107 protein-coding genes and 4 tRNA genes (1 of these 111 only partly in view) are annotated in these 112,672 nt (G+C 71.4%); 44 read left to right on the plus strand and 67 right to left on the minus strand.

What is annotated here, in order from left to right; translation table 11 throughout:
• The first annotated feature begins 165 nt into the window (after positions 1-165).
• Together ACFVZH_RS11235 and ACFVZH_RS11240 are read left to right on the plus strand one after the other, a co-directional pair.
• Positions 166-456 carry a hypothetical protein gene (locus ACFVZH_RS11235; RefSeq protein ID WP_384895588.1) on the plus strand — a complete coding sequence of 97 codons (291 nt, stop codon included), beginning with the start codon at positions 166-168 and terminating at the stop codon, positions 454-456.
• A gap of 110 nt (positions 457-566) precedes the next feature.
• On the plus strand, positions 567-893 hold the full coding sequence (locus tag ACFVZH_RS11240) for a hypothetical protein (protein ID WP_384895590.1): 327 nt from the start codon (positions 567-569) through the stop codon (positions 891-893).
• A gap of 27 nt (positions 894-920) precedes the next feature.
• Here the strand turns inward: ACFVZH_RS11240 and ACFVZH_RS11245 are convergent, their stop codons facing one another.
• Positions 921-1,808: a hypothetical protein gene (locus ACFVZH_RS11245; RefSeq protein ID WP_384895592.1), complete on the minus strand. Its 888-nt coding sequence runs from the start codon at positions 1,806-1,808 to the stop codon at positions 921-923.
• A 303-nt stretch (positions 1,809-2,111) separates the two neighbouring features.
• Between ACFVZH_RS11245 and ACFVZH_RS11250 the strand changes: the two genes are divergently transcribed.
• The 14 genes from ACFVZH_RS11250 (at position 2,112) to ACFVZH_RS11315 (ending at position 14,281) form a co-directional block, all read left to right on the plus strand.
• Positions 2,112-2,324, plus strand: a complete 213-nt coding sequence (locus tag ACFVZH_RS11250; protein WP_384895594.1) for a hypothetical protein — start codon at positions 2,112-2,114, stop codon at positions 2,322-2,324.
• A gap of 93 nt (positions 2,325-2,417) precedes the next feature.
• Entirely contained in the window at positions 2,418-3,395 is a 978-nt protein-coding gene (locus ACFVZH_RS11255) for a hypothetical protein (RefSeq protein ID WP_384895596.1), read from the plus strand.
• Positions 3,396-3,422: 27 nt separating this feature from the next.
• Positions 3,423-4,622: a phage tail protein gene (locus tag ACFVZH_RS11260; RefSeq protein ID WP_384895598.1), complete on the plus strand. Its 1,200-nt coding sequence runs from the start codon at positions 3,423-3,425 to the stop codon at positions 4,620-4,622.
• Positions 4,619-5,866, plus strand: a complete 1,248-nt coding sequence (locus ACFVZH_RS11265) for a tape-measure protein (protein ID WP_384895600.1) — start codon at positions 4,619-4,621, stop codon at positions 5,864-5,866. Before ACFVZH_RS11260 ends, ACFVZH_RS11265 begins: the two co-directional genes overlap by 4 nt.
• Before the next feature lie 40 nt (positions 5,867-5,906).
• Complete coding sequence (locus tag ACFVZH_RS11270; protein WP_384895602.1) at positions 5,907-6,830, plus strand: phage distal tail protein; 924 nt, start codon at positions 5,907-5,909, stop codon at positions 6,828-6,830.
• A 34-nt stretch (positions 6,831-6,864) separates the two neighbouring features.
• Entirely contained in the window at positions 6,865-8,064 is a 1,200-nt protein-coding gene (locus ACFVZH_RS11275) for a hypothetical protein (protein ID WP_384895604.1), read from the plus strand.
• A gap of 39 nt (positions 8,065-8,103) precedes the next feature.
• Positions 8,104-9,324 carry a hypothetical protein gene (locus ACFVZH_RS11280; protein ID WP_384895606.1) on the plus strand — a complete coding sequence of 407 codons (1,221 nt, stop codon included), beginning with the start codon at positions 8,104-8,106 and terminating at the stop codon, positions 9,322-9,324.
• Positions 9,325-9,370: 46 nt separating this feature from the next.
• Positions 9,371-10,516 (plus strand): hypothetical protein, encoded by a 1,146-nt coding sequence (locus ACFVZH_RS11285; protein WP_384895608.1) that lies wholly within the window; start codon positions 9,371-9,373, stop codon positions 10,514-10,516.
• A gap of 11 nt (positions 10,517-10,527) precedes the next feature.
• A complete protein-coding gene (locus tag ACFVZH_RS11290) occupies positions 10,528-11,625 on the plus strand; it encodes a hypothetical protein (protein ID WP_384895610.1) in 1,098 nt (365 codons plus the stop codon).
• Complete coding sequence (locus ACFVZH_RS11295; RefSeq protein WP_384895612.1) at positions 11,625-12,251, plus strand: hypothetical protein; 627 nt, start codon at positions 11,625-11,627, stop codon at positions 12,249-12,251. Before ACFVZH_RS11290 ends, ACFVZH_RS11295 begins: the two co-directional genes overlap by 1 nt.
• A 31-nt stretch (positions 12,252-12,282) precedes the next feature.
• The gene (locus tag ACFVZH_RS11300; RefSeq protein WP_384895614.1) at positions 12,283-12,786 is read left to right on the plus strand and encodes an ATP-binding protein; all 504 of its coding nucleotides are present in this window, start codon (positions 12,283-12,285) and stop codon (positions 12,784-12,786) included.
• A 66-nt stretch (positions 12,787-12,852) separates the two neighbouring features.
• On the plus strand, positions 12,853-13,764 hold the full coding sequence (locus ACFVZH_RS11305; protein WP_384895616.1) for a peptidoglycan-binding protein: 912 nt from the start codon (positions 12,853-12,855) through the stop codon (positions 13,762-13,764).
• A 33-nt stretch (positions 13,765-13,797) separates the two neighbouring features.
• The gene (locus ACFVZH_RS11310; RefSeq protein ID WP_384895618.1) at positions 13,798-14,031 is read left to right on the plus strand and encodes a hypothetical protein; all 234 of its coding nucleotides are present in this window, start codon (positions 13,798-13,800) and stop codon (positions 14,029-14,031) included.
• A complete protein-coding gene (locus ACFVZH_RS11315; protein WP_384895620.1) occupies positions 14,018-14,281 on the plus strand; it encodes a hypothetical protein in 264 nt (87 codons plus the stop codon). The genes ACFVZH_RS11310 and ACFVZH_RS11315 overlap by 14 nt, the downstream gene beginning before the upstream one ends.
• A gap of 70 nt (positions 14,282-14,351) precedes the next feature.
• Here the strand turns inward: ACFVZH_RS11315 and ACFVZH_RS11320 are convergent, their stop codons facing one another.
• The 10 genes from ACFVZH_RS11320 to ACFVZH_RS11365 form a co-directional block, all read right to left on the minus strand.
• Positions 14,352-18,251 carry a DNA-directed RNA polymerase subunit beta' gene (locus ACFVZH_RS11320; RefSeq protein ID WP_384895622.1) on the minus strand — a complete coding sequence of 1,300 codons (3,900 nt, stop codon included), beginning with the start codon at positions 18,249-18,251 and terminating at the stop codon, positions 14,352-14,354.
• 99 nt (positions 18,252-18,350) lie between these two features.
• Positions 18,351-21,833, minus strand: a complete 3,483-nt coding sequence (gene rpoB / locus ACFVZH_RS11325) for a DNA-directed RNA polymerase subunit beta (protein ID WP_384895624.1) — start codon at positions 21,831-21,833, stop codon at positions 18,351-18,353.
• 548 nt (positions 21,834-22,381) lie between these two features.
• Positions 22,382-22,762 (minus strand): 50S ribosomal protein L7/L12, encoded by a 381-nt coding sequence (rplL, locus tag ACFVZH_RS11330; protein ID WP_384895626.1) that lies wholly within the window; start codon positions 22,760-22,762, stop codon positions 22,382-22,384.
• Positions 22,763-22,872: 110 nt separating this feature from the next.
• Positions 22,873-23,403 (minus strand): 50S ribosomal protein L10, encoded by a 531-nt coding sequence (gene rplJ / locus ACFVZH_RS11335; RefSeq protein WP_315891554.1) that lies wholly within the window; start codon positions 23,401-23,403, stop codon positions 22,873-22,875.
• Between the two features lie 249 nt (positions 23,404-23,652).
• A complete protein-coding gene (locus ACFVZH_RS11340) occupies positions 23,653-24,585 on the minus strand; it encodes a hypothetical protein (RefSeq protein ID WP_384895628.1) in 933 nt (310 codons plus the stop codon).
• Between the two features lie 119 nt (positions 24,586-24,704).
• Positions 24,705-25,433, minus strand: a complete 729-nt coding sequence (rplA, locus tag ACFVZH_RS11345; RefSeq protein WP_384895630.1) for a 50S ribosomal protein L1 — start codon at positions 25,431-25,433, stop codon at positions 24,705-24,707.
• 77 nt (positions 25,434-25,510) lie between these two features.
• Positions 25,511-25,945 (minus strand): 50S ribosomal protein L11, encoded by a 435-nt coding sequence (rplK, locus tag ACFVZH_RS11350; RefSeq protein ID WP_015035536.1) that lies wholly within the window; start codon positions 25,943-25,945, stop codon positions 25,511-25,513.
• 158 nt (positions 25,946-26,103) lie between these two features.
• Positions 26,104-27,030, minus strand: a complete 927-nt coding sequence (gene nusG, locus ACFVZH_RS11355; RefSeq protein WP_384895632.1) for a transcription termination/antitermination protein NusG — start codon at positions 27,028-27,030, stop codon at positions 26,104-26,106.
• Positions 27,031-27,074: 44 nt separating this feature from the next.
• Positions 27,075-27,362: a preprotein translocase subunit SecE gene (secE, locus tag ACFVZH_RS11360; protein ID WP_384895634.1), complete on the minus strand. Its 288-nt coding sequence runs from the start codon at positions 27,360-27,362 to the stop codon at positions 27,075-27,077.
• A 103-nt stretch (positions 27,363-27,465) separates the two neighbouring features.
• A tRNA-Trp gene (locus ACFVZH_RS11365) sits at positions 27,466-27,538 on the minus strand.
• 206 nt (positions 27,539-27,744) lie between these two features.
• Here ACFVZH_RS11365 and ACFVZH_RS11370 point away from each other — a divergent pair.
• Both ACFVZH_RS11370 and ACFVZH_RS11375 read left to right on the plus strand, forming a co-directional pair.
• On the plus strand, positions 27,745-28,971 hold the full coding sequence (locus ACFVZH_RS11370; protein ID WP_384895636.1) for a pyridoxal phosphate-dependent aminotransferase: 1,227 nt from the start codon (positions 27,745-27,747) through the stop codon (positions 28,969-28,971).
• A 147-nt stretch (positions 28,972-29,118) separates the two neighbouring features.
• Positions 29,119-30,141 carry an adenosine deaminase gene (locus tag ACFVZH_RS11375; RefSeq protein ID WP_384895638.1) on the plus strand — a complete coding sequence of 341 codons (1,023 nt, stop codon included), beginning with the start codon at positions 29,119-29,121 and terminating at the stop codon, positions 30,139-30,141.
• Here the strand turns inward: ACFVZH_RS11375 and ACFVZH_RS11380 are convergent.
• Positions 30,131-30,730, minus strand: coding sequence for a TetR/AcrR family transcriptional regulator (locus ACFVZH_RS11380; protein WP_384895640.1), 600 nt, complete (start codon positions 30,728-30,730; stop codon positions 30,131-30,133). The two genes, ACFVZH_RS11375 and ACFVZH_RS11380, sit on opposite strands and share 11 nt — an antisense overlap.
• 87 nt (positions 30,731-30,817) lie before the next feature.
• Between ACFVZH_RS11380 and ACFVZH_RS11385 the strand changes: the two genes are divergently transcribed.
• Both ACFVZH_RS11385 and ACFVZH_RS11390 read left to right on the plus strand, forming a co-directional pair.
• Positions 30,818-31,450, plus strand: a complete 633-nt coding sequence (locus ACFVZH_RS11385) for an NAD(P)-dependent oxidoreductase (protein ID WP_384895642.1) — start codon at positions 30,818-30,820, stop codon at positions 31,448-31,450.
• A 154-nt stretch (positions 31,451-31,604) separates the two neighbouring features.
• Positions 31,605-32,561 (plus strand): IS481 family transposase, encoded by a 957-nt coding sequence (locus ACFVZH_RS11390; protein ID WP_384895644.1) that lies wholly within the window; start codon positions 31,605-31,607, stop codon positions 32,559-32,561.
• Here the strand turns inward: ACFVZH_RS11390 and ACFVZH_RS11395 are convergent.
• From ACFVZH_RS11395 to ACFVZH_RS11420, 6 genes are all read right to left on the minus strand, one after another.
• Positions 32,558-33,676, minus strand: a complete 1,119-nt coding sequence (locus ACFVZH_RS11395; RefSeq protein ID WP_384895944.1) for a UDP-N-acetylmuramate dehydrogenase — start codon at positions 33,674-33,676, stop codon at positions 32,558-32,560. The genes ACFVZH_RS11390 and ACFVZH_RS11395 overlap by 4 nt on opposite strands.
• Positions 33,673-34,101 carry a MaoC family dehydratase gene (locus tag ACFVZH_RS11400; protein WP_384895646.1) on the minus strand — a complete coding sequence of 143 codons (429 nt, stop codon included), beginning with the start codon at positions 34,099-34,101 and terminating at the stop codon, positions 33,673-33,675. The genes ACFVZH_RS11395 and ACFVZH_RS11400 overlap by 4 nt, the downstream gene beginning before the upstream one ends.
• Before the next feature lie 2 nt (positions 34,102-34,103).
• Positions 34,104-34,556, minus strand: coding sequence for a MaoC family dehydratase N-terminal domain-containing protein (locus ACFVZH_RS11405; protein ID WP_384895648.1), 453 nt, complete (start codon positions 34,554-34,556; stop codon positions 34,104-34,106).
• Positions 34,557-34,637: 81 nt separating this feature from the next.
• The gene (gene rpmG / locus ACFVZH_RS11410; RefSeq protein ID WP_003956487.1) at positions 34,638-34,802 is read right to left on the minus strand and encodes a 50S ribosomal protein L33; all 165 of its coding nucleotides are present in this window, start codon (positions 34,800-34,802) and stop codon (positions 34,638-34,640) included.
• 86 nt (positions 34,803-34,888) lie between these two features.
• Positions 34,889-34,961: transfer RNA gene (locus ACFVZH_RS11415), tRNA-Met, on the minus strand.
• Between the two features lie 44 nt (positions 34,962-35,005).
• Positions 35,006-35,078: transfer RNA gene (locus ACFVZH_RS11420), tRNA-Thr, on the minus strand.
• Positions 35,079-35,284: 206 nt separating this feature from the next.
• Here ACFVZH_RS11420 and ACFVZH_RS11425 point away from each other — a divergent pair.
• Positions 35,285-36,565: an amidohydrolase family protein gene (locus ACFVZH_RS11425; protein WP_384895650.1), complete on the plus strand. Its 1,281-nt coding sequence runs from the start codon at positions 35,285-35,287 to the stop codon at positions 36,563-36,565.
• A gap of 2 nt (positions 36,566-36,567) precedes the next feature.
• Positions 36,568-37,224: an SDR family oxidoreductase gene (locus tag ACFVZH_RS11430; protein WP_384895652.1), complete on the plus strand. Its 657-nt coding sequence runs from the start codon at positions 36,568-36,570 to the stop codon at positions 37,222-37,224.
• 74 nt (positions 37,225-37,298) lie between these two features.
• Here the strand turns inward: ACFVZH_RS11430 and ACFVZH_RS11435 are convergent.
• Positions 37,299-37,380 (minus strand) — tRNA-Tyr (locus ACFVZH_RS11435).
• 171 nt (positions 37,381-37,551) lie between these two features.
• Here ACFVZH_RS11435 and ACFVZH_RS11440 point away from each other — a divergent pair.
• From ACFVZH_RS11440 to ACFVZH_RS11455, 4 genes are all read left to right on the plus strand, one after another.
• The gene (locus tag ACFVZH_RS11440) at positions 37,552-38,043 is read left to right on the plus strand and encodes a YajQ family cyclic di-GMP-binding protein (RefSeq protein ID WP_376445284.1); all 492 of its coding nucleotides are present in this window, start codon (positions 37,552-37,554) and stop codon (positions 38,041-38,043) included.
• 95 nt (positions 38,044-38,138) lie between these two features.
• Complete coding sequence (locus ACFVZH_RS11445; protein ID WP_384895655.1) at positions 38,139-38,636, plus strand: methylated-DNA--[protein]-cysteine S-methyltransferase; 498 nt, start codon at positions 38,139-38,141, stop codon at positions 38,634-38,636.
• The gene (locus ACFVZH_RS11450) at positions 38,633-39,262 is read left to right on the plus strand and encodes an alpha-ketoglutarate-dependent dioxygenase AlkB family protein (RefSeq protein ID WP_384895657.1); all 630 of its coding nucleotides are present in this window, start codon (positions 38,633-38,635) and stop codon (positions 39,260-39,262) included. The genes ACFVZH_RS11445 and ACFVZH_RS11450 overlap by 4 nt, the downstream gene beginning before the upstream one ends.
• A 10-nt stretch (positions 39,263-39,272) precedes the next feature.
• Positions 39,273-40,511 carry an APC family permease gene (locus tag ACFVZH_RS11455; RefSeq protein ID WP_384895659.1) on the plus strand — a complete coding sequence of 413 codons (1,239 nt, stop codon included), beginning with the start codon at positions 39,273-39,275 and terminating at the stop codon, positions 40,509-40,511.
• Here the strand turns inward: ACFVZH_RS11455 and ACFVZH_RS11460 are convergent.
• The 14 genes from ACFVZH_RS11460 to ACFVZH_RS11525 form a co-directional block, all read right to left on the minus strand.
• On the minus strand, positions 40,477-41,496 hold the full coding sequence (locus tag ACFVZH_RS11460; RefSeq protein WP_384895661.1) for a hypothetical protein: 1,020 nt from the start codon (positions 41,494-41,496) through the stop codon (positions 40,477-40,479). The two genes, ACFVZH_RS11455 and ACFVZH_RS11460, sit on opposite strands and share 35 nt — an antisense overlap.
• A gap of 7 nt (positions 41,497-41,503) precedes the next feature.
• A complete protein-coding gene (locus ACFVZH_RS11465; RefSeq protein ID WP_384895664.1) occupies positions 41,504-41,902 on the minus strand; it encodes a YccF domain-containing protein in 399 nt (132 codons plus the stop codon).
• Complete coding sequence (htpX, locus tag ACFVZH_RS11470; RefSeq protein ID WP_384895666.1) at positions 41,899-42,762, minus strand: zinc metalloprotease HtpX; 864 nt, start codon at positions 42,760-42,762, stop codon at positions 41,899-41,901. Before htpX ends, ACFVZH_RS11465 begins: the two co-directional genes overlap by 4 nt.
• A gap of 173 nt (positions 42,763-42,935) precedes the next feature.
• The gene (mscL, locus tag ACFVZH_RS11475) at positions 42,936-43,391 is read right to left on the minus strand and encodes a large conductance mechanosensitive channel protein MscL (protein WP_384895668.1); all 456 of its coding nucleotides are present in this window, start codon (positions 43,389-43,391) and stop codon (positions 42,936-42,938) included.
• A gap of 34 nt (positions 43,392-43,425) precedes the next feature.
• Positions 43,426-44,919, minus strand: coding sequence for an NADH-quinone oxidoreductase subunit N (locus ACFVZH_RS11480; protein WP_384895670.1), 1,494 nt, complete (start codon positions 44,917-44,919; stop codon positions 43,426-43,428).
• Positions 44,916-46,469, minus strand: a complete 1,554-nt coding sequence (locus tag ACFVZH_RS11485) for a NuoM family protein (protein WP_384895946.1) — start codon at positions 46,467-46,469, stop codon at positions 44,916-44,918. The genes ACFVZH_RS11480 and ACFVZH_RS11485 overlap by 4 nt, the downstream gene beginning before the upstream one ends.
• A 27-nt stretch (positions 46,470-46,496) precedes the next feature.
• On the minus strand, positions 46,497-48,476 hold the full coding sequence (locus ACFVZH_RS11490; RefSeq protein WP_384895672.1) for an NADH-quinone oxidoreductase subunit L: 1,980 nt from the start codon (positions 48,474-48,476) through the stop codon (positions 46,497-46,499).
• Positions 48,473-48,847, minus strand: coding sequence for an NADH-quinone oxidoreductase subunit NuoK (gene nuoK, locus ACFVZH_RS11495; protein ID WP_384895674.1), 375 nt, complete (start codon positions 48,845-48,847; stop codon positions 48,473-48,475). The genes ACFVZH_RS11490 and nuoK (ACFVZH_RS11495) overlap by 4 nt, the downstream gene beginning before the upstream one ends.
• A complete protein-coding gene (locus ACFVZH_RS11500) occupies positions 48,847-49,401 on the minus strand; it encodes an NADH-quinone oxidoreductase subunit J (protein WP_384895676.1) in 555 nt (184 codons plus the stop codon). Before ACFVZH_RS11500 ends, nuoK (ACFVZH_RS11495) begins: the two co-directional genes overlap by 1 nt.
• Positions 49,398-49,979: a NuoI/complex I 23 kDa subunit family protein gene (locus ACFVZH_RS11505; protein WP_384895678.1), complete on the minus strand. Its 582-nt coding sequence runs from the start codon at positions 49,977-49,979 to the stop codon at positions 49,398-49,400. Before ACFVZH_RS11505 ends, ACFVZH_RS11500 begins: the two co-directional genes overlap by 4 nt.
• A complete protein-coding gene (locus ACFVZH_RS11510) occupies positions 49,979-50,947 on the minus strand; it encodes an NADH-quinone oxidoreductase subunit H (protein ID WP_384895680.1) in 969 nt (322 codons plus the stop codon). Before ACFVZH_RS11510 ends, ACFVZH_RS11505 begins: the two co-directional genes overlap by 1 nt.
• On the minus strand, positions 50,944-52,224 hold the full coding sequence (locus ACFVZH_RS11515; protein ID WP_384895682.1) for an NADH-quinone oxidoreductase subunit C: 1,281 nt from the start codon (positions 52,222-52,224) through the stop codon (positions 50,944-50,946). The genes ACFVZH_RS11510 and ACFVZH_RS11515 overlap by 4 nt, the downstream gene beginning before the upstream one ends.
• Positions 52,221-52,796: an NADH-quinone oxidoreductase subunit B gene (locus tag ACFVZH_RS11520; protein ID WP_384895684.1), complete on the minus strand. Its 576-nt coding sequence runs from the start codon at positions 52,794-52,796 to the stop codon at positions 52,221-52,223. Before ACFVZH_RS11520 ends, ACFVZH_RS11515 begins: the two co-directional genes overlap by 4 nt.
• The gene (locus ACFVZH_RS11525; protein ID WP_384895686.1) at positions 52,787-53,215 is read right to left on the minus strand and encodes an NADH-quinone oxidoreductase subunit A; all 429 of its coding nucleotides are present in this window, start codon (positions 53,213-53,215) and stop codon (positions 52,787-52,789) included. The genes ACFVZH_RS11520 and ACFVZH_RS11525 overlap by 10 nt, the downstream gene beginning before the upstream one ends.
• A 135-nt stretch (positions 53,216-53,350) precedes the next feature.
• Between ACFVZH_RS11525 and ACFVZH_RS11530 the strand changes: the two genes are divergently transcribed.
• From ACFVZH_RS11530 to ACFVZH_RS11550, 5 genes are all read left to right on the plus strand, one after another.
• Complete coding sequence (locus ACFVZH_RS11530; RefSeq protein WP_384895688.1) at positions 53,351-54,532, plus strand: sensor histidine kinase; 1,182 nt, start codon at positions 53,351-53,353, stop codon at positions 54,530-54,532.
• Between the two features lie 242 nt (positions 54,533-54,774).
• Positions 54,775-56,061 (plus strand): sensor histidine kinase, encoded by a 1,287-nt coding sequence (locus ACFVZH_RS11535; protein ID WP_384895690.1) that lies wholly within the window; start codon positions 54,775-54,777, stop codon positions 56,059-56,061.
• Positions 56,062-56,166: 105 nt separating this feature from the next.
• Entirely contained in the window at positions 56,167-56,838 is a 672-nt protein-coding gene (locus ACFVZH_RS11540) for a LuxR C-terminal-related transcriptional regulator (protein WP_384895948.1), read from the plus strand.
• Between the two features lie 267 nt (positions 56,839-57,105).
• Positions 57,106-59,043, plus strand: a complete 1,938-nt coding sequence (locus ACFVZH_RS11545) for a 2-oxoacid:acceptor oxidoreductase subunit alpha (protein ID WP_384895692.1) — start codon at positions 57,106-57,108, stop codon at positions 59,041-59,043.
• Entirely contained in the window at positions 59,036-60,097 is a 1,062-nt protein-coding gene (locus ACFVZH_RS11550; protein ID WP_384895694.1) for a 2-oxoacid:ferredoxin oxidoreductase subunit beta, read from the plus strand. The genes ACFVZH_RS11545 and ACFVZH_RS11550 overlap by 8 nt, the downstream gene beginning before the upstream one ends.
• 62 nt (positions 60,098-60,159) lie before the next feature.
• Here the strand turns inward: ACFVZH_RS11550 and ACFVZH_RS11555 are convergent, their stop codons facing one another.
• From ACFVZH_RS11555 to ACFVZH_RS11570, 4 genes are all read right to left on the minus strand, one after another.
• A complete protein-coding gene (locus ACFVZH_RS11555; RefSeq protein WP_384895696.1) occupies positions 60,160-62,340 on the minus strand; it encodes a bifunctional serine/threonine-protein kinase/ABC transporter substrate-binding protein in 2,181 nt (726 codons plus the stop codon).
• Between the two features lie 3 nt (positions 62,341-62,343).
• Positions 62,344-64,578 (minus strand): bifunctional serine/threonine-protein kinase/ABC transporter substrate-binding protein, encoded by a 2,235-nt coding sequence (locus ACFVZH_RS11560; RefSeq protein ID WP_384895698.1) that lies wholly within the window; start codon positions 64,576-64,578, stop codon positions 62,344-62,346.
• Positions 64,575-65,420, minus strand: a complete 846-nt coding sequence (locus ACFVZH_RS11565; protein ID WP_384895700.1) for a hypothetical protein — start codon at positions 65,418-65,420, stop codon at positions 64,575-64,577. Before ACFVZH_RS11565 ends, ACFVZH_RS11560 begins: the two co-directional genes overlap by 4 nt.
• Positions 65,421-65,505: 85 nt before the next feature.
• Positions 65,506-65,865, minus strand: coding sequence for a winged helix-turn-helix transcriptional regulator (locus tag ACFVZH_RS11570; RefSeq protein ID WP_384895950.1), 360 nt, complete (start codon positions 65,863-65,865; stop codon positions 65,506-65,508).
• A gap of 148 nt (positions 65,866-66,013) precedes the next feature.
• Here ACFVZH_RS11570 and ACFVZH_RS11575 point away from each other — a divergent pair, with 148 nt between their 5' ends.
• Together ACFVZH_RS11575 and rarD are read left to right on the plus strand one after the other, a co-directional pair.
• Positions 66,014-66,880 carry an NmrA family NAD(P)-binding protein gene (locus ACFVZH_RS11575; protein WP_384895702.1) on the plus strand — a complete coding sequence of 289 codons (867 nt, stop codon included), beginning with the start codon at positions 66,014-66,016 and terminating at the stop codon, positions 66,878-66,880.
• A gap of 93 nt (positions 66,881-66,973) precedes the next feature.
• Positions 66,974-67,963 carry an EamA family transporter RarD gene (gene rarD, locus ACFVZH_RS11580; protein ID WP_384895704.1) on the plus strand — a complete coding sequence of 330 codons (990 nt, stop codon included), beginning with the start codon at positions 66,974-66,976 and terminating at the stop codon, positions 67,961-67,963.
• Positions 67,964-68,013: 50 nt separating this feature from the next.
• Here rarD and ACFVZH_RS11585 read toward each other — a convergent pair whose 3' ends face one another.
• Positions 68,014-68,331: a DUF6401 family natural product biosynthesis protein gene (locus tag ACFVZH_RS11585; RefSeq protein ID WP_384895706.1), complete on the minus strand. Its 318-nt coding sequence runs from the start codon at positions 68,329-68,331 to the stop codon at positions 68,014-68,016.
• Positions 68,332-68,487: 156 nt separating this feature from the next.
• Between ACFVZH_RS11585 and ACFVZH_RS11590 the strand changes: the two genes are divergently transcribed.
• The gene (locus ACFVZH_RS11590) at positions 68,488-69,135 is read left to right on the plus strand and encodes a DUF4291 domain-containing protein (RefSeq protein ID WP_384895708.1); all 648 of its coding nucleotides are present in this window, start codon (positions 68,488-68,490) and stop codon (positions 69,133-69,135) included.
• Here the strand turns inward: ACFVZH_RS11590 and ACFVZH_RS11595 are convergent.
• Both ACFVZH_RS11595 and ACFVZH_RS11600 read right to left on the minus strand, forming a co-directional pair.
• Positions 69,078-69,731 carry an NADPH-dependent F420 reductase gene (locus tag ACFVZH_RS11595; protein WP_384895710.1) on the minus strand — a complete coding sequence of 218 codons (654 nt, stop codon included), beginning with the start codon at positions 69,729-69,731 and terminating at the stop codon, positions 69,078-69,080. The two genes, ACFVZH_RS11590 and ACFVZH_RS11595, sit on opposite strands and share 58 nt — an antisense overlap.
• 127 nt (positions 69,732-69,858) lie before the next feature.
• A complete protein-coding gene (locus ACFVZH_RS11600; RefSeq protein WP_384895952.1) occupies positions 69,859-70,446 on the minus strand; it encodes a CGNR zinc finger domain-containing protein in 588 nt (195 codons plus the stop codon).
• A 60-nt stretch (positions 70,447-70,506) separates the two neighbouring features.
• Here ACFVZH_RS11600 and ACFVZH_RS11605 point away from each other — a divergent pair, with 60 nt between their 5' ends.
• Positions 70,507-70,974, plus strand: a complete 468-nt coding sequence (locus ACFVZH_RS11605; RefSeq protein WP_384895712.1) for a VOC family protein — start codon at positions 70,507-70,509, stop codon at positions 70,972-70,974.
• Between the two features lie 5 nt (positions 70,975-70,979).
• Here the strand turns inward: ACFVZH_RS11605 and ACFVZH_RS11610 are convergent, their stop codons facing one another.
• On the minus strand, positions 70,980-72,086 hold the full coding sequence (locus tag ACFVZH_RS11610; protein WP_384895714.1) for a hypothetical protein: 1,107 nt from the start codon (positions 72,084-72,086) through the stop codon (positions 70,980-70,982).
• Positions 72,087-72,327: 241 nt separating this feature from the next.
• Here ACFVZH_RS11610 and ACFVZH_RS11615 point away from each other — a divergent pair, with 241 nt between their 5' ends.
• Positions 72,328-73,635, plus strand: coding sequence for a M28 family metallopeptidase (locus ACFVZH_RS11615; protein WP_384895716.1), 1,308 nt, complete (start codon positions 72,328-72,330; stop codon positions 73,633-73,635).
• Between the two features lie 80 nt (positions 73,636-73,715).
• Here ACFVZH_RS11615 and ACFVZH_RS11620 read toward each other — a convergent pair whose 3' ends face one another.
• Entirely contained in the window at positions 73,716-74,909 is a 1,194-nt protein-coding gene (locus ACFVZH_RS11620; protein ID WP_384895718.1) for an outer membrane lipoprotein carrier protein LolA, read from the minus strand.
• 152 nt (positions 74,910-75,061) lie between these two features.
• On the minus strand, positions 75,062-76,072 hold the full coding sequence (locus tag ACFVZH_RS11625; RefSeq protein WP_384895720.1) for a polyprenyl synthetase family protein: 1,011 nt from the start codon (positions 76,070-76,072) through the stop codon (positions 75,062-75,064).
• A gap of 166 nt (positions 76,073-76,238) precedes the next feature.
• On the opposite strand from ACFVZH_RS11625, the gene ACFVZH_RS11630 reads away from it, so the two are divergent.
• On the plus strand, positions 76,239-77,744 hold the full coding sequence (locus tag ACFVZH_RS11630; protein ID WP_384895721.1) for a peptide MFS transporter: 1,506 nt from the start codon (positions 76,239-76,241) through the stop codon (positions 77,742-77,744).
• A gap of 29 nt (positions 77,745-77,773) precedes the next feature.
• Complete coding sequence (locus ACFVZH_RS11635) at positions 77,774-79,771, plus strand: CocE/NonD family hydrolase (RefSeq protein WP_384895723.1); 1,998 nt, start codon at positions 77,774-77,776, stop codon at positions 79,769-79,771.
• A gap of 55 nt (positions 79,772-79,826) precedes the next feature.
• On the opposite strand, the gene ACFVZH_RS11640 is transcribed toward ACFVZH_RS11635, so the two are convergent.
• Positions 79,827-81,152: an LPXTG cell wall anchor domain-containing protein gene (locus ACFVZH_RS11640; RefSeq protein ID WP_384895725.1), complete on the minus strand. Its 1,326-nt coding sequence runs from the start codon at positions 81,150-81,152 to the stop codon at positions 79,827-79,829.
• A 293-nt stretch (positions 81,153-81,445) separates the two neighbouring features.
• On the opposite strand from ACFVZH_RS11640, the gene fahA reads away from it, so the two are divergent.
• On the plus strand, positions 81,446-82,672 hold the full coding sequence (gene fahA, locus ACFVZH_RS11645) for a fumarylacetoacetase (protein WP_384895727.1): 1,227 nt from the start codon (positions 81,446-81,448) through the stop codon (positions 82,670-82,672).
• Here the strand turns inward: fahA and ACFVZH_RS11650 are convergent, their stop codons facing one another.
• The 16 genes from ACFVZH_RS11650 to ACFVZH_RS11725 form a co-directional block, all read right to left on the minus strand.
• Positions 82,673-83,506, minus strand: coding sequence for a carbohydrate-binding protein (locus tag ACFVZH_RS11650; RefSeq protein ID WP_384895729.1), 834 nt, complete (start codon positions 83,504-83,506; stop codon positions 82,673-82,675). It abuts the gene before it with no gap.
• 45 nt (positions 83,507-83,551) lie between these two features.
• Positions 83,552-84,481 (minus strand): helix-turn-helix domain-containing protein, encoded by a 930-nt coding sequence (locus tag ACFVZH_RS11655; RefSeq protein ID WP_384895731.1) that lies wholly within the window; start codon positions 84,479-84,481, stop codon positions 83,552-83,554.
• A 189-nt stretch (positions 84,482-84,670) separates the two neighbouring features.
• Positions 84,671-86,320, minus strand: a complete 1,650-nt coding sequence (nuoN, locus tag ACFVZH_RS11660; protein ID WP_384895733.1) for an NADH-quinone oxidoreductase subunit NuoN — start codon at positions 86,318-86,320, stop codon at positions 84,671-84,673.
• The gene (locus tag ACFVZH_RS11665) at positions 86,317-87,888 is read right to left on the minus strand and encodes an NADH-quinone oxidoreductase subunit M (RefSeq protein ID WP_384895735.1); all 1,572 of its coding nucleotides are present in this window, start codon (positions 87,886-87,888) and stop codon (positions 86,317-86,319) included. The genes nuoN and ACFVZH_RS11665 overlap by 4 nt, the downstream gene beginning before the upstream one ends.
• A 5-nt stretch (positions 87,889-87,893) precedes the next feature.
• Entirely contained in the window at positions 87,894-89,786 is a 1,893-nt protein-coding gene (gene nuoL / locus ACFVZH_RS11670) for an NADH-quinone oxidoreductase subunit L (protein WP_384895737.1), read from the minus strand.
• A 10-nt stretch (positions 89,787-89,796) separates the two neighbouring features.
• Positions 89,797-90,096 (minus strand): NADH-quinone oxidoreductase subunit NuoK, encoded by a 300-nt coding sequence (gene nuoK / locus ACFVZH_RS11675; protein WP_017239464.1) that lies wholly within the window; start codon positions 90,094-90,096, stop codon positions 89,797-89,799.
• Positions 90,093-90,920 (minus strand): NADH-quinone oxidoreductase subunit J, encoded by an 828-nt coding sequence (locus ACFVZH_RS11680; protein ID WP_384895739.1) that lies wholly within the window; start codon positions 90,918-90,920, stop codon positions 90,093-90,095. The genes nuoK (ACFVZH_RS11675) and ACFVZH_RS11680 overlap by 4 nt, the downstream gene beginning before the upstream one ends.
• A complete protein-coding gene (gene nuoI / locus ACFVZH_RS11685) occupies positions 90,917-91,513 on the minus strand; it encodes an NADH-quinone oxidoreductase subunit NuoI (RefSeq protein ID WP_384895741.1) in 597 nt (198 codons plus the stop codon). Before nuoI ends, ACFVZH_RS11680 begins: the two co-directional genes overlap by 4 nt.
• Positions 91,488-92,849 (minus strand): NADH-quinone oxidoreductase subunit NuoH, encoded by a 1,362-nt coding sequence (nuoH, locus tag ACFVZH_RS11690; protein ID WP_384895743.1) that lies wholly within the window; start codon positions 92,847-92,849, stop codon positions 91,488-91,490. Before nuoH ends, nuoI begins: the two co-directional genes overlap by 26 nt.
• Positions 92,846-95,341, minus strand: a complete 2,496-nt coding sequence (locus ACFVZH_RS11695) for an NADH-quinone oxidoreductase subunit G (RefSeq protein WP_384895745.1) — start codon at positions 95,339-95,341, stop codon at positions 92,846-92,848. The genes nuoH and ACFVZH_RS11695 overlap by 4 nt, the downstream gene beginning before the upstream one ends.
• A complete protein-coding gene (nuoF, locus tag ACFVZH_RS11700) occupies positions 95,338-96,690 on the minus strand; it encodes an NADH-quinone oxidoreductase subunit NuoF (protein WP_384895747.1) in 1,353 nt (450 codons plus the stop codon). Before nuoF ends, ACFVZH_RS11695 begins: the two co-directional genes overlap by 4 nt.
• On the minus strand, positions 96,687-97,427 hold the full coding sequence (nuoE, locus tag ACFVZH_RS11705) for an NADH-quinone oxidoreductase subunit NuoE (protein WP_384895749.1): 741 nt from the start codon (positions 97,425-97,427) through the stop codon (positions 96,687-96,689). Before nuoE ends, nuoF begins: the two co-directional genes overlap by 4 nt.
• Positions 97,424-98,746: an NADH-quinone oxidoreductase subunit D gene (locus tag ACFVZH_RS11710; RefSeq protein ID WP_384895751.1), complete on the minus strand. Its 1,323-nt coding sequence runs from the start codon at positions 98,744-98,746 to the stop codon at positions 97,424-97,426. The genes nuoE and ACFVZH_RS11710 overlap by 4 nt, the downstream gene beginning before the upstream one ends.
• Positions 98,746-99,477, minus strand: coding sequence for an NADH-quinone oxidoreductase subunit C (locus ACFVZH_RS11715; RefSeq protein WP_384895753.1), 732 nt, complete (start codon positions 99,475-99,477; stop codon positions 98,746-98,748). The genes ACFVZH_RS11710 and ACFVZH_RS11715 overlap by 1 nt, the downstream gene beginning before the upstream one ends.
• Complete coding sequence (locus ACFVZH_RS11720; protein WP_030318842.1) at positions 99,474-100,028, minus strand: NADH-quinone oxidoreductase subunit B family protein; 555 nt, start codon at positions 100,026-100,028, stop codon at positions 99,474-99,476. Before ACFVZH_RS11720 ends, ACFVZH_RS11715 begins: the two co-directional genes overlap by 4 nt.
• A gap of 17 nt (positions 100,029-100,045) precedes the next feature.
• On the minus strand, positions 100,046-100,405 hold the full coding sequence (locus ACFVZH_RS11725) for an NADH-quinone oxidoreductase subunit A (RefSeq protein ID WP_019888619.1): 360 nt from the start codon (positions 100,403-100,405) through the stop codon (positions 100,046-100,048).
• A gap of 669 nt (positions 100,406-101,074) precedes the next feature.
• On the opposite strand from ACFVZH_RS11725, the gene ACFVZH_RS11730 reads away from it, so the two are divergent.
• The gene (locus ACFVZH_RS11730) at positions 101,075-101,932 is read left to right on the plus strand and encodes a C40 family peptidase (RefSeq protein WP_384895755.1); all 858 of its coding nucleotides are present in this window, start codon (positions 101,075-101,077) and stop codon (positions 101,930-101,932) included.
• A gap of 85 nt (positions 101,933-102,017) precedes the next feature.
• On the opposite strand, the gene ACFVZH_RS11735 is transcribed toward ACFVZH_RS11730, so the two are convergent.
• The 4 genes from ACFVZH_RS11735 to ACFVZH_RS11750 form a co-directional block, all read right to left on the minus strand.
• Positions 102,018-103,259, minus strand: a complete 1,242-nt coding sequence (locus ACFVZH_RS11735) for an ABC transporter permease (RefSeq protein ID WP_384895756.1) — start codon at positions 103,257-103,259, stop codon at positions 102,018-102,020.
• Positions 103,259-103,945, minus strand: coding sequence for an ABC transporter ATP-binding protein (locus tag ACFVZH_RS11740; RefSeq protein ID WP_384895954.1), 687 nt, complete (start codon positions 103,943-103,945; stop codon positions 103,259-103,261). The genes ACFVZH_RS11735 and ACFVZH_RS11740 overlap by 1 nt, the downstream gene beginning before the upstream one ends.
• A gap of 155 nt (positions 103,946-104,100) precedes the next feature.
• A complete protein-coding gene (locus tag ACFVZH_RS11745; RefSeq protein ID WP_384895758.1) occupies positions 104,101-105,711 on the minus strand; it encodes a peptidoglycan-binding protein in 1,611 nt (536 codons plus the stop codon).
• Complete coding sequence (locus ACFVZH_RS11750; RefSeq protein ID WP_384895760.1) at positions 105,704-106,171, minus strand: hypothetical protein; 468 nt, start codon at positions 106,169-106,171, stop codon at positions 105,704-105,706. The genes ACFVZH_RS11745 and ACFVZH_RS11750 overlap by 8 nt, the downstream gene beginning before the upstream one ends.
• A 239-nt stretch (positions 106,172-106,410) precedes the next feature.
• On the opposite strand from ACFVZH_RS11750, the gene ACFVZH_RS11755 reads away from it, so the two are divergent.
• Together ACFVZH_RS11755 and ACFVZH_RS11760 are read left to right on the plus strand one after the other, a co-directional pair.
• The gene (locus ACFVZH_RS11755; RefSeq protein WP_384895761.1) at positions 106,411-106,824 is read left to right on the plus strand and encodes a hypothetical protein; all 414 of its coding nucleotides are present in this window, start codon (positions 106,411-106,413) and stop codon (positions 106,822-106,824) included.
• Positions 106,825-106,861: 37 nt separating this feature from the next.
• On the plus strand, positions 106,862-107,782 hold the full coding sequence (locus ACFVZH_RS11760; RefSeq protein ID WP_384895763.1) for a hypothetical protein: 921 nt from the start codon (positions 106,862-106,864) through the stop codon (positions 107,780-107,782).
• A gap of 12 nt (positions 107,783-107,794) precedes the next feature.
• Here ACFVZH_RS11760 and ACFVZH_RS11765 read toward each other — a convergent pair whose 3' ends face one another.
• Positions 107,795-109,081, minus strand: coding sequence for a geranylgeranyl reductase family protein (locus tag ACFVZH_RS11765; RefSeq protein ID WP_384895765.1), 1,287 nt, complete (start codon positions 109,079-109,081; stop codon positions 107,795-107,797).
• 146 nt (positions 109,082-109,227) lie between these two features.
• Here ACFVZH_RS11765 and ACFVZH_RS11770 point away from each other — a divergent pair, with 146 nt between their 5' ends.
• Positions 109,228-109,956, plus strand: coding sequence for a peptidase inhibitor family I36 protein (locus ACFVZH_RS11770; protein ID WP_384895767.1), 729 nt, complete (start codon positions 109,228-109,230; stop codon positions 109,954-109,956).
• On the plus strand, positions 109,947-111,398 hold the full coding sequence (locus ACFVZH_RS11775) for a phosphodiester glycosidase family protein (RefSeq protein ID WP_384895769.1): 1,452 nt from the start codon (positions 109,947-109,949) through the stop codon (positions 111,396-111,398). The genes ACFVZH_RS11770 and ACFVZH_RS11775 overlap by 10 nt, the downstream gene beginning before the upstream one ends.
• A gap of 25 nt (positions 111,399-111,423) precedes the next feature.
• Here ACFVZH_RS11775 and ACFVZH_RS11780 read toward each other — a convergent pair whose 3' ends face one another.
• Together ACFVZH_RS11780 and ACFVZH_RS11785 are read right to left on the minus strand one after the other, a co-directional pair.
• Positions 111,424-112,119, minus strand: coding sequence for a demethylmenaquinone methyltransferase (locus ACFVZH_RS11780; RefSeq protein ID WP_384895771.1), 696 nt, complete (start codon positions 112,117-112,119; stop codon positions 111,424-111,426).
• Between the two features lie 64 nt (positions 112,120-112,183).
• Positions 112,184-112,672, minus strand: partial view of a hypothetical protein gene (locus ACFVZH_RS11785; RefSeq protein ID WP_384895772.1) — the 3' portion only. Its footprint extends 111 nt past the window's final position; only the last 489 of its 600 coding nucleotides appear in the window; the start codon falls outside the window, past its right edge; the stop codon is at positions 112,184-112,186.

The raw sequence follows: 112,672 nt of genomic DNA on the forward strand, positions 1-112,672 counted from the left end.
CCCCTTTGCCTCGGGGCGCGCCCCCGGCGGTCGGACGTACACACATAAAGGTCCGACATCCCCCAGCGTCCGTTCGCCGACGCCCCCGCGGGGGGGGGGGCCCCCCCCGCCGCCCCGCCCCACCCCTCTCCTCTTCACTCACTCGAACAAGGAGTACGCATCACCATGGCCCGTTTCGACGTCAACGCCGCCCGCGCCCAGCGACAGGAGGCCCACGGCCGCGCCTGGTCCTTCGAGCTGGACGGCGAGAGCTTCACCCTCCCCACCGAACTGAGCCGTGCCACCGCCAAGGCGCTGCGCAAGCTCGACGACAACGACGTGGACGGCCTGCTCGCACTCCTGATGGGTGAGGCGCAGTTCTCCCGCTTCGAACAGCACGACGTCACCATGCAGGACATCGCCGCCATCCTGGAGGCTTACGGCAAGGAGACGGGGCTCGGCCTGGGGGAAGACTGAGCCTCGCCGAGTTCGTCGACGAACACGCCGAGGCCCTTGAGGCGGACTTCCTCCGCTACTACTCCACCGATCTGCTCGGCTGGCACCGCGGCGAGCTCTCCAGCCGCCGGGTGCTGGCGCTGATCAAGCACCTGCCGCGGGACAGCGCCGTCCAGCGCGAGCTCCACGGCGAGGCCGCCGAGTGGTCGATCACCGACCATCTGCTGGCGGCCACGGTGGACCATCTGGCGATGTCCAACTGGATGTTCGCCTGCGTCAACACCGGTGAGGACTCCGACCCTCCGGAGGCCCCGACGCCCGTTCCCCGTCCGGGTGTCACCGCCGGCGACGAGGGCGGCGCCGAGGACGCGGCGGACGGCGTCCCGGGCGGGGCGAACGCGCCCGCCGGGGACGGTTCGCTGCCGTCCCACCACGCCATCGCCCGGTTCTTCGGGTGATCCCGCGGCCCCCGGAGCCCCTTCCCGTCAGGGAGTGGGCTCCGGGGGCGCTTCTTCCCGTCCCCGGTCGGCGGTCATGTCCTTCTCCAGGGCCCTGGCCCGGTCGGACAGCCTCCGCCCCCTGCTCGCGCGCGCGTCCGCCTCGGCGGAATCGGCGTCGCGCCGGTCGGCGGGCGGTCCGGCCTGGCCGGGCACCCCGGCCAGCGGCGGGACGATCGGCCGGCCGCCCTTGCCGCGCACGACCTTCCGCACCGGGCGGCCGTTGCGGCGGGCCCGGCTCTCCTGGGCGGTCACCAGGACGTCCGGGTCGGACTCGGGCTCGTACGCGCTCCGGTGCTCGGGCTCGGCCTCGGACCGCTCCCCCGCTCCGGGCCGCTCGGCCGGCTCCGGCCGCTGCCCCGCCTCGGATCGCGGGCCGGGCACCGAGCGCGGTTCCGGGTCGGTCCGCCGGCCGGGTTCGGCGCGCGGGCCCGTTTCGGTGCGCTGTTCGAACAGCTCGCGTTCCCTGCGGACGCGCTCCTCGGCCTCGACGACGGCCGCGGGCGGTTCCAGGAGCCGGGCGAAGGGCAGCGCGATGACCCGGGCGCCTTCCTGGCCGGTGTCGGTACGCCGCTGGGGGCGGCGGATTCCACGCGCGTCACCCTGCCCCTGGGCGTAGGCGTCCGCGACGCGCTTCTCGTACTCCCGTCTGATCCGGGGCAGTTCGTCCGAGACGGCCTCCGCCCAGCCGGCGGTGAAGGCTGCCGTCTCCCGGCGGTCGACCTCGGCTCTGGGAATCACGACGAGGTCCTCGGGGGCGTACCCCGAGACATGGACGAGCTCCGAGAGGTAGGCGAAGAGGTGGGGCAGATCGGGGTGGGCGGCCAGCCAGTCGACGACCCGCTCCCGGTGACTGGCACCCGGCTCCGTATCCATGCGTCAGTGCTGCCTTCCAGCCCCCTGGGGTCCCCGCGCGCCCCTCGCGCCCCTGTTCCCCAAAGTGGTCCGGTCCGGGGAACGCGTCCTCCAGGTTACCCGGTCGAACACACGAGCCGATCAGCCGCCAACGCGTTCGGAAAACACGCAAGAAGACACACCGTCAGGTGTTTCCCGCTCGACAAACGTCGAACAGATGTTCCACACTCTGTTCGCACAGCAGTTCGAACACGTGGTGCCCCCGCCCCTCACTCCGCGGCGCCGCCACACACGCACGGGCAAGCAACCGGAAGGCAGGCGTCCATGACCCAGCAGGCCGAGGCATCGCGACCGCAGATCCCTCTCCAGGACCGCCTCCGCCAGCTCCTCGACGGACCCGTCGCCCTCGACAAGAGAGCGCTGCTCGGCACGTTGTACGCCGAGGTCTCCCGCCGCGAGACCCTCGCGTACACCGCGGGCTGGAACGACGCCCTCGCGACGACGCGCCGCGGCCACCGCCGGGACGACGACGCCTAGCCGCGCCGGCTGCCCCCCGCACGAACGAGCCCCTGCCGGAACCGGCAGGGGCTTTTCGGCGCTTGGCCGTCACCGGCCGGAAGCGGAGCAATCATGGCAGAAGTAACGAACGAGGAACTCTCGATCCAGATCGCCGGCCTCAGGCATCACCTGCGGACCCCGGACGGCGGCTGGCTGCCCACCACCAACTGGCTGAAGGAGCAGCTCGGGCCCCTCACGGAGCTCAAGAAGAAGATCGACGACATGCACCAGGAGCTCACCAAGGCGAAGAAGACCGAGCTCCTGGAGGGGATGGGGCTCGACGGCTTCGCCGCGGCACTCGAGAAGTACTACGAGAAGAGCGAGTACTGGGGCTACTACCTCGGAGCAGCCGTCGCGAGCTTCCTGGTCCCCGTGGTCGGCCTCATGATGCTGACGAACTTCACCAACTTCCAGCGGACCCTCCAGGGCGCGTTCTTCAACCTGATCGACAAGATCCCGGGAGTGAACACCCGGGGCCGCATCCTGGCGGTCAACGACGGGAACACCTTCCCCCGCCTCCAGAACGCCCAGGCGGTCCGGGCGCGCGAGGAAGCCGCCGCCGGCGGTCTCGCCGCCATCCCGCGGGACGCGAACTACGGCCCGCTGCGCTACCAGCTCCAGCTGCTCATCCCGCAGCTGGAGAAGTTCAACCTGCACGCCCCCGACTTCGTCTCCAACTTCCGCAAGATGCCGAGCGCCGCCAAGCTCACCAAGACCGCGGAGGGCGTCGACAAGATCGGCAAGGCCGTCACCGACGCCCCCGACGCCCCGGTCATGGCCCAGGTCGCCAAGAGCCTCGGCAAGATCACCGGCGCCGTGAAGCACGCCAACCCCGGGCACATCACCAAGGTCGCCAAGGCGACCGCGAAGCTCAAGCTCGCCGTGGACGGCCTCGATCCGAGCCGGATCCCCAAGGCCGCCCCCCTCCAGGGCGCGGCCGACGCGGCCCGCAACCTCGCCACCAACACCGGGACCCTCGCCGGGAAGCTGCGGGAGCTCGCACGGACGGTCGGCTCCCTCAACGACGAGCTCGGCGGCGCGACCAGCTGACCCCCACCCCCCGAAAGGAGGTAACCCATGTCTCTCGTCAGAAACCTGAAGAACGCGTCCGACTCCCTGCGCAACCTCAAGACCCATGCGTCCGGCGCCGGAACCTCGGTCAAGAAGGTCGGCGACGCCGGAAAGTCGGCGTCCGGTCAGCTCAAGACCCTCAAGACCAACGCCCAGGGCTCCACCACCCAGCTCAAGAACCTCAAGACGGCCTCGGACCAGGCCGAGAAGTCCATGTCGAAGGCCGGCAGGACCGCCGAGTCCGCCGGCACCAAGATGGGCAAGTACGAGTCCGGCGCCGGCAAGGCCGCCAAGGGCCAGGACAAGCTCAACAAGTCGATGAAGGGCAACTTCCTCGCCCGCCTGATCGAACTCTTCATGCCGCTCATCGAGAAGATCGTCGACATGGCGATGCAGTCGAAGACGATGCAGAAGATCCTGAAGAAGGCATTCGACGCCGTCAAGACCGTGATCAGCGCGGTCATGAAGGCCATCGGCCCGATCATGAAGAAGGCCGGCGACCTGATCAAGACGGTCTGGAACGGCATCAAGCAGGCCATCTCCACCGTCGTCAAGGCCGTCGCCACCGTCATCAAGACCTACGTGAACATCTGGAAGACGGTCATCACGACCGTCATGAAGGCGATCAAGGCGGTCATCGGCACCGTCTGGAACGGCATCAAGGCCGTCATCACCCCCGTGGTGAACTGGATCAAGAGTGCGATCCCGAACGCCTTCACCGCCGTCAAGGACAAGATGTCCTCCATCTGGAACGGCCTCAGGGACATCGCGTCCCGGGCGTTCGAGGGGATCAAGAGCGGTGTGTCCGGACCGATCAACGCCGTCATCGGCCTGATCAACCGCATGATCAGGGCCGTCAACGGGGTCAAGGTCAGCGTCCCCGGCTGGGTGCCGATCGTCGGCGGCAAGACCTTCGGCGTCAACATCCCGACCATCCCCATGCTCGCCACCGGTGGTGTCGTCATGCCCCGCGCCGGCGGTGTCCCGGCGATCCTCGCCGAGGCCGGCGAGGCCGAGGCCGTCCTGCCGCTGTCCAAGCTGGACCGGCTGCTCGCCCTCACCGCCCGGCGCGCCCGCATGTCGGCGCAGTTGCAGACGGGCAACGGCGGCGGCGGGCTGCACATCGAGCACTATCACGCGGCCCGCAGCAGTGACCCGCAGTCCACGGCGGACGCCCTGATGTACCTGGCGAAGGCACGCGGATGAGTGCCGCCGCAGTAGCCATGCCGAGGTTCGGCGCGGCCACTCCGGTGATGGCCTCCCTGCGGCAGGGCGTCGGCCAGGCGGGCGACTCGTTCAAGCGGCTCAGACAGGACGTCCAGCGGGCGGCCGGCGGCGTCGCCTCCCTGGCCACCGAGTTGCGTACCGCCGGCACCTCGGTACGCACCCTCGGGACCACCGCCTCGGGCTCGGCGACCTCGGTCCAACGGTTCAAGCAGTCCAAGGCGGCCACGGGCATCAAGAAGCTCGGCACCGCCGCGGGCAAGGCGCGGACCGTCGCCGGGAAGCTCGGCCCCGTCGTCGGCGGCGTCCTCGCCATCCTCGCCCCGCTGCTGCCCATCACCGACGTCATCACCAAGCTGATGGACACCTACGGCACGGTCATGACCATCGCCTCGGTCGCCATGACCGGCATCAACCTCGCCATGCGGGCCAACCCGATCGGCTTCCTCGTCGGCATCCTCGTCCCCGTCGCCGCCTGGCTCATCGAGTACGCCATGCAGACCGAGACCGGCCAGAAGATCATGAAGCAGGTGTTCCAGGCGGCGCTGAAGGGCTTCCAGTCGGTCTGGACGTTCCTGCAGCCGGTCATCAAGCTCATCGGCCAGGCCGTCGGGACGTACTTCAAGGCGTACCTGACCCTGTTCACGACCGCCCTGAAGCTCGTCGGTTCCGCGATCAGCGGCCTCTCCCGGGTCCGCACCGCCGTCACCTCCGCCTCCCAGGCCCTGGGCGGCATCGCCTCGCGCACGCTCGGCGGGATCAAGAACGCCGTCACGCCGATCCTGTCCTTCATCACCGACAAGATCCCGGGCTTCTTCCGTCACGCGAAGGACGCCGTCGCCAAGGCCCTGCACGGCATGGGCGATCTGATCAAGGGCGCCCTGAGCGCCGTGCTCGGCGTCGTCAAGGGACCGATCCAAGGTCTCATCGCCTTCGCCAACTGGATCATCGACGGGCTCAACAAGCTGAGCTTCGACTTCCTCGGCAAGCACTTCGGCGTCGACATCGACAAGATCCCGATGCTCGCCGAGGGCGGCGTCGTCTTCCCCGGCGCCGACAGCGCGCCGCGCATCGACCCGCTCGCCGTGCTCGAACACCGGCACGTCCCGGCCCTCACCGAGGCTCCCCGGAAGCCCCACCGCATCGCGGAGTTCCACGAGGAGCCGGGCGCCGGCCCGCGGTCGACCGCCGAGGACCTGCTCTTCCTCGCCGCCGCCCACGCGTGACACCCGCCGACCTCCCACCAGAAGTGAGGTGACGGCCGCCATGGCCGAGACCACCACCGCATACGCCGGAAACACCTACACCGCCGACCTCGCGCCCGGCTCGCTCATCACCCAGGACGGGCAGATGCAGTGGGCCGGGCTCCTCATCGGGCCCGACACGCCGTTCGCCGTCGACCGGACCGGCCTCTCGGGCTGGGAGGACCTGCCGGAGTACGACTCCTCGGACGCCGACCGGCCGACCTCGCACGGCGCCTGGCCCGGCTCCCGGTTCGCCAAGCCCCGCAAGATCGGCGGCACGATCGTGCTGACGCCGGAGTGGAACGCGGCCGGCGAGGCGATCCGCGCGCTGCGCCAGTCGCTCGCCCTCCTCGACGAGGAGCGCTGGCTCACCGTCCGGCTGCACGGCGAGATGCTCGCCGTGCGCGCCCGGATCGCCCAGCGGGTGGTCCCCGCCGACCAGGGCTTCGCCACCCAGGGCAGCTCCCGCATGTCCGTCCAGTGGCTGGCGGCCGACCCCCGCCGGTACGTCGTCAACGAGCAGACCGCCACCACCACCGCCCCGCAGCCCGAGTCCGGGCTGACCTGGCCCCTGACGTGGCCGCTCGACTGGGGCCGGGCCACGTCCACCGGCGACACCGTCGCCGAGAACACCGGCTCGGCCGCCACCCACCCGGTGATCACCTTCCGCGGCCCGTGCTCCATGCCGACCGTCACCGAGCGGGTCAGCATGCGCCGGCTGCGGTACGCGATCGACCTCGCCGCCGGCGACGAGCTCACCGTCGACACCGCCAACGGCACGGTGATGCTCAACAACACCGCGTCCCGCCGCCACACCGCGATGGCCGACTCCAGCCCCGAGGAGCTGTTCCTCCTCGAACCGGGCCGCACCGAACTCTCCTTCCGCCCCGACGGGGCGAGCAAGGACGCGCTCATGACCGTGCGCTGGCGCAGCGCCGAATGGTGACGAACCCCCGCCCTTCCTCGGAGAGAGGTCGACCATGACCGTACGAGCCGCGTGGCTCCTGCCCACCGGCCAGACCCGCGAGGACACCCGCCTCGCCCTGGCCGCCCTGCTCACCCCCAGCGGCCAGAGTCCCGAAGAGACCCCGCTGCGCTCCCGGCCCGGCATCCTGCCCGGCGGCTTCGTCCTGACCGGGGCCGCCGCCATGCAGTGCACGATCGGCACCGGCCGCGCCATCGTCCAGGGCAAGGACACCCGCCAGGGCGCCTACCTGGTCAGCGCGGTGACGCCGCAGACCGTCACCGTCACCGACGGCGACCCCCAGTACGACCGGATCGACCTGATCGAGCTGGCCGTCATCGACGACGACTACGACAAGACCGGCACCACCGACGCCGTCATCCGCCTCGTCAAGGGCGTGCCGGCGACCGTGCCGGTCGCCCCGGCGAGCGGCCCCGGCAGCACGATGCCGCTCTACACCGTCAAGGTCCCCAAGGGCACCTCCGCCGGCACCGGCGGCATCACCTGGACCGGCTCCGGCGTCACCACCCAGCACTGGCCGGTGGTGGCACTCGGCGGCATCCTCCCCACCAGCGGCTTCAAGGGCGCGTACGTCGGCCAGTACCGCGACGCGAGCGGCATGCTCCAGCGCTGGGACGGCACGACCTGGGTCTCGTACCCCAAGGCGCTCGGCGGCATCGCCCCCGGCAGCCAGCTGTCCGTCGGCAGCTACGCCGGGCAGTACCGGGACAACGCCGGGATCCTCGAACGCTGGGACGGCTCCGTCTGGCAGTACGTCGAGGGCCGGACGAAGATCCTCTTCGCCGCCACGCAGTGGACCTCGACCCAGACGCAGAGCGTCGACCCCAACACGTGGACCGTGCTCAACCTGCCGACCGTCGAGGTCGACGACGCCGGCGGCTGGGCCGGGAACAACACCTACGTCGTGCCGCGCACCGGCTGGTGGCGGGTCACCGGACAGGCCACCTGGGCCAACGACGGCCAGACCGGCATGCGCGGCGCCCGCGTCGTGGCCGGCGGCGTCGGGCAGTCCCGGATGACCTGGCTGACCCCCGCGGGCAACGGCGCCATCAGCGTCGGCGGCCAGGGCCTGATCCGGCTCGACGCGGGCACCACGCTCCAGCTGGCCGGCCTCCAGAGCCACTCCGCGGCGGTGAAGACCCTCGGCGGCTCGGGCTACGCCTGCACGCTCACCGCCGAGTGGCTCAAGTCCTGACCCTCGTCCCTCCTCCCGCACTCCCTCATTGGAGAACCCATGAACCTGCGCAGCAGCTGGGCCGCCGAGATCGGCCAGACCCGCGAGGACACCCGTCTGACGCAGACCGGCGTGACCACTCCGCTCAACACCGTCCAGGTCCGCTCCGGCGTCCTGCCGGGCTCCTACGACGGCCAGTACCGGCTCTCCGGCCTGTGGATGGAGGGCGCCTCGGCGATGACGGCGACCGTCCACGAGGGCCGTGCCGTCATCCAGGGCTCGATCTCCCAGGGCGCCTACCCGGTGACGCTCGTCGCCTCCCAGGTCGTCACCTTCGCGCCCGGCGACGCCCAGTTCAACCGCATCGACCTGGTCGTCGCCCGGGTCTACGACAACCTGTACGACTCGTCGAACCGCAACGAGGCGAAGATCGAGGTCATCCAGGGCGTCCCCGGCCAGACCCCGCAGGCCCCGGCCGTGCCGCCGCTCACCCTGCCTCTGTGGCAGGTGACGGTCCCGGCGGGCGCCGGCGCCGGCAACGGCGGCATCCCGTGGAACACGGCCCTCAAGGACCTGCGCACCCCGGTCGTCTCCCTCGGCGGCATCCTGCCGATCGAGGGCGCGGCGCAGCGGGGCACGTACCCGGGCCAGTACCAGGACACCCCGGGCGGCGAGTTCCAGCGCTGGGACGGCGGCAAGTGGGTGTCGTACCCGGCGGGGGTCGGCGGTGTCGTCCCCGGTTCGGTCTCCCTGGCGCAGGGCGGCTACACCGGCCAGTACCGCGACTCCACCGGCGGTTCCCTCCAGCGGTGGAACGGCTCGGCCTGGGCGCCGGCGTTCCCGGGGCCGTACTTCAACGACTCGCTGGACGCGGGCTACACGACCTCGACCACGTACGTCCCGACGCTGATCGAGCGCACCACGAACCCGCTGACGCTGACGTTCACGGCGCCGCCGTCCAAGACCGTGCAGGTCACCTTCGGCTCGCGGATGGAGACCATCCTCGACACCGGCCAGACGACGAACATCGCCGGCACGGCCTTCATGTGCCTGCGCATCACCCAGGGCACCACCCTCGTCCGCGAGGTGGAGGACGAGCTCTCCGCGAAGGTCGGCAAGCCCGCGCTGCCGTCGGACGGCGTGTCCGCGTCGACCATCCAGCGTCTCAACAACCTGACGCCGGGCGCCTCGTACACCCTCACCGCCTACTACCGCACCTCCCACGTGACCCTGCGGGCCTGGTTCGACAACTCCTTCATCCAGGTCGTCCCGCAGTACTGAGCCACCAGGACCGCCGTCCGACCGCCCTCGCTACCAGGAGATCCCCATGCCCGTACGCTCCGGCTGGCTGCTGCCCACCGGTCAGACCCGCCAGAACACCCGCATCACCAATGTCGGCGCCACCACCCCCGTCAACCCCTTGGCCTCCCGGTCCGGCGTCCTGCCCGGCACGTACGACGGCAAGTACCGGGTCGGCGGCCTGTGGATGAGCGGCAGCGGCCCGATGGCGGCCACCGTCTACCACGGCCGGGCCGTCGTCCAGGGCGGTACGACGGACGGCGCCTACCCGGTCGCCCTCGACGAGGACATCACCATCACCTTCGGCGACGGCGACCCGCTCAACCCGCGGATCGACCTTGTCGTCCTGCGCGTGTACGACAACGACATCGACGCCCTCGGGAAGTACGAGGCGGCCGTCGAGATCGTCCGGGGCCAGCCGGCGGCCAACCCGGTGGCCCCCACCCCGCCGCCGCTCTCGCTCACGCTGTTCTCGGTCAAGGTGAAGGCCGGCGCCTCCGCGGGAACCGGCGGCGTCGGCTGGGCCGACGGCATCACGACCGACCTGCGCACCACCCTCGTCTCGGCCGGCGGCATCCTGCCCGTCTACAACAACGCGGCGGTCCCGGGCTCCTACCCGGGCCAGTACCAGGACAACGACAACTCGCACTTCCTCCAGCGCTGGGACGGCAACGGCTGGGTCGCCTACCCCCGGGAGATCGGCGGCATCGCCCCCAACAACATGCTGTCCACGGGCAGTTACATCGGGCAGTTCCGCGAGACGAACGGCGTCCTCCAGCGCTGGAACGGCACCGTCTGGGCGAACTACCACCCGCCGTACGACATCGAGGTCGTCACCACCGGCGCGGTCGCGCAGACCGGCTGGTCCCTGACGCAGTTCTCCGCCCGCCGCACCCGCGGCGGACTCGCCATGATCCGCGTCAGCGTCCAGCGCACCGGCGCCGCCATCACCGCCACCAACATCGGCGGCATCGCCGACCAGCCCCTGTGCCTGCTGCCGACGAACTGGGCACCGGCCGTGACCATCGATGCCATGGCCTCCGACGCCTTCGCCTCCGGCGCCGCCACGATCTACGGCACCACCAGCATGCCGATCGTCCTGCGCGACTGGAGCCCCAACGCCGTCATCGCCACCGGCGGCACCGTGAACATCTCCGCGACCTACGTCCTCTGAGGAGGCCCGCCATGGCACTCGACACGCCCTACCGGGCCATCTTCTGCGACCTGACCAGCGACCAGACCATCGACATCCTGCCGCTGCGGGACGTCCAGTTCGACGACTACATCGGCAAGGCCGGCTCCCTCTCCGGCACCATCCCCATCCCCGACAAGGCCATCGCCGACCGGGTCAAGCAGGTCCGCGAGGGCCGCACCACGGTCTACCTGGAGCGCGGCGGCGACCTGTGGTGGGGCGGCATCATCTGGACGTCCACCCTGCAGTCCAGCGGCCGCGGGGTGCTGACGCTCTCCATCCAGGCCGCCACGTTCGACTCGTACGCGGCCCGCCGCCGCATCCGTACGAAGATCGAGTACACCGAGCCCACCGACCAGCTGGAGATCGCCCGCGGCCTGTGGAAGGAGCTCACCAAGGAGGACGCCTTCTCGGTCGACTTCGGCCAGGAGACCTCCACCACCAAGCGGACCGCGTCCTGGCGCAACGGCGACGAGACCGTCTATCTGGAGGCGCTCGACCAGCTCGCCGCCCTGCAGGACGGCTTCGAGCACCAGATCATGGTCTACCGGGACCCGGTCAGCGGCCGGCGCATCCGGCAGCTCAGGCTCGGCGCGCCCCAGATCCGCACCGGCGCCACCGACCTGGTCTTCGACCGGCCGGGCACGATCCTGTCGTACTCCTTCCCCTGGGACGCCACCCGCGGCGGCACCACCGCCGTGGCCCGGGGCGCGTCCACCAACAGCAACGCCGCCGCCGAGTCCCGGCCGCTCGTCTCCAGCCCGCAGATCGCCAGCGACCTGATCGCCGACGGCTGGCCGCTGATCGACCTGTCCTCGGACCACAACGAGATCAGCGACCAGCTCACCCTCGACTCGCTCGCCGCCGCGGAGCTCGACCAGGCCCGCGGCGCGGTCGTGATCCCCGCGATCAGCGTCCACCTCGGCGGCATCGTCCCGCCCGCGCTGCTGGGCCGCGTCGCCCGCATCCGCATCACGGACGAGTGGCACTCCAGCGGCCTCGACGCCCGCTACCGCATCGTCGGCGTCAAGGTCACCCCGCCCGAGCGCGGCCGCCCCGACACCGCCGAGCTCTACCTTGAGGAAGCCTGATGCCCCAGCTGCCCGAGGACATCATCGACCGGCTCAACCAGATGGAACGCCGGATCACCGCCCTCTCCACCGCCGTCAACACCCGCCCGCCGATGAACGAGGTCGCCAACGGCCAGCTCACCGTCCGGCGGACCAACGCCGACGGCTCGACGGCCCCCGTCCTCCAGATGGGCGCCAGCTCGCCGAACACCGTCCGGCCGGTCATCCGCATCTTCGACGGCTACTCCCACGAGATCTTCGCGGACGACATCATGACCGGCGGCCTCGCCCGGCCCTGGCTCCAGCTGCTGCCGCCGGTGGACCAGAACCAGGCCCGGTGGCCGTCGACCACCAGCGCCTCGTTCGCCATGATCGCCCAGTCGTTCAACCCCATCTGGCAGCCCAAGATGCGGCTGACCGTCTACACGAAGGTCTCCAGCGGCGCGACCGGCCAGGTGAAGGTCCTCGTCGACGGCCAGCCGTTCGGCCCCACCGTCACCGCCGGCCAGACCTACGACCACACCGGCCTGCTGCCCGGTGACATCCAGACCAAGTTCGGCAAGGTCATGACCGTCGAGATCCACGCCATGGCCAGCGGCGGCACGGTCTACGCCCAGCCCGTCCTGATGTACGGCACCCAGACCTGATGCGCCCTCCGAGGCCGGCAAGGAGCACACCATGATCATCGACCCCACTCAGCCCTGGGGCGTCGCCATCGACTACGCGGGCCGCGCCGCCGTCACCGAGAACGGCCACACCCTCGACGTCCGCGTCTACGACAACAGCTTCGGCGGCCCCCTGGAACAGGACCCGATGACCGGCGAGTACCCGTCGGTCTACGTCTCCGCCCAGGTCACCGAGGCCGGCGCCGCCGACGCGAACCTGCGCGGCACCGGCCTGGTCGTCGTCAACGGGGAGGACGGCAAGCCCGTCGTCCCCGACCCGGCCGCGGTCCAGCGCGCCGTCGCCGCCGCGCTCGCCGACTTCGCGAACCGCCGCGACGCCTACGCCGCCCTCTGCACGACCTGGACGCCCCCGGCCCCCGCGCCCGGCCCCGAGCCGACGCCGGAACCCACCCCGGAGCCGAACCCCAACCCCGTACCGGAGATCCCGGAGGAGGCCAAGGGGCTCGTCCCGGAACAGCCGGAACAGACGGAACCGGCCCCCGACCCCGCCGCCTAGTCCCGCCCGCACCCCGCCCGTCCGCCCGCCCGAGTGCGGGCTTTTCTCATGCCCGGAGGACACCAGATGGCCACTCCCCTCCCCGCGGACCGGCTCCTCGCCGCGCTCCGCGCCGAAGGCGTCACCGTCGTCGAACACCCCGGCTGGCGCACCCACAACCGCAACCACGTCGGCACCTGGGGCCCGGTCACCGGCGTGATGATCCACCACACCGTCTCCAGCGGCACCGACTCCTCCGTCGAGCTCTGCTTCAACGGGTACGAGGGCCTCCCCGGGCCCCTCTGCCACGGAGTCATCGCCAAGGACGGCACCGTCCACCTCGTCGCCAACGGCCGCGCCAACCACGCCGGCGGCGGCGACCCGTCCGTCCTCCAGGCCGTGATCAGCGAGACGTACGAGGACCGGCCGCCGGCCCCCCGCGTCCACCAGGGCAGCCCCGGCGCCGTCGACGGCAACTCCCGCTTCTACGGCTTCGAGTGCGTCAACCTCGGCACCGGCACCGACCCCTGGCCGGCCGCCCAGCTCGACGCCGTCGAACGGGTCTCCGCCGCCCTGTGCCGGGCCCACGGCTGGGGCGCCCGTTCCGTCATCGGCCACCTGGAGTGGTCCGACTGGAAGAACGACCCCAAGGGCTTCGGCATGCCGACGATGCGCGACCGGGTCCAGGCCCGGCTGAACAAGGCGCCCGCCAAGAACACCCCCGCCGCGGGCAAGCCAGCCGCCCCCCGCCTCCAGCCGTTCCCGGGCTCCTCGTTCTTCCGCAAGGAGACGAGCTCCCCGGTCATCACGGCCATGGGCCGCCGCCTCGTCGCCGAGGGCTGCTCCGCGTACACCGTCGGCCCCGGCCCCCGCTGGGGCGAGGCCGACCGGCTCAGCTACGCGAAGTGGCAGCACAAGCTCGGCTTCCGCGGCTCCGACGCGGACGGCATCCCCGGCGCCGCGTCCTGGAGCGCCCTGAAAGTCCCGTACACGAAGTAGGCGCCGAGCCGCCCCACAGCAAGGAGTCCCCCGATGTCCGATGCCGCCAAGCGCACGGCCCGCACCGTCCTCCAGTCCGCCGTCGGCATCGCCGTCGTGCTCCCCGCGATCGTCGACGCCTCCGGTGTCCCCGCGACCCTCCCCTGGGTCGCCGGGGCACTGGCCGTCGCCGGCGGGCTGGCCCGTGTGATGGCCCTCGACCTGGTGCAGAACCTGCTGCCGTCCTGGCTGCGCAGCACCCCGGGCGGTGGCGATGACCGAGCCTGACCCGAACGACCCCGTCGCCGTCGCCCTCGAACTGGAACGGCTGCGCGGCACCCTGGAGGCCGGCTTCGCCCGCGTCGACGGCTCGCTCGCGCTGCTCGTCCAGCGCAGCGATCAGACCGACAAACAGCTCGCCGACCACGAGGCCCGCCTCGACGACCTGGAACGCTCCCGCTGGCCGCTGACCAGCATCGCCGCGCTGACCGCGAGCGCCGGCTTCCTCGTCGCGGTCTGGGAGCTGGGCACGCGCTGATCCCTCTTGCGCGACACACGCCGAAGGGCGGCCACCCCGTCGCCGGGGTGACCGCCCTTCGCACTACTGCTTACTGGTTGTACGGACCGTAGTCGTAGTCCTCCAGCGGAACGGCCTGGCCGGAGCCCGAGCCGAACGGCGAGTAGTCGATGTCGTCGTAGCCGACGGCCGAGTACATCGCGGCCTTGGCCTCCTCGGTCGGCTCGACCCGGATGTTGCGGTAGCGGGCGAGGCCCGTACCGGCCGGGATGAGCTTACCGATGATGACGTTCTCCTTGAGGCCGATGAGGCTGTCGGACTTGGCGTTGATCGCCGCATCCGTCAGAACTCGGGTCGTCTCCTGGAAGGACGCCGCCGACAGCCACGACTCGGTGGCGAGCGATGCCTTGGTGATACCCATCAGCTGCGGACGGCCGGAGGCGGGGTGACCGCCCTCGGTGACCACACGACGGTTCTCGGTCTCGAACTTCGACCGCTCGACCAGCTCGCCCGGCAGGAGCTCCGCGTCGCCGGACTCGATGATCGTCACGCGGCGCAGCATCTGCCGGATGATGATCTCGATGTGCTTGTCGTGGATCGACACGCCCTGCGAGTTGTAGACCTTCTGGACTTCGGCGACCAGGTGGACCTGGACCGCGCGCTGACCGAGGATCCGGAGCACGTCGTGCGGGTTGGTGGCACCCACGGTGAGCTTCTGGCCCACCTCGACGTGGTCGCCCTCGCCCACGAGCAGACGGGCACGCTTCGAGATCGGGAACGCCGTCTCGTCGGAGCCGTCGTCCGGGGTGACGACGATCTTCTTGGTCTTCTCGGTCTCCTCGATACGGATGCGGCCGGCCGCCTCCGAGATCGGGGCGACACCCTTGGGCTGTCGGGCCTCGAAGAGCTCGACGACACGGGGCAGACCCTGGGTGATGTCGTCACCGGCCACACCACCGGTGTGGAAGGTACGCATCGTCAGCTGGGTACCGGGCTCACCGATGGACTGGGCGGCGATGATGCCGACCGCCTCACCGATGTCGACCAGCTTGCCGGTGGCGAGCGAACGGCCGTAGCAGAACGCACAGGTACCGACGGCGGACTCACAGGTCAGGACCGAACGGGTCTTGACCTCCTCGACGCCCGCGTTGACCAGGGCGTCGATGAGCACGTCACCCAGGTCGACGTTGGCCGGCGCGATGACCTTGCCGTCGACGACGACGTCCTCGGCGAGCATCCGCGCGTACACGGAGGTCTCGACGTCGTCCGTCTTGCGCAGGACACCGGTCTCGTCCTTCGCCGCGATCCGCAGCTTCAGACCGCGCTCGGTGCCACAGTCCTCCTCGCGGATGATGACGTCCTGCGAGACGTCCACCAGACGACGGGTCAGGTAACCCGAGTCGGCGGTACGCAGGGCGGTGTCGGCGAGACCCTTACGGGCACCGTGCGTGGAGATGAAGTACTCGAGGACGGTGAGGCCCTCACGGAACGACGCCTTGATGGGACGCGGGATCGTCTCGTTCTTGGCGTTGGACACCAGACCACGCATACCGGCGATCTGACGCATCTGCATCATGTTTCCTCGGGCACCCGAGTCAACCATCATGTAGATGGGGTTCGTCTTGGGGAAGTTCGCGTTCATCGCCTCGGAGACCTCGTTGGTCGCCTTGGTCCAGATCGCGATGAGCTCCTGCGTGCGCTCTTCCTTGGTGATCAGGCCGCGCTCGTACTGCTTCTGGACCTTCTCGTCCTGCGCCTCGTAGCCCTTGACGATCTCCTTCTTCGCCTCGGGAACGACGATGTCGGAGATGGCCACGGTGACGCCGGAACGGGTACCCCAGTAGAAGCCCGCGGACTTCAGGTTGTCGAGCGTCGCCGCCACGATGACCTTGGGGTAGCGCTCGGCCAGGTCGTTGACGATCTCGCCGAGCTGCTTCTTGCCCACCGAGTAGTCGACGAACGGGTAGTCCTCGGGCAGCAGCTCGTTGAAGAGCGCGCGGCCCAGGGTCGTCCGCAGACGGAACGAGTCACCCTGCTGCCACTCCGGCTCGCCCTCCTCGGCGACCGGGGGAACCCAGCCACGCGGAGCGACGGTGCCGACGGGGAAGCGGATCTCGATCTCCGACTGGAGCGCGAGCTCGCCGGCGTCGAACGCCATGATCGCCTCGGCCGTCGAGCCGAACGCACGGCCCTCGCCCTTGGTGTCACGGAGCTCACCGTCGGTGGTCAGGAAGAACAGACCGAGGACCATGTCCTGGGTCGGCATCGTGACCGGACGGCCGTCGGCGGGCTTCAGGATGTTGTTCGAGGACAGCATCAGGATGCGGGCCTCGGCCTGCGCCTCCGCGGAGAGCGGCAGGTGCACGGCCATCTGGTCACCGTCGAAGTCCGCGTTGAACGCGGTGCAGACGAGCGGGTGGATCTGGATGGCCTTGCCCTCGACCAGCTGGGGCTCGAACGCCTGGATGCCGAGGCGGTGCAGCGTGGGCGCACGGTTCAGCAGAACCGGGTGCTCGGCGATGACCTCTTCGAGGACGTCGTACACGACCGTGCGGCCGCGCTCGACCATCCGCTTGGCGCTCTTGATGTTCTGCGCGTGGTTCAGGTCGACCAGGCGCTTCATCACGAACGGCTTGAAGAGCTCCAGCGCCATGGCCTTCGGCAGACCGCACTGGTGCAGCTTCAGCTGCGGACCGACGACGATGACGGAACGGGCCGAGTAGTCGACTCGCTTGCCGAGCAGGTTCTGACGGAAACGACCCTGCTTGCCCTTCAGCATGTCGCTGAGGGACTTCAGCGGACGGTTGCCGGGGCCCGTGACCGGGCGACCACGACGGCCGTTGTCGAAGAGGGCGTCGACCGCCTCCTGGAGCATCCGCTTCTCGTTGTTCACGATGATCTCGGGGGCACCGAGGTCGAGCAGACGCTTCAGACGGTTGTTGCGGTTGATCACGCGGCGGTACAGGTCGTTCAGGTCGGAGGTCGCGAAGCGGCCACCGTCCAGCTGCACCATCGGACGCAGGTCCGGCGGGATCACCGGCACGCAGTCGAGAACCATGCCCTTGGGGCTGTTCGCGGTCTGCAGGAACGCGGAGACGACCTTGAGGCGCTTGAGCGCACGGGTCTTCTTCTGGCCCTTGCCGGTACGGATGATCTCGCGGAGGCGCTCGGCCTCCTCCTCCAGATCGAAGGACTCCAGGCGCTTCTGCAGCGCCGCGGCACCCATCGAACCGTCGAAGTACGTGCCGAAGCGGTCACGCAGCTCGCGGTAGAGGAGCTCGTCGCCCTCCAGGTCCTGGACCTTGAGGTTCTTGAAGCGCGACCAGACCTCGTCCAGACGGTCGATCTCGCGCTGCGCACGGTCGCGCAGCTGCTTCATCTCGCGCTCGGCACCCTCGCGCACCTTGCGGCGCACGTCGGCCTTGGCGCCCTCGGCCTCGAGCTCGCCGAGGTCGTTCTCGAGCTTCTTGGCGCGGGCCTCCAGGTCGGAGTCGCGACGGTTCTCGATCTGCTGACGCTCGACGGAGACGTGCGCCTCCAGCGAGGGCAGGTCACGCGTACGACGCTCGTCGTCGACGAACGTGATCATGTACGCCGCGAAGTAGATGACCTTCTCGAGGTCCTTCGGGGCGAGGTCGAGCAGGTAGCCAAGACGCGACGGGACGCCCTTGAAGTACCAGATGTGGGTGACGGGGGCGGCGAGCTCGATGTGGCCCATCCGCTCACGGCGCACCTTCGCGCGGGTGACCTCGACGCCACACCGCTCACAGATGATGCCCTTGAAGCGGACACGCTTGTACTTGCCGCAGTAGCACTCCCAGTCCCGGGTCGGGCCGAAGATCTTCTCGCAGAAGAGTCCGTCCTTCTCGGGCTTGAGCGTGCGGTAGTTGATGGTCTCCGGCTTCTTGACCTCGCCGTGGCTCCACTGACGGATGTCGTCAGCGGTAGCCAGACCGATCCGGAGCTCGTCGAAGAAGTTGACGTCGAGCACTATGCGTCAATCCCTCTCAGGGTTGTAAGTCTTGGGGTCTGGAACGGGGGTCCTGGGGCCGGCGGGGGGACCATCACTGGTCCCCCTGCCGGACTCCCGTCAGACCTCTTCGACGCTGCTCGGCTCGCGCCGGGACAGGTCGATACCGAGCTCCTCCGCTGCGCGGAAGACGTCCTCGTCGGTGTCGCGCATCTCGATGGACATGCCGTCCGAGGACAGCACCTCCACGTTGAGGCACAGGGACTGCATCTCCTTGATGAGCACCTTGAAGGACTCGGGGATGCCGGGCTCAGGGATGTTCTCGCCCTTGACGATGGCCTCGTAGACCTTCACACGGCCGGTCACGTCGTCGGACTTGATCGTCAGCAGCTCCTGGAGGGCGTAAGCGGCGCCGTACGCCTCCAGCGCCCACACCTCCATCTCACCGAAGCGCTGGCCACCGAACTGGGCCTTACCACCCAGCGGCTGCTGGGTGATCATCGAGTACGGACCGGTCGACCGGGCGTGCAGCTTGTCGTCGACCAGGTGGTGGAGCTTGAGGATGTACATGTACCCGACCGAGACCGGGTCCGGGAACGGCTCGCCGGAGCGGCCGTCGAACAGCCTCGCCTTACCGGTCGGGAGCACCATGCGCTCGCCGTCACGGTTCGGGATGGTGTGCTGGAGCAGGCCCGCGAGCTCGTCCTCACGCGCACCGTCGAAGACCGGGGTCGCGACGTTGGTGCCGGGGGCGACCTGGTCGGCGCCGATCGCCTGGAGGCGCTGCGCCCACTCGTCCGCGAGGCCGGAGACGTCCCAGCCGCGGCTGGCGAGCCAGCCGAGGTGGATCTCCAGGACCTGTCCCGGGTTCATTCGGGACGGGACACCCAGCGGGTTGAGGATGATGTCGACCGGGGTGCCGTCCTCGAGGAACGGCATGTCCTCGATCGGGAGGATCTTCGAGATGACGCCCTTGTTGCCGTGACGGCCGGCGAGCTTGTCACCATCGGTGATCTTGCGCTTCTGGGCGACGTAGACGCGGACCAGCTGGTTCACGCCCGGGGGAAGCTCGTCGCCCTCCTCGCGGTCGAAGACGCGGACGCCGATGATCTTGCCGATCTCGCCGTGCGGCACCTTCAGCGAGGTGTCACGGACCTCACGGGCCTTCTCACCGAAGATCGCGCGGAGCAGGCGCTCCTCCGGGGTCAGCTCGGTCTCGCCCTTGGGCGTGACCTTGCCGACGAGGATGTCGCCGGCGACGACCTCGGCACCGATACGGATGATGCCGCGCTCGTCGAGGTCGGCGAGGACCTCCTCGGAGACGTTCGGGATGTCCCGGGTGATCTCCTCCGGGCCGAGCTTGGTGTCACGGGCGTCGACCTCGTGCTCCTCGATGTGGATCGAGGAGAGGACGTCGTCCTGCACGAGGCGCTGCGACAGGATGATCGCGTCCTCGTAGTTGTGGCCCTCCCACGGCATGAACGCCACGAGCAGGTTCTTGCCGAGCGCCATCTCGCCGTCTTCGGTGGCGGGACCGTCGGCGAGGACCTGGCCCTCGATGACGCGGTCGCCCTCGTCCACGACGACCTTCTGGTTCACAGAGGTGCCCTGGTTGGAGCGGGAGAACTTGTGCAGGCGGTACGTGATGTACGTGCCGTCGTCGTTGGCGACCGTGACGTAGTCGGCCGACAGCTCCTGGACGACACCGTCCTTCTCGGCCTTGAGCACGTCGCCGGCGTCGGTGGCGCAGCGGTACTCCATGCCGGTGCCGACGAGCGGGGCCTCCGACTTGATCAGCGGCACCGCCTGACGCATCATGTTCGCGCCCATGAGGGCACGGTTGGCGTCGTCGTGCTCGAGGAACGGGATCATGGCGGTCGCGACCGACACCATCTGGCGCGGCGAGACGTCCATGTAGTCCACGTCCGACGGCTCGACGTAGTCGACCTCGCCGCCACGCTTACGCACCAGGACGCGGGGCTCGGTGAACTGCATGTCGTCGTTGAGCGCGGCGTTGGCCTGCGCGATGACGAAGCGGTCCTCCTCGTCGGCGGTGACGTAGTCGACCTCGTCGGTGACCTGGCCGTCGACGACCTTGCGGTACGGCGTCTCGATGAAGCCGAACGCGTTGACGCGGCCGTACGAGGCGAGCGAACCGATCAGACCGATGTTCGGGCCTTCGGGGGTCTCGATCGGGCACATGCGTCCGTAGTGGGACGGGTGCACGTCTCGGACCTCGAAGCCGGCCCGCTCACGGGACAGACCACCAGGGCCCAGCGCCGAGAGACGACGCTTGTGCGTCAGACCCGACAGCGGGTTGTTCTGGTCCATGAACTGCGACAGCTGGCTGGTGCCGAAGAACTCCTTGATGGAGGCGACGACCGGCCGGATGTTGATCAGGGTCTGCGGCGTGATCGCCTCGACGTCCTGGGTGGTCATGCGCTCGCGCACGACGCGCTCCATACGAGCCAGACCCGTGCGGACCTGGTTCTGGATGAGCTCGCCGACGTTGCGCAGACGACGGTTGCCGAAGTGGTCGATGTCGTCGGTCTCGACGACGATCTCGTTGCCGTTCTCGCCGATCGTCTCGGTCTCGCCCGCGTGGAGCTTGACCAGGTACTTGATCGTGGCGATGACGTCGTCGGTGGTGAGCACGCCGGCGTTCAGCGGCTCGTCCGCGCCGAGCTTCTTGTTCACCTTGTAGCGGCCGACCTTCGCGAGGTCGTAGCGCTTCGGGTTGAAGTAGAGGTTCTCGAGCAGCGTCTGAGCGGCCTCACGGGTCGGCGGCTCGCCCGGACGCAGCTTGCGGTAGATGTCGAGCAGCGCGTCGTCCTGGCCCTGGGTGTGGTCCTTCTCCAGGGTGGCGCGCATGGACTCGTACTCGCCGAACTCCTGCAGGATCTGCTCGGTGGTCCAGCCGAGAGCCTTCAGCAGCACGGTGACGGACTGCTTGCGCTTGCGGTCGATGCGGACACCGACGAGGTCGCGCTTGTCGATCTCCATCTCCAGCCAGGCACCCCGGGAAGGGATGATCTTGGCGGAGAAGATGTCCTTGTCGGACGTCTTGTCGATCGAGGAGTCGAAGTAGACGCCCGGCGAGCGGACGAGCTGCGACACGACGACACGCTCGGTGCCGTTGATGACGAAGGTGCCCTTGTTGGTCATGAGCGGGAAGTCGCCCATGAAGACCGTCTGGGACTTGATCTCGCCGGTCTCGTTGTTCGTGAACTCGGCGGTGACGAAGAGCGGGGCGCCGTACGTGAAGTCACGGTCCTTGCACTCGTCGATCGAGTTCTTCGGCGGCTCGAAGCGGTGGTCGCGGAAGGTCAGCGACATCGACCCGGAGAAGTCCTCGATCGGAGAGATCTCCTCGAAGATCTCCTCCAGGCCGGACTTCGTGGGGACGTCCTGTCCCGACTCAAGGGCAGCCTCGACGCGAGCCTTCCAGGCGGCGTTGCCGAGCAGCCAGTCAAAGCTCTCGGTCTGCAGCGCGAGGAGGTTCGGAACCTCGAGGGGCTCCTTGATCTTTGCAAAGGAGATGCGCAGCGGGGCGGTGCTTGCGCCGTTGTTCGTATTGGTCGAGGCGTTGCGCGAGGCGGCCAAGAGGGGGTCCTTCCGAGGGCTCGGACTCACTACGCGCGTACCGGTCCCCTGCAACGCTTCACGGCAGACGTTTCCTGAGATGACCGAAAGGCCAGTTCAGACGGGGTCGGTCCACGAAGCGGATGCGAAGGTATGCCCCTGGTGACGGGCAGGGGGCAGCTAACAGGCAGCGCAAAGGGTCAGTGTAGCCACTTGGCTCACTGATGTCCAGGGCGAATAATTCGCGACCCTCGTTGCTCTCAACTCCGCGGTACCTCGCGCCGTGCGGCGCACCTCGATACTGCCCGTTCAGTCGTCGATCCATGCCTCGGAAACGGATCGTTGTGACGACGCGTCCTGAGAATTGCGCGCTGCGTGCGGTTCGTCAAGGCCCCCCGGTCTGCGGGGCGCACGGCGAAGATCACCATACTCCGCCGCCGGCGACCCTCAGGCCCCCCGCCACGCCCGTCCCGGGAACGCCGAAAGGCGACCACCCAGAAGGGTGATCGCCTTTCGATGCCCTCGCGTTACACGGGGGCAGGAGTCAGCTTCAGCGACTCGAAACGGTCTTACTTGACCGTGACGGAGGCGCCGGCGGCCTTGAGGGACTCGGCAGCCTTCTCGGCGGCCTCCTTCGCGACCTTCTCGAGGACCGGCTTCGGGGTGCCGTCGACGAGGTCCTTGGCCTCCTTGAGGCCCAGGGAGGTGAGCTCGCGCACGACCTTGATGACCTGGATCTTCTTGTCGCCGGCACCCTCGAGGATGACGTCGAACTCGTCCTGCTCCTCGACGGTCTCGGCGGCGGCGGGGGCACCCGGGCCGGCAACGGCGACGGCCGCGGCGGCGGTGACGTCGAACTTGTCCTCGAACGCCTTAACGAACTCGGAGAGCTCGATGAGGGTCATCTCCTCGAACTGGGCGAGGAGGTCGTCCTGAGAGAGCTTCGCCATGATGGGCGATCCTTCCACTAATTCGGCAGGTGCCGGATGTATGAAGAGGCGGGCGTAACGGCCCGCTGCGACCCACGCACTAGGCGGCGTGGATCAATGCGCGAGCCGAATTACTCGGCACCGCCCTGCTCGGCGAGCTTGACGCGAAGCGCCTCCGCGGTGCGGACGAACTTCGACGGCAGCGCCTGGAAGAGCGAGGCAGCCTGAGACTGCTTGCCCTTGAACGCGCCGGCCAGCTTGCTGAGCAGAACCTCGCGGGACTCGAGGTCCGCGAGCTTCTTGATCTCATCGGCGGAGAGCGCCTTACCATCAAGGACACCGCCCTTGATGATGAGGTTCGGGTTGTCCTTGGCGAAGTCACGCAGGCTCTTCGCCGACTCCACCGGGTCACCGGTGATGAAGGCGACCGCGGTCGGACCAGCGAAGTGCTCGTCCAGCGCGGTGATCCCGGCCTGGTTGGCCGCAATCTTGGTCAGCGTGTTCTTCACCACGGCGTACTGGGCGTTCTCACCGAGCGAACGACGCAGCGTCTTGAGCTGCGCGACGGTGAGACCCCGGTACTCGGTCAGCACGGCGGCGTTCGAGCTGCGGAACTGGTCCTCAAGCTCGGCTACCGCGGCAGCCTTGTCGGGCCTTGCCATAGAGCGTCGGCCTCCTTCCGGGTGATGAGGACCGCTCAGAAGGGGCTGACAAAACAAAACGCCCCAAGCGCAGGCGCTCGGGGCTCAGCTCAACCGCATCACGAAGATCCGGGAACTCTTCCACGATCACCTGCGCGGGTCGTTCGCGTCTCAGCGAATCCTTCGGCCACCGCACCTTGACGGCACAGTGACGACCAGCGGTCTTTGGCTTCTGTGGAAGAGTACGCGACCGTGTCGCCCCGGGGCAAATCAGCCCTGACCGAGGCCCTTCAGCATCTCGAAGAGGTCCACGGTGTCCTTGGCCTGCGGGACCTGGACGGCGGCCTTGGTGCCGTAGTCGCTGTAGTCGGCCCGGACCCGCATCGCGCCCTGGGCCATGGTCATGCCGACGTCCATGCGGGCCGGGTAGCCGTCCGCGGTGACCCAGAGCTCGGTGTCGTAGCCCTTGAGGCCCGCCTTCTTCACGTTGGCGATGAGCTTGTCGTGGTCCTCCTTGGAGAGGAGCTTCGACGACTCGTTGGCCTTGAGCATCTGCTCGAAGGTGAGCGTGCCCTTGTAGTGCTGGGTCTCCATGCCGTTGATCTTCTCGGCGCCGACGTGCTTGAGGTCCGGGGAGTCCAGGAGCAGGGCGAGCTGCTGGGCGGGGTCCTGGTTCATGTTGTCCAGGCCGCCGGTCATCTGCTTCTGCAGCGCCTTGTCGCCGGAGGCGGCCGCGGCGGCCTTCATGTCCAGCTTCATCCAGCGCTTGCCGTCCATCTCGGCGGCCTGCTCGGCACCCATGTCGATGTACATGACCTGGTCGAGCATGATCATGCGCATCTTCTCGGGCGCGTCCGGGTCACCGGCGGACAGCATGGAGCCCTTCATGGTGATGTCCATCACCGCCGGGTTCCAGCCCTGGACGCCGGTCATCTCGACCGTGCCCGACTCCGGGCCGACGCCCTCCATGCTCATGGTCATCCTGACCTTCGCCGCCTTGGCGGCCGCGGTCTTCTCGTACGCGGCCTGGATGACCTTCGTGACGTCGCCGAGGCTCTGCGTCTGCGGCTCGGCGCTCGCCTTCGCGCCGCCGGTCGCCGGAGCGCCGGCCTTGGCGTCGCCGTCCTGACAGCCCGCGACACCCGTCACGACGGCCAGGGCCGTCAGGGCGACGCCCGCGTTCTTCCATGCGGACTTGTTCATGAGTGTTCCCCACCCCTTGATCCACGTCTTTACGGTTTCTTGAACCGTAACAAAGAGCCGGCCCCCGCCTCTCCGGAGAGAGGCGGGGGCCGGCTGACCACTCAGTGAACCGATGGGGTTCAGACCGCGGCCGGGTCCTCCTCGACGAGGAGGTTGCGGGTGCGGTTGGAGTCCAGCGGGATGCCGGGGCCCATCGTCGTCGCCAGGGTCGCCTTCTTGATGTAGCGGCCCTTGGCGGCGGACGGCTTCAGACGGAGGATCTCGTCCAGAGCCGCGGCGTAGTTCTCCACGAGCTTGGTGTCGTCGAAGGAGACCTTGCCGATGATGAAGTGGAGGTTCGAGTGCTTGTCGACGCGGAACTCGATCTTGCCGCCCTTGATGTCGTTGACAGCCTTCGCGACATCGGGGGTGACGGTGCCGACCTTGGGGTTCGGCATGAGACCACGCGGGCCGAGGACGCGGCCGAGGCGGCCGACCTTGCCCATGAGGTCCGGGGTGGCCACCACGGCGTCGAACTCGTTCAGGCGGTTGCCCTTGGAGATCTCGTCGATGAGCTCGTCGGAGCCGACGATGTCGGCGCCCGCGGCAATCGCGGCCTCGGCACGGTCACCGGTCGCGAAGACCAGGACCCGGGCGGTCTTGCCGGTGCCGTGCGGAAGGTTCACGGTGCCACGGACCATCTGGTCGGCCTTGCGCGGGTCGACACCCAGGCGGAAGGCGACCTCGACGGTGCCGTCGAACTTCGTGGAGGCGGTCTCCTTGGCGAGGCGGACGGCCTCGAGGGGAGCGTAGTTCCGCTCGCGGTCGATCTTGGCGTCCGCGGTGCGGAGAGCCTTGCTGCGCTTCACTGCTTCTCCTGTTGGTTCAGGTATGGAGTCGTGGTGCGGGCCGCGCCGGCCCTACCACAAGGTCACGAGGGGGGTGATCAGCCCTCGACCGTGATGCCCATGGAACGGGCGGTGCCAGCGATGATCTTGGACGCGGCGTCCAGGTCGTTGGCGTTCAGGTCGGGGAGCTTGACCGTGGCGATCTCGCGGACCTGGGCGGCCGTGAGCTTGGCGACCTTGGTCTTGTGCGGCTCGCCGGAGCCCTTGTCCACACCAGCGGCCTTGAGGATCAGCTTGGCGGCCGGCGGAGTCTTGGTGATGAAGGTGAAGGTGCGGTCCTCGTAGACCGTGATCTCCACCGGCACGACCATGCCACGCTGCGACTCGGTCGCGGCGTTGTAGGCCTTGCAGAACTCCATGATGTTGACGCCGTGCTGACCCAGCGCGGGGCCGACCGGCGGGGCCGGGTTGGCCGCGCCAGCGTTGATCTGGAGCTTGATAAGCCCCGTGACCTTCTTCTTCTTGGGAGGCATTGCTCTCTCCGGGTCCTAGTGAGAGTGTTCAGCCCGCCTTCCGGTCATCCGGATGCAGGCATACCGCACAACGATAACGGGTATAGACGCGCGGCCAAAAACCGAGCAGGTCAGAGCGGCTTTGGCAGCCACTCTGACCTGGTCGGAAACCTGTGGGATCAGTTCTTCTGGATCTGGTCGAAGCTGAGCTCGACCGGGGTCTCGCGACCGAAGATCTCGACGAGGCCCTTGACCTTCTTCGAGTCCGGGTTGATCTCGTTGATCGTGGCCTGGAGGGTCGCGAAGGGACCGTCCGTGACCGTCACCGAGTCGCCGACCTCGAAGTCCAGGACCTGGACCTCCAGCTTGCGGGCCGGAGCCGGCTTGCCCTCGGCCTCGGCGGCCTCGCGGGCGGCCTTCTCCTCGGCCTCCGGGGCGAGCATCTTGACGATCTCGTCCAGGGTCAGCGGGTACGGGTCGTAGGCGTTGCCCACGAAGCCGGTGACGCCGGGGGTGTTGCGGACGACGCCCCAGGACTCGTTCGTCAGGTCCATGCGGACGAGAACGTAGCCGGGGAGCTTGTTCTGCTTGACGTTCTTCCGCTCGCCGCCCTTGATCTGGACGATCTCTTCCTCGGGGACTTCGGCCTGGTAGATGAAGTCCTCGACGTTGAGCGAGACGGCACGCTGCTCGAGGTTGGCCTTCACGCGCTTCTCGTAGCCCGCGTAGGTGTGGATGACGTACCACTCGCCGGGGAGGGTGCGCAGCTCCTCGCGGAGCGCGGCGACCGGGTCGACCGGGGCGGCCGGCTCGGCCTCCTCTTCGGTCTCTTCCTCGGCGTCCTCGTCCTCGGCCTCGGCCTCGGCGGTGTCGTCCTCGTCCTCGTCGTCGACCTCGTCGGTCACGACGGTCTCGGCGTCCTCGTCGGACTCGGCGTCCTCGTCGGACTCCGCCTCGTCCTCGTCCTCGAGGGAGAGCTCCTCGACGGCCTCGTCGGCAGCGTCGTCAGCAGCGTCTGCCTGGTCCTCGTCGGCGGCCTCCACGATGTCCAGCTCGTCCTCGACGGACTCGGACTCGAAGGCGTCGTTCAGGTTCGCGTCAGACACGGTGGCTGCTTCTTCCTGCGATACAGATGGGGTGGAACAAAAAGTCAGCCGAAGACGTACTTGACTGCTTCCTGGAAGCCATAGTCAATCACGGTGACGAGGCCGATCATGATGACGACGAAGACAATCACCACGGTGGTGTACGTCGTCAGCTGGCTGCGCGTGGGCCAGACGACCTTGCGGAGCTCCGCGATGATCTGGCGGTAGAAGAGCGCGAGACGGCCGAGAGGGCCCTTCTTGCCGCGCTTGCCGCCCTTGCGGGACTTCTTCTTCGACTCTGCGGCCTCGTCGTCGGCATCAGGCATGTCGATGGAGCCTACGGCGTCCGTCACGATCTCTCACCTGATTCCGGGTCGGCCGTGCCGCGCCCGGGTGGAGCCGCACGGCGGTGCAATGAAGTACGTACATGCGCACAACACCTGGCGGTGTGTGTAGCAGGGCCGGAGGGACTTGAACCCCCAACCGCCGGTTTTGGAGACCGGTGCTCTACCAATTGAGCTACGACCCTTTGCTGGTGTCCCTCAACGTACCGCATCGTGAGATGTGGTCGGTGCGGGCCAACGAGGAGTGAGCATACGTGGTCAGAGGGCTCCGCGTCGAACAGAAACCGGCCCGACCTGCCGTCGGAAGCGCGTACGACCGGTAATGACCGGTCCTGTCCGGTCCGTGAAACCTGTGTGCCGGGCCCTGACGCGGTCTGGGACCATGGGCCGTATGAGCGCTGCTACCCCTCCCACCGAGCGTCGGGTCTCCGCCCGGATCGGTGCGATCTCCGAGTCCGCCACCCTCGCCGTCGACGCCAAGGCCAAGGCCCTCAAGGCCGCCGGACGCCCGGTGATCGGGTTCGGTGCGGGCGAGCCCGACTTCCCCACTCCGGACTACATCGTCGAGGCGGCCGTCGAAGCCTGCAAGAACCCGAAGTACCACCGGTACACGCCGGCCGGCGGTCTGCCCGAGCTGAAGGCCGCCATCGCCGCCAAGACGCTGCGCGACTCCGGCTACGAGGTCGACGCCTCCCAGGTCCTGGTGACCAACGGCGGCAAGCAGGCGATCTACGAGGCGTTCGCCGCGATCCTCGACCCGGGTGACGAGGTCATCGTCCCGGCGCCGTACTGGACGACGTACCCCGAGTCGATCCGCCTCGCGGGCGGTGTCCCGGTGGAGGTCGTGGCCGACGAGACCACCGGCTACCGGGTCTCGGTGGAGCAGCTGGAGGCCGCGCGCACCGAGCGCACCAAGGTCGTCCTGTTCGTGTCGCCGTCCAACCCGACCGGCGCGGTGTACAGCGAGTCCGACGCCGAGGCGATCGGCCGCTGGGCCGTCGAGCACGGCCTGTGGGTCCTCACCGACGAGATCTACGAGCACCTGGTCTACGGCGACGCGAAGTTCACCTCGCTGCCGGCGATCGTGCCCGAGCTGCGCGACAAGTGCATCGTGGTCAACGGTGTGGCGAAGACGTACGCGATGACGGGCTGGCGCGTCGGGTGGATCGTGGGCCCGAAGGACGTCGTGAAGGCCGCGACGAACCTGCAGTCGCACGCCACGTCCAACGTGAGCAACGTGGCGCAGGTCGCCGCCCTCGCCGCCGTCTCGGGCAACCTGGACGCCGTCGCGGAGATGCGGGCCGCGTTCGACCGCCGCCGCCAGACGATCGTGCGGATGCTGAACGAGATCGAGGGCGTGTACTGCCCGACGCCGGAGGGCGCGTTCTACGCGTACCCGTCGGTGAAGGGGCTGCTCGGCAAGGAGATCCGCGGCAGGCGTCCGGAGTCCTCGGTGGAGCTGGCCGCCCTGATCCTGGACGAGGCCGAGGTCGCGGTCGTCCCCGGTGAGGCGTTCGGCACCCCGGGCTACCTGCGTCTGTCGTACGCGCTGGGCGACGAGGACCTGGTGGAGGGCGTGTCCCGGATCCAGAAGCTGCTCGCCGAGGCGACCGACTGATCACCGGTCCCCTCACCGGTCCCCGGATGCGGGGACTGCCACGGGCCCCTGGTTCTCCGGAACCAGGGGTCCGTTTTTGCGTTCTAGCAAGGTCCCGATCGGGGAAACGGGCTGTCCTCGTCCATTCGGGTACGGCAGGATCGGCCAATGGAGCACGTTTACCGCGATCTCAGCACACTGCCCAAGGCCCATCTGCACCTGCACTTCACCGGTTCGATGCGGCCCACGACACTGATCGAGCTGGCCGACAAGTACGGCGTGCATCTGCCCGAGGCGCTGAGCAGCGGTACGCCTCCGAAGCTGCGGGCGACCGACGAGCGCGGCTGGTTCCGCTTCCAGCGCCTGTACGACATCGCCCGCTCCTGCCTGCGCTCGCCGGAGGACATCCAGCGGCTCGTCCGGGAGACCGCCCAGGAGGACGTGCGGGACGGCTCCGGGTGGCTGGAGATCCAGGTCGACCCGACCTCGTACGCCCCGCACCTCGGCGGGCTCATCCCCGCCCTGGAGATCATCCTGGACGCGGTCGACGCGGCCTCCCGGGAGACGGGGCTCGGGATGCGGGTGCTCGTCGCGGCGAACCGGATGAAGCACCCTCTGGAGGCGCGTACGCTCGCGCGGCTCGCGGTCCGGTTCGCGGACCGGGGCGTGGTGGGCTTCGGACTGTCGAACGACGAACGGCGCGGCATGGCCCGGGACTTCGACCGGGCCTTCGCGATCGCCCGGGAGGGCGGTCTCCTCGCGGCCCCGCACGGCGGGGAGCTGACGGGGCCGGCGTCGGTACGGGACTGCCTGGACGATCTGCGGGCGGCCCGGGTCGGCCACGGGGTGCGGTCGGCGGAGGACCCGCGGCTGCTGCGCAAGCTCGCCGAGCGGGGGGTGACCTGCGAGGTCTGTCCGGCGTCGAACGTGGCCCTCGGGGTGTACGAGAAGCACGAGGACGTGCCCCTGCGGACCCTCTTCGAGGCGGGGGTGCCGATGGCGCTCGGCGCGGACGACCCGCTGCTCTTCGGCTCGCGGCTCGCGGCGCAGTACGAGATCGCCCGCCGGCACCACGGGTTCACGGACGCGGAGCTGGCGGAGCTGGCCCGTCAGTCGGTGCGGGGTTCGGCCGCCCCGGCGGACGTCCGGGCGAAGCTGCTGGCGGGCGTGGACGACTGGATCAGCGGCTGAGGCCCTGGATCAGGGTGCGGGCGATCGCGCGGGCGAAGTCGTCGAGGGAGTCCGGGGGCCGGCGATCCTGGCTCGTCTCCCAGACGAAGGAGCGCTGGACGCACGCCCCGAGGAGCAGGGAGGCGGCCGCCACCGGATCGGCGTCGGGGTGGACGCGGCCGTGCCGCTGCTCGGCGCGGAGGTAGTCGGCGAGCCCTTCGACGGGCTTGTGGGGGCCGCTGCCGTAGGTGCGCATGGCCTCCTCGTGACGCCGCTTGAGCCGGGGCTCGGCGTACAGGGAGGCGACGACCGGGAAGGTCTCCTCGTAGAAGAGGGCGGCCTGCCGGGCGATCTCGGTGAGGTTCTCCTCGACGGTGCGGACGCCGGGGTCGGCGGCGAGGGCGCCGAGGAGTCCGCCGAGCCGGGGCAGGCGCTCGTCGAGCACGGTCAGGAAGAGTTCCTCCTTGCTCGCGAAGTACTTGTAGAGCGCGGCCTCCGAGCAGCCGGCGGCCTTGGCGATCTCCTTGGTCGTGGTGCGGGCGAGGCCCGCCGTCCGCATGAGGTCGCGGGCGGCGTCGATGATCCGGACCCGGGTCGGCTTCTGTTCCATGCATCCTCCATCGACGCTTGACGCGTGAGTGAGTATCCACCCACCCTGAGGGTGAGTGAACACTTACCCACTCTGGGGGGATGCGGAATGAAGCTCACAGTCCTCGGTGCGACCGGCGGCATCGGCCAGGAGATCGTCCGCCAGGCACTGGCCTCGGGCCACGAGGTGACGGCCGTCGTGCGCGACCCCGCCCGGCTGACGGTGACCGGCGAGCGGCTCGTGGTCCGGCGCACCGACCTGACGGACCCCGACGCGCTGTGCGAGGCCGTCACCGGCCGGGACGCGGTCCTCTCGGGCCTGGGGGCCCGCAGCCGGGCGGACGCGGGCGTGGCCGCCCGGCTGACCCGCTCGGTGCTCACCGCGATGGAGGTGGAGAGCGTGCGCCGCCTCCTGGTGGTCAGCGCGGCCCCGCTCGGCCCGGTCCCGGACGGCCAGGCCCTCCTGGACAAGGCCGTCCTCGCGGTCGTCAACTCCGTCCTGAAGGACGTCTACGCCGATCTGCGGGTCATGGAGGCGGACCTCGCCGCGAGCACCGCCGACTGGACCTCGGTACGCCCTCCGAAGCTGACGAACAAGCCGGTCACCGGCGCGTACCGCACGATCGTCGGCGGCACCCCGCCCCGGGGCCGCTCCCTCGCCCGCGCGGACGTGGCCCACGCGATGCTGGCGATGATCGACGACCCCGCGACGGTGCGGCAGGGCGTCGGCGTCGCGTACTAGCGACCCGTACCGGCGCCGTGCGCCCGTACGGTCCGGCGGAACAGGCGCTAGATGTATTGATCACGAGCGTTGTTGACAGTGGTCTGGTCTTGATCATGGCGAAGACCTCCGGTGTGGTGGGAGCTGTCTAGGAACTCACCTCACGGAGGTCTTCGTGGCCCACCGTAACGCCCGGCTGACCGTCTTCGGTAGGAGACTGCTGGTCGAACGCGTCTGCTCAGGCCGTCCGGTCGCTCATGTGGCCGCCGAGATGGGCATCTCCCGGGCCACGGCCCATAAATGGATCCGCCGGTGGCGGGCCGAGGGCGATGCGGGTCTGCATGACCGGCCGAGCCGGCCTCGCACCACGCCGCACCGGACTCCGGCCGCGGTGGAAGCCCGTGTCTGCGAGCTGAGACGGACCCGCAAGCTCGGTCCCGCCCGGATCGGCCCAATCGTGGGCCTGCCCTCATCCACCGTCCACCGGATCCTGACCCGTTACCGGCTGCACCGGCTGGCCTGGCTCGACCGCCCGACCGGCATCGTGATCCGCCGCTACGAACGCGAACGGCCCGGCGAACTCATCCACGTCGACGTGAAGAAACTCGGCCGGATCCCCGACGGCGGCGGCCACAAGGCCCTGGGCCGCCAGGCCGGCCGGGCCACCCGCAGCGGCATGGGCTTCGACTACGTCCACTCCGCCGTCGACGACCACTCCCGACTGGCCTACAGCGAGATCCACGGCGACGAGAAGGTCGCTACCTGCGCGGCCTTCCTGGCCCGCGCGGCCGCGTTCTTCCACAGTCAGGGCATCGACCGGATCGAGCGTGTGCTGACCGACAACGCCTGGGCCTACCGCAAGGGCCTGGCCTGGAAGAACGTCCTGGCCGAGCTCGGCGCGACCGGCAAGCTCACCCGGGCCTACCGGCCTCAGACCAACGGCAAGGTCGAACGCTTCAACCGCACCCTGCTCGACGAATGGGCCTACCTACGGCCCTACACCTCGAACACCGAACGGACCGAAGCCCTGACAGACTTCCTCCACACCTACAACCACCACCGCTGCCACACCGCACTCGACGGACACCCGCCCATCAGCCGAGTCAACAACCCTGCGGGTCAATACAGCTAGAGCGCGACGCCCACGGTCACCGGTTCGTTGACGAGGGTGATCCCGAAGGCGCCGTGGACGCCGGCGACGACCTCGCGGGCGAGGGCGAGCAGGTCCTCGGTGGTGGCCTCGCCGCGGTTGGTGAGGGCGAGCGTGTGCTTGGTGGAGATCCGCGCGGGCCCGGAGCCGTACCCCTTGGTGAAGCCGGCCCGGTCGATCAGCCAGGCGGCGGAGGTCTTGACCGCGCCGTCCTCGCCGGCGGGGAAGGCCGGCGGGGTGACGTCCGGACCGAGGCGGTCGGCCACGCGCGCGAGGAAGGTGTCGTACTCCCCCGCCGTGAGGATCGGGTTGGTGAAGAAGGAGCCCGCGGACCAGGTGTCGTGGTCCTCCGGGTCCAGGACCATGCCCTTGCCCGCGCGCAGCCTCAGCACGGTCTCGCGGGCCGCCGCGAGCGGCACCCGGTCCCCCGCCTCCACGCCGAGGGCGCGGGCGGTCTCGGCGTACTTGACCGGCGCCGACATCCCGCCGGCGTCCTCCAGCTCGAAGCGGACGCGCAGGACCACGTACCGCTCGGGGTGCTCCTTGAAGAGGCTGTGCCGGTAGGAGAAGGCGCAGTCGGCGTTACCGAGGGTGACGATCTCCTCGGCGCGCCGGTCGTACGCGACGACCTCGGTCACGGTGGCGGAGACGTCCTGCCCGTACGCGCCGACGTTCTGGATGGGGGTGGCGCCGGCCGAGCCGGGGATGCCGGCCAGGCACTCGATGCCGGCGAGCCCGGCCTCCACGGTCCGCGCGACGGCGTCCGTCCAGACCTCGCCGGCGGCGAGCTCCAGACGGGTCCCGTCGAGGGCGAAGCCGGTGGTGGCGATCCGCAGCGCGGTGCCCTCGAAGCCCTTGTCCCCGATGACCAGGTTGGAGCCGCCGCCGATGATCAGCAGCGGGGTGCCCGCCGCGTCGGCCTCGCGGACCGCGGCGACCACCTCGTCGTCGGTGGTGGCGGTGACGAGCCGAGTGGCGGGGCCGCCGAGCCGGAAGGTGGTCAGGGGCGCGAGGGGGGCGTCGTGGAGTGGCTGCACGGGCTCAAGGGTACGGGCCCGCCGCTTCCGCGACGGGCCCGTGACGTTCGGCGCGGTCAGGCGAGGCGGACCACGGCCCGGGACATGCCCAGGACCTTCTGTCCGGCGCACATGGCGGTGAGGTCGACCCGCACCTGCCCGTCGTCCAGCTTCGCGGCGACCTTGGCGCTGACCTCGACGAGGGCGCCCTCGCCGTCGTCGGGGACGACGACCGGCTTGGTGAAGCGGACGCCGTACTCGACGACGGCGGCGGGGTCGCCGGCCCAGTCGGTCACGACGCGGATCGCCTCGGCCATGGTGAACATGCCGTGGGCGATGACGTCCGGGAGGCCGACCTCGACCGCGAACTTCTCGTTCCAGTGGATGGGGTTGAAGTCCCCGGAGGCGCCGGCGTACCGGACGAGCGTGGCGCGGGTCACGGGGAAGGTCTGCGCGGGCAGCTCGGTGCCGACCTCGACCTCGTCGTAGGCGATCTTCGCGGTCATGGTCAGGCCCCCTCGGGTGCGCGGGAGACGAGCTTGGTCCAGGCGGTCACGACGTGCTCGCCGGAGGCGTCGTGGACCTCCCCGCGGATGTCCAGGATGTCGTTGCCGGCGAGGGACTTGATCGCCTCGATGGTGGAGGTGACCGAGAGCCGGTCCCCGGCGCGTACGGGCCGGGTGTAGGCGAACTTCTGGTCGCCGTGGACGACCCGGCTGTAGTCGAGACCGAGCTGCGGGTCCTCGATGACCGCGCTGGCCGCCTTGAACGTGATGGCGAACACGAACGTCGGCGGGGCGATCACATCGGGGTGACCGAGTTCCTTGGCCGCCTCCTGGTCGGTGTACGCGGGATTCGCGTCACCGATCGCCTCGGCGAACTCGCGGATCTTCTCGCGGCCGACCTCGTAGGGCGGGGTGGGCGGATAGGTCCGGCCCACGAAGGACTGGTCGAGCGCCATGGACTCGATACCTCCTGGATTGTTGCCGACAAACGACACGAGGCCGCCCCCGAGTGGGGACGGCCTCGTGTACGAGCCTGATTAGCGCGTCTCGCGGTGCGCAGTGTGCGAGTTGCAGCGGGGGCAGTGCTTCTTCATCTCAAGACGGTCCGGGTTGTTACGCCGGTTCTTCTTGGTGATGTAGTTCCGCTCCTTGCACTCCACGCAGGCCAGCGTGATCTTCGGGCGGACGTCGGTGGCAGCCACGTGAGTGCTCCTTGGACGGATGGGACGGATGAACGCATAAAAGAGTAGCCGATCGAAGGACCGACCCTACAATCGGCTACCGTGTGTAGCGGTGACCGGACTTGAACCGGTGACACAGCGATTATGAGCCGCTTGCTCTACCGACTGAGCTACACCGCTTTGATGATCCGGATCCCACCCGAAGGCAGGATCCCTCTCACCAGAGCCCCAATACGGAATCGAACCGTAGACCTTCTCCTTACCATGGAGACGCTCTACCGACTGAGCTATTGGGGCGAGCGAGGAAGACATTACACGGTCTCCGGCCCATCACCCAAATCCGTTTCCCGGTGCCCCCGCAACGGCTCTCACCAGGCGTCCCGTAGGCCACTCGTGGACTCGTCGGTACGACTTTTGCGCACCTCCTCGAAGGCGGGTCCGAGCACACCTAGGCTCGGCCCCACGCTGCGTGATCTTGATCTTGAGGAGCGTTGAGGAGCCCCATGTCAGCCGACAGCAAGCAGCCCCAGCCGCCCGACGACGGGGCCGCCACCACCGCCGACTCGACCTCGCTCCTGCTGTCCCACGCCCGGCTCACCGACGGCCGGACCGTGGACGTACGCCTCGCCGGCGGCCGCATCGAGGCCGTCGGCACGGCCGGCAGCCTCGCCGCCGTGGGCGCGCGGGTCGACCTCGGCGGGTACCTGCTGCTGCCCGCCGCCGCCGAACCCCACGCGCACGCCGACACCGCGCTCTCCGCCGACACCCCCGGCCCCGTCTCGTACGCGCCGGAGGAGGTGCAGCGCCGGGCCACCGAGGCCGCGCTGCTCCAGCTCGGGCACGGCGCGACCGCGCTCCGCGCGCACGTGCGGATCGGCGACGTCCACGGGCTCGGCCCGCTGGAGGCCGTGCTCCAGGCCCGGCGCTCGCTGCGCGGCCTCGCCGACCTCACCGCCGTCGCCGTCCCCCGGCTCCTCACCGGGGTGGCGGGCGCGGACGGACTGGCGATGCTGCGGGACGCGGTGAAGATGGGCGCCGGCGTGGTCGGCGGCTGCCCGGACCTCGACCCGGACCCGGCGGGATACGTGGAGGCGGTCCTGGAGATCGCCGCCGAGCACGGTGTCCCGGTCGACCTGCACACCGACGGGGACGACCCGGCGCGCCTCGCCCGGCTCGCGGCGATGGTCGGCGGGCTGCGGCCCGGGGTGACCCTCGGGCCGTGCGCCGGGCTCGGCCGGCTCCCCGCCGACGCGGCGCGGCGGGCGGCGGACCGGCTGGCGGCGGCCGGCGCGACGGTGGTCTGCCTGCCCCAGGGCGGCTGCGCGGGTACGGAGACCCGGGGCGCGGCGCCCGTCCGGCTGCTGCGGGCGGCCGGGGTGCGGGTCGCGGCGGGCAGCGGGGCACTGCGGGACGTGGCCAACCCGGTGGGGCGCGGGGACCCGCTGGAGGCGGCCTACCTGCTCGCCTCGCTCGGCGGGCTGCCGCCGCAGGAGGCGTACGCGGCGGTGAGCGCGGAGGCCCGGGCGGTGATGGGCCTGCCGGAGGTGCGGGTGGAGGCCGGCTTCCCCGCGGAGCTGCTGGCGGTGCGCGGGGAGCGCCTGTCGGGCGTGCTGTCCCTCGCGTACAGCCGGATCGTGATCCACCGGGGGCGGGTGGTGGCGCGGACGAGCGCGGTGCGGGAGTACTGCGACTCGGCGGCGGCGCTGGACCTGCCGCGGCAGGCTCGTCCGGAGCGTCCGCCCGAGCCGGGAAGCCCTCCCGCCGGTCCCGTCGTACGGTCGTGAGTATGCGCATCGTCATCGCTGGAGGACACGGTCAGATCGCCCTGCGCCTGGAGAGGCTGCTCTCGGCGGGCGGGCACGAGGTCGCGGGGATCATCCGGAAACCGGAACAGGGCGCCGCCCTGCGGGAGGCGGGCGCCGAGCCCGTGGTGCTGGACCTGGAGTCGGCGTCGGTCGAGATGGTCGCCGCCGTGCTCCAGGGCGCCGACGCGGCCGTCTTCGCGGCCGGCGCGGGACCGGGCAGCGACGCCGCCCGCAAGGACACGGTGGACCGCGGGGCCGCGGTGCTCTTCGCCGACGCGGCGCAACGCGCGGGCGTGCGGCGCTACGTCGTCGTCTCCTCGATGGGCGCGGACGCGACCCATCCGGGCGACGAGGTCTTCGACGCCTATCTCCGCGCCAAGGGCGCCGCCGACGACGAGGTCCGCGCCCGTACGTCCCTGGACTGGACGATCCTGCGTCCCGGCGCCCTCACCAACGACGCCGGCACGGGCCTGGTCCGCCTGGAGGCCCGCACGGGCCGCGGCCCCGTCCCCCGTGACGACGTCGCCGCCGTCCTCGCCGAGCTCCTGGACACCCCGGCGACCGCCGGACTCACCCTGGAACTCATCGCGGGCTCCACGCCGCTCTCCGTCGCCGTGAAGGACGTCGCCGGCAACTGACCCACGGCCGGCCACCGACCGGCCCCGGAAACGAGTGAAGGCCCCCGGTGCAAGCACCGGGGACCTTCTTCACGTGGCGACGCCAGGATTCGAACCTGGGTAGGCTAAGCCGACGGATTTACAGTCCGCTCCCATTGGCCACTCGGGCACATCGCCATGAGATCGCTGCCGTGGAGCCGCTGTTCTGCGGTGTTCCGTGGCAACGACGTAAACAATACCTGATCCCGGAGGGTGGTTCGCCACCGGATTGATCAGCGGTGGGGTCCGTGGCGAACCCCCTAGGCTTTGGGCTGTACCCCACAGCATCCGAACAAGGAGCCACGAGTCATGGCCGACTCCAGTTTCGACATCGTGTCCAAGGTCGAGCGGCAGGAGGTCGACAACGCCCTCAACCAGGCCGTGAAGGAGATCTCGCAGCGCTACGACTTCAAGGGCACCAACGCCTCGATCGCGTGGTCGGGCGAGAAGATCCTGATGCAGGCGAGCGGCGAGGAGCGCGTCCTGGCGATCCTCGACATCTTCCAGTCCAAGCTGATCAAGCGGGGCATCTCGCTGAAGTCGCTGGACGTCGAGGGTGAGCCGCAGCTCTCCGGCAAGGAGTACAAGCTCTTCGCCTCCGTGCAGGAGGGCATCTCCCAGGAGAACGCCAAGAAGGTCGCGAAGGCCATCCGGGACGAGGGCCCGAAGGGCGTCAAGGCCCAGGTGCAGGGCGACGAGCTGCGGGTCAGCTCGAAGAGCCGGGACGACCTGCAGGCCGTGCAGGCGCTGCTCAAGGGCAAGGACTTCGACTTCGCGATCCAGTTCGTGAACTACCGCTGACCCGTCGAGGCTCATGTCCGAATACCGCCGGTCCCCGGGCCGGCGGGCCCCGCACACTGGATCGTGAGAGACCCGTGCGGGGAGAGGAACCAGTCATGACCGTGTACGCGTACGTCGACGGCCCCCTGGGCGAGATGCTGCTGGTCGGGCGGCTCGCCGAAGGGGGCCGTGCCGTGCTGCGCTCGCTGTCCCTGCCGGGGCAGAAGGGCGCCGTCGAGGTCGAGGACGGCTGGACGCTCGCGCCCGGGGCGTTCGAGGAGGCCGCCGCGCAGCTGGGCGAGTACTTCGCCGGACGGCGGGACCGTTTCGACCTGCCGCTCGCCACCGACGCCGGGACCGAGTTCCAGCGGCGGGTGTGGCGGGCCCTGGAGGAGATCCCGTACGGGACGACCGTCTCGTACGGGGAGATCGCCCGCCGGATCGGCTCCCCGGGGGCCGGGGTGCGGGCCGTGGGCACCGCGATCGGGCGGAACCCGCTGCTGGTGGTGCGGCCCTGCCACCGGGTGATCGGGGCCGACGGGAGTCTGCGCGGGTACGCCGCGGGGCTGGAGCGCAAGGAGCGGCTGCTCGGCCTCGAAGGGGCCGGGGTGTGACCGAGGGGCTCTTCCCCCGCGAGCGGACCGTGGTCGCGCCCGGCGCGGTGCACGTGCCGGGGTGGCTGCCGTTCGCGCGGCAGCGGGAGCTGGTGGACGCCTGCCGGGCGTGGGGGCGGGGGCCCGTGCCGTACCGGCGGACGGTGCTGCCGGGCGGCGGTGTCATGTCGGTGCGGTCGCTGTGCCTGGGCCGGCAGTGGGTGCCGTACCGCTATCTGGACGCGGTCGGGGTCGAGCTGCCCGACCGGCTGGTCGCGTTGGGCCGGGAGGCGCTGGTCGAGGCGTACGGCGACCACGGCGGTTTCACGCCCGACACGGCGCTCGTGAACTTCTACGGCCCCGGCGCCCGGATGGGCATGCACCAGGACCGGGAGGAGCGGTCCGGTGCGCCGGTGGTGTCGCTGAGCCTCGGGGACCGGTGCGTGTTCCGGTTCGGGAACGAGGAGAACCGCGGCCGGCCCTACCGGGACGTGGAGTTGTCCTCCGGTGATCTCTTCGTCTTCGGCGGGGATTCGCGGTGGGTCCACCACGGGGTGCCCGCGGTGCGCCCCGGGACGGCGGAGCCGGCGCTCGGCCTGGTGGGGCGGCTGAACATCACCCTGAGGGAGACCGGGCTCACCCCTTAGTGTGCGGTCCATGACAGAGGAACTGCGCCGGTCGCTCGGCGTCTTCGACGCGGTCGTGATCGGGCTCGGCTCGATGATCGGCGCCGGGATCTTCGTCGCGCTCGGGCCGGCGGCCGAGGCGGCCGGTTCCGGGGCCGGGCTGCTCTGGGCGCTCGGGGCCGCCGCCGTCGTCGCGTACGCCAACGCCATGGCGTCGGCCCGGCTGGCCGCCCGCTACCCGACGTCCGGCGGCACTTATGTTTACGGTCGCGAACGGCTTGGCTCGTTCTGGGGATACCTGGCCGGCTGGGCGTTCGTGGTCGGCAAGACGGCCTCCTGCGCGGCGATGGCGCTGACGGTCGGGGCGTACCTGTGGCCGGACCGGGCGCACGCGGTCGCGGTCGCCGCGGTGGTGGCCCTGACGGCCGTCAACTACGGCGGAGTTCAGAAGTCCGCGCGGGTCACCCGGGTGGTCGTGGCGGCGGTCCTCGCGGTGCTCGCCGCCGTCGTCACGGTCTCCCTCGGGGCCGACGGGGCGGGACCGGCGCCGCTCGGCGGGGAGCTCACGGCGGGCGGGGTGCTCCAGGCCGCGGGTTTGCTCTTCTTCGCGTTCGCGGGGTACGCGCGGATCGCCACGCTCGGCGAGGAGGTCCGCGACCCGGCCCGCACGATCCCCCGGGCGGTGCCGGTGGCGCTCGGGATCACGCTCGCCGTCTACGGGCTCGTCGCGGTGAGCGTGCTCACCGTCCTCGGCCCGGCGGCACTGGCCGACTCCCCCGCGCCGCTGGCCGACGCGGCCCGCGCGGCGGACGCCCGGTGGCTCGTGCCGGTCGTCACGGCGGGCGCGGTGGTCGCCGCCCTCGGCTCGCTGCTCTCGCTGATCCTCGGGGTGTCCCGGACGGCCCTGGCGATGGCCAGGGACGGCTATCTGCCGGCGGCGCTGACCGCCGTGCACCCCCGGTTCGGGGTACCGCACCGGGCGGAGGTCGCGGTGGGCGCGGTGGTGGCCGTGGTGGCGGCGACGGCGGACGTACGGGGCGCGATCGGCTTCTCGTCGTTCGGCGTGCTCGTCTACTACGGGATCGCGAACGCCTCCGCGTGGACCCTGGGGTCCCGGAGCCGGCCGCTGGCCGCGCTCGGGCTCGCCGGCTGCGGGGCGCTCGCGTTCGCGCTGCCGCTCGGGTCCGTCCTCGCGGGCTCGGCGGTCGTGGCGGCGGGGGTGGTGGCGTGGGCCGTCAGCCGAGGACGAGCCGTACCCCCGCGGCCGTGAGGCCGTCGACGAACTCCGCGAAGGTGGCCGGGCGCCGGTCGGCGTAGGGCAGGAGGCCGAGACAGGCGCGGGCCACGTCGGCGTGGTGCCAGACGAGGGTGGTGCCGGCCAGCAGCTCGCCGAGTGCCCGGGGCGCCCCCACGCCGAAGCTGCGGCCGGGGCCGAGCACGGCCTCCCCCAGGGCGCACAGGAAGGAGTCCTCGTCGACGACGTCGGTGCCGTCGAGGTGGTACGTGGCGCCCGGGGTGACCTCCGGTTCGCCGTGCGCGCGGCGGGCGGCCTGGGTCAGCCACTCGCCGCGCGCCGCGCCGGTGAAGCGCCGCCAGGTGCCGGGCTCGGCGGGCCGGTCCCGGTGCCACAGGTCCCAGACCTCCCGGGACTGGTGGGGTATCAGGCCGTGCCGGGGGAAGGCCACGGTGAGGTCCACCAGGCCGTGGTGGCGGGCGGAGGCGTCCCAGCCGGTGACCCGGCCCGCCTCGGCCTCGTGGTGCGTGTTCCCCACCCAGGTGAGGACCTGGTAGCGGACGGCCTCGAAGGCCGTCTCGCCCGCGGCCAGGGCGTCCCGGAGCCCGCCGCGCGGGGAGCAGCCGAGGAAGGTGACCCGGGTGTGGGTCCGTTCGGGTGGTTCCGGGGGCGAGACGAGGACCAGGTTGCCGCAGGGGACGGCGTCCCGCGCGTCGTACGCCCGGCGGGGGCCGTCCGCGGACTCGACGGTCACGACGTCGCCGCGCGTGCCGAGGACGCGGACGCCCTCGAAGCGCCAGGCGTGGTCGTCGGGCGTCCGGACGAGGAGCGTGCCGAGCGGGGCGGTGCCCTCCACGACGGCCTGGGTGACGGCCCTGGCCAGCCCGCCGCGCGGTTCGCAGCCGCGGAGTTCGTGGACGACGCGGGGCGGCGGCACGGGGTCCCCGTACAGGCCGTCGACGTCCTTGCAGAGGGCGACGGCGTACGCGCCGGAGACGAGTGCGTATCTCGGGTTCCGCACCGGGGCCTCAGCGGGCCTGGTAGCCGTAAGCCTGGTCGGTGGGGACGATCTCCTTGCCGAGCGGCAGCAGCGAGACCGGGATCATCTTGAAGTTCGCGATGCCGAGCGGGATGCCGATGATCGTGATGCAGAGGGCGATGCCGGTGGTGATGTGGCCGAGGGCGAGCCACCAGCCCGCGAGGATCAGCCACAGGACGTTGCCGACGCAGGAGGGCGCGCCCGCGTCGCGGCGGTCGACGACGGTCTGGCCGAAGGGCCAGAGGGCGTAGATGCCGATACGGAAGGCGGCGAGCCCGAAGGGGATGCCGATGATCGTGATGCAGAGCAGGACGCCCGCGAGCATGTAGCCGAGGAACATCCAGAATCCGCACAGGATCAGCCATATGACGTTGAGGATTGTCTTCACGGGCGGCGACCTGCCATCTGTTCGAGCCGGGCGATGCGCTCGGCCATCGGCGGATGGGTGGAGAACATCTTGGACATTCCCTTTCCGGGGCGGAAAGGGTTCGCGATCATCATGTGGCTCGCGGTCTCGATCCGCGGCTCGGGGGGCAGCGGAAGCTGCTTGGTGCCGGCGTCCAGCTTCCGCAGGGCGCTGGCGAGGGCGAGCGGGTCGCCGGTGAGCTGCGCGCCCGAGGCGTCGGCCTCGTACTCGCGGGAGCGGGAGATGGCGAGCCGGATGACCGAGGCGGCGATCGGGCCGAGGATGAGGACCAGGAGGTAGCCGAGGATGCCGGGGCCGTCGTCGTCGTTGGAGCGGCCCACGGGGATCAGCCAGGCGAAGTTGACCAGGAACATGATCACGGAGGCGAGCGCTCCGGCGACCGAGGAGATCAGGATGTCCCGGTTGTAGACGTGGCTCAGCTCGTGGCCGATGACCCCGCGCAGTTCGCGCTCGTCGAGGATCGCGAGGATGCCCTCGGTGCAGCAGACGGCGGCGTTGCGCGGGTTGCGGCCGGTGGCGAACGCGTTGGGCGCCTGGGTCGGCGAGATGTAGAGCCGGGGCATGGGCTGCCGGGCCTGGGTCGAGAGCTCGCGCACCATCCGGTAGAGCGCGGGCGCCTCGAACTCGCTGACCGGGCGGGCGCGCATGGCCCGCAGGGCCAGCTTGTCGCTGTTCCAGTACGCGTACGCGTTGGTGCCGAGCGCCACGAACAGCGCGACGATCAGCCCCGTACGTCCGAAGAAGCTGCCGATGACGATGATGAGGGCCGAGAGCCCTCCGAGGAGTACGGCGGTCCTCAGCCCGTTGTGCCGGCGGTGCACGGTACGCCCTCCAAGTGGTGCGGCAGGGGAACCCTTTGCTTCGTGGTCGTCCTCCCCCGGACGTCGTCCGGGGGGAGGCCCACCTCCAGTGGACCCTTCCGTACTGGTCAACGCCAGGCGAGAGGTTCGGGTTCCCCCGGCCGCACCGGGGGCGATGTCGGCCGTTCGGGTGATCAGCGGGCCGCCGGGACGGCGAGCTTCTCCAGGCTGGTGGCGACGGGCTCGACCTCGCTGGTGCAGTGGGCGCAGCGGGAGGCGATGGCCGGGATCTCGGTGAAGCAGCGGGGGCAGTCGCGCTTCTCCGACTTGGGGTCGGCTGCCTCGGCCTTGGCGAACTTGTCCTGGATCTTGGTCATGGGGACGACGATCAGGAAGTACAGGACGGCGGCCGTGATGACGAACGCGATGATCGCGGCGATGGCCAGGCCGTACGGGAAGACGGTGCCCTGGATCTTGAAGCTGGCCTCGCTGAAGTCGCCGACGGAGCCGGTGGCCAGACCGATGAGCGGGGTGATGAACGCCTTGCTGAAGCCGGTGACCACGGCCGTGAACGCCGATCCGACGGCCAGACCGATGGCCATCGAGATGACGTTCCCGCGAAGTATGAAGTCCTTGAATCCGTTCAGCACGGGGTGTTGCTCCTCGGTGTTTCTCTGTGGGGGGTCAGAACAGGGCCGTCGCCGCGAAGCGGAGGGCGAACTGCGGGTAGCCGGACAGTACGACCGCGGTGGCGGCGGTCAGCCCGATCGCCAGGGTGACCGGCGCGGAGGCCCGGTGGCGGACGGGGGCGCCTTCCGGGGTGCGGAAGAGCAGGGCCGTCCAGCGCAGGTAGTAGTACAGCCCGATCACGACGTTGAGGCCCATGATCACGGCGAGCCAGCCCAGGCCCGCGTCGACGGCCGCCGAGAAGACGGTCACCTTGGCGAAGAGGCCGATGATACCCGGGGGCAGTCCGGCCAGGTTCAGGAGGAAGAAGCCCAGCGCGAGGGCGGCGGCGGGGCTGGCGGCGTACAGCCCCCGGTAGTCCGCGAGCCGGTTGCGGGGGTGGGTCCGGGCGACGAGCGCGACGACCGCGAAGGCGCCGAGGTTCACCACGGCGTACATCAGGGCGTACGCGACGGTGGCGCCGATCTGGTCGTCGCTGGAGTACGCGGCGGCGGCGATCGGCACCAGGAGGTAGCCGGCCTGGGCGACGGAGGACCAGGCGAGCAGCCGGACCGCGCTCCACGCGCGCGTGGAGACCTGGCGGAGGGCGGCGACGTTGCCGGCGGTCATGGTGACCGCGGCGAGGACGGCGAGCGCCGGGCCCCACACGTCCGCGTACGAGGGGAAGGCGACGACCGTCACCAGGATGAGCCCGGTGAAGCCGACGGCCTTGCCGACCACCGAGAGGTAGGCGGCGACGGGCAGCGGGGCGCCCACGTAGGTGTCGGGCACCCAGAAGTGGAAGGGGACGGCGGCCGTCTTGAAGGCGAAGCCGACCAGGGTGAGAGCGACGCCCGCCTCGGCGAGCGTCTGGAGCTGCCCGGGAACGTCGTCGAGACGCTGGGCGATCTCCGTGAGGTGGAGGGTGCCGGTCGCCGCGTACACGAAGCTGACGCCGAGCAGGGTCACGGCGGTCGCGGTGACGGAGGAGAGGAAGAACTTCAGCGCGGCCTCGCCGGACATCCGGTCGCCCCGCTTGAGGCCGACGAGCGCGAAGGCCGGCAGCGAGGCCACCTCCAGGGCGACCACGAGGGTCGCCAGGTCCCGGGAGGCCGGCAGCAGGGCGGCGCCGGCCGCCGAGGACAGCAGCAGGAACCAGTACTCGCCGGCCGGGAGCTTCTCGCGGGTCTCGGAGACCGACAGCAGCGCCGTCAGGAGCGCGCCGCCGAGGACGAGCAGCTGGATGACGACGGTGAACCGGTCGGCGGTGTAGCTGCACGCCGCGACCTGGGTGTCGGCGGTGAGGCAGAACGTCTCGCGGTCCCCGGCCCGCAGCGGGACGAGCAGGGCGAGGGCGGCGGTGAGGCCGCCGATCGCGGTCCAGCCCAGGAGCCGCTTGCGCTCCGGGGGGACGAAGAGGTCGGCGACGAGGACGACGAGCGCGACCACGGCGGTGAGGGTCGGGGGCGCGATCGTGAGCCAGTCGACGGACTGGACGAGCGACGACGTCACTGGGTGCCTCCGGCGAGGAGCTGCTGGACGGCCGGGTCGGTGAGGCCGAGGAGGACGGCGGGCCAGAGTCCGGCGAGGACGGTGAGGGCGACGAGCGGGGTCCAGGCGGCGAACTCGTACCCCTGGACGTCGGCGATCGCCGTCTCCCCGACGGGCCGCGGGCCGCCCATGCAGACGCGGCGCACGACGAGGAGGAGGTAGGCGGCGGTGAGCAGGGTGCCGAAGGCGCCGATCGCCATGAAGGTGAGGAAGGCGGGGCGGCTGAGGCCCGCGGCGGGTTCGAAGGCGCCGAACAGGGCCAGCATCTCGCCCCAGAAGCCCGCCAGGCCGGGCAGGCCCAGGGAGGCGACGGCGGCGAAGGCGAGGAGGGCGCCGAGGCGCGGGGCGCGGCCGTAGAGCGCGGCGCCGGTGGCGCCGGCGAGGGTGTCGAGGTCGGCCGTGCCGTACCGGTCCTTCACCGCGCCGACCAGGAAGAACAGCAGGCCGGTGACGAGACCGTGGGCGATGTTGGCGAAGAGCGCGCCGTTGACGCCGGTGGGGGTCATGGTGGCGATGCCGAGGAGTACGAAGCCCATGTGGCCGACGGAGGAGTACGCGATCAGGCGCTTCAGGTCGCCCTTGCTGCCGGGCCGGACGAGCGCGAGGCAGGCCAGCGATCCGTAGATGATCCCGGCGACGGCGAAGGCGGCCAGGTAGGGCGCGAAGGTCCGCATGCCGTCGGGGGCGATCGGCAGCACGATCCGGACGAAGCCGTACGTGCCCATCTTGAGCAGCACGCCGGCGAGGAGGACGGAGCCGACCGTGGGGGCGGCGGTGTGGGCGTCCGGGAGCCAGCTGTGCAGCGGCCACATCGGGGTCTTCACGGCGAGCCCGAGACCGATCGCGAGAACGGCGATGACCTGCACGGACGTGGTCAGGCCGCGGCCGTTGTCAGCGGCGAGCGCCAGCATGTCGAAGGTGCCGGCCTTCACTCCGACGAGGAGCAGGCCCAGCAGCATGACGACGGAGCCGAGCAGCGTGTAGAGGATGAACTTCCAGGCGGCGGCCTGCCGGCCCACGCCGCCCCAGCGGGCGATGAGGAAGTACATCGGGACGAGGACCATCTCGAACGCCAGGAAGAACAGGACGAGGTCGAGGACGGCGAAGGTGGCGAGGGTGCCGGACTCCAGGACGAGCAGGAGCGCGACGAAGCCCTTCGGGGACGGGCCCGCGGGCATCTTGAAGTAGCTGTAGAGCGCGCAGAGGAAGGTCAGCAGCGCGGTCAGCACCAGGAGGGGGAGGGAAATGCCGTCGACACCCAGGTGGATGCGCACGTCGAGCGCCTTGATCCAGCTGATGTCCGTCGTGGCCTGCATCGTCGACGGGTGGTCGTGGTCGAAGCCGAGCGCGAGGACGATCGCGGCCAGCAGGATCACGCCGGTGACGGTGACGCCGTGGCGGAGCACGGCCTGGTCGGGCGACTTCCCCTTCAGCCCCGGCGGAGCCGGGAGGAGGGCCGCGGCCGCGCCGACGAGCGGGCCGGCGACGATCAACACGAGAAGGAACTGCATCACGGATTCGCTGATATCGATCACGGCTCACGCTCCGGCGACGGCGTTGGCGAGGGCGACGGCGGCGATCGCCAGGACGACGGAGCCGGCGAGCAGGGCGCTCAGGTAGGTCTGCACGTTGCCGGTCTGGGCACGGCGGACGAGCCAGCCGAGACCCTTGGCGGTGCCGGCGGCGCCGCGGACGTAGGTGTCGACGACCTCGCGGTCCAGGAAGCGGACCAGGGAGGCGGCGGCGAGGACGGGGCGGACGAACGCGGCCCGGTAGACGGCGTCCAGGTGGAAGCCGTCGGCGGCCGGGCGGTGCAGCGGCCCGAGGAGGGCGCGGCCGGGGTCGGCCGGGTCCAGCGCGGGATGCGGCAGGCGCAGCGCCTCGGCCTCGACCAGGCCCGCCTCGGCCTCGGGGTGGGCGACGTGCGGGACGGGCGCCGCCACGGGCGTCCGGGCGGCGAGGGTGCGCCAGACCGCGTACGTGATCACCGCCCCGGCGACGGCCAGGCCCGTGCCCAGCACGGCCGTGGTGAGGGTCGGGGTGAGGGCGTTCCCGTCGAACCAGTCGTCGAGGTACGACGCCGACAGGCCGAAGCCCAGCGACGGGATCGCGAGCACCCACAGGACGGCCGTCATCGCGATCGGCTGGCGCCCGTGGTCCGGTGCCTCGGCGCCGCGGCCGCGGAAGGTGCGCAGCCACAGGCGGAGCGCGTAGGCGGCGGTGAGCAGGGCGGTCAGCAGGCCCGCGACGAGGACGGTCCAGCCGGCCCCGGCGGGGGCGACGTCCCGCTCGCCGAGCGCGGTGTGCTCGGCGGCCACGAGGACGGCCTCCTTGGAGAAGAAGCCGGCGAAGGGCGGGATCGCGGCGAGCGCGAGGAGGGCGACGGTCATCGTCCAGTAGGCGTCGGGGACGCGCTTCGCCAGGCCGCTCATGCGGGACATGGCGGTGAGCGAGTTCGTGCCGGCGGCGTGGATGACCGTGCCCGCGGCGAGGAACAGCAGCGCCTTGAAGGCGGCGTGCGACAGGAGGTGGAAGACGGCGGCGCCGCGGTCGCCGACGGCGAGGGCGCCGGCCATGTAGCCGAGCTGGCCGATCGTCGAGTAGGCGAGGACCCGCTTGATGTCGTCCTGCGCGAGCGCGGCGAGCGCCGAGCCGACCATCGTGACCGCGGCCATCACGGCGAGCACGGTCATCGCGGCGGCCGAGGCGGCGAAGACGGGCAGCAGCCGGGCGGTGAAGTAGATGCCGGCGGCGACCATCGTCGCGGCGTGGATGAGCGCGGAGACGGGGGTCGGGCCGGCCATCGCGTCCGGGAGCCAGGTGTGCAGCGGGAACTGCGCGGACTTGCCCGCCACACCGGCGAGCAGCAGCAGCGCCACCAGTGTGGGGTGGTCGATGCCGCCGCTCGCGACGGCATCGAGGACGCCGGTGATCCGGAAGGTGCCGGCGTCGGTGGCGAGGGCGAAGAGACCGATGAGGAAGGGGACGTCGCCGAGCTTGGTGACGAGGAACGCCTTCAGGGACGCGGCGCGCGCCTCGGGGGTCTCCCAGTAGTGGCCGACGAGGAAGTACGAGCAGATGCCCATGATCTCCCAGCCGACCAGCAGCACCATCAGGTCGCCCGAGTAGACGACGAGCAGCATCGCGGAGGTGAAGAGGGAGACGAGCGCGGCGTACGAGGGGTAGCGCGGGTCCTCGCGGAGGTAGCCGGTCGAGTAGATCTGCACGCAGGTGGCGACGACCCCGACCAGCACGGCGACGAGGGCCGCGAAGCCGTCGATGTAGAGGCTCAGGTCGATGGGGACGGAGCCGGTCGGGGTGAGCTGGGTGGCGGCCTCGATGGTCTTCCCGCCGCCCTGGCGGACGGCGACGAGGACGGCCAGCACGGCCGCGGCGAGCGTCGGCAGCACGGCGAGCGGGCGGACGAAGCCGGGCGCGGTGCGGCCCAGGAGGAGTCCGGCGACGGAGCCGAGGAACGGCAGGAGGGGGACGAGGACGGCCAGGGTCGTGGTGGTCACGCGGTGGCCTCGGCCTTCTCGCCGGTGGGCGTCTCGTCTGCGGGCACGCCGTCCGGGGACTCGTCGTGCTCCGCCGTGTCGCGGAGCCGGTCGATGTCGGAGGTGCCCTTGTTGCGGTGGACCATCAGGATGATCGCGAGGCCGATGCCGATCTCCGCGGCGGCGATGGCGATGGTGAAGAGGGTGAGGGCCTGGCCGGCGTGCAGGGTGTCGCGGAGCCAGACGTCGAAGGCGACCAGGTTGAGGTTGACGGCGTTGAGCATCAGCTCGACGGACATCAGGACCAGGATCGCGTTGCGGCGGGCGAGGACGCCGTACAGGCCGACGCAGAAGAGCAGGGCGGCGAGGACGGCGGGGTAGGCGAGGTGCATCAGCGCTCCTGCTCCTTCTTCCGGGAGAGGACGATCGCGCCGACCAGCGCCGCGAGGAGGAGCACCGAGAGGGCCTCGAAGGGCAGCACCCAGTGCCGGAAGAGGACGGCGCCGGTGGCCTCGGTCGAGCCCTGGACGGCGCCGTCGAGGTCGATCCACGTCGTGCGGAAGGCGTCGACGACCACCCAGACCAGGGCGACGGCCGCGGGCACGGCGACCGCGAGGGCCACCGGCCGGTTGCCGGAGTCGGCGTCCGGGGAGCGGCCCATGGGCGCCTTGGTGAGCATCAGCCCGAAGAGGAGGAGGACGACGACGGAGCCGACGTAGATCAGCACCTGGACCCAGGCGATGAACTCCGCGGTCAGGAGCAAATACTCGACGGCCAGGCCGCCGAGCGCCACGACCAGCCAGAGCGCGGCGTGCACGAGCCGGCGGGTGGTGACGGTGACGAGGGCCGCGCCGAGGGTCACGAGACCGACGAGGACGAAGGCGATCTCGACGCCGGAGGGCGAGAGGAAGCCCTGCGTCTGCTGCGCTGCGTCGGCGGGGGTCACTGCTGGTCCTCCTGGGCCTCGGCCGCGGCGGCCGCGGCGGCGGCTTTCTCCGCTGCCTTGCGGGCCGCGGCGATCTCCTTCGGTTCCTCCGCGCGCGGGTCGAGCGCGGGCGGCTCCGGCACGGTCCACATCCACTCGCGGAGCTTGTCGCGCTCGTGGGTGAGCTCGTGGATGTCGGTCTCCGCGTACTCGAACTCGGGCGACCAGAACAGCGCGTCGAACGGGCACACCTCGATGCAGATACCGCAGTACATGCAGAGCGAGAAGTCGATGGCGAAGCGGTCGAGGACGTTCCGGCTGCGCTCGCGGCCGCCGGGGGCGGCGGCCAGCACCGTCTCCTTGTGGGAGTCGATGTAGATGCACCAGTCGGGGCACTCACGGGCGCACAGCATGCAGACCGTGCAGTTCTCCTCGAACAGGCCGATGACCCCGCGGGTGCGGGGCGGCAGCTCGGGCTGGACCTCCGGGTACTGCGCGGTGACGGTCTTGCGCGTCATCGTGCGGAGGGTGACGGCGAGGCCCTTGGCGAGGCCGGATCCGGGGATGCGGGGCCGGGAGGGCGGGAGACCGGGGGCCATTACTGGATCGCCACCTTCACGATGCCGGTGAGCGCGATCTGCGCGAGCGCGAGCGGGACGAGGGTCGTCCAGGCGAGCTTCTGGAGCTGGTCCTCGCGCAGGCGCGGATAGCTCACCCGCAGCCAGATCACGACGAACGCGAGGACGGCGGTCTTGAGGAGGGTCCACACCCAGCCGAGGCCGTCGGCGCCGAACGGGCCGTGCCAGCCGCCGAGGAACAGGACGGTGGTGAGGCCGCTCAGGACGACGATGCCGGCGTACTCGGCGAGCAGGAAGAGCGCGAACCGGAGGCCGGTGTACTCGGTGTACGCGCCGAAGATGATCTCCGAGTCGGCGACGGGCATGTCGAACGGGGGCCGCTGGAGCTCCGCGAGACCCGCCACGAAGAAGACGACCGCGCCGACGATCTGCCACGGCACCCACCACCACTCGAAGGCGTTCAGGACGCCGGGGAGGGAGACGGTGCCGGCGGCCATCGCGACGGACGCCGCGGCCAGCAGCATCGGGAGCTCGTACGCCAGCAGCTGGGCGGCCGTCCGCAGACCGCCGAGCAGCGAGAACTTGTTCGCCGACGCCCAGCCGGCCATCAGGCTGCCGAGCACGCCGACGCCCATCACGGCCAGCACGAAGAAGATGCCCGCGTCGACCACCTGGCCGACCGCGCCCTCGCCCGGCCCGATCGGGATCGCGACGAGCACGAGGAGGTACGGGAGGAGCGCGACGGCCGGCGCGAGCTGGAAGACCCGCCGGTCGGCCTCGGCCGGCACGACGTCCTCCTTCTGCGCGAACTTCACCCCGTCCGCGACGAGCTGCGCCCAGCCGTGGAACCCGCCCGCGTACATGGGGCCCAGCCGTCCCTGCATGTGCGCCATCACCTTGTGCTCCGTCTGCCCCACGACGAGCGGCAGCACCAGGAACACCACGAGCAGGATCAGCAGCCGTACGGCGACGTCGAGTGCGTCGTTCACGCGGGATCGCCTCCGGCGGATTCGGTCGGGTCGTTCCCGCCCCTCGGGGCGGACGGATCATCGGACTCGGCGTCCACGGGCGGCGCGGCCGCGGGGGCCGGCGGCTCGGGCGCGGTGCCCGGGGCCTCGGGCTCGGGGGCCTCGGGCTCGGCCTCGGGGGCCTCACGCTCGGCCTCGGGCGCCGGGGCCTCAGGCTCGGCCTCGGCCGCCGGGGCCTCGTCGAACGCCGGGCGGGCGTGGTGCCACGGGGCGTCGGAGCTGCGGGTACGCGGGGCGGCCGGGGCGGCCCCCTCCATACGGGGGGACTGGCTCGCCGAGCCGTCGGCCGCCGAGCGGGAGCGGCGCGGCGGACGGGCCGCCGGGGCGTCGGCCGCGGCGTCCGGCTCCGGTGCCGGGACGTCGGGGGTCGCGGCGGACTCCGGGGCCTGGGCCTCCGGGGCCGGGGCGGCGGCCGGGGCAGCGGCCGCGGCCTGGCTGGCCGAGCCCTCCGTCACCGAGCGGGCGCGGCGCGGCGGGCGGGCCGCCGGGGCGTCGGGGGTCGCGGCGGACTCCGGGGCCTGGGCCTCCGGGGCCGGGGCAGCGGCCTGGCTGGCCGAGCCCTCCGATACCGAGCGGGCGCGGCGGACGGGGCGGTCGCCGGCGGCGGCGCGGACGGGGCGGTCGCCGGCGGCGGTGCGGGCGGGGCGGGCGGGGGCCGGGGGGAGCTGGCCCTTGAGGGGGCCCCACTCGTTGGGGTCGGGCACGCCGGGCGGGAGCATCTGGCGGCGCTTGGGGCCGCCGTCGTGGGACTCTCCCGGCTCCTTGGCGCCGGGCCACGCCTTGGCGACGCGGGCGGCGAGGACGAAGTCCTTGCGGAGGGGGTGGCCCTCGAAGTTCTCGGGGAGGAGGAGGGGGACGAGGTGGGGGTGGCCGGTGAAGTCGACGCCGAACATCTCGTGGGTCTCGCGCTCGTGCCAGCCCGCGCCCGCGTACACGCCGATGGCCGTGGGCAGGACGGGGGCGGAGTGCGGGACGGTCGTGCGGACCAGGAGGCGGCGCGGGCGGCCGCCCGCGAGCGAGACCACGTGCGCGCAGACGCGGAAGCCGGTGCCCGGCTCGTCGACGGCGCTCAGCCAGTCGAAGTAGGTGCAGCCCAGCTCGTCGCGGGCGGTGGTGAGGGCGGCGATCCAGGAGGCCGGCGGGACGTCGACGGTCAGCAGGTCGTACGCCAGCTCCGCCGTCGCCTCCTCGCCGAACACCTCCGTCACGGAGCCGGGGAGGGAGTCGTACGCGTTCATGCCGTGCCTCCCGGCGGCGGGACCAGGGGGCTCGTCAGCTGGGAGACGGAGGCGGCGGTCGCGTACCGCTCGGCCAGGTTCTCCCGGGCGATCTTCTCCTGGAGCTTGAGGATGCCCTGGAGCAGCGCTTCGGGGCGGGGCGGGCAGCCCGGTACGTACACGTCGACGGGGATGATCTGGTCGACGCCCTTGGTGACGGAGTACGAGTCCCAGTAGGGGCCGCCGCAGTTGGAGCAGGCGCCGAAGGAGATGACGTACTTCGGCTCGGGCATCTGCTCGTACAGGCGCTTCACGGCCGGGGCCATCTTGTCCGTCACCGTGCCGGAGACGATCATCAGGTCGGCCTGGCGCGGGCCGGGCGCGAAGGGGATCACGCCGAGCCGGATGAAGTCGTGCCGGGCCATCGACGCGGCGATGAACTCGATCGCGCAGCAGGCGAGGCCGAAGTTGAAGACCCACAGGCTGTAGCGGCGGCCCCAGTTCAGGACCACCTTCATGGGCTCGGGGGCGAGGCGGGCGAGCGGCCCCAGCTTCGGAGCGGGCAGGGGTGTGGGCAGGGGTGTTACGTCCATGACAGGACGCCCTTCCTGTACGCGTAGAGCAGGCCCACGGCGAGGAAGCCGAGGAAGACGAACATCTCGACCAGGGTCGTGGCGCCGTAGCCGGGCGCCGCGAAGACCGTCGCCCAGGGGAAGAGGAAGATCGAGTCGACGGCGAAGACGACGTACAGGAAGGCGTAGACGTAGTAGCGGACCTGGGTGTGCGCCCAGCCCTCCCCCACGGGGTCGACACCGCACTCGTAGGTGAGGAGCTTCTCGGGCGTCGGCACGACGGGCCTGAGCAGCCGGTTGGCCGTGAAGGCCACGGCGACGAAGAGCACGCCGACGACGGCGAGCAGGCCGACGACGGAGTACGTCTGGAAGTAGTCCGCCGCGTCGGCCGCGACAACGGTCGGTTCCCGCACGTCCGCCCCTCGGTCTCGGTGTCTCATGAGTCACTTCTGTACGCACGCGAGTGTAGGCCCTGCTAAAGAGACCGTAAGCAGTCGCGGGTGGGGTTATCCCCCCTCCACCTCACCCACCTCCCCCATGGCGTCGCGCCGCCGTCGACCGGCAGTCTGGGGACCATGAGCGCCGATCTTGATCCCGTCGAGTCCCCCGACTCCACCGATGCCCCCCGTCCGCCGCTGCGGCTCGCCTACGGCAAGGAGACCTGGAAGGAGATCGCCTTCCTCCTCTCCAATCTCTTCACGGTGCTGGCCGGATTCGTCTACGCGGTCGTGAGCGTCCTGCTCGGCGTCGCCCTCTCGGTCACCGTCATCGGGCTTCCGCTGCTCGCCCTCGGACTCGGCGGCGCGCGCTGGATCGGCCGCTCGGAGCGGGCACGGGCCCGCGCCCTGCTCGGGGTCCGGGTCGCGGAGCCGTCCCCGCTGCCGCGGCGCGGCGGCTTCTTCCCCTGGCTGTGGACCTCGCTGAAGGACCCGGTGGCCTGGCGGACCCAGCTGTACGGGCTGATCCGGCTGCCCTGGGGGATCGTGACGTTCACCATCGGGCTGGTCTCCCTCCTCGTGCTGTGGCCGGTGCTGCCCTTCCTCGCCCGGGGCCTGTCGAACGCCGACCGCGGCATGGTGCGGGGGCTGCTGTCGCCCTCCGACGAGCTGGAGCGGCGGATCGCCGAGCTGGAGTCGGACCGGGGCGTGGTCGTCGACACCGCCGCGGCCGATCTGCGGCGCATCGAGCGGGACCTGCACGACGGCGCGCAGGCCCGGCTGGTCGCCCTCGCGATGGGGCTCGGTCTGGCGAAGGAGAAGCTGCTCGCCGACCCGGAGGCGGCCGCGGTGATGGTCGACGAGGCGCACGGCGAGGTGAAGCTCGCCCTCCAGGAGCTGCGGGACCTCGCCCGCGGCATCCACCCCGCCGTCCTCACCGACCGGGGTCTCGGCGCCGCGCTCTCGTCCGTCTCGGCGCGCTGCACGGTGCCGGTGAAGGTGAACGTGGACCTGGTGGAGCGGCCCGCGGAGGCCATCGAGGGCATCGCGTACTTCACGGTCTCCGAGCTGCTGCAGAACGTGTCCAAGCACGCGCGGGCCCGCTCGGCCTCCGTGGACGTGTGGCGGGCGGACGACCGGCTGCTGCTCCAGGTCCGGGACGACGGGGCCGGCGGGGCGCGGCTCGACGGCGGTACGGGGCTCGCGGGGCTCGCCGAGCGGCTCGGCGCCGTCGACGGCCTGCTGGTCCTCGACTCCCCCGACGGCGGCCCCACGACGGTCACGGCGGAGCTGCCGTGGCGCTCCCGCCCGGCCGCGTGACCCCTCTCGGGGCCGGGCCCCCGGGCCCGGGGTAGGGAAAACCCCCGCCCGGAGACGCCCACCCGCCTCATGGTCCGGGGCAAGGCGAAACGGGAGGCTGGAGCACGTACCGCCGGACCCCTCGGTCCCGGAGCCGCGGCCCCGGGAACCCGGGGCCCGCAGCCCACCGGCCCGCCCCGTCGGCCGCCCGAGCCCACAGCCCCACCGAGCCCTGAGCCCCCGAAGAGAGAAGGACGACCGCGATGGCCTCCCACCGCCTCCCCGCCGCGATCCGCGCGCCGTTCGAGGCCCGCACCTGGCGCGCCTTCGGATACGTGCTGATCGGGCTGCCGCTCAGCGTCTGCTGGTTCGCGCTCTCCGTCGCCTTCGTGTCGGCCGGCGCGGGACTGCTGATCACCTTCCTCGGTGTACCGATCCTCGCCGGGGCGCTGGCGATGTGCCGGGGCTTCGGGGTGGTGGAGCGGGCCCGGGCGCGCGGTCTGCTGGGGCTCGACGTGGCCGCCCCGGAGCGGGTGAAGGGTCGGACCGGCGGGGCGTTCTCGTGGATGGGGGCGATGCTGAAGAGCGGCGCCTCGTGGCGGCACCTGCTGTACGCGGTCCTCCACATGCCGTGGGCGGTGTTCTCGTTCTCCGTGGCGTTGGCGCTCTGGACCTGGGGCTGGGGCCTGTTCACGTACCCGCTGTGGCAGTGGGTCTTCCCCGTGTACGCGGGGCAGGACGGGCTCCAGCTGTACGGCGACGGGACGCACGACTTCTACCTCGACTCGCCCTTCGAGATCGCGGTGACCAGCGCGGTCGGGCTGCTGTTCGTGCTGGTGGGCCCGTGGGTGCTGCGGGGGCTGGTCGGCGTCGACCGGCTTCTCGTCTCCGGGCTCCTCGGCCCGTCGCGGCTGGCGTCGCGTGTCACGGAGCTGGAGTCGGACCGGGGCGTGGTCGTCGACACCGCCGCGGCGGACCTGCGGCGCATCGAGCGCGACCTGCACGACGGCGCGCAGGCCCGGCTGGCGGCGCTCGCCATGGACCTGGGGCTGGCGAAGGAGAAGCTGGCGCGGGACCCGGAGGCCGCCGCGGTGCTCGTCGACGAGGCGCACGGCGAGGTGAAGCTCGCACTGAAGGAGCTGCGGGACCTCGCCCGGGAGATCCACCCGGCCGTGCTCACCGACCGGGGTCTCGACGCGGCGCTCTCCGCGGTCGCCTCCCGCTGCTCGGTCCCCGTCTCGGTCGACGTGGACCTGCCGGCGAGGCCGGTCCCGGCGATCGAGGGCATCGCGTACTTCACGGTCTCCGAGCTGCTCCGCAACGTCACCGGGCACGCGCGGGCGCGGCGGGCGTGGGTGGACGTGTGGCGCTCCGGCGACCGGCTCATGATCCAGGTGCGCGACGACGGGACGGGCGGGGCGGTGGTGGGCGCCGGGGCGGGGCTCGCGAAGCTCTCCGGGCGGGTGGGTGCGGTGGACGGGGTCCTCGCGGTGGACTCGCCGGCCGGCGGCCCCACGACGGTGACGGTCGAGCTGCCCTGGCGGGCGTAGGCGACCGGGCGGCCCGTTCGCCCCACGGGGCGGCGGGCTGGTGCCATGCTGAGGGCCTCATCGGAAGATCGGACATGGGGGCTTCACGGCGTGGGTGTGCAAGACGTGGCGGGGCGGGTTCGGGTGGTCATCGCCGAGGATTCCGTCCTGCTCAGGGAAGGGCTGACCAGGCTCCTGACCGACCTGGGGCACGAGGTCGTCGCGGGGGTCGGGGACGGCGAGGCGCTCGTCGAGACCGTCGCGGAGCTCGCGGGCGAGGGGGCGCTGCCGGACGTGGTGGTGGCGGACGTGCGGATGCCGCCGACGCACACGGACGAGGGCGTCCGGGCGGCGGTGCGGCTCCGGAAGGAGTACCCGGGACTCGGGGTGCTCGTGCTGTCGCAGTACGTGGAGGAGCAGTACGCCACCGAACTCCTGGCCGGTTCCAGCCGGGGTGTGGGCTATCTGCTGAAGGACCGGGTCGCGGAGGTCCGCGAGTTCGTGGACGCGGTGGTGCGGGTCGCCGGGGGCGGTACGGCCCTGGACCCGGAGGTGGTGCAGCAGCTGCTGGGCAGGAGCCGTCAGCAGGACGTGCTGGCGAACCTGACCCCGCGGGAGCGCGAGGTCCTCGGCCTGATGGCGGAGGGCCGGACGAACTCGGCGATCGCGAAGGCGCTGGTGGTGAGCGACGGCGCGGTGGAGAAGCACATCAGCAATATTTTCCTGAAGCTGGGCCTTTCTCCGAGTGACGGTGATCATCGCCGGGTACTTGCGGTGTTGACGTATCTGAAGTCCTGATCATCTGACACCCTGTCAGATAGCCTGACTCTCGACCGGGGATAAGGCGGAATCCGACTTTCCGGAACACTCCGGGTGGCGGCAGAACGTGACAATTCATAGCAAGAGGGCGTCTCAAAAAGAGGTCCGTCATGTGAGAAGTCCCGGGAGGGCCCTCCCTGCCGTCGTAGGGTGGGCCTCGGGACGGACGGTGATCAGCCGACCGCATCCCGAGCCTTCTCCCGCCTCCGGCGGAGAGTCCCCTTGCCGCGAGGGAGGTCCAGTTCAGTGACCAGCCAGGTCAGTAGCGAGGCCGGTGAGGCCCTGGTCGGGGAGCAGCGCAGCGCCCCGGCGGCGCCCCACCACGGCACCGAGAAGGAAGTGCGCCGTCTCGACCGGGTGATCATCCGGTTCGCGGGCGACTCCGGTGACGGTATGCAGCTCACGGGTGACCGGTTCACCTCGGAGACGGCGTCCTTCGGGAACGACCTCTCCACGCTGCCGAACTTCCCGGCCGAGATCCGGGCACCCGCCGGGACCCTGCCGGGCGTCTCGTCCTTCCAGCTGCACTTCGCCGACCACGACATCCTCACGCCGGGCGACGCCCCGAACGTGCTGGTCGCGATGAACCCCGCCGCGCTGAAGGCCAACATCGGGGACGTGCCGCGCGGCGGCGAGATCATCGTCAACACCGACGAGTTCGCCAAGCGGGCCATGGCCAAGGTCGGCTACGCGGCCTCGCCCCTGGAAGACGGCTCCCTGGACGCGTACCACGTGCATCCGGTGCCGCTGACGACGCTGACGGTCGAGGCGCTGAAGGAGTTCGGTCTGTCCCGGAAGGAGGCCGAGCGGAGCAAGAACATGTTCGCGCTCGGGCTGCTCTCGTGGATGTACCACCGGCCCACCGAGGGCACCGAGACCTTCCTTCGCCAGAAGTTCGCGAAGAAGCCGCAGATCGCCGAGGCCAACGTGGCCGCCTTCCGGGCCGGCTGGAACTTCGGCGAGACCACCGAGGACTTCGCCGTCTCCTACGAGGTCGCCCCCGCGACCCGGGCGTTCCCCACCGGCACGTACCGCAACATCTCCGGGAACCTGGCCCTCTCCTACGGGCTGATCGCCGCAGGCCGGCAGGCCGACCTGCCGCTCTACCTCGGCTCGTACCCGATCACCCCGGCCTCGGACATCCTCCACGAGCTGTCCAAGCACAAGAACTTCGGCGTGCGCACCTTCCAGGCCGAGGACGAGATCGCCGGCATCGGCGCCGCGCTCGGCGCGGCCTTCGGCGGCTCCCTCGCGGTGACGACGACGTCCGGCCCCGGCGTGGCGCTCAAGTCCGAGACCATCGGCCTGGCCGTCTCCCTGGAACTGCCGCTGCTGATCGTCGACATCCAGCGCGGCGGTCCCTCCACCGGCCTGCCGACCAAGACCGAGCAGGCCGACCTCCTCCAGGCCATGTACGGCCGCAACGGCGAGGCCCCGGTGCCGGTGGTGGCCCCCAGGACCCCCGCCGACTGCTTCGACGCGGCCCTGGAGGCGGCCCGGATCGCGCTCGCCTACCGCACCCCGGTCTTCCTCCTCTCCGACGGCTACCTCGCCAACGGCTCCGAGCCGTGGCGCGTCCCGGACGTCGGGGAGCTCCCCGACCTGCGGACGCTGTTCGCCACCGGCCCGAACCACACGCTCGACGACGACACCGAGGTCTTCTGGCCGTACAAGCGCGACCCGGAGACCCTCGCCCGCCCCTGGGCCGTGCCCGGCACCCCCGGCCTCGAACACCGCATCGGCGGCATCGAGAAGCAGGACGGCACCGGCAACATCTCGTACGACCCCGCCAACCACGAGTTCATGGTCCGCACCCGGCAGGCCAAGATCGACGGCATCGACGTCCCCGACCTGGAGGTCGACGACCCGGACGGCGCCGCCACCCTGGTCCTCGGCTGGGGCTCCACCTACGGGCCGATCACGGCGGCCGTCCGCCGCCTCCGGGTCGCGGGCAAGCCCATCGCCCAGGCCCACCTGCGCCACCTCAACCCCTTCCCGAAGAACCTCGGCGAGGTCCTGAAGCGGTACGAGAAGGTCGTCGTCCCGGAGATGAACCTGGGCCAGCTGGCCATCCTGGTCCGGGCGAAGTACCTCGTCGACGCCCGCAGCCACACCCAGGTCAACGGCATGCCGTTCAAGGCCGAGCAGCTCGCCGCCGTCCTCAAGGAGGCCATCGATGCCTGAGCCCACGGAGACGCTGCTGAGCCTGGTGCCCAAGGCCGAGGCCCAGCAGTCCATGAAGGACTTCAAGTCCGACCAGGAGGTGCGGTGGTGCCCCGGCTGCGGTGATTACGCGGTCCTCGCCGCCGTCCAGGGCTTCATGCCGGAACTGGGGCTGGCGAAGGAGAACATCGTCTTCGTCTCCGGCATCGGCTGCTCCTCCCGCTTCCCGTACTACATGAACACCTACGGGATGCACTCCATCCACGGCCGCGCCCCGGCCATCGCCACCGGTCTCGCCACCTCCCGCCGCGACCTCTCCGTCTGGGTCGTCACCGGCGACGGCGACGCGCTCTCCATCGGCGGCAACCACCTGATCCACGCGCTCCGCCGCAACGTCAACCTCAAGATCCTGCTCTTCAACAACCGGATCTACGGCCTCACCAAGGGCCAGTACTCGCCCACCTCCGAGGTCGGCAAGATCACCAAGTCGACCCCGATGGGCTCCCTCGACGCGCCCTTCAACCCGGTCTCCCTCGCCCTGGGCGCGGAGGCGTCCTTCGTCGCCCGCACCGTCGACTCCGACCGCAAGCACCTCACCGAGGTGCTGCGCCAGGCCGCAGAACACAACGGCACCGCGCTCGTCGAGATCTACCAGAACTGCAACATCTTCAACGACGGCGCCTTCGAGGTCCTCAAGGACAAGGACCAGGCCAAGGAGGCGGTCATCCGCCTCGAACACGGGCAGCCGATCCGCTTCGGCGCCGAGGACGAGAAGGGCGTCGTCCGCGACCCGGCCACCGGCGACCTCCAGGTCGTCACCGTCACCCCGGACAACGCGTCGCGGATCCTCGTCCACGACGCCCACGCCACCACCCCGACGACGGCCTTCGCCCTCTCCCGCCTCGCCGACCCCGACACCCTCCACCAGACCCCCATCGGGGTGTTCCGGTCCGTCGAACGCCCGGTCTACGACACGCTCATGGCCGAGCAGCTCGACACCGCCGTGGAGCGGCACGGCAAGGGCGACCTGGGCCAGCTGCTCGCGGGGAACGACACCTGGACGGTGGTCGGGTAGCACGCGCGCGTACGCGAAGGGGCCCGGTCCGTACGTACGGACCGGGCCCCTTCGCGTATCCGTCACGTCCCCTTGGCCGCCGCTTCGGCGAACTCCCCGAGGAACCGGGGCACCCCGCCCTCCACCTGCCAGAGGAAGAGACCCGCCATGGCGGTGGGGCTGTCCTGGGTCGTCCGGGCCACGTACGTCTTCGCGAGCCCTTCGTACGGCGTCTGCAGGAGGCTGTTCCGGACACCCGAGGCCACGGACCCGGCGTTGTTCGCGGCGGCCTCGCGCAGCGCCTGGAGCGCCCAGTTGGCGAGGTCGTACGCCTCCACCGCGAACCGGTCGAAGGGGGTCCCGCCGGGGAGGCCCCAGCGCTTCCGGTACGCGGCGGTGAACTCCTTCGCCACCGGGAGCCCGTCGGGGTCGACGTAGCTGGTACCGAAGAACCAGCCCTCGGCAGCCGGACCGGCGACGGTGAGGAACTCCGGCTGGAGCACGTACTCGACGCTGCCGCAGGGCCCCCGGTACCCCTGGTCACGCAGGGCCCTCGCACACAGCGCGGCCCGGCGCGGCGACATCCCCGCGAACATCACGCCCTGCGGGTCGGTCGCAAGGGCGGCCCGTACGGCGGGACCGAAGTCCTCGCTGTCTGCCTCGACGGGGTGCGAGGTCACCACCCCGCCCTTGCCCCCCGACGGTGGGTACTCGTTCAGGCTCTTGACGGCGTACCAGCTGTACCGGCCGGCGGCCCGGTCCTCCACGATGGCGGTCCGGACGGCCCCGTGCTCGGAGAGATAGCGACCGAAGGGCACGGTCATCAGGTCCTGGACGGATCGCGGCTGGAAGTAGGTGATCTTCCCGCCCTGACCCCTGAGTCTGGTGGCCGGCACGTCGGCGATCACGCTCGCCAACGGAACCGGGCGGGTGGCGAGTTCGCTGCCGGCGGCCACGGCGGTCGACGCGGCCGTCGGCCCCAGGACCCCGACCAGCTGGGGGTCTTTGAGCAGACTGAGAGCGGCTGCCTTGGCGCGCTCCGGCCTCCCGCCGTCGTCCTCGACCCGCAGGCGTACGTCGAAGGGCCGGTCCCGGCGGGCGTTGAACTCCTCCACGGCCAGCCGGATGCCGCGCTCCTGCCCCCGGCCGTCCGCCTTGGTGGGGCCGCTCAGGTCAGTGAGGATCCCGATCGTGTACGTGGCGAGCGGGGCGGCGGGGCCCCCCGCTCCCGCGCCCGCCCCGCCCGGAGCGCGGGTCAGCAGCCAGGCGGTCAGGCCGCCCGCGCCCGCCACGGCGGCGGAACCGGCCATCAGGACCCGTCGCCGCGAGACCCCCGTGGGCTGCTCCGTGTGCGTGAGCACGGTCGGCTCGGCGACGGGCAGGTCCAGGACCCGGGTGGATCGCTGGGCGATCAGCGCGGGCAGGCCGGGCGGCAGCCAGTCCCCCGCCGGGCCGTCGGCGTCCCCCAGCGCCGCCCGCACCTCGGCCGCCGTGGGCCGGTCCGCCGGGTCCTTGGCGAGGCAGGCGGTGACCAGCGGGAGGAGGGTGTCCGGTACGCCGTCGAGGTCGGGTTCCTCATGGACGGTGCGGTAGACGACGGCCGCCACCGCGCCCGCACCGAAGGGCCGTTCGCCGGTGAGCGCGTAGGCGAGGACGCAGCCGAGCGAGAAGACGTCACTGGCCGGGCCGACCTCGCCCGCTCCGGCGACGCGGGCCTGCTCCGGGGCGAGGAAGCCGGGGGTGCCGATCATCGCGTCGGTGGCGGTCAGGGCGGTCGCGCCGGCGGACCGGGCGATGCCGAAGTCGATGAGACGAGGCCCGTCGAGGGCGAGGAGGACGTTGCCGGGCTTGACGTCCCGGTGGACGAGCCCGGCCTCGTGCATGTCGGCGAGCGCGTCCGCGAGCCGGGCGCCCAGGGCCCGGACGGTCGGCTCGGGCAGGGCACCGTGCAGGCCGACGGCCTCGGCGAGCGAGGGCCCGGGCACGTACTCGGTGGCCAGCCACGGCTCATGGGCCTCCGGGTCGGCACCGAGGACGCGGACGACCCAGCGGCCGGTGATGCGCTCGGCGGCGCGGGCCTCGCGGCGGAACCGCTCCCGGAAACCGGGGTCGGCGGCGTGCTCGGCGCGGATGAGCTTGAGCGCGGCGAGCGTCCCGCCGGCGGAACGGGCGAGGAAGACCACGCCCATGCCGCCGGCGCCGAGCCGCCCGAGGAGCCGGTAGCCGGCGAGGGTCGACGGGTCGGCCTTGCGGAGCGGCTGCACGGGTCAGACCTTCTTGTCGTTCTTCGTGGGCTTGTTCGGCAGCAGCGGCGCGGAGCCGATCGGCTTGTACGCGCCGTTCTGCACCGCGAAGACGAAGGTGCCGCCCATCCCCAGGTCGCCGAACTCGTTGAAGTAGTAACCGCCCATCGCGCCGGTGTACTTCTGCTTGCGCAACGCGGCCCACAGGCCCTTGCGGGCGGGCTTGCCGCCCGCCTTCGACTGGGCCGTGAGCTGCTGGATCGTCATGGTGACGACGTCGTACGACTCTCCCGCGTAGTACGCGGGGGCCGTCCCGAACCGCTTGCGGTGGGCGGCTACGAAGGCGGCGGCCGTCTTCTGCGTGGTGGGGTCGGCGACGGGCGCGCACACGAACCAGCCCTCGGCGGAGGCTCCGGCCTGCTTGAGGAAGTCCTGGCCGAAGACGGCCTGGCCGGTGAACCTCGGCCCGGTGAAGCCGAGTGCGACCAGGGCGCGGGCGGCGTGGACGGCGGTCTCCGTGACTCCGCAGTGGACGTACGCGTCCATGCCGGCGTCGATCATCTCGCCGAGCACGCGGCGGTACGCGGCGGCGTCGGCGTGGGCGGGGACGACCCGGAAGTGCGGTGCGATGCCGGCCTGCCCGAAGCCGAAGCGCACGCCGCCGGTGACCTGCCAGCTGTAGTGGTCCTCGGTCCGGTCCTCGAGGACCCCGGGGCGGCGGATCTGGGGCAGCAGGGTGGCGGCGAAGGAGAGGTGGGTGCCCGCGCTGATGTGGTTCGGGATGGCACGCAGGAAGGTCTCGTTCCGCGCGGAGTCCGGTCTCAGGGTGAGCAGGTTGTGTCCGACCGAGACCGTGATCAGCGGGATCCCGGCCCCCTCGAAGGCGGGCAGGACGGCCTGGCCGACGGCGTCGCTGGTGGGGCCGAGGACGGCGAGGACCCCGGGGTCGGTGGTGAGGGCCTCGGCAGCTGCCGGGGCCCGGGACGCGTCGCCCCGGTCGTCGACGACCTTGAGGTCGAGCGTGAAGGGCTTGTCCTTGCGGGCGTTGAACTGCTCGACGGCCAGGCGCGCGCCGCGCTCCTGGGCCCGGCCGATCTCCTTGGCGGGGCCGGAGAGGTCGGCGAGGACGCCGATCGCCCAACGGGTGCGGGGCGGCGCGGGCTTCTTGCCATCGGTCTCGTCGTCGTCCCCCAGCCCCGCCCAGACGGCCGCCGCGCCGCCGCCGACGGCCAGCACTGCGGCGCCCGAGGCGAGCAGCAGGAAGCCCCGTCTGCTCTTCACGGGCTGGTCCGGGGCGGTGGTGCCGCCGGCCTCGGTGACGTCGATCTCGGGGAGGGCGAGCATCCGGGCGGAGCGTTCGGCGATGGTCCGGACGACGGGGGCGGGCAGCCATTCGGCGCCGTCGCCGGGGTTGTCCTCGACGAGCCGGACGCCGATCTCGGCCGCGGTGGGCCGCCCTCCGGGGTCCTTGGCGAGGCAGGCGCGGACGAGGTCGAGCAGTCCTTCGGGGACGCCGGTGAGGTCGGGTTCGTCGTGGACGGTCCGGTACATCAGGGCGTCCACGGCGCCGGTGCCGAACGGGGGCCGGCCGGTCGCCGCGTACGCGAGGAGGCAGCCGAGGGCGAAGACGTCGGCGGGCGGGCCGATGGCGTCCGTGCGGGCCTCGGCCTGCTCGGGGGCGAGGAAGCCGGGGGTGCCGACGACCATGTCGGTGGCGGTGAGCGCGGTCTCGCCGGTGACGCGGGCGATGCCGAAGTCGATGAGGCGCGGGCCGTCGACGGCGAGGAGGACGTTGCCGGGCTTGACGTCCCGGTGGACGAGTCCGGCCGCGTGCACGGCGGCGAGGGCGCGGGCGACGGACCAGCCGAGGAGGCGGACGCTCCGCTCGGGCAGCGGGCCGTGCGCGGTGACGGCCTCGCCGAGGGAGGGGCCTGCGACGAAGGCAGTGGCCATCCACGGTTCCGGGGCGTCCGGGTCGGCGCCGGTGACGGGGACGGCCCAGGGGCTGGAGACCCGGCGGGCGGCCTCGACCTCGCGGCGGAAGCGGGCCCGGAAGTCGGGCTGGTCGGCCTGGTCGGCGTGGGTGACCTTGACGGCGGCGAGTTCGCCGGCGGCAGTGCGGCCGAGGTAGACGACGCCCATGCCGCCGGCGCCGAGGCGGCCGAGGAGCCGGTACCCGGCGATCGCCGACGGGTCGGAGGGCAGCAGCGGCTGAAGGGCGCCGGGCTCGGGCCTGGGCTGCGGGGCGGTGGGGTTCACGGCTGGACCTCCAGCTGATCCTTGGCGCGCTCGACCATGGTGACGATGGCCTGGATCTGCGCTTGGCTCGTGCCGGTGGCCATGCCGTCGTCCATCTCCGTGTAGCCGGGGGCGCCCTTGACGACGGTGGCGACGGTGACCTGGCCGATCCGGGACTGGTACCAGCTGTAGGGCTGCTTCCCCTTCACCGCGTCGTTGAGGTAGAAGCCGCCTTCACGGAGGGCGTCGTCGGCGGACACGTTGCCGCCGACGCCGAAGGGGTTGCCGAGCGACATGAGCCCGGTGATGCGCTCGCCGTCGCGGAGTTTCTGGTCGGGGCAGCGGAGTGCCTCCTCCAGGGTTTCGGCCATCTCCCAGTCCGCGTCCGACTCGGTGCGGTGGATGGTGACGGTGGCGGCGACCCGCAGGACGCCCTTGCCGCCGGCCGCCGGGATCTCGCTGTAGGCGGTGACGCTGGCGAGGACGTCCGCGGGCCGGGTGCCGGTCTCCCAGGAGCAGTTGGCGCCGAGGACGGGCCAGTAGTCCGGGTCGCTGAGGTACGGGGTGCGCTTGACGTAGCCCGGGGCCCAGGCGTCGGGCCCGGCGACGACGGCGAGGGCGAGGCGTCTGGCCTCGGCCTCGGTCTTCGGCGCGCGCTGGGGGTCCGGGGTGAAGTCGAGGGCGGTCGGGGTGGGGGCCGGGGCGGTGGTCGGCGCCTTGGTCGGTCCCTGTGCCGCGCTCGTACTCCCCTTGCCGTCGGGTCTCTTCCCGTCGTCGGCGCCGCCGGCGCACCCGGTCGCCACCAGCCCGCCCACGAGTACGGCGCAGCAGGCGTGCAGCAGTCTTCGGTCCCCGTACGTCACAGTTCCCCCTACGGTCCCTCACGGCTTCCCCCGAACGTGAGCAGATCGTACGGCGAGGCGCCGACAACTCGCCCCGACTACAACGTCATTGAGACGAACCGGTAGCGGTCTCGCGACGGGCGTGGTCGTAGCGCTCGCGGGCGGCGCGGACCTCGGGGACGCGCCGGTCGGTCCAGCGGGCGAGTTCCCAGACCTGGCGGGCGGCCTCCTCGCCGAGGGGGGTGAGGGAGTAGTCGACGCGGGGCGGGATGACGGGCTTGGCGTCGCGGTGGACGAAGCCGTCGCGCTCCAGGGTCTGGAGGGTCTGGGCGAGCATCTTCTCGCTGACGCGGCCGACGTGGCGGCGGAGCTCGCTGAAGCGGTAGGAGCGCTCGCGGAGGGCGATGAGGATGAGCACGCCCCAGCGGCTGGTGACGTGCTCCAGGACGAGGCGGGCGGGGCACATGGCGCCGTCGACGTCGGACAGCAGGTTCGCGGGTTCCTCACTTACTTCCACACCAGTACCTTACTTCCAAGTGGGTACTTACGAAAGGTTAGCGCCAGACGTACGGTGAGTGCATCGCCCACCGCACCCCACGGGAAAAGGAAGCATCATGAGCATCGTCGTCACCGGAGCCACCGGCCAGCTCGGCCGCCTCGTCATCGACGCCCTTCTCGCCACCGTCCCCGCCGAGAACGTCGCCGCCGTCGTCCGGAACAAGGAGAAGGCGGCCGACCTCGCCGAGCGCGGCGTCGAGCTGCGGATCGCCGACTACAGCCGGCCGGAGACGCTGGCCGACGCCTTCGAGACCGGTGACCGGGTGCTGCTGATCTCGGGCAGCGAGGTCGGACAGCGCGTGGCGCAGCACGCCGCCGTGGTCGGCGCGGCCAAGGCGGCGGGCGTGGCCCAGCTCGCCTACACCGGGGTCCTCGGCGGGGACGGGGCCGACTTCGACCTGGCGGCCGAGCACAAGGAGACCGAGCGGCTGATCCTCGCCTCGGGCCTGCCGTACACCTTCCTCCGCAACGGCTGGTACACGGAGAACTACACCGCCAACCTCGCCCCGGTGCTGGCCCACGGCGCCGTCGTCGCCAGTGCCGGCGAGGGCCGCATCGCCTCCGCCGCCCGGGCCGACTACGCCGCCGCCGCGGCCGCCGTCCTGGCCGGACCGGCCGAGGAGCACCTGAACAGGACGTACGAGCTGAGCGGCGACACCGCGTGGTCGCTCGCCGAGTACGCGGCCGAGGTCGCGGCGCAGTCCGGCCGGGAGATCGCGTACCGCTCCGTCCCCGCCGGGGACCACCTCGCGGTCCTCACCGGCGCCGGCGTCCCGCAGGTCTTCGCCGAGATCCTGGTCGACGTCGACCGGGCCGTCCAGCACGGCGCGCTCGCCCTGCGGACCGGCGACCTGGCCCGCCTGATCGGCCGCCCGACCACCCCGATCGCCGTGACGATCAAGGAGGCGCTGGCCTCCGCGTAACGCGGTCATGACCGTATCGCGGTACGGGCATGACAACCCGCCCCGTGCGGCGCTACCTTCGACAGGACAGCACGGCGCGGGGCAGGAGGTCCGGTGAAGACGGATGACGAGGGACGAGCAGGTTTGCTCTACGGGATCGGTGCCTACGGGATGTGGGGCCTGGTCCCGCTCTTCTGGCCGCTCCTGAAGCCCGCCGGGGCGATCGAGATCCTCGCCCACCGGATGGTGTGGTCGCTGGTCTTCGTGGGCCTCGCCCTGCTCGCGCTCCGCCGCTGGGGCTGGATACGGGAGCTCGTGCGCAGCCCCCGCAAGCTCGGCATGATCACGGTCGCCGCCACCGTCATCACGGTGAACTGGGGCCTGTACATCTGGTCGGTCAACACGGGCCACGTCGTCGAGGCGTCCCTCGGCTACTTCATCAACCCGCTCGTCACCATCGCCCTCGGGGTCCTCGTCCTGAAGGAACGACTGCGCCCCGCGCAGTGGGCGGCGGTCGGGGTCGGCTTCGCCGCCGTGCTCGTCCTCGCGATCGGGTACGGGCGGCCGCCGTGGATCTCGCTCACCCTCGCCTTCTCCTTCGCCGTCTACGGCCTGGTGAAGAAGAAGGTCAACATCGGCGGCCTGGAGTCGCTCGCCGCGGAGACCGCCGTCCAGTTCCTGCCCGCCCTGGGCTACCTGGTCTGGCTCGGCACCCAGGACACCCTCGTCTTCGGCACCGCGGGCGCCGGCCACACCGCCCTCCTCGCCGCCACCGGCATCGTCACGGCGGTCCCGCTGGTCTGCTTCGGGGCGGCCGCCATCCGTGTGCCGCTGTCGACGCTCGGCCTCCTCCAGTACCTGGCGCCGACCTTCCAGTTCCTGCTCGGGGTCGTCTACTTCCACGAGGCGATGCCGGCGGAGCGCTGGGCGGGCTTCGCTCTCGTCTGGCTGGCCCTGACGCTCCTCACCTGGGACGCGCTGCGCACGGCCCGGCAGAGCAGGGCCGAGGTCGAGGCGGCGAAGGCGGCGGTGGTGGCCGGCGCGGGTGCGAACGCGGCCGACGCTCCGGTCCCGGCGACGCCCCCGGCCCGGGCCGGCGGCTGATCCCGGCGGGCCCCGTCTGATCCCGGCGGGCCCGGCGGCGGGCCCGCCGTTCACGCGGCCAGGAGGTCGTGCTCCCGGATCAGCCAGCAGACCGCCGTCAGGCGCAGGGTCGCGAAGTCGTGCCCGGCGGGCTCGGTCCACCGCGCCTCGGCGAGCCAGTCGGTGAACCCCAGGACGTAGTCGGCGAGCTCCTCCCGCCGGAGGGTCCCGTTCCGCCGGCGGCGCTGGGCCGGGACGAGCGCGTCGCGCACCGCCGCGGCGTGCTGGTCGACGGCGGCCACGAGTCCCGGCTCGGAGGTGAACTCCGTGAGCCGGGGCATGTACGTGGCGGCGACGCCGATCAGCGGACAGCCGGGCGAATCGTTCATCCCTCCACATTAGGCGCGTACGGGGATGTTCCGGCCGTGACGTTGGTCGCAGCCGGCGAGGCAGCCCTCGGCGCGGCCGGCGCGGCGCCCTCGGCGCGGCCGAGGGCCCGGAAAACCGGTGGCCGTGCCCGGCGGCCGCCGAGCACTCTGGCCCCCATGGAAGAACCGAAGTACCGGATCCGGGCGCTCCACACCCCGGACACCGTCACCGTCTACCAGGCGTACCGGCCCGAGATCGGGCTGGCCGCGGCCCGGGACGGGCGCTTTCCGGCCGTCTGGAAGCGGGACCGGATGACGTGGATCAAGCCGTCGTTCCTGTGGATGATGTACCGCTCCGGCTGGGGGGAGAAGGAGGGCCAGGAGACCGTCCTCGCCGTGGAGATCACCCGCGAGGGCTTCGAGTGGGCTCTGCGGAACGCCTGCCTCTCGCACTACGCCCGCGGGTTCCACCCCGACCGGGCGACCTGGCAGCGGCAGCTGAGGGAGGCGCCGGCCCGGGTCCAGTGGGACCCGGAGCGCGACCCGCACCTCCGGCCGCTGCCGTACCGGTCGCTCCAGCTCGGCCTGTCGGGCGAGGCGTCGCGCGCGTACGCGGACGCGTGGACGGTCGGCATCACCGACGTGACCGGGCTCGCCCACGAGGTGCACGGCCTCGTCCGGGCGGGCGACCTGGAGGCCGCGGGCCGGCTGCTGCCGCGGGAGGAGCCGTATCCGACGCCCGACGGCCTCCTCGGCCATCTGCTGGTTCAGGAACCGGCGACGGAGACCGCGAAGTTGAAGTCGCCGGTGCCGAGCACCCCGTAGAGGCGCAGCCACAGCTGCATGAGCTGCTCGGTGGCGCGGGCGCTGGACAGGTCGCCGAGGTCGACGATCCGGTCGGCCGGCCAGCCGAAGGAGCCGAGCAGGCCGGCGACCACGGTCTTCGCGGCCTCGTCGTCGCCGCTGAGGAACACGTTGTGGGCGCCGGGGACGCGGCCGGGCTCGACCATGACGGTGTTGGTCATGGTGTTGAGCGTCTTGACGACGCGCGTGTCGGGGAACGCCTTCTGGAGCTGCTCGGCGAGGCTGCCGCCGTCGGGCGTGACGACCTTGGGCGGGAAGCCCTCCGAGAAGTCGAGCGCGTTGGACACGTCGACGAGGACCTTGCCGCGCAGGTTGTCCGCGCCCGCGGCCTGCAGGACGGCGAGGGAGACGAGCCCGCCGGTCGCGTTGACCACCAGCTCGGCGGGGGCCGCGGCGTCGGCGAAGGTGCCGTGTCCGCCGTCGTGTTCCTCCGCCCACTTCACCGCCTCGGCGTTGTCCGCGGTGCGGGAGCCCATCGTGACCTCGTGCCCGAGCGAGACCAGCTTGGTGGCGAGGCGACGACCGACCTCACCCGTTCCCAGTACGGCGATGTGCATGGACGTGCGCTCCTTCGGGGCGGGGGGACCGGAGGTCCGGGAGCCCGACCCTACGGCCTGCCGGGCGGGTGCGCCGTCCCGTTCCGTCCCGGGACGGCGCCTGCCACCCGTACGCGCGCGCCGGGCGTCAGCCCTCCCCCTCCGACGGGGTGCGGGCGCGGTGCGCCCGGACCTTGTGCCGGTTGCCGCACCGGTCCATCGAGCACCAGCGGCGGCGCCCGGGGCGGGAGGTGTCGGCGAAGAGCAGGGCGCAGTAGTCGGCTCCGCAGACCCTGATCCGGTCGGCGTAGGGCCCGGTGAGCAGTTCGACGGCGTCGCGGGCGACGGTCGCCAGGAGTCCGGTGCCGGTGGCGCCGGGGGCCCAGGCGCGGGTGCCGTCGGCGGTGACGAGGGCGGCCAGCGGCGTCCCGGCGGCGGCGGCGTTGAGGACGGCCAGGTCGCCGGGTGCGGGGGCGCTCCCCCGGGCCCGGGCGAGGGCCAGTTCCCACAGCGCGTCCCGGGTGGCCCGTACGGCCGCCAGCTCGGTGTCCGTGACGGTCAGGTCGAGGCCGGGGGGCAGTCGGCAGTCCCGCACCCAGTCGAGCAGGCCGTCGACCCGGTCGAGGACCTCGTACCGGGCGGCGGCGGGGCCGGTGCCGCCGGTGAGCAGCAGCTCCAGGCAGAGCGCGCCGGCGTCGAACCGGAAGTCCCGGCCGTCGCGGTGTCGAAGGGTCATTCCGGCGGACGGAGTGGTTCCGGTGGCGGACTGGGTCACGTAACCACTATAACGAGTTACATGATCGCGATCCATTGGAAGCTTGTGCTCGACGCCGCCGACCCGCACGCCCAGGCCGCCTTCTGGGCGGCCGCGCTCGGCTACCTGGAGGAGGACCACGACCCCCACATCCGCCGCCTCCTCGACCTCGGGGCCGCCCCCGCCGAGGCCACCCTCACCCTCCACGAGGGCACGGACCGCTCCCGGCTCGGCTGGCGCGATCTCGCCGCCGTCCGCCACCCGGACGACCCGCACGACCCGGTGACCGGCGGGGGCCTGGGGCGCCGCCTGCTCATCCAGCGCGTCCCCGAGCCCAAGACCACCAAGAACCGGCTCCATCTCGACCTCCACCCCGAACCCGGCACCCGCGACGCGGAGGTCGACCGCCTGGGCGCGCTCGGCGCCACGGTCCTGCGCCGGGTGGACGAGCCCTCCGGCTCCTGGGTCGTCATGGCCGACCCCGAGGGCAACGAGTTCTGCGTGCACTGACCCCGTCAGGCCCGCCGCACCGCCTGCGCCTCCGCCCGCTCGACCGACGCCCGGCCGTGCACGTGGACCAGGGCCAGGTGGAAGAGCGCCGGGGCCAGCGGGGCCCAGCGGTGGCGGCGTTCCGGGGACAGCAGGTAGCGCGTGACGTCGGCCGTGCGGAAGGGGACGTACTCGATCGTGTCGTGCTCCCACCGGTCCGCGACGCCCCTGCTCATGCGGGCCTGGAGGCCGTCGCCCGTCAGGCCGTTCAGGCGCGCGTAGAAGTGGGCGCTCCAGTGGCGCTTGCCGACGTCGAGGACGAAGGCGAGCAGCGTGAGCGTGTACTCGTGCGGTTCGATCGACAGTTCCTCGCGCATGCCCCGGCGGGCGACGGCGTGCAGGTCGGGGGCGTTGCGTCCGGCGGAGTCGATGTGGCGCGAGAGGCCCTCGTTGACGGAGGAGTTCCAGAGTCCCGGCGCCATGCGGACGCGCTCGCTGCGCCGGCTGACGACCAGCAGGTGGTCGGCCGTGACGACGGCGACGTTGACGGCGAAGCTGCACTGGAGGAACGCGGGCGCGGCGAGCGGCGCGTCCGGGTCGAGGTAGCGGCCGCGCGGGGTGGTGCCGTCCGGGAGGCGCCGGTCGAGCTGCTGGGCGGCGAGGAAGGTGTAGTAGTCGGTGGGCTTCAGCCGCAGGTGGACCTCGGACTGCTCGTCGAGGGCGGTACGGGTGATCTCGACGGATTCGACGGCGTACCGGGGTCCGTTCCAGACGGGTCGGCGCTCACCGGCGTCGGCGGCCCGGGTCTCCTCGGCCTCGATCTCGGTGCGCCAGTCCGCCATCTCCTCCGGCAACTCGATCTCTCCGTCGAGCACTTGGACGTGGACGGATTCGGCGGCGATGGCCCGGTCGCCGTCGCCCTCGACGATGAGCGCGGGGGTGTGCAGCGGGCCCAGGGAGAACGTGCCCCAGGCGCGGCCCTGTTCCTGCCGGTAGGTGAGGCTGCGGACGACGCCCGCGGAGCGGCGGCGGGCCCTGAACCACAGGTCCTGCGTCCACTGCTGGAAGAGCGTCGCGAAGACGACTCCGAGGATGGCGCCGACGATTCCGTTTCCGAGGTCTATTCCGTCCACGGGCAGCAGCGTAGGTCATGACCATGACCTGTCCGGTGAGCGAACGGGGCTGACCGGTTTCCGCTCTTGACGCGGAGTCAAACTCTCGCTGAACATTCAGCACGCACAACAGAACACATGCGCAACAGAACAACTGAACACCGCACATGCACGCGCACAGCTCCAGCGCCTCGTGGCACCCACGCCCGAGGCGTCTCGCACGTTCCGTCCCATCCCCGTTCGGAATCCGGAGCCCCCACAGATGAACATCTCCGTGCCCAGACGTGTCACCACGGCCGCCGCCCTCGCGGCGCTCGCGCTCGGCGGACTCACCGGCACCGCCTCCGCCGGTTCACAGGCGGCCGCCGCCGCGCCCGACATCCCGCTGGCCAACGTCAAGCAGCACTTGGCGGACCTCCAGTCGATCGCCACCGCCAACGGCGGCAACCGCGCCCACGGCCGTACCGGCTACAAGGCGTCGATCGACTTCGTGAAGGCCAAGCTGGACGCCGCCGGCTACACCACCACCCTGCAGACCTTCACCTCCAGCGGCGCCACCGGCTACAACCTGATAGCCGACTGGCCGGGCGGAGACCCGAACCAGGTCATCATGTCCGGTTCGCACCTCGACTCGGTCACCTCGGGCCCCGGGATCAACGACAACGGCTCCGGCTCCGCCGCCGTCCTGGAGACGGCCCTCGCCGTGTCCCGCGCCGGCTACCAGCCCACCAAGCACCTGCGCTTCGGCTGGTGGGGCGCGGAGGAGCTCGGCCTCATAGGCTCGAAGTACTACGTCAACAACCTCCCGACGGCGGAGCGTTCGAAGATCAAGGGCTACCTGAACTTCGACATGATCGGCTCGCCGAACCCGGGTTACTTCGTCTACGACGACGACCCCACCATCGAGCAGACGTTCAAGGACTACTTCGCCGGTCTCGGCATCGCCACGGAGATCGAGACCGAGGGCGACGGCCGCTCCGACCACGCCCCGTTCAAGAACGTCGGCATCCCGGTCGGCGGCCTCTTCACCGGCGCCGACTACATCAAGACGGCGGCCCAGGCCCAGAAGTGGGGCGGCACCTCCGGTCAGGCGTTCGACCGCTGCTACCACTCGTCCTGCGACACGACGGCGAACATCAACGACACCGCCCTCGACCGCAACAGCGACGCGATCGCGCACGCGGTCTGGACGCTGTCCGGGACCACCACGCCGCCGACCGGCACGGTCTTCGAGAACTCGGCCGACGTCACCATCCCGGACTCCCCCGGCGCGGCGGTCACCTCGACGGTCAACGTCACCGGCATCACCGGCAACGCCCCGAGCAACCTCGCCGTCGGCGTGGACATCATCCACACCTACCGCGGTGACCTCGTCGTCGACCTCGTCGCCCCCGACGGCTCGGTCTACAGCCTGAGCAACCGCTCCGGCGGCAGCGCCGACAACATCCAGCAGACCTTCACCGTGAACGCCTCCACCGAGGTCGCCAACGGCGCCTGGAAGCTCCGCGCCCAGGACAAGGCCGGAGCCGACACCGGCTACATCAACAACTTCAAGCTCACCTTCCCGTAGGAAAGCAAAGCTCCCGGGTGGGTCGGTGAACATCGCCCCCGACCCGCCCGGGGTCCCAACCCGACCGCTCTACAGCGGTGTCACCCGGCGGCGTTCGCCGCGTCCACCAGCGCGTCCTTCGTCACCGCGCCGACGTAGACCTTGCCGTCGTCGGTGAGGAGGGCGTTCACGATCTTCGTCTTGAAGACGGTGCCCGAGCCGAACTTCCCGGTGACCTTGTCGCCGAAGGAGTCCAGGAAGCCCTGGATCTCCTTCGGCGCCTCGTCCGTCCCGGGCGCCGGCGCGCCCGTGTCGAAGGACGCGATGGTCGTCCAGCCCTCGCCGATCACGTTCGGGCCGCTGCCGCCCGCGAGGTCGCCGAGGCCGCCGAAGCCCTTCCCGAGGCCGCCGAGACCGTCCTCGAAGCCCTCCGGCAGGTCGTCGCCGGACTCCAGGCCCTTCTCCGCGGCGCCCTCCGTCACCTTCGCGCCCTTCGGCGCCTTGAAGGTGAAGTCCGAGGCGGCCGGCCGGGCGAAGTCGACCTTCGTGAAGCCCGCGTCGACGACCGGCTTGCCGCCCTCGACCGAGGAGAGGGTGAACTTCAGCGGGGTGCCGTTCGCCGCGTCCACGGCGATCTTCACCGACTCGACCGTCGAACCGGCCTGCTTCGGCTTGATCACCAGCTGGTACGCGTCCCGGCCGGCCACCTTCGCCGTGCCGCCGACGGTGATCGACGTGGTGTCGCCGGCCGCCTTCAGGACCTCGTCCGCGAGTTCCCTGGGCGTGCTCGGGAGCTGCTTGTCCGCCTCGGGGGCGCCGGCCGCGCCCTTCTCGTGGAAGACTTCGTTCGACTTGCTGTCGTAGGCCCAGACGTCGTCGCCGTTGTGGATCAGGCTGTACTCGTCGGAGCCGTCGAGCAGGGTGAGCCGCTGACGCTCGGGGCCGTCGGCCGCCACGCGCAGCGTGTGGGTGCCCGAGACGAGTTCGGTGAGCTTCTCCGAGGGGTCCGCCGAGGCGGAGCCCGAGCCGCCGCCGAGGCCGGACGCCAGGCCGCCGAGGGCCGGCAGGCCCAGGTCGGTGGAGATCCTGAACGTGCCGGACAGGGTCTGCGTGTCCGACGCGGCGATCTTCTCGATGAGCTGCTGGGCCGTGATCGCGGGCAGATCCGGGTCACCGGACGCCGCGAGGGCCGGGACGAGGCCGATGGTCGCCGCGGCCACTCCGGCCACCGCGACCGGGACGACGTACCGGCTCGCCTTGCGACGGGTCTCGCTACGGGCTTCGTTCGCTGCCATGGTCTCCGCTACCTCCGTGCGCCCTGTGTGGTCGATGGCTCCATCTGACCAAAGCGGGCGCCCGGAAGCGTCAGTCCCCGGGATCAACTCGCGTACTGCTCCGGGATGACCCGCCGCGGGGGCGGCCTCGCCCGCGCGGTGTACGGGAACCCTCAGCCCGCGCGGTGGACCACCGCGTCGCACAGCTCCACCAGGGCCGCCTTCGCGTACCCGTCGGGCAGCGGCGCGAGCATCGCGCGCGCCTCCTCCGCGTAGCGCACGGTGTCCCGGCGGGCCTGCTCCAGGGCGGGGTGGACGCGCAGCCGGCGCAGCACCTCGGCGTGCCGGGCGTCGTCGGTGAGGTCGCCGTCGACGAGGGCGACGAGCTCGACGTCCTCGGGGCGGCCGTGGGCGGCGGCCGCGGCCCGCAGGTGCAGGACCGGGAGGGTGGGGATGCCCTCGCGGAGGTCGGTGCCGGGGGTCTTGCCGGACTCGTGGGAGTCGGAGGCGATGTCGAGGACGTCGTCGGCGAGCTGGAAGGCGACGCCGAGCCGCTCGCCGTACTGGGTGAGGGTGTCGACGACGCTCTCGTCGGCGCCGGACATCATGGCGCCGAAGCGGCAGGAGACGGCGACGAGGGAGCCGGTCTTGCCGCCGAGGACGTCGAGGTAGTGGTCGACGGGGTCGCGGCCGTCGGTCGGTCCCGCGGTCTCCAGGATCTGGCCGGTCACCAGGCGTTCGAACGCCTCGGACTGGATCCGTACGGCCTCGGGACCGAGGTCCGCGAGCGTGTGCGAGGCGCGGGCGAAGAGGAAGTCACCCGTGAGGACGGCGATCGAGTTGCCCCAGCGGGTGTTGGCGCTGTCGACACCGCGCCGCACGTCGGCCTCGTCCATGACGTCGTCGTGGTAGAGCGTGGCCAGGTGGGTGAGCTCGACGACCACGGCGGAGGGCACGACGCCCGGCGCGTAGGGGTCGCCGAACTGGGCGGCGAGCATCACGAGCAGGGGGCGGAAACGCTTGCCACCGGCGAGGACGAGGTGCTGCGCGGCCTCGGTGATGAAGGGGACGTCACTCTTGGTGGCGTCCAGGAGGCCCGCCTCCACAGCCGCCAAACCGGTCTGGACATCGGCCTCAAGAGCCTGGTCCCGCACGCTAAGACCGAACGGCCCGACGACGGTCACGAGGGGGTCTCCTGTCTGCTGACGCCTGCTGACGATCACATGGATTGTCGATGTGTCGCTGGATGCACTCCAGCCAGCGTATCCGGTCACCTTTCGATCACCGTGGGCGCCTTCCCGTCACCCCCGGTATGTTCGTGATCAGCTGATACGACCAGGGGTAGGCGTTTTGTCCCGAACAACGATCGACACCGAACCGAACGGCGAGCAGCCTCCACCCGAGGACGACCACGCCTTCCTCGGCCACCCACGGGGTCTGCTGACCCTCTCGGGCCTGGAGGTCTGGGAACGGTTCTCGTTCCTCGGCATGCAGGCGATCCTCGTCCTCTACTTCGCCGCCACCGTGGCCGACGGCGGACTCGGCATGGACCCGGGCACCGCCGCCTCGGTCTCCGCCGCCTACGGCACCCTCGTGTACCTCGTCTCGGTGGCCGGCGGCTGGCTCGCCGACCGCATCCTCGGCTCGTACCGCGCGGTCCTCTGGGGCGGCATCCTGATCGCCTGCGGCCATTACGCCATGGCGGTGCCGACGGCCGCCATGACCTGGGTGGGCCTCGGCCTGATCAGCGCCGGCACCGGCCTGCTCAAGCCGAACGTGGCGACCATGGTCGGCAAGCTCTACCGCACGGACGACGACCGCCGCGACGCCGGCTTCGCGCTCTATTACATGGCGATCAACATCGGCGCCTTCGCCGGCCCGCTGATCACCGGCTGGCTCGCCGACCACAAGGGCTACCACTGGGGCTTCTCGGCCGCCGCGCTCGGCATGACCCTCGGCCTGATCCAGTACGTCGCCGGCCGCCGTCACCTGGCCGGGCGCAGGCACTCCGCCGAATTCGCCCTCGCCCCGGACGCCATGCGCCGGGCCGTCCGGCGGATCGCCGTCGGCGCGGTCTCGGTGGCCCTCGCCGCCACGGCGCTCGCGCTCGCGGGCTGGCTCACCATGGACCGGTTCGTGGACCTGCTCACCCTGATCTCGGTGATCGCCCCGGTCGTCTTCTTCTGGGTGATGTTCTCCAGCCCGCGGGTGACGGCCGAGGAACGCGGCCGCCTCAAGCCGTACATCGTGCTGTTCCTGGCCTCGGTGGTCTTCAACTTCATCCTCTTCCAGGCGTACTCGACGATGATCCTGCTCGCGTCCACCAACGCCCGCACGACCATCCTCGGCTTCGACTTCCCGGCAAGCTGGTACGCCTCCGCGCTGGGCGCCTTCGAAGTCCTCCTCGCGCCCGTCGTGGCCGCCGTCTGGGCGCGGATGGGACAGCGGCAGCCGCACGCGTCCAACAAGATCGCGTTCGGCGTGATCCTCGGCGGTCTGTCGTTCCTCCTGATGGTCCTGCCGACCTCCGGGCACTCCGACGACACGTATCAGATGGCCGCCTGGTGGATCGTCGGCTCGTACCTGCTGCTCGGCCTCGGCGACGTCCTCCTGGAGACCTCCGGGATGTCCGCCACCAGCAAGCTCGCCCCGAAGGCGTTCTCCAGCCAGACGATGTCGCTCTGGTTCCTCTCCCTCGCCCTCGCCAACGGCATCCAGGCGCAGGCCGTGAAGCTCTACGACGACGTCTCCAAGCCCGTCTACTTCGGCGTGAACGGCGCCGTGGCCGTCGCCGCCGGCCTCGTCGTGATCGCCCTGGCGCCCTGGCTGCGCCGCACCATGCACCCCGTCCACTGAGCCGGCCCGAGGTACACGAGGTATCCGCGATGAAGATCCGCACCGACTTCCCGTACGAGACCCGCCACGAGGACGTCCGCATCCCCCTGCCGGACGGCACCAGGCTGTACGCGCGCGTGTGGCGCCCGGACACCGACGAACCCGTACCGGCCCTCCTGGAGTACCTGCCGTACCGCCTCACCGACTGGACCGCGCCCCGCGACTGGCAGCGCCACCCCTGGTACGCCGGGCACGGCTACGCCTCCGTGCGGGTCGACGTCCGCGGCCACGGCAACAGCGAGGGCCTGCCCGGCGACGAGTACGACGCGGTCGAACTCGCCGACGGCGTGGCGGTGGTGAACTGGCTCGCCGAGCAGGAGTGGTGCACCGGAAAGGTCGGCATGTTCGGCATCTCCTGGGGCGGCTTCAACTCGCTCCAGATCGCCGCCCTCGCCCCCGAACCGCTCAAGGCGATCGTCACCGTCTGCTCCACCGACGACCGCTACGACAACGACGTGCACTACATGGGCGGCTCGGTCCTCGGCGTCGACATGCACGCCTGGGCGGCCACCATGCTCGCCTTCGCGGCCCGCCCGCCGGACCCGCAGTACGTGGGCGAGGAGTGGCACGGGATGTGGCTGCGGCGCCTGGAGGCCATGGAGCCCCTCATCCACACCTGGCTCGCCCACCAGACCCGGGACGCGTACTGGAAGCACGGCAGCGTCTGCGAGGACTACGGGGCGATCCGCGCCGCCGTCCTCGCCGTCGGCGGCTGGCACGACCCCTACCGCGACACCGTCCTGCGGCTCGCCCGGCACCTCCCCCAGGACCGGGTGCGCGGGATCATCGGCCCCTGGTCCCACCAGTACCCGGACCGCGGCCTGCCGCCGGGCCCCGCGATCGGCTTCCTCCAGGAGACCCTGCGCTGGTGGGACCACCACCTCAAGGGCGTCGAGAACGACGTGATGGCCGAACCGCTGCTGCGCTCCTGGATCAGCGACACGCACCCGCCGGCCACCGTCTACGAGGAGCTGCCGGGCCGCTGGGTCGCCGACCCCGCCTGGCCGTCCCCGAACGTCACGCCCGTCACGTACGCCTTCCAGGGCGCGCCCGTGGTCGTCGACTCGCCCCAGCAGACCGGGCTCGACGCGGGCCGCTTCTTCCCCTTCGGCAACGACGCCGACCTGCCGCCCGACCAGCGCGACGAGGACGCCCACTCGGCGTGCTTCGACTTCCCCGTGCCGGAGGACGGCGGGCCGATCGAGATCCTGGGCCGGCCGTCGGTCAGCCTCGCGCTGCGGACGGCCGCCCCGACCGGGCAGGTGATCGCCCGGCTCTGCGACATCGCCCCGGACGGCTCCTCCACCCTCGTCACCCGCGGCGCGCTGAACTTCTCCGCCCGCTACGGCCGCGACCGGGCCGTGGAGGCCCAGATCGGCGAGACGGAGAGCTTCGCCTTCGAGCTGAACGGCATCGGCCACGCCTTCGCGCCCGGCCACCGGGTCCGCCTCGCGGTCTCCTCCACGTACTGGCCGTGGATCTGGCCGCAGCCGGACGCGGCGGGCTTCACCCTCGACCCGGCGGGCTCGAACCTCACCCTGCCGGTGCGCGCGCACACCGAGGACGCCGTCGAGTGGGAGGAGCCGGAGCAGTCCGAGCCGCTCGGCGTGGTGTACCCGCGCACGCTGGAGGAGCCGCGCCCGGAGCGGGTGGTGGTCCGGGACGTCGCCAAGGGCGAGTGGCGGCTCGACGTCGACCCGAAGTACGGCGGCACGCGCGTGTACCCCGACGGCCTGGAGTTCACCGAGGACGCCGTGGAGACGTACACGATCGACGAGAGCGGGCCGCTGTCCGCCCGGACCCGCTCGGAGTGGTCGGTGCGGCTGCACCGGCCCGAGCTCGCCTGGGACTGCACGGTCGACACCCGCTCGGAGATCTCCTGCGACGCGGACGCCTTCTTCACCCGGAACGAGGTGATGTGCAAGGAGGGCGGCGAGGTCCTCTTCCACCGCACCTGGGAGGAGCGGATCGCCCGTACGGCGGGCTGAGCACGCGCGAAGGCGCCCGTACCCCGGCGGGGGGTACGGGCGCCTCGGCGTCGGATCAGGCGCTCGCGCCGGCCTTGCGGCGGCGGGCGACGACCAGCGCGCCGGCGCCGAGGGCGACGGCCCCCGCGGCGGCGAGGCCGAGCGGCAGGGTGTCGTTCGCACCGGTGGCGGCGAGGGTGCCGTTCACGGGGGTGTTCGACGAGCCGCCCTGCTGGGTGGTGTTCGTGTTGCCGGTGGTCGGCGCCGGGGTGGGCGTGGAGGTCGACGGCGACGGCTTCGGCTTCTCGCCCTTTGCGGCGAGGATGTCGAAGTTGACGGTCGCGTACTCCTCGCCGATGCCGCAGGTGCCGTCGTTGTTCTCGTACGCGCCGACGGCGAAGGCCAGGCCCTTGCCGGCCTCGGCGTCCGCGGCGACCGTCAGGCGCAGCTTGATGTCGGTGCTGCGGCCCTTGGCGATGGTGCCGACGTCGATGGCGTCGTAGTCCTCGCCGACCGGCGTCCACTTCGGGTGGGCGGCGGAGGACCAGTCGACGGAGATGAGGTGGTCGGAGAAGTCCGTCTCCTCGTCGATGACGTCGCCGGGGCCGGGGAGCTGCGCGGCGCTGGCGTACGCCTCGACCGCGTCCAGCGTCCGGCCGGAGGTGTTGGTGACGCGCAGCGAGAAGAAGGCGCTCTTGCCGGCGGTGACCGTCCTGGGCCCGCCGAGGGCGACCTTGACGGCGCCGTCCTCCTTGCACTCCCCCTCGATCTCCTCGGCGAACTCCAGCTCCTCCTTGGCGTCGGCGAGGTCCTGCTTGGCGGCCTTCTCGACCTTCTGGGCGAGGTGGATCACCCGCGAAGCGGCGACGGCAGCGTCGCCGAAGGCGGTGTTGGCCTTGCTCAGTTCCGCGTCGGCGGCCGTCTTGGCGGCAGCGGCCTCGTCGGCGGCCGTCTTCGCGGCGGCGACGGCGGCGGCGGCGTCCGCCTTCTGCTGCTCGGTGGCGTCGGGAAGCAGCAGGAGGTCCTTCTCGGCCTGCACGGCCTTGGCCAGCTTCTCGTCGGCGGCCGTCTTGGCCGTGGCGGCCGCTTCGACGGCCTTCTGAGCGTCGGCGACCTTCACCCGGAGCGGGTGGTCGGCCTTGTCCAGGGCCTTCAGGTCGTCCATGGCCTTGGCCAGGTCGGCGACGGCCTCGTCGTACGCCTTCCGGGCCACGGCGACGGCGGCCTTGAGCTCCTCGATCGACGGCATCTCGTCGTCGTGGTCGTCCTCGTCCGACGCGGGCTTCTGCGTCAGCGCGGGGGCCGGCTTGGTGTCGGCGAACGCGGGGGCGGCGGCGAGCAGCACGACCGGGGTGGTCACGGCGGCGGCCACGGCGGTCGCGAGAATGCGGCGGATCTTCACGTTACGGACCTTTTCCTGGTCAGAGAAAGAGTGCGAAGTGTGGGGGCGGGCGGGGTTGCTGCGGGGGCTTCACGCGGCGCGGCGCCACCGCGATCGTAAGGCGCGGCGGGCCTCCCTGGAGGCGCTGTTTCCGCAGCTCACGGCCGCGTTCGGGGCTCACCCGGCATACATACCGGGCAAATAGGGACAGTTGCCCACGGAGGCCGCACTTTCTCTGTGATCCATGTCATCCGCGCCGGGCGGCCCGGCCCGTAACGTGTCCCCCACACACCTGGAAAGCGAGGCACGTACCGATGTCCGAGCACAGCCCGCTCGACCTGGCCGAGGGCGATCCCTTCGGCCCGCACAACCTCCCGTACGGCGTCTTCTCCACCGCCGACGAGCCCGGCCGCCGCCGGGTCGGCGTCCGGATCGGCGGGTACGTGCTGGACGCGGGCGCCGCGGCGCACGCGCTCGGCTCCCCGTACGCGAGCCTGCTCGCGCAGCCCACCCTGAACCCGCTGCTCGCGGCCGGGCGGACCACCTGGCGTGACGTGCGCCGCGCGCTCACGGCGTGGGTGACGGTGCCCGCGCACCGGGCGGACGTCGAGCCGCTGCTGCACCCGCTGGACGCGGTGACGCTGCACCTGCCGTACGAGGTCGCGGACTACGTCGACTTCTACGCGAGCGAGCACCACGCGACGAACGTGGGCCGGATCTTCCGCCCCGACGGCGACGCGCTCACCCCCAACTGGAAGCACCTGCCGATCGGTTACCACGGCCGCGCGGGCACCGTCGCGGTCTCCGGCACCGATGTCGTCCGCCCCTCCGGGCAGCGCAAGGCGCCCACCGACGCGGCTCCGGTCTTCGGGCCCTCGGTCAAGCTGGACATCGAGGCGGAGGTCGGCTTCCTCGTCGGCACCCCGTCGGAGCTGGGCCGGCCGGTGGCGCTCGGCGACTTCCGCGAGCACGTCTTCGGTCTGACGCTGCTCAACGACTGGTCGGCGCGGGACGTGCAGGCGTGGGAGTACGTGCCGCTCGGCCCGTTCCTGGGCAAGTCCTTCCAGACCTCGGTCTCGGCGTGGGTGACGCCCCTGGAGGCGCTGGACGCCGCCCGGACCGCGCCGCCGGCGCGGGACTTCCCGCTCCTGCCGTACCTGGAGGACGCGGACGCGGAGGAGCCGGGCGGCTTCGACCTGCGGATCACGGTGGAGATCAACGGCGAGGTGGTCGCCGAGCCGCCGTTCTCCTCCATGTACTGGACGGCCGCCCAGCAGCTCGCCCACATGACGGTGAACGGCGCCTCGCTGCGCACGGGTGACCTCTACGGCTCCGGCACGGTCTCCGGGCCCGAGGTGAACCAGCGCGGGTCGCTCCTGGAGCTCACCTGGAACGGCCGGGACGCGCTCGACCTGGCCGGTGGCAAGCGGACGTTCCTCGAGGACGGCGACGAGGTCGTCCTGACGGCCTGGGCGCCGGGCCCGGACGGCACCCGCGTGGCGCTGGGCGAGGTCCGGGGCCGGATCGCTCCCGCCGCGTGACTAGCGGAGCCGCCAGAGCGCGGGGACGTTCGGCGGCTCCCAGCCGGCCTGGGCCGTGTGCGCCTGGAGGCACACATAGCCCGGGCCGCCGTAGGTGACGGTGTCCCCCGCCCGGTAGGCGGTCCCGGCCGCCCAGGTCCCGCCGGGGGCGCCCGTGGGCGTCGGGGTCGGCGTCGGGGTCGGGGTCGGCCCCGGGTCCTGCGGCACGTTCAGGACGAAGTCGAAGGCCGCCTCCTTCGCCGCGCCCGCGTCGCGCACGGTCATGAGCAGCCGTGCGTCGAAGAGGGTGTCGGTGTTGTTGCGGGGCTCGTTCGGGAAGTACAGCTGGGTGGTGAGCACCGGGCGGCCGGGGGCCTGGAGCTTGACGTGGATGTGCCGGGTGCGGCCCGGGTAGAGGCCGGGCACGATCGTGGTCAGCTTGAAGGCGCCGGCGGCGTCGGTGAACTGGTGGCCGCGGAAGCGGAAGCCGCTGTTGTCGTAGGCGCCGTTGGTGTCGGCCTGCCAGAAGTCGAGCAGGACGCCGGATATCGGCCGGCAGGCCAGCCCGAAGACGTAGCCGCTGACGGTGAGCCGGACTCCGGCCGTACCGGACTCCAGCAGGCTGGTCCGCAGCGGTGAGTTGGGCTTGAAGTACGGGCCCTCGGTCTGCGCCGGGGTGGGGTCGTCGCCGTCGTCGCACTCCGGGGTGAGCGCGGGCGCCGCCTCGCCGGCGGTGAGGGTACGGGCGAGTGCCGGTACGCCCATGAGTACCGCGGGCGCCGCCATGCCGGCCGCGAGCGCCGCGCGCAGCACCGCCTTGCGGGTGACGTGCCCGGTGGTGGTCTCGTTGTCCATGCCTGCCTGCTCCTCGTGTGGGGGGCTGGGGGATCGGCATCGAACCTAGGCGGGCCGGACGCCGTCTTCGATGGACGGATCACGGCGGTCGTGGTGTTTTCGGAAGTCGCCCGGGCTGCGGCCCGTCTCGCGGCGGAAGAAGCGGCAGAAATAGGCGGGATCGTCGAAGCCGACCCGGGAGGCGATCTGACGCACCGACAATTCGGTGTGGGCGAGCAGCCGTTGGGCCTCGCGTGAGCGGGCTTCGCGGAGCAGGGTGCCGGGAGTGCGGCCGGTGGCGGCCCGGACGGACTCGGTGAGGTAGCCGGGGGTGACGCCGATCAGCTCGGCGCACTCGCGTACGGTCCGGCCCTCCGCTCCGGTACGGCCGAGGAGCCGGGCGAACTCCTCGGCGACGGCCGCGGGCCTGCCCGCCGGCGGGGCGCTCGCGGCGGGGCCGCGCAGGCGTGCCGTACGGATCAGCAGGACGTGCAGCAGGGAGCGCAGGACGGTCGCGAAGCCGTCGGCGCCGTGTCCGTACTCCTCGACGAGTTCGGCCATCAGACGGCCGGTACGCGCGTGCGTGGGCCCGTCGAGGGTGAGCCAGGGGTGTTCGCCGAGGCGCCGCAGGAGGTCCCGGTCGCCGGGGTGGTCGAGGAGGAAGTCCTCGGTGAAGAGGACGACGCTGCCGTCGAGGCCGCGGGCGTCCTCCCAGTGGTGGAGCTGTCCGGGCAGGATCAGGCCGAGGTGGGGCGGGCGGAGCTCCCAGCGGGCGAGGTCGACGACGTGGGCGCCGGTGCCGGCGGTGACGTGGACGATCTCGTAGAAGGTGTGCCGGTGCGGGAAGGCCGCGCGCGACATGGGGCCGATGGTGTCGAAGGTGCCGGCGGCGAAGGGGACCTGCTCGGGAAGGCGGACCTGGAGCCGGTGCATCGGCGGGTCGCCGGCTCTCGGAGTGGTGCAGGGGGTCCTCCGTAACGCGGTGGTGTCGCTCATCGTGCCGCTTCTCCCTCCTGGGCGGGCGGGGCCAGGTGGTACAGACCATTGGGGACGGCTCACACGATGGCACGGACACCTCCCACGGGTCACCCCCGCGTACGGCACCCCCGCGGGGGGGCGCCCGCGCCGGACACGGCGGAGGGGCCCGGCTCGAAGCGAGCCGGGCCCCTCACGCGCGGATGACGCCTACCGGACGAACACGCTCGCCTGTCCGGCCAGGTCCAGGAAGTACTGCGGCGCGAGGCCGAGCACCAGCGTGACCGCCACGCCCGCGGTGATGGTGAGCGTCGTCAGCGCCGAGGGCACGGCGACCGTCGGGCCGTCCGCCTTCGGCTCGCTGAAGAACATGAGCACGATCACCCGGATGTAGAAGAACGCGGCGATCGCCGAGGAGATCACACCGACCACGACGAGCGCGCCCGCGCCGCCCTCGGCCGCCGCCTTGAAGACCGCGAACTTGCCGGAGAAACCGGAGGTCAGCGGAATGCCGGCGAAGGCGAGCAGGAAGACCGCGAACACCGCCGCGACGAGCGGCGAACGGCGGCCGAGCCCGGCCCACTTGGACAGGTGGGTGGCCTCGCCGCCCGCGTCCCTGACCAGGGTGACGACGGCGAAGGCGCCGATCGTCACGAAGGAGTACGCGCCCAGGTAGAAGAGGACGGACGAGATACCGGTCGGCGTGGCCGCGATGACACCGGCGAGCAGGAAGCCCGCGTGCGCGATCGACGAGTACGCCAGGAGCCGCTTGATGTCGGTCTGGGTGATGGCGACGATCGCACCGCCCAGCATGGTGACGATCGCGATGCCCCACATGACCGGCCGCCAGTCCCAGGTGAGGCCCGGCAGCACCACGTACAGCAGGCGCAGCAGCGCGCCGAACGCGGCGACCTTGGTCGCGGCGGCCATGAAGCCGGTGACCGGCGTCGGGGCGCCCTGGTAGACGTCCGGCGTCCACATGTGGAACGGGACGGCGCCGACCTTGAAGAGGAGCCCCGCGAGGACCATGGCGAAGCCGATGAGGAGCAGCGCGTCGTTGCCCATGGTGTCGGCGAGCGCCGGGTCCACGGAGGCGATCGAGCCGTCCACGACGTCGGCGATGGTGGCGTACGAGACGGAGCCCGCGTAGCCGTAGAGCAGGGCGATCCCGAAGAGCAGGAAGGCCGAGGAGAACGCGCCGAGCAGGAAGTACTTGACGGCCGCCTCCTGCGACATCAGCCGCTTGCGGCGGGCGACGGCGCAGAGCAGGTACAGCGGGAGGGAGAAGACCTCCAGGGCGACGAAGAGCGTCAGGAGGTCGTTGGCGGCCGGGAAGACCAGCATGCCGGCGATCGCGAACAGCGCGAGCGGGAAGACCTCGGTGGTGGTGAACCCGGCCTTGACGGCCGCCTTCTCCTGCTCGCTGCCGGGGACGGCTGCGGCCTCGGCGGCGAAGGAGTCGACCCTGTGGCCGTGGTCGGCCGGGTCGAGCCTGCGCTCGGCGAAGGTGAAGATCGCGACGATCGAGGCGAGGAGAATGGTGCCCTGGAGGAAGAGGGCGGGTCCGTCGACGGCGATGGCGCCCATGGCCGCGATGTGGGCCTTGGTGGAGCCGTAGCCGCCGGCCGCCAGGCCGACGACGGCGGCGAAGGCGGCGGCGAGGGCGAGGACGGACAGGAAGACCTGTCCGAGGTAGCGGCCCTTGCGGGGCACGAATGCCTCGACGAGGACGCTGACGATCGCGGCGCCGATCACGATGAGCACGGGCGAGAGCTGCGTGTACTCGATGTGGGGCGCCGGGATCTTGGCGATCGGCTCGGCGGCCGTCGTCCACAGACTGTGGACAGCCGTTGCGCTCACTTGGCCGCCTCCACTTCCGGCTGGGGGTCCTTCTGCTGGACGTCGGACATGGTGTGCTGCACCGCCGGGTCGACGACATCCGTCAGCGGCTTCGGGAAGACCCCGAGGAAGATCAGGACGGCGATCAGCGGGACGACCACCGCCAGTTCGCGCGCCCGCAGGTCGGGCAGCTCCCGGACCTCCTCCTTCACCGGCCCGGTCATCGTCCGCTGGTACAGGACGAGGGTGTAGAGCGCGGCGAGGACGATGCCGGTGGTGGCGATGACACCGGCCACCGGGTACCGGGCGTACGTCCCGACCAGGACCAGGAACTCGCTGACGAACGGCGCGAGTCCGGGCAGCGACAGGGTCGCGAGTCCGCCGATCAGGAACGTGCCGGCGAGCACCGGGGCGACCTTCTGGACACCGCCGTAGTCGGCGATGAGCCGCGAGCCGCGCCGGGAGATCAGGAACCCGGCGACCAGCATCAGCGCGGCCGTCGAGATGCCGTGGTTGACCATGTACAGCGTGGCGCCGGACTGGCCCTGCGTGGTCATCGCGAAGATGCCCAGGATGATGAAGCCGAAGTGCGAGATCGACGCGTACGCGACCAGCCGCTTGATGTCCCGCTGGCCGACGGCGAGCAGCGCCCCGTAGACGATGCTGATCAGGGCGAGGACGACGATCGCGGGGGTGGCCCACTTCGACGCCTCGGGGAACAGCCCGAGGCAGAAGCGGAGCATCGCGAAGGTGCCGACCTTGTCGACGACGGCGGTGATGAGGACGGCGACCGGGGCGGTCGCCTCCCCCATCGCGTTCGGCAGCCAGGTGTGCAGCGGCCAGAGCGGCGCCTTCACCGCGAAGGCGAAGAAGAAGCCGAGGAACAGCCACCGCTCGGTGCTGGTCGCCATCTCCAGCGAGCCGTTGGCCCGCGCCTCGGCGATCTCCGTGAGCGAGAAGTTCCCCGCGACCACGTAGAGCCCGATGACGGCGGCCAGCATGATGAGGCCGCCGACCAGGTTGTAGAGCAGGAACTTGACCGCCGCGTACGAGCGCTGGGCCGCCGCGTTCTCGTCGGAGCCGCTGTGGGCGCGGTCGCCGAAGCCGCCGATGAGGAAGTACATCGGGATGAGCATGGCTTCGAAGAGGATGTAGAAGAGGAAGACGTCGGTGGCCTCGAAGGAGAGGATCACCATCGCCTCGACCATGAGGATCAGGGCGAAGAAGCCCTGGGTGGGCCGCCACCGGGAGGACGTCGTCTCCAGGGGGTCCGCGTCGTGCCAGCCGGCCAGGATGACGAACGGGATCAGCAGGGCGGTCAGCGCGATGAGCGCCACCCCGATGCCGTCCACGCCGAGTTCGTACCGGACGCCGAAGTCCTTGATCCAGGAGTGGGACTCGGTGAGCTGGTACCGCTCGCCGCCGGGCTCGAAGCGCCCGAAGACGACGGCGGCGAGGACCAGCGTGGCGAGCGAGACCAGCAGCGCCAGCCATTTGGCGGCGGTGCGGCGGGCGGCGGGGACGGCGGCGGTGAGGATCGCACCGACCGCCGGAACCGCTGCCGTCGCCGTAAGGAGCGGGAAGGACATGAGCGTTACACCGCCCTCATCAGCAGGGTCGCGGCGATCAGCACCGCAGTACCTCCGAACATGGAGACCGCGTAGGTGCGGGCGTAGCCGTTCTGGAGCTTGCGCAGCCAGCCGGAGAGTCCGCCGACGGAAGCCGCGGTGCCGTTGACCACACCGTCGACCAGGGTGTGGTCGACGTACACGAGCGAGCGGGTGAGGTGCGTGCCGCCCGTGACGAAGACGGCGTGGTTGAAGTCGTCCTGGAGCAGGTCGCGGCGGGCGGCCCGGGTGAGCAGCGAGCCGCGCGGGGCGACGACCGGGACGGGCCGGCGCCCGTACTGGAGGTAGGCGAGTCCGACGCCGACGACCATGACGGCGACCGTGGCGGTGGTGACGGCCGCGGCGCTGAGCGGCGAGTGGCCGTGGGCGAAGCCGGTGACCGGCTCCAGCCACTCGACGAACCCGGCGAACTCGAAGTAGGCACCTGCGGCGACCGAGCCGACGGCCAGCAGGACCATGGGGACGACCATGGACTTCGGCGACTCGTGCGGGTGCGGCGGCTCGCCGTTCTCGTCGGCCTGCCAGCGCTTCTCGCCGAAGAAGGTCATGAGCATCACGCGGGTCATGTAGTACGCGGTGATGGCCGCGCCCAGCAGGGTGACCGAGCCGAGGATCCAGCCCTCGGTGCCGCCCTTCGCGAAGGCCGCCTCGATGATCTTGTCCTTGGAGAAGAAGCCGGACAGGCCGGGGAAGCCGATGATCGCGAGATAGCCGAGGCCGAAGGTGACGAAGGTGACCGGCATGTACGTCCGCAGGCCGCCGTACTTCCGCATGTCGACCTCGTCGTTCATGCCGTGCATGACCGAACCGGCGCCGAGGAACAGCCCGGCCTTGAAGAAGCCGTGGGTCACCAGGTGCATGATCGCGAAGACGTAGCCGATGGGGCCCAGGCCGGCCGCCAGGATCATGTAGCCGATCTGCGACATCGTCGAACCGGCGAGCGCCTTCTTGATGTCGTCCTTGGCGCAACCGACGATCGCACCGAAGAGGAGCGTGACCGCGCCGACCACCGTGACGACCAGCTGGGCGTCCGGGGCGCCGTTGAAGATGGCGGCGGAGCGGACGATCAGGTACACGCCGGCGGTCACCATCGTGGCCGCGTGGATGAGGGCCGAGACCGGGGTCGGGCCCTCCATCGCGTCCCCGAGCCAGGACTGCAGCGGCACCTGGGCCGACTTGCCGCAGGCGGCGAGGAGCAGCATCAGACCGATCGCGGTCAGCGTGCCCTCGCTGGTCTTGTCCGTCTCCCCCAGCACCGGCGCGAAGGCGAAGGTGCCGAAGGTGGTGAACATGATCATGATGGCGATCGAGAGGCCCATGTCGCCGACCCGGTTGACCAGGAACGCCTTCTTCGCGGCGGTGGCCGCGGTGGGCTTGTGCTGCCAGAAGCCGATCAGGAGGTACGAGGCGAGGCCGACGCCCTCCCAGCCGAAGTACAGGAGCAGGTAGTTGTCGGCGAGGACCAGCAGCAGCATCGCCGCGACGAACAGGTTGAGGTAGCCGAAGAAGCGGCGGCGGCGCTCGTCGTGCTCCATGTAGCCGATGGAGTACACGTGGATGAGCGTGCCGACCCCGCTGATCAGCAGGACGAACGTCATCGACAGCTGGTCGAGCTGGAAGGCGAAGTCCGCCTGGAAGCCCTCGACCGGGATCCAGGTGAAGAGCCGCTGGTGCATGGCCCGGTCATCGGCGCTCCTGCCGAGCATGTCGGCGAAGAGCGCCAGGCCGATGACGAAGGAGGCGGCCGCGAGCAGCGTGCCGAGCCAGTGCCCGGACTTGTCGAGCCGGCGGCCGCCGCAGAGCAGGACGGCCGCGCCGAGCAGGGGCGCCCCGATGAGCAGCGCAATGAGATTTTCCACGGTCAGCCCCTCACAGCTTCATCAGGCTGGCGTCGTCGACCGAGGCCGAGTGGCGGGCACGGAAGACGGACACGATGATCGCGAGCCCGACGACGACCTCCGCGGCGGCGACGACCATCGTGAAGAACGCGATGATCTGGCCGTCGAGGTTGCCGTGCATGCGGGAGAAGGTGACGAACGCGAGGTTGCAGGCGTTGAGCATCAGCTCCACGCACATGAAGACCACGATCGCGTTGCGCCGGATCAGCACCCCGGCCGCACCGATGGTGAACAGCAGGGCGGCGAGATACAGGTAGTTGACGGGATTCACCGGGTGGCCTCCTCTTCGTCCCGGTCCCGGCCGAGCCGCTCCTCGGAGCGCTGCTCCAGGGCCTTGAGGTCGGCCAGCGCCTCGGTGGACACGTCACGGATCTGGCCCCGCTTGCGCAGGGTCTGCATGACGGTGAGCTCCGCCGGGGTGCCGTCGGGCAGCAGACCGGGGATGTCCACGGCGTTGTGCCGGGCGTAGACGCCGGGCGCGGGCAGCGGCGGCACGTGCTTGCCTTCGCGTACGCGCTGCTCGGCCAGCTCGCGCTGGGTGGCGGCCCGCTCGGTGCGCTCGCGGTGGGTGAGCACCATCGCGCCGACGGCCGCGGTGATGAGCAGCGCGCCGGTGATCTCGAAGGCGAAGACGTACTTGGTGAAGATGAGAGCGGCGAGGCCCTCGACGTTCCCGCCGTGCGCCGTGTTGGCCGCGCCGAGGCCGGCGAACTCGGTCAGCGACGCCTGGCCGATGCCGGCGATCAGCAGGACGCCGAAGCCGAGGCCGCAGGCCGCGGCCCACCAGCGCTGCCCCTTGATGGTCTCCTTCAGCGAGTCCGCGGCCGTGACACCGACCAGCATGACGATGAAGAGGAAGAGCATCATGATCGCGCCGGTGTAGACGACGATCTGGACGATGCCGAGGAAGTACGCGCCGTTGGCGAGGTAGAAGACCGCAAGGACGATCATCGTGCCGGCCAGCGACAGGGCGCTGTGCATGGCCTTCCTCATCAGGATCGTGGCGAGGGCGCCGACGACGGCGACGGTGCCGAGGACCCAGAACTGGAAGGTCTCACCGGAGGAGGTCGCGTAGGCCGCGAGGTTGGCGCTCATGCCTCCGCCCCCTCCGGCTCGCCCTTCTCGCCCTGGGAGGCGGCGACCTGCCGGACGGTGCCGGGCGCGGCCTCGGTGACCAGCCCCCGGTAGTAGTCCTGCTCGGTCATGCCCGGGAAGATCGCGTGCGGGGAGTCGACCATGGTCTCCTCCAGGCCCGCGAGGAGCTGCTCCTTGGTGTAGATGAGGTTCTCGCGCGAGGAGTCGGCCAGTTCGAACTCGTTGGTCATCGTCAGCGCCCGCGTGGGGCACGCCTCGATGCACAGCCCGCACAGGATGCAGCGGGCGTAGTTGATCTGGTAGACGCGGCCGTAGCGCTCGCCGGGCGAGTAGCGCTCCTCGTCGGTGTTGTCCGCACCCTCGACGTAGATGGCGTCGGCGGGACAGGCCCAGGCGCACAGCTCGCAGCCGACGCACTTCTCCAGACCGTCGGGGTGACGGTTGAGCTGGTGCCGGCCGTGGAAGCGGGGCGCCGTCGTCTTCTGCTGCTCCGGGTACTGCTCGGTCAGCCGCTTCTTGAACATGGCCTTGAAGGTCACGCCGAAACCGGCCACCGGATTCTGGAAGTCAGACACCGTCCGTCTCCTTTCCATCACTCGCAGTAGCGGTATCGGGGGCGCCACTGGCAACGAGGTCCCGGTCGCGCCGGGGCCTGCGCCGGGGCACCGGCGGCAGGGACTGCCCGGGCTTGGGCGGTACGGGGAAGCCGCCGGCCATCGGGTCGAAGGCGGGCGCGGCCTCGGGGGGCGCCACGCCGGCCTTCGCCTTCCGGTCGCGGAACAGGTCCACGAGGAAGGAGAGCAGCAGCAGTCCGAGGACAGCGCCGGCCACGTACAGGACGATGTTCGAGAAGGCGATGTTCTCGTTGCGCATCGCGCGGACGGTGGCGACCAGCATGAGCCAGACCACGGAGACCGGGATGAGGACCTTCCAGCCGAGCTTCATCAGCTGGTCGTAGCGGACGCGGGGCAGGGTGCCGCGGAGCCAGATGAAGAAGAACAGCAGCAGCTGCACCTTGACGACGAACCAGAGCATCGGCCACCAGCCGTGGTTCGCGCCCTCCCAGAAGGTGGAGATCGGGTACGGGGCCCGCCAGCCGCCCAGGAAGAGGGTCACCGACACGGCGGAGACCGTCACCATGTTCACGTACTCGGCGAGCATGAACATCGCGAACTTGATGGACGAGTACTCGGTGTTGAAGCCGCCGACGAGGTCGCCCTCGGACTCCGGCATGTCGAACGGGGCACGGTTCGTCTCGCCGACCATCGTGACGATGTAGATGATGAACGAGACCGGCAGCAGGATCACGAACCAGCGGTCCGCCTGCGCCTCGACGATCGCCGACGTCGACATCGACCCGGAGTAGAGGAACACGGAGGCGAAGGCGGCGCCCATCGCGATCTCGTACGAGATCATCTGCGCGCAGGAGCGGAGTCCGCCGAGCAGCGGGTACGTGGAGCCGGACGACCAGCCGGCGAGGACGATGCCGTAGATGCCGACGGAGGCGACCGCGAGGACGTACAGCATCGCGATCGGCAGGTCGGTGAGCTGCATCGCGGTCCGGTGGCCGAAGATCGAGACCTCGTTGCCGGCCGGGCCGAAGGGGATCACGGCGATCGCCATGAACGCGGGGATCGCGGCGATGATCGGGGCGAGGACGTAGACGACCTTGTCGGCCCGCCGGACGATCACGTCCTCCTTGAGCATCAGCTTCATGCCGTCCGCGAGGGACTGGAGCATGCCCCAGGGGCCGTGCCGGTTGGGGCCGATGCGCAGCTGCATCCAGGCGACGACCTTGCGCTCCCACACGATGGAGAAGAGCACGGTGATCATCAGGAAGGCGAAGCAGAAGACGGCCTTGATCAGGACGAGCCACCACGGGTCCGTGCCGAACATGGACAGGTCTTCAGCGGCGAGCGGCGTGCTCATGCCTGCACCTCCGTGACATCGGCGGGGCTCTGGGCCGCCGGGCCGATACGGACCAGGTCGCCCGGGTGGGCGCCGGTGTCGGAGAGGACGCCGTGCCCGGTCGAGTTGAGGGGCAGCCAGACGACGCGGTCGGGCATCTCGGTGACCTGGAGCGGCAGGGCGACGGCCCCCGCGGGTCCGGTCACCTCCAGGAGGTCGCCGTCCTTGACGCCGGTGTCGGCGGCGGTGGCGGCGGAGAGCCGGGCGACCGCCGCGTGCCGGGTGCCGGCCAGCGCGGTGTCGCCCTCCTGGAGCCTGCCCAGGTCCAGCAGGAGGCGGTGGCCCGCGAGGACGGCCTCGCCGTCGCCGGGCCGGGGCGCCGCCTGACCGGGTTCGGCGGGCTCGGTGGCCCGCTCCTCGGTCCAGCCGCCCAGCCGGTCCATCTCCCGCCGCACCGACCGCAGGTCGGGCAGGGCCAGGTGCGCGTCGAGGGCGTCGGCGAGCATGTGGAGCACGCGCGCGTCGGCCGGCGCGAGGGGCCGGGTCATCTGCTCGGGCTTGAGCGCGGCCTCGAAGAGGCGGGCCCTGCCCTCCCAGTTGAGGAAGGTGCCGGGCTTCTCGGCGACGGCGGCCACCGGGAGGACGACGTCGGCCCGCCGCGTGACCTCGCTCGGCCGCAGCTCCAGGGAGACCACGAAGGCCGCGTCGAGCGCCTCGCGCGCGCGTGCCGGGTCCGGCAGGTCCGCGACCTCGACGCCGGCGACGAGCAGCGCGCCGAGTTCGCCGGTGGCGGCGGCCTCCAGGATCTGGCCGGTGTCGCGGCCGTAGCGGTGCGGGAGTTCGCGGATGCCCCAGGCGGCGGCGACCTCCTCCCGCGCGCGCGGGTCGGTCGCGGGCCGGCCGCCGGGCAGCAGCGCCGGGAGGGCGCCCGCCTCGACGGCTCCGCGTTCGCCGGAGCGGCGCGGGATCCAGACGAGCCGGGCGCCGGTGGCGGCCGCGGCGCGCAGGGCGGCGGTGAGCGCGCCGGGCACGCCCGCGAGGCGCTCGCCGACGGCGATGACGGAACCCTCCTGGCGGAGCGCCTCGGCGGCGGCGAGGCCGTCGCCCTCCAGGCCGACCCGTGAGGTCAGCGCGTCGAGCCACTCGGTCTCGGTGCCGGGGGCGGCCGGCAGCAGGGTGCCGCCGGACTTCTCCAGGCCGCGGGTCGCGAAGGCGGCGACGGCGTAGGTCTTCTGGCCGTGCTTGCGCCATGCCTTGCGGAGCCGGAGGAAGACGCCGGGGGCCTCCTCCTCGGACTCCAGGCCGACGAGGAGCACGGCGGGCGCGGCTTCGAGCGAGGTGTAGGTGACCCCGCCGCCGTCCAGGTCCCTGCCGCGGCCGGCGACGGTCGAGGCCAGGAAGTCGGCCTCCTCGCCGGAGTGGATCCGGGCCCGGAAGTCGATGTCGTTGGTGTCGAGGGCGACCCGGGCGAACTTGGCGTACGCGTAGGAGTCCTCGACGGTCAGCCGGCCGCCGGTGAGGACGCCGGTGCGGCCGCGGACGAGGCCGCGGGCGGCCGCTTCCAGGGCCTCGGGCCAGGAGGCGGTTTCGAGCTCACCGGTCTCCTGGTTCCGCACGAGCGGGGTGGTGAGCCGGTCGCGCTGCTGCGCGTACCGGAAGCCGAAGCGACCCTTGTCGCAGATCCACTCCTCGTTGACCTCGGGGTCGTCGGCGGCGAGCCGCCGCATGACCTTGCCGCGCCGGTGGTCGGTGCGGGTGGCGCAGCCGCCGGCGCACTGCTCGCAGACGGACGGCGAGGAGACCAGGTCGAAGGGGCGGGAGCGGAAGCGGTAGGCGGCCGAGGTGAGGGCGCCGACCGGGCAGATCTGGATGGTGTTGCCGGAGAAGTACGACTCGAACGGGTCGCCCTCGCCGATGCCGACCTGCTGGAGCGCGCCGCGCTCGATCAGTTCGATCATCGGGTCGCCCGCGACCTGGTTGGAGAAGCGGGTGCAGCGGGCGCACAGGACGCACCGCTCGCGGTCGAGCAGGACCTGGGTGGAGATCGGGACCGGCTTCTCGTAGGTGCGCTTGACGCCCTCGAAGCGGGACTCGGCCTGTCCGTGGGACATGGCCTGGTTCTGCAGGGGGCACTCGCCGCCCTTGTCGCAGACCGGGCAGTCCAGCGGGTGGTTGACGAGCAGCAGCTCCATCACGCCGTGCTGGGCCTTCTCGGCGACGGGGCTGGTGAGCTGCGACTTCACCACCATGCCGTCGGTGCAGGTGATGGTGCAGGAGGCCATCGGCTTGCGCTGGCCCTCGACCTCGACGATGCACTGGCGGCAGGCGCCGGCGGGGTCGAGGAGGGGGTGGTCGCAGAACCGCGGGATCTCGATGCCGAGCTGTTCGGCGGCGCGGATGACGAGCGTCCCCTTGGGGACGGAGATCTCGGCGCCGTCGATGGTCAGCGTCACGAGGTCCTCGGGCGGTACCGGTGCGCTGCCGCCACTGGGGGTGGACGCGATGACGGTCATGCGGTCACCTCCTTGTGGTTGTCCGCCCAGGCGGTCGACTTGGCCGGGTCGAAGGGGCAGGCCCGGCCGGTGATGTGCTGCTCGTACTCCTCGCGGAAGTACTTCAGCGAGGAGAAGATCGGGGAGGCGGCGCCGTCGCCGAGGGCGCAGAACGACTTGCCGTTGATGTTGTCGGCGATGTCGTTCAGCTTGTCGAGGTCGGACAGCCGGCCGCGGCCGGCCTCGATGTCGCGGAGCAGCTGGACGAGCCAGTACGTGCCTTCGCGGCAGGGGGTGCACTTGCCGCAGGACTCGTGGGCGTAGAACTCGGTCCAGCGGGTGACGGCCCGGACGACGCAGGTGGTCTCGTCGAAGCACTGGAGCGCCTTGGTGCCGAGCATGGAGCCGGCGGCGGCGACGCCCTCGTAGTCGAGGGGCACGTCGAGGTGCTCGTCGGTGAACATCGGGGTGGAGGAGCCGCCGGGGGTCCAGAACTTGAGGCGGTGGCCGGGGCGCATGCCGCCGCTCATGTCGAGGAGCTGGCGCAGGGTGATGCCGAGCGGGGCCTCGTACTGGCCGGGCGAGGCGACGTGGCCGCTCAGCGAGTAGAGCGTGAAGCCCGGGGACTTCTCGCTGCCCATCGACGTGAACCATTCCTTGCCCCGGTTGAGGATCGCGGGAACGGAGGCGATGGACTCGACGTTGTTCACCACGGTGGGGCAGGCGTACAGACCGGCGACCGCGGGGAAGGGGGGACGCAGCCGGGGCTGGCCGCGGCGCCCTTCGAGCGAGTCGAGCAGGGCGGTCTCCTCGCCGCAGATGTACGCGCCGGCGCCGGCGTGCACGGTGAGTTCGAGGTTCAGACCGCTGCCGAGGACGTTCCGGCCGAGGTAGCCGGCCGCGTATGCCTCGCGGACGGCCTCGTGGAGGCGGCGCAGGACGGGCACGACCTCGCCGCGCAGGTAGATGAACGCGTGCTCGGAGCGGATCGCGTAGCAGGCGATGATCATTCCCTCGATGAGGGAGTGCGGGTTGGCGAAGAGGAGCGGGATGTCCTTGCAGGTGCCGGGCTCGGACTCGTCGGCGTTGACGACGAGGTAGTGCGGCTTGCCGTCGCCCTGCGGGATGAACTGCCACTTCATGCCGGTGGGGAAGCCGGCGCCGCCGCGTCCGCGGAGGCCGGATTCCTTGACGTACGCGATGAGGTCGTCGGGGCTCATCGCGAGGGCCCGCTTGAGTCCCTGGTAGCCCTCGTGGCGCTCGTAGGTCTCCAGGGTCCAGGAGTTGGGCTGGTCCCAGAAGGCCGAGAGGACGGGGGCGAGGAGCTTCTCGGGGCTGCTGTTGTTGATCTCGGCGGCCAAGGTCATCACTCCCCCTCCTGACCGGTGGTCTCACCACGCGGGTGCACGATGCGGTGGTTCGGTGTCTCGCCCTTGGCCAGGCGCAGGCCGACGAGGGAGGCGGGGCCCGCTCCGCCGGTGGCCTCGACGGCGCCGGGGCGCTCGTCGGGGAAGCCGGCGAGGATGCGGGCGGTCTCCTTGAAGGTGCAGAGCGGGGCTCCGCGGGTGGGTTCGACGGTCCGGCCGGCCCGCAGGTCGTCCACCATCTTCTTGGCGGAGGCGGGGGTCTGGTTGTCGAAGAACTCCCAGTTGACCATCACCACGGGCGCGAAGTCGCAGGCCGCGTTGCACTCGATGTGCTCAAGGGTGATCTTGCCGTCCTCGGTGGTCTCGTCGTTGCCGACGGCGAGGTGGGCCTTGAGCTCCTCGAAGATGGCGTCGCCGCCCATGACCGCGCAGAGCGTGTTGGTGCAGACGCCGACCTGGTAGTCGCCGGAGGGCTTGCGCCGGTACATCGTGTAGAAGGTGGCGACGGCGGTGACCTCGGCGGTGGTCAGGCCGAGGAGGTCGGCGCAGAACCGCATGCCGGTCCGGGTCACGTGACCCTCCTCCGACTGCACGAGGTGCAGCATCGGCAGGAGCGCGGAGCGGGAGTCCGGGTAGCGGTCGATGATCGCGCGGGCGTCGTCCGTCAGGCGGGCGAGGACCTCGGCCGGGTAGGCGGGGGCGGGGAGCCGGGGCATCCCCAGGCTGACGTTCTCCGTCATCGGTCGACGCCTCCCATCACGGGGTCGATGGAGGCGACGGCGACGATGACGTCGGCGACCTGGCCGCCCTCGCACATCGCGGCCATGGCCTGGAGGTTGGTGAAGGACGGGTCGCGGAAGTGGACCCGGTAGGGGCGGGTGCCGCCGTCGGAGACGACGTGCACGCCGAGCTCGCCCTTGGGGGACTCGACGGCCGCGTACGCCTGTCCGGCGGGGACCCGGAAGCCCTCGGTGACCAGCTTGAAGTGGTGGATCAGGGCCTCCATGGAGGTGCCCATGATCTTCGCGATGTGGTCGGGCGAGTTGCCGAGGCCGTCGGGGCCGAGCGCGAGCTGCGCGGGCCAGGCGATCTTCTTGTCGCCGACCATGACGGGGCCGGGCTCCAGGCGGTCGAGGCACTGCTCGACGATCCGGAGCGACTGGCGCATCTCCTCCAGGCGGACGAGGAAGCGTCCGTAGGAGTCGCAGGTGTCGGTGGTGGGGACCTCGAAGTCGTAGTCCTCGTAGCCGCAGTACGGGTCGGACTTGCGCAGGTCGTGCGGGAGGCCCGCGGAGCGCAGGATCGGTCCGGTGGCGCCGAGGGCCATGCAGCCGGTGAGGTCGAGGTAGCCGACGTCCTGCATGCGGGCCTTGAAGATGGGGTTGCCGGTGGCGAGCTTGTCGTACTCCGGCAGGTTCTTCTTCATGGTCTTCACGAACTCGCGGACGGCGTCGACGGCGCCGGGCGGGAGGTCCTGGGCGAGGCCGCCGGGGCGGATGAACGCGTGGTTCATGCGCAGGCCGGTGATCAGCTCGTACAGGTCCAGGATCATCTCGCGGTCCCGGAAGCCGTAGATCATGATCGTGGTGGCGCCGAGCTCCATGCCGCCGGTGGCGATGCACACCAGGTGGGAGGAGAGCCGGTTGAGCTCCATGAGCAGGACGCGGATGACGCTGGCCCGGTCCGGGATCTGCTCGGTGATGCCGAGGAGCTTCTCCACGCCGAGGCAGTACGCCGTCTCGTTGTAGAACGAGGTGAGGTAGTCCATGCGCGTGACGAAGGTGGTGCCCTGAGTCCAGGTCCGGTACTCGAGGTTCTTCTCGATGCCGGTGTGGAGGTAGCCGATGCCGCAGCGGGCCTCGGTGACGGTCTCGCCGTCGATCTCCAGGATGAGCCGGAGCACGCCGTGGGTGGACGGGTGCTGGGGGCCCATGTTGACGACGATCCGCTCGTCGTCGGCCTTGGCCGCGGACTGGACGACCTCGTCCCAGTCGCCGCCGGTCACCGTGTAGACGGTGCCTTCGGTCGTCTCGCGGGGAGACGCTTCTGAGGTGGACATCAGCTGTACGACCTCCGCTGGTCCGGAGCCGGGATCTGGGCGCCCTTGTACTCGACGGCGATGCCGCCGAGGGGGTAGTCCTTGCGCTGCGGGTGGCCCTGCCAGTCGTCCGGCATCATGATCCGGGTGAGGGCGGGGTGGCCGTCGAAGACGATGCCGAAGAAGTCGTACGTCTCGCGCTCGTGCCAGTCGTTCGTCGGGTAGACGGCGACGAGTGACGGGATGTGCGGCTCGGCGTCCGGGGCCGAGACCTCCAGGCGGATCAGCCGGCCGTGGGTGAGCGAGCGCAGGTGGTGGACCGCGTGCAGCTCGCGGCCCTTGTCGTCCGGGTAGTGGACGCCGGAGACGCCGGTACAGAGCTCGAAGCGGAGCGCCGGGTCGTCGCGCAGGGTGCGGGCCACGCGGACGAGGTGCTCGCGCGCGATGTGGAAGGTGAGCTCGCCACGGTCGACGACGGTCTTCTCGATGGCGTTCTCCGGGAGCAGTCCCTGCTCCTCCAGTGCGCCTTCGAGTTCGTCCGCGACCTCGTCGAACCATCCTCCGTAGGGGCGGGTGGCCGGTCCGGGCATCCGGATCGAGCGGACGAGGCCGCCGTAGCCGGTGGTGTCGCCGCCCTTGTCGGCGCCGAACATGCCACGCTGGAGGCGCACCTCCTCGCCGTGATCCCCGCGCTGGCCCGGCAGGTTCTGCGCGCTCAGCTCCTTCTCGGGGTTGGGTGTCTCGTCACTCACCGGAGCAGACCCTTCAATTCAATGGTCGGCAGCGCCTTGAGCGCCGCTTCCTCCGCCTCGCGGGCCGCCTCCTCGGCGTTCACGCCGAGCTTGGAGCTCTGGATCTTCTGGTGGAGCTTGAGGATCGCGTCGAGCAGCATCTCCGGGCGCGGCGGGCAGCCGGGGAGGTAGATGTCGACCGGCACGATGTGGTCGACGCCCTGCACGATCGCGTAGTTGTTGAACATGCCGCCCGAGGAGGCGCAGACGCCCATGGAGATGACCCACTTGGGGTTGGGCATCTGGTCGTAGACCTGCCTCAGGACGGGCGCCATCTTCTGGCTGACCCGGCCGGCCACGATCATCAGGTCGGCCTGGCGCGGTGAGCCGCGGAAGACCTCCATGCCGAAGCGGGCCAGGTCGTACCGGCCGGCTCCGGTGGTCATCATCTCGATGGCGCAGCAGGCGAGGCCGAAGGTCGCGGGGAACACGGACGCCTTGCGCACCCAGCCCGCGGCCTGTTCGACCGTCGTCAGCAGAAAGCCGCTCGGGAGTTTCTCTTCGAGTCCCATAGGTGCCCCTCAGCCCCTCAGTCCCATTCCAGGCCGCCGCGACGCCACACGTAGGCGTAGGCGACGAAGACGGTGAGCACGAAGAGCAGCATCTCCACGAGCCCGAAAAGCCCCAGGGCGTCGAAGGTGACCGCCCAGGGGTAGAGGAAGACGATCTCGATGTCGAAGACGATGAAGAGCATCGCCGTCAGGTAGTACTTGATCGGGAAGCGACCGCCTCCGGCGGGAGTGGGCGTCGGTTCGATGCCGCACTCGTACGCCTCAAGCTTTGCCCTGTTGTACCGCTTTGGCCCGATAAGCGTGGCCATGACCACGGAGAAGATCGCAAACCCCGCACCCAGGGCACCGAGCACGAGGACGGGCGCGTACGCATTCACGCTCCTCGCTCCTTCCAGTCGTCCTTGACCGTTGGACCGCACCACCGGGCGGGAAAGATCGCCCCCATGTGAGGCAGTTCACAAGCCCGGCTGCCCCGCATCTTATGCCCGCCCCTCTGTGATCTGCGACACGGGGTGCAGCAAGGACTTTGTGATCTCCACCACCTGACGAAGGATCATGAAGTCGGATGAGCGGTGATCTTGTCGCGCGAAGCGCCCAGGTGATCACCAGATGTGACATCCGGACCGGAAGTGGCTGCTCGGAGGGGGTGTCGCACTATCAAGTGTTGGTCGATGCAAGCAAATTGGTGGTGGACGCATCCGGGTGATAAAGGAACCCGCCATCCCCCGGTCGGGGGGTCCGGTGTACGGAGATGGACGCGTGCGCGCATTCACGAGCGTTCATGAGACGGGAGTGTGACCTGCACCACACCTCCGAGGCCCCGAAAAAGCGGGGCTTGGCCATCGGCGTCAAGAGGTGGTAAGCGTCGGGCAATTCGGGCGTTTCAATGAAAACCCGTGATCAAGGGCCAGATGAGCCGTGCCCGATTTGCCCGTTACGGCGTCAATAAGGGCGCCAAAGAAGCGGATTGAATAGTTCCGAACGTAACTGTGGCGCAACCCACGTTTCTTGAAGGGAACCGCGAACCCCTGATAGCGGTTGTTCCCATGTCCCACACCGCTCACATACCCAGCCACCGGAAGCCCCGCCGCAGCGCCTCGAAGCTCGCCCTGCGGGCCGGAGTTGCCGGTGGCGTCCTCGGCACCATCGCGGTGGCCGGTGCTGCCGGGCCGGCCAACGCCGAGCCGGTGACCGAGACCATCGAAATGCCCACCCTGAGCTCGCTCGACGCCGCCGGCGGCCTCGCGAGCGCCGTCGCCGCCTCCGCCGAGGCGTCGCAGCAGGAGGCCCTCGACCAGAGCCTGGAGACCCAGGAGAACCAGGCTCTGCAGAAGGCCGCCAAGGACGCCAAGAAGGCCAAGGCCGAGGCGGACCGCAAGGCCGAGGCCGAGCGCGCCGAGAAGGCCCGCGCCAAGGCCGAGCAGGAGCGCCAGGAGGCCGCCGCCCGCGCCTCCCGCGACAGCGCCCGCACCCAGCTCTCCACCACGTCCACGAGCGGCTCCTCCACCGGCTCGTCGACGAGCGACAACAGCGAGACGCAGGCCCCCACCGGCTCCGCCGCCTCGATCGTGGCCTTCGCCCGCGCCCAGGTCGGCGACGCCTACGTCACCGGCGGCACCGGCCCCAACTCCTGGGACTGCTCCGGCCTCGTGCAGGCCGCGTACCGCGCGGCCGGCATCGACCTGCCCCGCGTCTCGTACGACCAGTCGAGCATGGGCACCTCCGTCTCGCTGAGCAACCTCCAGCCGGGCGACGTCCTCTACTGGGGCAGCCGCAGCGGCTCGTACCACGTCGCCATCTACGTCGGCGGCGGCAAGTACGTCGGCGCGCAGAACACGTCCACCGGTGTGGTCGAGCGCTCCCTGGACTGGGACATGCCCTCGGGCGCGGTCCGCATCCTCTGATCCTCCCGCTCGTCACGACGAAGGGCCGTCACTCCTCGGGGGAGGGACGGCCCTTCGCCGTCCCCCGGAACCCCGGGCGGCGTCGTCAGTGGCGCAGCGCCTCGGCCGGTTCGATCCGGGCGGCCCGCCAGGCCGGGTAGAGGCCGGCCAGTACGCCGGTGGCGAGGCCGATCGCCGGAGCCGCGGCGGCGGTCGCCGGATGGACGACCGGCGTCCAGTCCCGGACCAGCGCCACCCCGATCACCGTGGACACGCCCAGCGCCGTGCCGACCAGCCCGCCGAGCATGCCCAGAACGCCCGATTCCATGAGGAATTGGGCGGTGATGTGCCGTCCTCTCGCCCCCAGGGCGCGGCGCAGGCCGATCTCGCCGGTCCGCTCCAGGACGGCGACCAGGGTGGTGTTGGCGATGCCGACCGCCCCGATCACCAGACAGACCGCGGCGAGCAGCAGGAACAGCTGGTCCAGATCGCCCGTCACACCGGCCCGCAGGGTCCTCGGGTCCGGCGGCGGCACCGCCTTCAGGTACTCCGGATGGTCCGGGCGGAGCGCGACCGGCGCCTCGTCCGCTATCTGCCGGGCGGCACCGGTCTCCGTCGCGACGAGCATCCGCGCCGCCCCGCTCTCCGGCGGGCCCCAGATCCGCTCGGCCGTGGTGCGGGGCACCGTCACCGACATCAGCACGTCCGGCCGCCGCCGTACGTCGTCGACGATCCCGGCCACCACGAACGGCTCGTCCCCGATGAACACCGCGGGCCGCGTCTGCAGGGTGGTGATGCCGAGCCGGGCGGCGACCGAGGCCCCGAGCACCGCCACCGGCTGCGCCGTCGCCGAGGCGAACTCGTCGTACAGCCGGCCCTGGGCGACCCGGGGGACGGCGGCGCGCAGCGCTCCGGGCGAGGCGGCGACGACGTCGATCCGTTCGCCGGCCGCGCCGCCGCCGACCGGTGCGGCGCGCACGGTGGTGCCCGGAGCGAGCCGGACCGTCCAGAGGACACCGGCGTGCCGCACCCCGCCGAGCCGCTCGATCCGGGCGTCCGCGTCGGCGGGGAAGCCGGGGCCCGCGAACTCGTCCCGCTCCCGGGCGACGTCCTCGACGGTGACCTCGGTGGCGGTCAGCAGGTCGAAGCGGGAGTCGACCCGCGCGGACGCCGTCGCCGTCAGTCCGAGGACCGCGACGAACGCGCCCACGCCCAGGACCGTGCCGAGCGCGGTGAGCGCCGAGCGCCCGGGGCGCTGCACCAGGCCGGCGACGGCTTCGGAGAGGACGTCGCGCGGGGAGACGCGCGAGGGCTCGACGGCGCGGGGGGCCCGGGGGCGGCGCTTCATCAAAGGGTCCGTTCCCGTTCCGGTCGGGGCTGTTCGGTCAGGACGCCGTCGCGGATCGCCACCGTGCGCTGGGCGCGGGCGGCGACCTCGTGGTCGTGGGTGATGACGACGACGGTCATGCCGGAGGCGTGGAGTGCGCCGAGGAGGGCGAGCACCGTCTCCGCGTTCCCGGAGTCGAGGTTGCCCGTCGGCTCGTCGCAGAGCAGCAGCGACGGGCGGGCCGCGAGCGCCCGGGCGATGGCGACCCGCTGGCGCTCCCCGCCGGAGAGCCGCGCCGGGAGGGCGTCGGCCCGGTGGGCGAGCCCGACCCGGTCCAGGACGTCCCGGGCCCGGGCGCGGCGCTCGGCGCGGGGCACGGCCGCGTACACCATCGCGAGCATGACGTTCTCCGTGGCGCTGCGGTGCGGCAGCAGGTGGAACGCCTGGAAGACGAAGCCGATGCGGCGGCCGCGCAGGGCCGTGCGGTCGCCGTCGCGCAGGGCGGCGGTGTCGATGCCGTCGAGGAGGTAGGTGCCCTCGGTGGGGGCGTCGAGGAGCCCCACGACGTTCAGGAAGGTGGACTTCCCGGACCCGGACGGGCCGACGACGGCGAGGAACTCGCCCTGGCGGACGACGAGTTCGCAGGGCCGCAGGGCCTCGACGGGCGGCGGCCCCGGGTAGGTGAGACCGACCCCGCGGAACTCGATGACGGGGGCTCCGGCGGCGGGGCCGGGCCGGGGGGCCCGGCGCTCCGGCGGCGGCCCCGTCTCCCGTACACGCTCCGTCTCCCGTGCCCGCTCCGGCTCCCGTACGCGCTCCGGCTCCCGTGCCCGCCTCCGGTCCCAGGCCCTTACGAACCGGGTCACGGCGTCTCTCCCGCGCCGGGCCCGCCGCCGGGCGACCCCGGCGCCCCGCTCACGCCGCTCACCCCGGTCGCCGCGGCCACCCCGGTGACCACGGCCTCGCCTTCCGCGAGGCGGCCGGCGGCGAGCGGGACGACCTCCACGTAGCCGTCGCCGAGGGTGCCGGTCCGCACCTCGACACGGTCCTGCCGTCCGTCGGCGCGGACGGTGGTGACGAGCGTCCGGCCGTCCGCGCCGGCGGAGACGGCGGTCACGGGCACGACGAGCGCCGCGCCGTCGGTGGAGGCGGCCTCGACGGTCAGCCGCACCTCCTTCCCGGCGAGGCCGGCCGGGATCTCCCGGTCGGGCACGGCGGTGAGGAGGAAGCCGACGGGGCCGTCGGCGGTCGGCCCGTCGCCCTCGCCGCCCTCGGTCCCGGTGCCGCCGTCCCTCGGCCGCCCGTTCCGCTGCCGGGTGGCCGTGCCGGCCACGGCGGCCACCTCGGCGGTGAGTTCGGCGCCGGTCTCCTCGTCCAGGATCCGCACCTTCCGGCCGGGCCGGACCATGCCCTTCTGGTGGTCCTGGAGGTAGCCCTGGACCACGAGCCGCCCTGAGGACAGGGTCATCAGGGGGCCCGTCACCGGGGATCCGGGTGCGGCGTCGACGGAGGCGACCCGGGCGGGGAAGCGCTCGACGAAGACGATCTCCGCGGCCGGGACCATGGGCCCGGCGGCCGCCTTCGCCGCGGCCAGGACGGTCAGGGCGTCGGCCAGGTCGGCCGCTGCCCGGTCGCGCGCCTTGCGGAGGGCCTTCACCTGGGTGGCGTCCGCGGTGTCGAGCAGCGCGTCCCGGGTGTCCTCGGCAGCCCGTTCGGCACCGGTCACCGCCCTCCTGGCGCCGTCGACGGCGGCCCCGTCGTCGGCCACGGCGGGGCGGGGGTCGTACCCGGCGGAGGAGTAGAACTCCGCCACCGCCCGCTTGGTCCCGGCGCCGAAGGTGCCCCTCGGGTCGTCGCCGCGGCCGTGCCCGAGGGAGGCCAGCGCGTCCTGGAGCTGGGCGACGTCGTCGCCGGTCGCCCCCGGCCGCAGGTCGCGGTAGACCGGCAGCCGCCCTTTCAGGACGACGACCGGGCGGCCCGACACCTCCAGGACGACCTGCCCGGGCCGGACCGCCTCCCCGGCGGCGACCGGCACCTTCGTCACGACGGGCACCCCGCCCTCGCCACCGGCGGCGAGGGGCGCGACGCGGACGGTCTGCCCGGCGACGACGGTCCCGCGCAGGACGACGGTCTCGCGCAGCACCCGCCGCTCGACCCGAGCGGTGAGCACGTCGGGCGGCGGCGGCCCGGCGTCCGCGGCAAGCTGCGCCGGCGAGGTGATCAGCGATCCGGCGACGACACCGGAGGCGGTGAGCAGCACGGCGCCGACGACCAGTGCGGCGACACCGACGGCACCGCGGGAGGCCCGAGGGCCGCGATCGAAGCCGGACCCGGCCTCGGTCGCCGTCCCGGATTCTGTCCCGGTCCCGGTACCGGTCGCCGTCCCGGCCTCGACGGGTGCCCGCGCGCCCCGGCGGGTGTCCCGTGGTGTGCGCGGTCCGGGGGCGGTGTCGCGTACGGAGGGCTCAGCCACCGACGACCGTCCCGCCTCGGGTGTCCTCGGGTGCCGGGGCGCACCTGCGGAGGAGTTCGGGGAGCCGGGGGTCGTACTTGAGCTCGTCGTTCTCGGGCAGGAGGCCGGTGGTCGGGTCGGGGTCGGGGTAGGCGGTCATGCCGTTGCGGCGTACGCACGCGGAGGTCCGGCGGTCCCGGGCGAGGGTGGCCGGGTCGACGGTGGCGGCGGTGGCCGGGGTGCCGCAGACGGCCTGGGCGGCGTCCATGGCCTGGCGGCTGTTGGCGTCCTTGTCGACCCGTCTGTTTCCGTCTCTGACCTGGAGCTTCAGACCCTGCCGGGCGAGGCAGTCGTACAGCGCGGCGTCGGCCGGGGACTCCCCCGGGGCGGAGGGGGGCGGGCCGGCGGCCTCGGGGGCGCCGTCCGTGCACCCGGCGAGCGCCAAGGCGGCGAGGAGCAGGGGGGCGGCCAGACGTCTCATCGGTGCAGTCCTTCCGGGGGCTTCCCGTGACCCTAGCCATGCGTGCGATCGTCCGGTAACCGCATCAACAGACAGTGAAATCGCGCCAGTTGCGGGGCGTAAACCGTGCCTTCTCTGGCCCAAAGAGTCGTAGACCGATGCTCATTCATGACGTGTACTTCTCAATCGGCGCCGCATGGCCCCCTGGTGTCACACGGCTCCGTCCCGTCCCTCTCCCCTCGCCCCGAAAGGCCCACGCCATGCAGAGCACGGTCGTCCGACGCGCCCTCAGCACCGTGGTCGCCCTCACCGCCCTCGGCGCGGGCGTCCTGGCCGGCGGCGGCACCGCCGCGGCCTCGACCAAGGACGGCGAGCTGGAACTCCGCGAGTTCGGCCTGTACTACAACTCGTCGCTGATGGGCTCGGTCCTCGACCTGTACCTGGCGGACTCGAACCTCGCCGACGACCGCTTCCCCGGCTACGGCTCCGGCCAGGGCCAGATCGTGGACAACAACGCCGCCTCGTACTTCAACCGCGACCGGGTCGTCTGGTACGTCTACACCGGCTCGTTCGCCGGAGGCGTCGAGGGCAGCCTCCCGGCGAACTACTACGGCAACGCCTCCGCGACGTTCAAGAACCAGGTCTCCTCGGCGTACCACTACAAGGCCCGCTGACCCGCCCCTCGTTCGCCCGCCCCACCGGAGCAGCCCCATGCGCCCCCGCGCCCCGCACTCCGCCGCCGCCCTCCTGCTGGGCGCGGCGCTCCTCACCGCCTGCGCCTCCGGCACCGGCGGCCCGTCCGCTCCCGCCCCACCGCCCGAGGTGACGGACGCGGCCCGGCTGACGTACCCCCTGGACGGCTACAAACCGACGGACGAGGAGAGCCGCGGCATCGAGAAGGCGCAGGCGCTGCTGACCGCCGACTGCATGCGGCGCTTCGGCCTCGCCTACCGGCCGCCGGAGCAGCCGAGGCCGGCCCGGTCCGGCACCGCCTCCCGCTACGGGCTCACCGACGCGGCGACCGCGTCCCGGTACGGCTACGCGCCGCGCGGCGGGGCGGTGCCGCCGGGGAAGGCGCCGGAGGACGACCTCGGCCCCACGGGCGAACTGGTCCTGGGCGGACCGCCGCTCAAGGGCCCGATCCCGATGAGCCTGGCGGAGTCGGAGCGGACCGACAGCGGTCGGCGGGTCAACGGGCGGAAGGTGCCCGTCGGCGGCTGCGGCCGCGAGGGCTTCCTGCGGATGTACGCGCCGCGGGAGGGCGCGGTCGACGCCCTGTTCGTCTTCCAGCTGGAGACCGAGGCGTTCTCGCGGGCCCGGCAGGACCCGGATGTCGTGCGGGCCGTCGGACAGTGGTCGCGCTGCATGGCGGAGAAGGGCTACCGGAGCGACGACCCGGTCAGCCCCCAGCAGGACCTCGGGCTCTCCGCGGACACGCTCGGCGGGCCGAAGGCGATCGCCGCCGCCGAGCAGGACGTGGCCTGCAAGAAGCGGAGCAACCTCGTCGGCATCTGGTACGCCGCCGAGGTCGGCCACCAGGAGCGGGCCGTCGACCGGCACGCCGAGGCCCTGACCCGGGCGAAGTCGGAACTCGACGCCCGGATCAGGCTGGCGGCGGCGCGGAACGGCTGACCGCGCCCCGGCTCATGCCTTCGGCGCGACCTTCGACAGGCCGTTGATGATGCGGTCCATGGCGTCGCCGCCCGTCGGGTCCGTGAGGTTCGCGAGCATCTTGAGCGTGAACTTCATCAGCAGCGGGTGGGAGAGGCCGTGCTGGGTCGCGACCTTCATGATCTTCGGGTTGCCGATGAGCTTCACGAAGGCGCGGCCGAGCGTGTAGTAGCCGCCGTAGGTGTCCTTGAGGATCTGCGGGTAGTTCCGCAGGGCCAGTTCGCGCTGGGCGGGGGTCGCGCGGGCGTGCGCCTGGACGATGACGTCGGCCGCGATCTGGCCCGACTCCATGGCGTACGCGATGCCCTCGCCGTTGAACGGGTTGACCAGGCCGCCCGCGTCGCCGACGAGCAGCAGGCCCTTGGTGTAGTGCGGCTGGCGGTTGAAGGCCATGGGCAGCGCGGCGCCGCGGATGGGCGTCGTCATGTTCTCCGGGGTGTAGCCCCAGTCCTCCGGCATGGAGGCGCACCACGCCTTGAGGACCTCGCGCCAGTCCAGCTCCTTGAAGGCGGAGGAGGAGTTGAGGATGCCGAGGCCGACGTTGCAGGTGCCGTCGCCCATGCCGAAGATCCAGCCGTAGCCGGGCAGGAGCCGGTCCTGCGCGCCGCGCCGGTCCCACAGCTCCAGCCAGGACTCCAGGTAGTCGTCGTCGTGGCGGGGGCTGGTGAAGTACGTCCGCACCGCCACGCCCATCGGGCGGTCCTCGCGCCGGTGCAGGCCCATGGCGAGGGAGAGCCGGGTGGAGTTGCCGTCGGCGGCGACGACGAGCGGGGCGTGGAAGGTGACCTCGCGCTTGTCCTCGCCGAGCTTGGCGTGGACGCCGGTGATCCGGCCCGTGCGGTCGTCGATGATCGGGGCGCCGACGTTGCAGCGCTCGTACAGCCGCGCGCCGGCCTTCTGCGCCTGGCGGGCGAGCTGCTCGTCGAAGTCGTCGCGCTTGCGGACGAGTCCGTAGTCCGGGTACGAGGCGAGGTCCGGCCAGTCGAGCTCCAGGCGCATGCCGCCGCCGATGATCCGCAGGCCCTTGTTCCGCAGCCAGCCGGCCTCTTCGGAGATGTCGATGCCCATGGAGACGAGCTGCTTGGTGGCACGGGGGGTGAGGCCGTCGCCGCAGACCTTCTCGCGGGGGAACGCGGTCTTCTCCAGGAGCAGGACGTCGAGTCCCGCCTTGGCCAGGTAGTACGCGGTGGTGGAGCCGGCCGGGCCCGCCCCGACGACGATCACATCTGCGGTGTGCTCGGAGAGGGGCTGCTCGGTCACGGCGGGGTCTCCCGAAGATTCGGCGATGAGGACGTATCGCAGTCTATGGCGGGCGGACGCGGCGGAAACGGAGGGTCGGCCCTACGCTTCCCCCCAGGGTGAACACGCGTTCCCTTTCGCCCTGGGTGACGGCACGATGATCGTCCGTGACCGACTTCCGCATCGACCTACGGCGCGGCGCGCTGATCACAGCCGCCCTCGCCCTCCTCTGCTCGCTGTTCCACGTGCTCCCCGCGAACGCCGAGCCCACCCCCTTCGCCGACTGCCCGGCCGCCACCCTCTGCCTCTACTCCGGAGCCGACGGGACCGGCGAGCGGCGGGACTTCACCGACCGGCAGAACCTGGAGAGTTACGACCCGGCCTGGGACGGCAGGACCCTGTCGGCGAAGAACAACACCGCCCTCTGGGCCTGCGTCTACGGCGACCCCGCGTACGGCGGCGTCCTGCAGACCGTCAAGCCGACCAACCCGGACGCGTACGCGGCCGGCGCCGTCCGCTCCCACAAGCTGGTCCCGACCCGCGCCCGCTGCTTCACCGGCTACGAGCGCTGCCCCGACAACCGGGTCTGCACCTTCACCGAGCCCAACGGCCGCGGCGCGATGACCGTCCACCTCCCGAAGACCGACCCGGCCACCCGGAACTACGGGAACGGCTACGGCACCGGCGCCATGCCCAAGTCCGTCTGGAACCGCACGCAGAAGCACGTCTGCTTCTACCCCGAGCCGACGTTCACCGGCGGCTGGACCGACCCGGTCGACTCCCGGAAGTACGGCGCGTACGTCGTCCTGCGCGGCGACAGCACCACCGTCCCGGCGCCGTTCGCCACCTCCATCCGCTCCCACGAGCTCGTCGACGGAACGGCGGAATGCCAGTGACCGGGAACCGCCTCCGCCCCTGGGTGGCCGTCGCCGCCGCGCTCGGCGCCGCCCTCACCCTCACCTCCCCCGCCGCGCGCGCCGACGAACCGGCGCCCGCTCCCCCCACCCACTGGACGAAGGACGCCACGGTGGTCACCCTCACCGCCGGCGTCACCCGCACCACCTGGCACGAGAAGGTCCTCGCGGACGGAACGAGCCCCGAGAACCGCGCCAAGCCCCGGATCCTCCAGATCGTCGAGATCGACCCCACCGCCGGGGCGCTCACCCTGGAGACCACCATCGGAACGAGCGGCGGATCGGCCGAGAAGGTGATCGACCAGCTCACCCAGGTCTCCACCACCCCGGCCCGCCGCCCGTACGCGGGCGTCAACGGCGGCCTCTTCCAGCCGGAACCCGCCGGGGCCGGCGTCGCGGACACCGCGGCGCACTCCAGCGTCTCGGCCACCGACGGCGTCCTGCACAGCTCCAGCTGCTGGAACGGCGGGAAGGGCAGTACCGGTGCGGTGATCCAGTACGGCACCCCGTACATCACCAAGCTCCTCACCGACCTGAAGCTGATCGGGCCCTCCGGCGAGGACGTGCGCGTCGACGACTTCAACCGGACCCCGGGCCGGCCCCCGCACTGCGCGCGTGACGACGAGGACACGCTGGTGAGCACGAAGCCGAACGTCTACACCGACCCCGACGAGATCGTCGTGTTCACCGACGACTACGGCCTTCCCGTGCCCAGGCCCGGAACCGACCCGAACATCGCCGCCACCGCCGACCCCGGCTTCGAGGTCGTCGTCGACGCGCACGGCGTCGTCACCAAGGTCCGCGAGGGCCGCGGCGGAACCACGGTCCCGGCGGGCGGCCGCGTCATCCAGGGCATCGGCACCGGGGCCCAGTGGCTCCGCGACCGGCTCGCCGTCGACGACCGGGTGACGATCGACCAGAAGCTCCGCGACGTCACCCTGGCCCGCGACATCCCGCTGGACGACTCGGTCGACGTCGTCAGCTCCTTCCACCAGCTGCTCCACGACGGATCGATCCCCAAGGAGCTGCCCAACACGTGCAGCGAGCCGAGGATCGGCAAGAACGGCACGGATCCGATCTGCATCGACTCGCGCACGGCGCTCGGCACCAACGTCTATGGCCGCACGGTGCTCGTCACCCTCAGCGGCGAGACCGACCCGACCGGCGCGTACACCGAGACCAACGAGGACGGCGCCTACCTGCGGGACTTCGCCACCCTCCTGCACGACCCCGCGCTCGACCTCCGGATCATCGACGCCATCAACCTGGACGGCGGCGGCTCCACGACCCTGGTGACGCGGCTGCCGACGGGCCCGGTCGTGAACACCCCGCCGACGGACCGGCTGAACGGCGCGTACGTGCACCGGAGGGTGGCGGACTCGGTGTACGCCGGAGTCGGCGGCTACGGCATGTACGCCAAGTAACCGCCGCGAAGTAACCGCCGACCGGTCAGACGGCCTTGAAGCCCCGGTGGAGCGCGACGATGCCGCCGGTCAGGTTCCGCCAGGCCACCTTGGACCAGCCGGCCTTCTGGAGCATGCCCGCCAGGGTCGGCTGGTCCGGCCAGGAACGGATGGACTCGGCCAGGTACACGTACGCGTCCGGGTTCGACGAGACGGCACGGGCCACCGGCGGCAGCGCGCGCATCAGGTACTCCTCGTAGACCGTGCGGAACGGCGCCCACGTGGCGTGCGAGAACTCGCTGATGACGACCCGGCCGCCGGGCTTCGTCACCCGGTACAGCTCGCGCAGCGCCTGGTCGGTGTCCTGGATGTTCCGCAGCCCGAAGGAGATCGTCACCGCGTCGAACACGTCGTCGCGGAAGGGCAGCTTCGTGCCGTCGCCCGCCGTGAACGGCATCCACGGGTGGTTCTTCTTGCCGACCCGGAGCATCCCGAGCGAGAAGTCGCACGGCACGACGTACGCGCCCGCGCGGGCGAAGGGCTGCGAGGAGGTCGCCGTGCCGGCCGCCAGGTCCAGGATCTTCTGCGCCGGGCGCGCGTCGACCGCCTTCGCGACCTCCTTGCGCCAGCGGCGATCCTGCCCGAGGGAGAGCACGTCGTTCGTGAGGTCGTAGTTCGCCGCCACGTCGTCGAACATCGTGGCGACTTCGTGCGGCTGCTTGTCCAGGGATGCTCGCGTCACCCGGCCCATTGTGGCAGCCGCCCGAATCCTCCCTCGTACCGCTTCGGCCTTTCGGCCCCGGAGGCTACCGCCGGCGGAACACCAGACGGCCGGCGATCACGGTGGCGACGCAGGTCGAGGGGCCGAGGCGGACCAGGGAGGCCCGGTCCGGGACGTCGAAGACGGCGAAGCGGGCGGGGGCTCCCGGGATCAGGCCGGGCAGCAGGATCAGGGGCGCCGGAGAGAAGGACGGCCGGCCGGGGAGCTTGTCCGGGCGGCGGCCGACGGCGAGGCCGGCGCGGCGCACGGCGTCGACGGCGGCCCGGTCGCGGAGTTCACCGGCGACGGCGACCGTGCCGTGGGCGAGGAGCCGCTGCACACCGCGGCGCGCGGAGGCGCCGCGGCGGGAGGGGTCCATCCGGAAGATCCGCTGCGCCCGCTCGCCGGGGATCGGCTCGGTGCCGAACCCCTCGGCCTCCCGGGGGTCCGGGTGGTACATGCCTTCGAGCAGCTCGGGCGCGAACGGGTTGAGGATTCCGGGCGTGAGGATGCCGGGCCAGCGGCGCACCCGGGC

It is taken from the genome of Streptomyces sp. NPDC059534 (assembly GCF_042743475.1).
Classification (GTDB): domain Bacteria; phylum Actinomycetota; class Actinomycetes; order Streptomycetales; family Streptomycetaceae; genus Streptomyces.

What these genes read in the sequence shown, in the direction of transcription:
- ACFVZH_RS11235 (WP_384895588.1), top strand. Translation starts at nt 166, where the DNA reads ATGGCCCGTTTCGACGTCAACGCCGCCCGCGCCCAGCGACAGGAGGCC.
- ACFVZH_RS11245 (WP_384895592.1), bottom strand. Translation starts at nt 1,808, where the DNA reads ATGGATACGGAGCCGGGTGCCAGTCACCGGGAGCGGGTCGTCGACTGG.
- ACFVZH_RS11250 (WP_384895594.1), top strand. Translation starts at nt 2,112, where the DNA reads ATGACCCAGCAGGCCGAGGCATCGCGACCGCAGATCCCTCTCCAGGAC.
- ACFVZH_RS11255 (WP_384895596.1), top strand. Translation starts at nt 2,418, where the DNA reads ATGGCAGAAGTAACGAACGAGGAACTCTCGATCCAGATCGCCGGCCTC.
- ACFVZH_RS11260 (WP_384895598.1), top strand. Translation starts at nt 3,423, where the DNA reads ATGTCTCTCGTCAGAAACCTGAAGAACGCGTCCGACTCCCTGCGCAAC.
- ACFVZH_RS11265 (WP_384895600.1), top strand. Translation starts at nt 4,619, where the DNA reads ATGAGTGCCGCCGCAGTAGCCATGCCGAGGTTCGGCGCGGCCACTCCG.
- ACFVZH_RS11270 (WP_384895602.1), top strand. Translation starts at nt 5,907, where the DNA reads ATGGCCGAGACCACCACCGCATACGCCGGAAACACCTACACCGCCGAC.
- ACFVZH_RS11275 (WP_384895604.1), top strand. Translation starts at nt 6,865, where the DNA reads ATGACCGTACGAGCCGCGTGGCTCCTGCCCACCGGCCAGACCCGCGAG.
- ACFVZH_RS11280 (WP_384895606.1), top strand. Translation starts at nt 8,104, where the DNA reads ATGAACCTGCGCAGCAGCTGGGCCGCCGAGATCGGCCAGACCCGCGAG.
- ACFVZH_RS11285 (WP_384895608.1), top strand. Translation starts at nt 9,371, where the DNA reads ATGCCCGTACGCTCCGGCTGGCTGCTGCCCACCGGTCAGACCCGCCAG.
- ACFVZH_RS11290 (WP_384895610.1), top strand. Translation starts at nt 10,528, where the DNA reads ATGGCACTCGACACGCCCTACCGGGCCATCTTCTGCGACCTGACCAGC.
- ACFVZH_RS11295 (WP_384895612.1), top strand. Translation starts at nt 11,625, where the DNA reads ATGCCCCAGCTGCCCGAGGACATCATCGACCGGCTCAACCAGATGGAA.
- ACFVZH_RS11300 (WP_384895614.1), top strand. Translation starts at nt 12,283, where the DNA reads ATGATCATCGACCCCACTCAGCCCTGGGGCGTCGCCATCGACTACGCG.
- ACFVZH_RS11305 (WP_384895616.1), top strand. Translation starts at nt 12,853, where the DNA reads ATGGCCACTCCCCTCCCCGCGGACCGGCTCCTCGCCGCGCTCCGCGCC.
- ACFVZH_RS11310 (WP_384895618.1), top strand. Translation starts at nt 13,798, where the DNA reads ATGTCCGATGCCGCCAAGCGCACGGCCCGCACCGTCCTCCAGTCCGCC.
- ACFVZH_RS11315 (WP_384895620.1), top strand. Translation starts at nt 14,018, where the DNA reads ATGACCGAGCCTGACCCGAACGACCCCGTCGCCGTCGCCCTCGAACTG.
- rplL (WP_384895626.1), bottom strand. Translation starts at nt 22,762, where the DNA reads ATGGCGAAGCTCTCTCAGGACGACCTCCTCGCCCAGTTCGAGGAGATG.
- rplJ (WP_315891554.1), bottom strand. Translation starts at nt 23,403, where the DNA reads ATGGCAAGGCCCGACAAGGCTGCCGCGGTAGCCGAGCTTGAGGACCAG.
- ACFVZH_RS11340 (WP_384895628.1), bottom strand. Translation starts at nt 24,585, where the DNA reads ATGAACAAGTCCGCATGGAAGAACGCGGGCGTCGCCCTGACGGCCCTG.
- rplK (WP_015035536.1), bottom strand. Translation starts at nt 25,945, where the DNA reads ATGCCTCCCAAGAAGAAGAAGGTCACGGGGCTTATCAAGCTCCAGATC.
- ACFVZH_RS11370 (WP_384895636.1), top strand. Translation starts at nt 27,745, where the DNA reads ATGAGCGCTGCTACCCCTCCCACCGAGCGTCGGGTCTCCGCCCGGATC.
- ACFVZH_RS11375 (WP_384895638.1), top strand. Translation starts at nt 29,119, where the DNA reads ATGGAGCACGTTTACCGCGATCTCAGCACACTGCCCAAGGCCCATCTG.
- ACFVZH_RS11380 (WP_384895640.1), bottom strand. Translation starts at nt 30,730, where the DNA reads ATGGAACAGAAGCCGACCCGGGTCCGGATCATCGACGCCGCCCGCGAC.
- ACFVZH_RS11385 (WP_384895642.1), top strand. Translation starts at nt 30,818, where the DNA reads ATGAAGCTCACAGTCCTCGGTGCGACCGGCGGCATCGGCCAGGAGATC.
- ACFVZH_RS11400 (WP_384895646.1), bottom strand. Translation starts at nt 34,101, where the DNA reads ATGACCGCGAAGATCGCCTACGACGAGGTCGAGGTCGGCACCGAGCTG.
- ACFVZH_RS11405 (WP_384895648.1), bottom strand. Translation starts at nt 34,556, where the DNA reads ATGGCGCTCGACCAGTCCTTCGTGGGCCGGACCTATCCGCCCACCCCG.
- ACFVZH_RS11425 (WP_384895650.1), top strand. Translation starts at nt 35,285, where the DNA reads ATGTCAGCCGACAGCAAGCAGCCCCAGCCGCCCGACGACGGGGCCGCC.
- ACFVZH_RS11430 (WP_384895652.1), top strand. Translation starts at nt 36,568, where the DNA reads ATGCGCATCGTCATCGCTGGAGGACACGGTCAGATCGCCCTGCGCCTG.
- ACFVZH_RS11440 (WP_376445284.1), top strand. Translation starts at nt 37,552, where the DNA reads ATGGCCGACTCCAGTTTCGACATCGTGTCCAAGGTCGAGCGGCAGGAG.
- ACFVZH_RS11445 (WP_384895655.1), top strand. Translation starts at nt 38,139, where the DNA reads ATGACCGTGTACGCGTACGTCGACGGCCCCCTGGGCGAGATGCTGCTG.
- ACFVZH_RS11455 (WP_384895659.1), top strand. Translation starts at nt 39,273, where the DNA reads ATGACAGAGGAACTGCGCCGGTCGCTCGGCGTCTTCGACGCGGTCGTG.
- ACFVZH_RS11485 (WP_384895946.1), bottom strand. Translation starts at nt 46,469, where the DNA reads ATGCAGTTCCTTCTCGTGTTGATCGTCGCCGGCCCGCTCGTCGGCGCG.
- nuoK (WP_384895674.1), bottom strand. Translation starts at nt 48,847, where the DNA reads ATGCACCTCGCCTACCCCGCCGTCCTCGCCGCCCTGCTCTTCTGCGTC.
- ACFVZH_RS11505 (WP_384895678.1), bottom strand. Translation starts at nt 49,979, where the DNA reads ATGGCCCCCGGTCTCCCGCCCTCCCGGCCCCGCATCCCCGGATCCGGC.
- ACFVZH_RS11515 (WP_384895682.1), bottom strand. Translation starts at nt 52,224, where the DNA reads ATGAACGCGTACGACTCCCTCCCCGGCTCCGTGACGGAGGTGTTCGGC.
- ACFVZH_RS11520 (WP_384895684.1), bottom strand. Translation starts at nt 52,796, where the DNA reads ATGGACGTAACACCCCTGCCCACACCCCTGCCCGCTCCGAAGCTGGGG.
- ACFVZH_RS11525 (WP_384895686.1), bottom strand. Translation starts at nt 53,215, where the DNA reads ATGAGACACCGAGACCGAGGGGCGGACGTGCGGGAACCGACCGTTGTC.
- ACFVZH_RS11530 (WP_384895688.1), top strand. Translation starts at nt 53,351, where the DNA reads ATGAGCGCCGATCTTGATCCCGTCGAGTCCCCCGACTCCACCGATGCC.
- ACFVZH_RS11535 (WP_384895690.1), top strand. Translation starts at nt 54,775, where the DNA reads ATGGCCTCCCACCGCCTCCCCGCCGCGATCCGCGCGCCGTTCGAGGCC.
- ACFVZH_RS11550 (WP_384895694.1), top strand. Translation starts at nt 59,036, where the DNA reads ATGCCTGAGCCCACGGAGACGCTGCTGAGCCTGGTGCCCAAGGCCGAG.
- ACFVZH_RS11570 (WP_384895950.1), bottom strand. Translation starts at nt 65,865, where the DNA reads ATGTGCCCCGCCCGCCTCGTCCTGGAGCACGTCACCAGCCGCTGGGGC.
- ACFVZH_RS11575 (WP_384895702.1), top strand. Translation starts at nt 66,014, where the DNA reads ATGAGCATCGTCGTCACCGGAGCCACCGGCCAGCTCGGCCGCCTCGTC.
- ACFVZH_RS11585 (WP_384895706.1), bottom strand. Translation starts at nt 68,331, where the DNA reads ATGAACGATTCGCCCGGCTGTCCGCTGATCGGCGTCGCCGCCACGTAC.
- ACFVZH_RS11590 (WP_384895708.1), top strand. Translation starts at nt 68,488, where the DNA reads ATGGAAGAACCGAAGTACCGGATCCGGGCGCTCCACACCCCGGACACC.
- ACFVZH_RS11595 (WP_384895710.1), bottom strand. Translation starts at nt 69,731, where the DNA reads ATGCACATCGCCGTACTGGGAACGGGTGAGGTCGGTCGTCGCCTCGCC.
- ACFVZH_RS11600 (WP_384895952.1), bottom strand. Translation starts at nt 70,446, where the DNA reads ATGACCCTTCGACACCGCGACGGCCGGGACTTCCGGTTCGACGCCGGC.
- ACFVZH_RS11605 (WP_384895712.1), top strand. Translation starts at nt 70,507, where the DNA reads ATGATCGCGATCCATTGGAAGCTTGTGCTCGACGCCGCCGACCCGCAC.
- ACFVZH_RS11615 (WP_384895716.1), top strand. Translation starts at nt 72,328, where the DNA reads ATGAACATCTCCGTGCCCAGACGTGTCACCACGGCCGCCGCCCTCGCG.
- ACFVZH_RS11620 (WP_384895718.1), bottom strand. Translation starts at nt 74,909, where the DNA reads ATGGCAGCGAACGAAGCCCGTAGCGAGACCCGTCGCAAGGCGAGCCGG.
- ACFVZH_RS11635 (WP_384895723.1), top strand. Translation starts at nt 77,774, where the DNA reads ATGAAGATCCGCACCGACTTCCCGTACGAGACCCGCCACGAGGACGTC.
- fahA (WP_384895727.1), top strand. Translation starts at nt 81,446, where the DNA reads ATGTCCGAGCACAGCCCGCTCGACCTGGCCGAGGGCGATCCCTTCGGC.
- ACFVZH_RS11650 (WP_384895729.1), bottom strand. Translation starts at nt 83,506, where the DNA reads ATGGACAACGAGACCACCACCGGGCACGTCACCCGCAAGGCGGTGCTG.
- ACFVZH_RS11655 (WP_384895731.1), bottom strand. Translation starts at nt 84,481, where the DNA reads ATGAGCGACACCACCGCGTTACGGAGGACCCCCTGCACCACTCCGAGA.
- ACFVZH_RS11665 (WP_384895735.1), bottom strand. Translation starts at nt 87,888, where the DNA reads ATGTCCTTCCCGCTCCTTACGGCGACGGCAGCGGTTCCGGCGGTCGGT.
- ACFVZH_RS11680 (WP_384895739.1), bottom strand. Translation starts at nt 90,920, where the DNA reads ATGAGCGCCAACCTCGCGGCCTACGCGACCTCCTCCGGTGAGACCTTC.
- nuoI (WP_384895741.1), bottom strand. Translation starts at nt 91,513, where the DNA reads ATGGAAAGGAGACGGACGGTGTCTGACTTCCAGAATCCGGTGGCCGGT.
- nuoH (WP_384895743.1), bottom strand. Translation starts at nt 92,849, where the DNA reads ATGAGCACGCCGCTCGCCGCTGAAGACCTGTCCATGTTCGGCACGGAC.
- ACFVZH_RS11695 (WP_384895745.1), bottom strand. Translation starts at nt 95,341, where the DNA reads ATGACCGTCATCGCGTCCACCCCCAGTGGCGGCAGCGCACCGGTACCG.
- nuoE (WP_384895749.1), bottom strand. Translation starts at nt 97,427, where the DNA reads ATGACGGAGAACGTCAGCCTGGGGATGCCCCGGCTCCCCGCCCCCGCC.
- ACFVZH_RS11710 (WP_384895751.1), bottom strand. Translation starts at nt 98,746, where the DNA reads ATGTCCACCTCAGAAGCGTCTCCCCGCGAGACGACCGAAGGCACCGTC.
- ACFVZH_RS11720 (WP_030318842.1), bottom strand. Translation starts at nt 100,028, where the DNA reads ATGGGACTCGAAGAGAAACTCCCGAGCGGCTTTCTGCTGACGACGGTC.
- ACFVZH_RS11730 (WP_384895755.1), top strand. Translation starts at nt 101,075, where the DNA reads ATGTCCCACACCGCTCACATACCCAGCCACCGGAAGCCCCGCCGCAGC.
- ACFVZH_RS11735 (WP_384895756.1), bottom strand. Translation starts at nt 103,259, where the DNA reads ATGAAGCGCCGCCCCCGGGCCCCCCGCGCCGTCGAGCCCTCGCGCGTC.
- ACFVZH_RS11750 (WP_384895760.1), bottom strand. Translation starts at nt 106,171, where the DNA reads ATGAGACGTCTGGCCGCCCCCCTGCTCCTCGCCGCCTTGGCGCTCGCC.
- ACFVZH_RS11755 (WP_384895761.1), top strand. Translation starts at nt 106,411, where the DNA reads ATGCAGAGCACGGTCGTCCGACGCGCCCTCAGCACCGTGGTCGCCCTC.
- ACFVZH_RS11760 (WP_384895763.1), top strand. Translation starts at nt 106,862, where the DNA reads ATGCGCCCCCGCGCCCCGCACTCCGCCGCCGCCCTCCTGCTGGGCGCG.
- ACFVZH_RS11775 (WP_384895769.1), top strand. Translation starts at nt 109,947, where the DNA reads ATGCCAGTGACCGGGAACCGCCTCCGCCCCTGGGTGGCCGTCGCCGCC.